This window comes from Serratia sp. GW822-FHT06D09 (assembly GCF_058799515.1).
The window spans coordinates 1-115,011 of sequence record NZ_JBXALO010000001.1 but is presented as its reverse complement, the minus strand read 5'-3'; the positions used below and the strand labels follow the sequence as shown (position 1 = coordinate 115,011).

Sequence of the window (115,011 nt, the reverse complement as noted above, 5' to 3'; positions counted from 1 at the left end):
CCAGATCCTGATACCTACAACGATACCGTGACGATGACGGTAACCTGGTAACAGTGCGGCAAGCCCTTTTTGTTTTTGGGTTGCTGACGCTGAGCCTGGCGGTGAACGCGGATAGCAAAACCGCCACCATCGGCGTCAGTGCCACCTTGTTGAAGGCCTGTGAAGCAGGCAGCAACTCGGGCGGCAATGTCAGCTTTGGTTCGCTGGACTTTGGTACGGTCTATTTCCTCACTACCAACGTCAGTATTGCCGGGCAACAAAACGCGGGCGCCATTCGTGTCAAATGCAACAACGGCACCAGTTACAACGTGCTGCTGGGCGGCGGGCAAAGCGGTAACACCGCGGCCCGTTACCTGAAAAGTGCCGCTGGCCAACAGGTGAACTACAACCTGTATACCACCAGCGCCCACAGCACCATTTGGGATAATCTGACCGGAGTATCGCAAACCGCCAACGGTCAGGATAACTGGTTACCGGTGTATGGCATGATCCCGGCGCAATCCACTCCTCCGATCGGCAGCTACACCGACACCGTGCAGGTCACCATCAATTGGTAAGGGTAATGCGTATTTTAAGCGGTGGTTTACTGCTCTGGATGATAACGCCGCCGGTACTGGGCGACACGGGCGTCAACGATCAGCAAAAAACCCAGGCGCTTACCGTCAACGCGACGGTAGTGAAAGGCTGTATTTTGGGCAGCGGCAGCAGCGATGTCACCACCTTCGGCAACCTCAACTTTGGACAGATCTCCTCGTTAGCCAGCAATATCAGCATAGTTTCCAGTTCGGGGGCCGGTTCCGTGCTGTTTCGCTGCAACCCAGGTCTGAGCGTCACGTTGGCGCTTGGCATCGGCAACAATGTCACCGGTTCTATCTCCGCCGGACGCAAATTGAAAAATACCCTGACCCCCGAGACCCTGATTTATCAGCTTTACCAGGACAGTAATTATTCCACCATTTGGGGCGATGGCAGTAACGGCGGCACCACAGAGGTCGTCGCCGCGACCGGTAGCACCCAGGAAATAAAAGTTTATGCCCGTTTGTTCTCGACCAGTACCCTGCCCACCAGTGGCACATACAGCGATACGGTCTTACTGACGGTCACTTATTAGTATTTTGAATAAGGATTTAGCCATGCGCATACCCTTCCGACTGCCACTGACGGCAGCGCTGCTGATTGTCGGCCAACAACAGGCTCTGGCCGCCGCGTCAATCCTGATTTGGCCCATCGATCCAGTGATTGAAGATCAACAACCCGCGACGGCGCTATGGTTGGAAAATCGGGACAGCAAGCCGGTCTATATGCAAGTGCGGGTGCTCGGCTGGAAACAGACCGCCGGCAAAGACGACTACAGCAACCAAAGCGAAGTGATCGCCAGCCCGCCGGTTGCCTCAATTGCACCAGGAAAACGCCAACTGATCCGGCTGGTTAAACAAACCCCGCCGCCCGCCGGGCAGGAGCGAGCCTACCGTATTCTGATTGATGAAGTCCCGGTAAAAGATTCAGGCAGTCAATCCGCGCCAGAAGGGGCGCAGATGGGGCTGAAATTCCAGATGCGCTATTCAGTCCCGTTGTTTGTCAGCGGTAAAGGGGTCTGGACCAAGCAAGACTCAGAAAAACCGCGCGATTACGCCACCGCCAACCAGCCGCAGCTCAGCTACCGTCTGTTGCAACAGAGTAGCCAACGTTGGCTGGAGGTGCGCAACCAGGGCATCGTGCATGCGCGTATCTCCAAAGTGACGATGCAGGGAAAAACGCTTAATGCCGGTCTGATGGGGTATGTGTTGCCCGGTTCGCAGATGCGCTTTGCCCTGCCGGCATCGGGCAGTTTCAGCAGCGGTCAGTTGCAAGCCACGGTCAACGATAACAAACAGCCGATAACCTTAACCGCTTATTGAGCTTGATGTGCCGTTAACCAGGATACCGTCCCCCAGGCGTAACGGGTTCGGGCTGAAGCCGTTAGCATTCGCCGTACTGTGCGCAGTGGCCACGCCGTGGCTACCGTACGCTTGCGCCGACGATTTGCCGCCGCCGCCCAGCGCCATCAGCATGCCGGATACCACCCTGTATCTGGAGCCGGTGGTTAATGGTCGTCAGACCGGGAAAGTGGTGCCAGTGACCTATCGCGGCGGCCACTATTACCTCACACCACAGCAGTTGCTCGACGCCGGCCTGCCGGTAGCGGATAAACAGGCGAAAGAAATCGCCGTCGACCAATTAGAGAAAGTGGACGTCACCTACAGCGGTGAAACCCAACAGTTGATGATCAACGTCCCCAACGACTGGCTACCCAATCAAAAATTCAACGCTCAGAACCCACTGGATCGCCTGCCGGCGCAGAGCAGCCTCGGCCTGCTGTTCAATTACGATTTGTACGCCAGCCAAAGCAGCGCCAACGGCCAGCCGGGCTCTCTTTCTGCCTGGACAGAACAACGGCTGTTCGATGGCTTTGGCGTGGTGTCGAACACCGGTATTTTCCGCGGCAGCTTTAACACCTCCGCCAACAGTGAGCAGGACAACCGTTATATCCGCTACGACAGTCAGTGGCGCTACAATGATGATGACCGCCTGCTTAGCTATACCGCTGGCGATCTCACCACCGGCGCCCTGACCTGGAGCAGTTCGGTGCGTATCGGCGGCGTCCAGCTGGCGCGTAATTTTGCTTCCCGGCCAGACCTGATCACCTATCCGCTACCGCAGTTCTCGGGCCAGGCGGCTCTGCCCAGCAGCGTCGATCTGTATATCAACAGCTATAAAAACAGCAGCACCAGCGTTAACCCCGGTCCTTTCACCCTGGATACCGTGCCCTACATTAACGGCGCGGGCCAAGCCACCGTGGTCACCACCGATGCACTAGGCCGACAAGTCAGTACCGTGGTGCCGTTTTATGTCGCCAGTAACCTGTTGCAGACCGGCATGAGCGATTTCAGCCTGTCCGCCGGTGCCCTGCGACGCAATTATGGCATGAGCTCTGCCGATTATGGCCAGTGGGTGACCAGCGGCAGCGGACGTTACGGCGTCACTGACTGGTTGACTCTGGAAGGCCGCGCCGAAGGCGCAGCGGAATTGGCGGTGGGTGGCGCAGGTGCGAATATTCGCCTTGGTCAATGGGGCGTTTTCAATGCCTCGTACAGCTACAGCCAGGCCAGCGATAATGCCTTTAACGATTATCAACCTTCGCAACAACCCAACTACTACGATCCCCTGACCGGTCAACCTATCCCGCAGCCCGATCCGCAGCCGGTCTATCAATACAGCTCCAATCATGGCGATCAAAGCAGCATCGGCTACACCTACAGCAACCGCTATTACAGTCTGAATGCTCAGCGCATCCTGCGCAGCGCCGGCTTCGGTGATATTTCGGTGTATAAAAGTGACTATCGTCTGAGCCGCCGTACCGATCAACTGACCGGCAGTATCGGTCTGAACCGATTCGGTAGCATTGGCGCCGGCTATTTCGATGTCCGTGACGCCATTGGCCAACGCACTCGTCTGGCCAACTTCTCCTACAGCATCTCGCTGTGGCGCAATACCAGTCTGTATGCGTCAGTGAACCGTGAAATCGGCAGCAGCGGCTATAGCGCCCAACTGCAACTGTCCATTCCCTTCGACAGTTGGGGTACCGCCAGCGTCAGCGCCTCTCGTGACAACAACAATCGCTGGAACCAACGCGTCAGCTACAGCCGTGCCGCGCCGACCGACGGTGGTTTGGGCTGGAACCTGGCCTATGCGGACGGACAGAGCAGCGACAGCTATAGCCAGGCCGATATCACCTGGCGTACCCGCCTGCTCGAAGCCCGCGGCGGGATGTACGGCAACAGCAATGATTATACCCGCTGGGGCGAAGTGAGCGGCTCGCTGGTGGCAATGAAAGGCGATCTGTATGCCACTAACACCATCAATGACGCCTTCGCCCTGATCTCTACCGAGGGCTACCCGGACATCCCGGTCCGCTATGAAAATCAGTTAATCGGGGTGACCAACGCCAAAGGCTATTTGCTGGTGCCAACCGTCACTTCCTACTACCACGCCAAATTCCAAATCGATCCGCTCAACCTGCCTGCAGACGTGGCGGTTCCCACCGTAGAGAAAACCGTGGCAATCCGCGATCACAGCGGTTTTCTGGTCGATTTTCCCATCCAGCACATTTCCGCCGCCGACGTCAAACTGGTCGACGCCCAGGGCAAACCACTGGCTAATGGCAGTGAAGTGGCCGTTATCGGCAGCAAACAGCAAAGCTACGTCGGTTGGGATGGCATGGTGTATGTGGATCCGGTGCAATTGCAAAACCGGCTGAGCGTTATCCCGGCAGACGGCAGTGCCCCTTGCCAGGCGCAATTCAACCTGACCAAAACCCAGGGTATCCAAAGTATCGGGCCGATCGTGTGCCAGTAACTCATTATGGAGACAAATATGATCCGTGGAACCAAGGCGTTATTGCTGGCGCTGCTCTTGCTCACAGCCCGCCAGGCGCTCGCCGACTGTACCACCACCAACGGTGCCGTGACGCTGCCCGGCAGCAGCTCTTTTGCCGTTTATAACGGTTCACTCAGCGCTCAGGGTACCGCCGGGCTCAACTGCAGCGGCCTTGGCCTGTCGCTGCTGACGCAAAACACCGTGACGGTTAAAATCAACTCGACCACCCACAATATGGCGCTGGCTAATACCGACGGTTCCGGCGATCAGATTCCTTATTTGATTTACCCCGATGCGAATTACCAATATCCCTACAGCGTCGGACAAACCATCGATTACAGTTCACTGAACCTGTTGACGCTGATCCTGATCTCGCCCAACGTCAATTTCCCGCTGTATATCAAAACTACCGCCGGGGCTAACGTGCGCGCAGGTACCTATACCGATACCGTCAACCTGGTGTGGAATTACCATATCTGCGGCCTGGGTCTGATTGGGCTTTGCATTTGGTGGGACGGCACCAATAAGCCCAGCACCGTGGACATCAGCCTGACGATCACCAAAGATTGTTTGCTCGGTACCGCGCAAAACGTCAATTTCGGCAGCATGGCATTAGTGGGTCAGTTTAATCCGGTGAACCAAAGCATCACCCTCACCTGTACTAAAACCGAGGGGTACAATACCTACTTTACCGATGGTAATAACCCCGTCACCGGATGGCGCCGAATGAAAAGTGGCACCAGCAACTATCTGCAGTATCAAATTTACCTGCCCAACACCACCACGGTGTGGAACAGCGCTAACAAGCAAGCAGGCTCTGGCACAGGGCTGGCACAAAGCATTCCCTACCTGGCGCAAATCAACCAGGCGCAAACCGAAGTGCCGGTGGGCACCTACCAGGACAACCTGAGTTTTGTCGTGGAGTATTAAGCCCCTGCGCTAGCCGCTGAATGCTCATGTTGCCAGTTTGTATTTTTTATGTGGCATTTTTTGCTCATTTAGCTATGCTGATTAAGATGACCCAACTGGTCACACCTCATACCAGCGCAGCAAGCAAGGAGTTCCAATGGGCAAAACCGTGGTGAAAATAGGCAGTTTCGAGGTTGATGACGCACATTTGTCCTCCTCGCCCGAGCAGGTCAGTACACTGGCGATCCCTTGCAAGTCGGATCCCGATTTGTGCATGCAGTTAGACGGTTGGGATGAGCACACCAGCATCCCGGCAATACTCGATGGCAAGCAATCGCTGCTGTATAAGCAGCATTACGATCGCCAGACCGATGCCTGGGTAATGCGGTTGGATTGAATGATGGAATATCTGAGAACGCGCGCTGTTTCGCTGGGAACAACGCGCGTTTTTTTATGCTATTGCGATACCGCGCCCGGCGAAAAAGCGGGCAAAGCTGCCCAACGGTAAGGTGACCTGTTGGCGCGATTGCGGCCGATCGCCAGACGGATTGTGAAAAGTCACGCTCTGCGCCTCAGCGGCGGTAATCAACACCAGATGGCCGCCCCGCTGTGGCGGTGTCTGTTCGGGCCAGCGGATGCCAGGGTGCACCGAGGCCATAAAATAGCGTCGCTGCGCCAACAGCTGTGGCAGCGCTTGCGCCTCAATACCCACCTGAACCTCCGCCTCCAGGGCGAACTGCTCACGCACAAAGTCGACAAAGGGCGCATAAATCAGCCCCTTGATGCGCTCCCCCTCACGCACGTAAGCCCCATAAGGCAAACTGCGGCGCGCCAGCTCCAACAGCGGCGGCGCATCGCCGTCGCGGTGGCTCAACACCATTTTCAGGCAGGCCATACCGCAAACGTGATTCGCCCATTCGATATATTCAGCCCGGTCGCGCGCGCCGCTGAGCGCCCAGTTAGCGTCATCCGCCAGCGTCACGCGCCCGGCAATCAGGTCGGCCGCCAGCTCAGGCGTCGCCCATTGGCAGACGTAAGGCACGGGGGACGTCAAATCAGAAAGTCTCTGTGACTTTGAAATTCATCAGCACCAGCGTCATGTCCGGTGAGAACAGCTCATATTCTTCAAAGAAGCTCTGCAGCTCTTTACGCCAATAGGCCAACGAACGGTCACCTTCCCCTTCGGCAAAAGCATGGGCCTCATCAACCTGATCGTAGGTTTTCATCTCTACCGACGTCAGTTCCACCGCGCAAACCGGCTGACCTTTACCATCCACCACTACAAATACGTCACCGGCCAGCGGGATGCCTTCGCCGTCCAGATTGGAGCAGGTTGCCGTCTTGGTGCCGTCCAGGATCAGCTTGGCCACGTCGTCGGCCTGCTGCTCGGTCTTGCCGAACGCCCAACGCTCGGTGTTTTCATATTTCTTCGGAATTTCGCTCGCCATTGCCATACCTTTTTAAATAAATCATTGTGCAGACAGAATAGTACAACGTATCCGGCGCTGCCTGCACTGCCGAATTCAGCCCGCAGCCGCCTTATTGGGCTCTTTTAACGGCTGTTTGGGGTAAACCCCTGTGCCTATGCCGGGACAACAGGCATACTGTGAACGCAATTCACTCAATGGCTCTCGGCCAGGCGGTAAAATGAAGAATGACGACAAAGACCCCGATGACACCTTCAGCGACCTGTTAAAAGTTCTGGCGGTCACCGTGATTGTTATCTTTGTTATCGGCGGCTGGTATTTCAGCTGATCACTAAAACAGGAGGTCACATTGGCCACCAAACGCATGCGCAGCAAGCACTGGAAGATGTTTTTAATATTATTGCTGATCTGTCTCGCCCTACTGTTATTGCGCTGGGCGGCAATAGTTTTCGGCTAACGGCAAGGAGCAGGCCCCATGGCAAAACGAAATGGCAACGGCGTACAAATCGCCTTACTGCTGCTGGCGCTGGTTATTTTGGTCTGCGGTATTTTGATGATCACCACCGACCTGGGTCACCAGGTGCTTGAAGAGATCGAAGATATTCTCGAGTAACGCAGTCCGGCCGGATACTGACACGCCTTCTTTCAGTGTTCCCGCTTCGCGGGTTGCTTAGCTTCAGGCTCCAACAACTCGCGTAAATAGGTAATTCTCGCCTCCCCTTGCGGCAGCCATAAACGGTACAGCCAATGTTGCGCTTCAGCCCGCCGGCTCCGGCGATGGTACTCAGCCAGTTTATCGACCAGTCTCATCATTCACCCTCCAGATATTCGACACTGTTAGTATTGGACGAAAAAACCAGAAGAAATACTGATGGCTTGTTTTTTATGCATCCGGTTTTGGCATTGTGCGATCGGTACGGTGGCGCCCCCTGACCTCAACTGCTACATTGACCAAAAATCACCCAGCCGAGGTAACCCATGATGTTCTCGGAGCAGGAGATAAAAACCGTGTGGGATGAAGTGGCACGTTTGATCGGCGACAGCGTGATGCAGTTGCGTCATCGCGGCGAGGTTTTATCGGTCGAAACGCTGGCAAAACACCTGGCGCAGCAGCTGGCCGAAAGCAACGACATTGAACGCCGGATCCTGATAAGCGCGGCGATCAACATGCTGAAAGATGGAAAATGAATCGCCAACCGGATTGGTTGGCGATTCGGCAGAAGCCCGAGGTATGCAAGCCCGGCCTTCTGTGCGCTACTATGTCAGGCTAACATGACGAAATTAATAGGAATTGTCGTGTTTTTCCCAATAAAGCACTATTTTTGTTGCCTGCAACCGTCAAACCAGCACGAAATCGCTCTCCACCAGCGGCTGGCCAATCACTTTCACCAGGAAGTCACTGCTGTCGAACCCACCTCCCAGATTGATTGCCACATCGTTGACGTGATTGAGCTCATCGTAAGTTAACAAGGCTTCACCGGCCTTACCGCTGAACTGACTAACGAACTCGATGCCATTGCTGCTGCCGGTGTTGAACAGCGTCAGATCGATTTTGTCTTCACCGCTGATAAAATCCACGATCCAATCCGGCGCATCAGCACGTGATTCGTTGGCGGCGAAATAAACGAAGGTGTCCTTACCCTCATTACCAAACAGATGATCCGATTCACCGCCGCCGTACAGAATGTCGTCCCCCGCGCCGCCGATTAAAATGTTATTGGTGGCGTTGCCGATGATCACATCGTTGCCGGATCCCCCAAACGCATTTTCGATGGTCACACCGGCGGCAATTGACACGTTCCCTTCCAGGCCGCCCACGTCGGAGAAGGACTTCTCGTTGAGGTTAATACGTTGATTCTGGCTAAAGCCTGAGAAATCAAAGGTGTCCGTACCGCCTGCATCCCAGGCGCTGAACACGATTTTATCCTGCGCGTGGGTGGCGGTGAGAAAATCACGATCGGTATTGGAATTAAAGCCGTAAACCGTGTCGCCGCTGCGGGTAGACATATTGGCGCCATAGAACTGCTGGATCGCCGTAATGTCATTTAACAGCGGAGCCGAAGAGTAAGCGCCTTTGAAATCTTGGCCGGTGCTGCTTTCACCAAAGTAGCTCATCACGCTGTGGGCGCGGCTGTCTTCAAAATAGGTCGCGTCATTGTTGTAAGTGATGCTCACACCCGGGGCAGCGTTGTAATCCCCAGGGTGCTGCAGCCCCAGCGCATGGCCAATTTCATGCGTCAACGTCTGACGGCCATATTCGTTTTCATGGATCAGGTTATTGGCGAACACATTGCTTGTGGCGTTGTACCAGGTTTGCCCAGCCACCGATGGGGAGGTATCGGGGTTATAGGCGAAGGCATAGGAGCCGCGTGAACTGACATCGAACAGGCCAAATTTGATATTGGCACTTTGGGTATCGCTGGTTTCGGTAAACGTGATGTTGGCCACATCCGACCAGGATTGCAGCGAAAGTTTCGCCTGTTCGCGCTGCTGTTCATTGAAACTGCTGAAGCCGCCGATCCCCATGCTAGACATGTTGCCTGGCGCCTGTTCCCAGAAGCTGTAACTCAGGTTAACCGCGGTATCGGTCACACCTTTGTCGTGCCAACTGCGGTCGCCGCGGATCAATGCCAACCCGGCATCTTCAAAACTTTTCGAAGGATGAATGACGTTCAATTCAGGATCGCTGTCAGCCTTATAGGCTCCTTGAAGGGCCAATACGCTTGTAGCTTCTGCCGATGGGTTAACGCGTTGATTGCTTGATGACATTAGAGTATCTCCATATTCGTCATTTCAGTGAGTCGCTACGATCACTGTCGGATGGCCTTAATGGCCGTGTTCCGGTGCTGAATAAATACGGGGATCTCGCTAATGCGCTTGGCGCCCTCCATGAGCACTCTTAATGAGAACGATAATCCCTTAAAGAACAGGATAGACACTTTTTATTAAAATACAGAACTATCTGATTAAAATATTACCTTCAATTCTGACTCCGTTTGATTGCTTATTATTAGCGGCAGGCGAAAATAAAAAAACCGGGGCAATCCACCCCGGCAATCCTTAATTTAGCCCGGATTCAAATTAACCAACCCAATAACAGCGTGGCGCCAATTACGGTAGAGGCACCGCCGATGCGCGTGGCGATTTGCGCGAACGGCATCAGCCCCATCCGGTTAGATGCGGAGAGAATGGCGACATCGCCGGTACCGCCTAAGCCACTGTGGCAGCAGGTAACAATCGCCGCTTCAACCGGGAACATTTTCAGGTAAGGCGCAATCAGGAAACTCACCAGCCCCATCGACAACACCACCGAACCGCATACCACCACATAACCGACCGAGAACACCGCTACGACGCTTTCCAGAGGAACATACAGCATGCCGAGGCCAATCATCAGCGGCCACACCAGCGCGGTGGAGACGAACTTATAAAAACTGTGCGCACCGGTTTCCATTGAGGTTGGGATCACCCGGCAATATTTGCACAACACCGCAAACAGAATCATCAGCACCGGACCGGGAATATGCACGATATGTTCGAACAGGCCACCGACGATAAAGAAGGCACAAATCACCAGCAGGCCACCGCCCATCAGCTGGAAATCGACGTTGCCGCTGGTTTCCTTGATATCGAATACCGCGTTTTCCTCCGCCGAACGGATCAGCATGCCGTCACCGCTCAACGCCTTGCGTTTCATGCCCAGTCGCGCCAGCACTCCGGCCGCGACAATGGCAAAGATATTGCCCAGCACCGCCGCCGGCGCCAGTTGCGCCACATACACGTCGGGTGTCGAACCCAGAATGGCGGAATACGCCAGCGACAGCGGCAAAATGCCCTCGCCGATACCGCCACCGATGATCGGCACGATGATAAAGAAAAAGGTGTGATAGAAGGTAAAACCAAACAGCTTACCCACCAGCAATCCGGTTGCCACCGCCGTTACCGTGCCCACCACCAGCGGGACGAACATACGGATCATGCCCTGGATCAGAATCACCCGGTTCATGCCAAGAATACTGCCGACCACCAGGCTGGCGATCACAAAGTACAGCAGATTGGCGTCTTTCATCAGCAGATGGACGGTACCCATCACGTTCGGCTGGAAAAAATTAAAGTACACCAGCACCGAAGGCACCATCAGGCACAGAATGGCCGGGCCGCCAATATCACGCAGTACCGGAATGCTTTTACCTAAATGCGCCAGCGCAAAGCCCAGCGTCATGATCACCGCCAGGCCGCCGATCATATTCTTTGGCAGGAAGTTGGCGTAGGCCGATACGGCGACAATCGCGCAAATAGTGATAAACAGCGCAACCGGTACGGCACCGATATCCATTTTCCGCAGGTGGTTAATCAATCCTGATGAATCAGGTTGCGGTATTTCTTTCTCACAGGTCATTTCTGCATTTATCTGTTTCATTATTCACCCTGCTGACAAGCGTTCAGTGTGGAGCGGATCGACTAATGGCATATAAAATAATTTATAAGCTTTAAAAGGTACGTTTCGGAATGGGCGTATTTATAATAAATAAAATAGTGGACAGCACTGACAATATGATAAAAAATAAAAATACAAAACCAAATTACCTCTTATTAACTCAATATTGTGAGCCCCCGCCAATGTTGGTTTTAATTAATTATCGTCAGCGTTTTGTAATTAAATTAATCAGGCGCTAATTCACTGCTATGCTATAGATGGAAGTAAAAATCCGTGCGTTTATTAATGAGAACCGGAGCGGTAAATAGCTGAATCCGGTCAGCTTGTACCCGAGCCTTGCTCTGCACGCGGCACCGTGCGGAAAGCAGGCACATAATATATGCCCTATCGCTTTCAAAGGCCGTGGTCAGAAAGGCGAAGGGCATAGAACTAATAAGGAAGTAGGATATGTCTTCAATCGCGATTACCCCACAAACGCTGGCCCGCTACGGTATCCATCAGGCTACCGAGATCGTCCATAATCCCAGCTATGAACAACTGTTTATCGAGGAAACCCGCGCCGACCTGCCGGCGCTGGAGCGCGGTACGTTAACGACGTTGGGCGCGGTCAACGTCGATACCGGCGAATTCACCGGCCGTTCTCCGAAAGACAAATACATCGTGCGTGACGACACCACGCGCGATACCGTTTGGTGGTCCGACAGCGGCACAGGCAAAAACGACAACCAGCCGCTGTCGCCGGAAGTGTGGCAACATCTGAAAACGCTGGTGGGTAACCAACTTTCCGGCAAGCGTCTGTTTGTGGTGGATGCCTTCTGTGGCGCCAACGCAGACACCCGCCTGAAAGTGCGTTTCATCACCGAGGTGGCCTGGCAGGCGCACTTTGTCAAAAACATGTTTATCCGCCCGTCGGATGAAGAGCTGCAGAATTTCGAGCCGGACTTTGTGGTGATGAACGGTGCCAAATGCACCAATCCTGACTGGAAACAGCAGGGGCTGCATTCGGAAAACTTCGTCGCCTTTAACCTGACCGAACGTATACAGCTGATCGGCGGGACCTGGTACGGCGGCGAAATGAAAAAGGGCCTGTTCTCGATCATGAACTACCTGCTGCCGCTGCAGGGTATTGCCTCGATGCACTGCTCAGCCAACGTGGGCGAACAGGGTGACGTGGCGGTCTTCTTCGGCCTGTCCGGCACCGGTAAAACTACCCTCTCCACCGATCCTAAACGCCAGCTGATCGGCGATGACGAGCACGGCTGGGACGACGACGGCGTATTCAACTTCGAAGGCGGCTGTTACGCCAAGACCATCAAGTTGTCTCCTCAGGCTGAGCCAGAGATTTATCAGGCTATCCGCCGGGACGCGCTGTTGGAAAACGTGCAGGTGCTGGCCGACGGCAGCATCGATTTCGATGACGCCGGCAAGACCGAAAATACCCGAGTATCTTACCCGATCAACCACATCGAAAACATCGTCAAACCCGTGTCCAAGGCGGGACATGCCAAGAAAATAATCTTCCTGACGGCGGATGCCTTCGGCGTATTGCCGCCGGTATCACGCCTGACACCGGAACAAACCCAATATCACTTCCTGTCCGGCTTCACTGCCAAGCTGGCCGGCACCGAGCGCGGCATTACCACCCCAACCCCGACCTTCTCCGCTTGTTTCGGCGCGGCGTTCCTGACGCTGCACCCGACGCAGTACGCAGAAGTGCTGGTAAAACGCATGGAAGCGGCCGGTGCACAGGCCTATCTGGTGAATACCGGCTGGAACGGCAGCGGCAAGCGTATTTCCATTAAGGACACCCGCGGCATCATCGACGCCATTTTAAACGGGGAGATCGAGCACGCCGACACCTTCAACCTGCCAATCTTTGGCTTGGCGGTACCGAAGGCATTGCCGGGGGTAGACCCTTCGATCCTCGATCCGCGTAAAACCTACGCCGACGAATCTCTGTGGCAGGAAAAAGCCCAGGATCTGGCCCAGCGCTTTATCGATAACTTTGCCAAATACACCGTCACCCCCGCAGGGGAAAAACTGGTGAGCGCCGGGCCTAAACTTTAAGCCACAGCGCGCTTTATCATCCTTACAGGGGCCAGCAGGCCCCTTTTTTATGCCAATTGCTTATCCAGATTGATCAACGCCTGCGCCAGCACCCTGGCCCCGTCCGCCAACTGTTGCTCGGTAATCGACTCCTCGGGACAATGGCTGCGCCCATTCAGACAGGGAATAAACACCATCCCCACCGGCCCGGTCGACGCCATATAAACCGCATCATGCCCGGCACCGCTCGGCAGCCGGCGTCCGGCCAACCCCAGCGAATGAGCTGCCCCCTCGATCGCCTGCATCACCGTTTCCGCGCAGGCGGTGGGCCGTGCGCGACTGACATGCTGCAATTGCGTCTGTAAATCCAGACTCTGCAAACGTGGCCGACAGTTTTCCAACAGCGCTTCCGGGAAAGTCTCCAACAGCGCCTGACTGTCACTGCGCACCTCCAGCATCAGTTCTACCTGCCCTGGCACCGCATTGGGGACATTTGGCGTCATGGCGATGCGCCCTACGGTCGCCACCACATAATGTGGATTGCCGCTTTGCTGTAACGCCATCGCGTGCGCCTGCTCAATCACATGCGCTGCTCCGACCAAAGCATCGCGACGAATATCCATTGGCGTGGTACCGGAGTGATCCGGCTGCCCAAGCACCGTCACCAACACCCGGCGGATGCCGACGATGTGCGTCACCACACCAATCGGCAGGTGCTGGCGCTCCAGTACTGGCCCCTGTTCAATGTGCAGCTCAACGTAAGCGGCGGTACCGCCCGGCAGGCGCAGCGGCCGGTTCAGTTTTTCCGGCTGAGCGCCAATACGCGTCATCGCCTCCGCCAGCGTTTCGCCTTGCGCGTTCCGGGAAGCCAGCATACCGCCGTCCAATTCACCGCTCATCGCCCGGCTGCCCACGCAGGAAATACCGTAATCACTGGGTTCTTCGGACAGAAAGTCGATAACCTCAAACGGATGCTGCAAAACTATCCCCTGTTGATGCAGACAATGGGCGATTTCAATCCCCGCCAGCACGCCGATAATCCCGTCATAGCGGCCGCCGCCCACCACGGTATCGCAATGCGAACCGGTCACTATCGGCGGCAGATCGTTGCGCACCCCGGCGCGCCGACCGATCAGATTACCGCCTTCGTCTAGCGTTACCGTTAGCCCAGCCCGCTTCATTTGTTCCGCCAGCCAGGCTCGTGCCTCGCTGAACAATGGCGTAAAGGCCCGTCGTGTCCAGGGCACATCCGGCAACGTCATTTGTGCCAGATGATTGACCCGCGCCCACAAACGTTCACTGTTGATTAACGCGATCATTGGCCTGCTCCGTTGGCAACGCGCGGGCGCAGAAACTGTCCCGACCCCGGCGAATTAAGAATACGGCCCTCGGCAAAGACTGCCTGGCCGCGACAATAGGTGGCTTCCACCCGTACGCTGAACTCCATGCCTTCGAAGGCGCTCCATTTCACCGCCGACAAACTGTTCGCGGGATCGAATCGGTAGCGCTCGGGCCGCAATACCACAAAGTCGGCGTCCATACCTGTGTCAAACCCCCCTTTGCGATCGTCGAGCAGAAAATGCCGCGCGGGATTGCGACACAGCAGCTGCGCGACGGTGGTCGGCGCAATGCCGTGCTGCTCGCAGCCGGTCCACAACGCCGGTAACAGCGTCTCCAGCCCGGGGCCACCGGAGGCGTTTTTGAACACGTTGTCGTCCCCTTTACGCTCCAGCCCCCAACTGACGTGATCGGAAGAAACGAAGGTGCAGTCGCCCTGCGCAATATGGCTCCACAACAGTTCGGTTTCCGCTTTAGGACGGATCGGCGGGTAGTGTTTGGTCCTGGCACCAAACTGGCGCGTATGTTGTTCATGGTTGAGCATCAAATACTGTACGCAGGTTTCAATGCTGACCGGGTAGCCAGCCTGCCGATACATCCGATAAAGTTCGAAACCGCGTGAAGTGGAAACATGCACCGCATGGGCGCGAGCCCCGCTTTCCGCCCCCATTTCATAAATTAGCGCCGTTGCCAGATTTTCAATCAGCGGCGTGTGAGCACGCATAAATGCATCCCAGCCAGTGTCGCCGGCCTCGACCATTCGCTGGATATTTTTACGCGTCAGCTCCTGCATCTGGTTGTGTACCGCACAGGCCAGCCCGGTCGGCGCAATAAGCTCAAAAGCATGCATCAAGTCGTCTTCGTCCACCCGAGGAAACCGGCCCGGCGTAGCTTCAAAGGTGGAAAATTTAAAGGCACATACCCCACCTGCGATCAGTCCGGCAGCGGCATCGAACCCATAGGTTGCGTTCAGGGTGCCAAACAGCGCCACGTCGACATGACAGTCACGCTCCACCTCGGCAATTTTTGCTTCCAGCAGAGCGCGGCACGCCACCGGCTGCGGATCGTCATAAGGCATATCGACCATCACGGTGATCCCCCCCGCCGCCGCCGCCCGCGACGCCCAGCCCAATCCTTCCTGATTCGCCTGACTGCCGGAATGCACCTGACCGTCAATCACCCCCGGCAGGATCCACTTGCCGCCAGCGTCGATCACCTGTGGGGCCTCCGGTGCCTGACCGCTGCCGCTGCCGATGATTTTACCGCCTGCGATGGCCAGCCAGCCGTCCGGAGTCACCCGCTCGGCATCCACCAGATTGCCCTTGACCACCAGCTCTGGCCGTTGACTCAGATTCATAGCGCCCCTCCCCTAATTCCATTGCATACAATAAATGCATAAAAATGCATATATCTCAGGTTATCAATCGGTCGATTGTGCCGATAGTCAGGCCAGTGTAGGGTGAGGCTGTCTATTCTGTCTTATGCTTGTTTATCACTCATGCATAACAAAATGTTAACCATAGTGGAGGGGCTGTGCGTTTAAACCTCAAGCAAATCGAAGTGTTCCGCGCCATCATGTTGACCGGCTCGATCAGCGGTGCCGCCAAGCTGCTGCACGTTTCACAACCGGCGGTCTCACGACTGATTGGCTACACCGAACAGCGGTTGGGTCTGACGCTGTTTGAACGCATCAAGGGGCGTCTGTACCCGACCCCGGAGGCTCGTCACCTGTTTGTCGAGGTCAATTCGGTCTATCAGGGCGTTCAGCGGGTTAACGAAGTGGCTGAGGACCTGATCCAAAACCGTATGGGCCACCTGCGTATCGCCTGCAGCCCAAGTCTGGGGCAAGGACTGATCCCCAGCGCCATCGCAAAATTCCACGCGCAATTGCCCGAAGCGCGGGTGATACTGCACACCATGATCCCGGACGTGCTGTTGCAGGCGGTGCTGACGCAACAGGTTGAACTGGGGGTCGCTTTTCTGCACGAAGGCCATCCCAACGTGCATTCGCGCCAGCTGTATGAAAACCGGCTGGTGGTGGCGTTGCCTGCTTCCCACCCATTAACCGCCAAAAATGTGATAGGTATCGAGGATCTGATCGACCAGCCTTTTATTGGCTATGGCGCCGAGATCCCGATCGGCCAACTGGTGCGCAAACTGTTAAGTGATGCCGATATCATTCTGCGCCCTACCGTCGAGGTGCAGCAGATCCACGTCGCCTGCGCACTGGTGCAGGCCGGGGTTGGTATTGCGCTGATCGATGAAATTACCGCCAACGGCCCGGTGTGGACCAAGGTGGTTTTCCGGCCCATCGAACCCACTGCCAAAACCCCCATCAGCATCGTACACGGCATGTACGAGCCCCTTTCACGACTGGCTCAGGCGTTTATTGCCACCCTCGAATCAGTGCAGATCCACTGGTCGCGCTAACGCATTTCATCACCGCTCCCCAGGGTGCTCGCGACTGATTTTTTGCGCCTGAAGCATGGGTTAACATTGTGTTATACGCAGGTGATAAAAAGTAATGCGACATTTTGGTTAACCGCCCCCTAGTATCGAATTCCGGTAGCGCAACTATTCACAGATTATTCATTCAAGCGCAATCTCACCGATACTTTCAGGAGCACAGACCATGGGGCGTGTTTTAACACTTAACGATGTGGAGGCCGCGGTAAAAGGCGGTTCGGTATTTGCCTGCGGCGGTGGCGGTTGGGTTGCCCACGGCCTGGAGCTTGGGCGACTGGCGGTGACCATTGGCCGACCGGAACTGGTCAGCCTTGAGGAATTGAACGATAACGACTGGATTGCTACCGCGGCAGCGATTGGCGCCCCCGGCGGCCTGACCGACTGGCAAATGCTCGGCGTCGACTACGTTAAGGCCGTGCAGTTGGTGCAGCAGGCACTGGGCGCCCCTATCGCCGGATTGATGGTGGGGCAGAACGGCATGTCCAGCACCCTCAACGGCTGGTTGCCTGCCGCGATCCTCGGTTGCAAGGTCGTCGATGCGGTCGGCGATCTGCGTGCCCACCCTACCGGCGACATGGGCTCCATCGGCCTGGCCTCCAGTCCTGAACCGATGATCCAGGCTGCCGTCGGCGGCAATCGGGCCAAAAACGCCTATATCGAACTGGTGGTGAAAGGCGCCACGGCCAAGGTGTCGCCGGTGCTGCGCAAAGCGGCAGACATGTCCGGCGGCTTTATCGCCAGCTGCCGCAACCCGATACCAGCCGGCTACGTGCGCCAACACGCTGCGCTGGGGGGCATCAGCCAGGCGATTGCCCTGGGCGAAAGCATTCTGGCGGCAAACGGCAACGGCATCGTCGAGACCATCTGTCGCCACACCGGCGGCAATATTATCGGCAGCGGCAAGGTTACCGCCAACAGCCTGCGTTATACCGAAGAGGCGTTCGACGTCGGCATCGTGACTGTCGGCCAGGGCAAGGACCTGCGCCGTATCCATATCATGAATGAACATATGGCGGTGGAAGACGCCCACGGTGAGCGTCTCGCCAGTTATCCAGACGTGATCACTACCCTCGACAAGGCCGGCAACCCGGTAAGCGCCGGGCAGTTAAAGCCTGGCATGGAAGTGGTGATTTTCCATATGCATCATTCTCAGTTCCCGCTTTCCTCGTCGGTCACCGATCCGGCGGTTTATCCCCCGGTAGAGAAAACCCTCGGGATTGACTTACGCAGCTACCTGCCAACGGGAGATGCCGCATGAAAAGAGCCTTTAAAGTGACCTCGGGCACCGAGCTGCGCTGCCTGGGCTGGCGGCAAGAAGCGCTGTTGCGTCTATTGGAAAACGTGCTGGCCGTTGGCGAAAATCCCGACGAACTGGTGGTATATGCGGCATTGGGACGTGCGGCGCGCGACTGGCCGTCACACGATGCCATCGTTCATGCGTTAAAAACCATGCGTGAAGACCAAACCCTGCTGGTGCAATCCGGCAAGCCAATCGGCGTGCTGCAGACCCACGCTAATGCCCCCCTGGTGATCATGGCCAACTGCAATATGGTCGGCCAATGGGCGAAGGCGGAGAACTTCTACCGCTGGGAAAAAGAAAACCTGATCTGCTGGGGCGGACTGACCGCCGGCGACTGGCAATATATCGGTTCGCAGGGGGTGATCCAGGGGACTTATGAAATCTTCTCGCGTATCGCCGAACGGCATTTCGCTAACGATCTGCGCGGCCGCTTTATCCTCACCGCCGGGCTGGGCGGCATGGGCGGTGCGCAACCGCTGGCGGGCACCCTGGCCAACGCTGCGATTCTGACCGTCGAGGTCAATCAGGCCAGTATCGACAAACGGCTGAAAAACGGCTTTTTACAGCACCAGGCGAAAGATCTCGATCAGGCTCTGGCGATGATCGCCGCCGCTCAGCAACGCAAAGAGGCCTTGTCAGTTGCGCTGCTGGGCAATGCCGCCGAAGTCTACCCGGCGATTTTGTCCCGCGGCGTAGTTCCGGACATCGTTACCGACCAAACGGCAGCGCACGACCTGGTGTACGGCTACGTCCCCGCCGGTTACAGCCTTGTGCAAGTGGCGGCGCAACGCGAAGCGGATATTAATGCGCTGATGGACGCCAGCCGCCGCTCTATCGTGCAACACGTAGAAGCCATGATCGGCTTTATGGATCGCGGCGCGGTGGTGTTCGATAACGGGAATCTTATCCGCACCCACGCCCACCAGGGCGGCGTTGCACGCGCATTCGAGATCCCCATATTCACCGAGGCCTTCCTGCGGCCGCTGTTTTGTCGCGCCATCGGTCCGTTCCGCTGGATTGCGCTGTCCAACGACAGCAACGATATTCGGGTGATCGACGACTACCTGCTGCAGCGCTTTGCCGATAACCGCATCGTCAGCAACTGGATCACTCTGGCGCGCCAACATGTGCCCTTTGAAGGCCTGCCGGCACGCATAGCCTGGCTCGGTCACGGGGAACGCACCGAGCTGGCGCTGGAAGTGAACCGCATGGTAGCGGCCGGCCGTCTTTCCGGTCCTATCGCCTTCACCCGCGATCATCTCGACGCCGGGGCGATGGCTCACCCGAATATCATGACCGAAAAGATGAAGGACGGCTCCGATGCCATCGCCGACTGGCCGCTGCTCAATGCGTTGGTCAACTGCGCCTCCATGGCGGATTTGGTGGCAATCCACTCCGGCGGCGGCGGTTACAGCGGCTATATGACCAGTTCAGGCGTCACCACCATCGCCGATGGCAGCGCCGCTGCGGAGCAACGCCTGCAATTGTCGATGACCAACGACACCAGTACCGGCGTGATGCGATACGCCGACGCCGGTTATCAGGAGTCGCTCGACGAGATAGCTGAAAAATCCCTGCCCTATATCTCACTGCCTCGCGGAGAACAACGATGAATAAAAGCACGGTTCCGACCATCTCCCCCCTGTTGGCTGCCAACGCCGCCGATACGCCGCGCAAAAGCCGTGGGCGTAAAGCGATTGCTGCCGCTTCCATCGGCAACGCGCTGGAATGGTATGACTTCTCGGTGTACGCCTTTTTCGCCGTGTACATCGCGCAGAACTTCTTCCACCCCAACGATCCCGGCACCCAACTGTTTGAGGCCTTTCTTGCCTTCGGTCTCGGTTTCGTCATTCGCCCACTCGGCGCCCTGGTGATCGGCGCTTATGGTGATAGGGTTGGCCGCAAGGCCGCCCTGACGCTGACCATCATGACCATGGCCGTCGGCACGGCAATCATTGCCTTTGCACCGCCGTACAGCGCTATTGGCATAGGCGCACCTTTATTGATCCTGTGTGGCCGGGTGCTGCAAGGGTTTTCCGCCGGGGGAGAGGTGGGCGGCGCGGCCGCATTTTTAATCGAGCACGCCCCCGCACACCAGAAAGGCCAATACGCCTCCTGGCTGCAGGCCAGCATGGGGATCTCCAATATCCTGGGCGCATTGGTCGCCACCGCGGTCACCCTGACGCTCAGTCACGAACAGGTGGGTGACTGGGGATGGCGTATTCCATTCATCATCGGCTTATCGATCGCCCCGATTGGCCTGTGGATGCGTAAAACCCTGGAAGAAACGCCGCTGTTTGCCGAAGAGCAGGCCCGGCGTCAGCGGGAGCAATGCGCTCCGGAAAAGCCACTGAGACAGCTGTTCCGTACCCATCGTCAGGCCGTGCTGCTGGGCACCGGGCTGTCTATTCTGTGGGCAGTGAGCGTTTACGCGCTGATTATCTATATGCCGATTTACGTTCAACGCGTGCTGCATTTCGAGAGCCATCAGGCGTTTTTGGCGGCACTGATCGGTAACTGCTTTATGGTGGTTTGCTGCGTAGCGGCAGGTGCCTGGTCCGATCGCATCGGTACCCTGAAAATCCTGCAGGCCGGTGCCGCCTTGTTACTGGTTGCCAGCTACCCCTTGTTATTGCTGCTTGACGCTTACCACACCACCGCAATGCTGATCCTGGTACAGACACTGTTTTGCATGCTGGTGTCGCTGTTCGTCGGCGTGGCCCCTGCGGCACTGTCCGATCTGTTTCCCACCCAGGTACGGGCCAGCGGAATGTCGGTGTCCTATAACCTGGCGGTGACGGTGTTCGGCGGCTTTGCGCCGGCGATCCTGACCTGGTTGACCCAGAATACCGGCACCCGCTTTGCGCCGGCCTGGTACGTGATGATCGCCAGCTTACTGGCGCTGATCACCCTGTATTTTATCGCCCGCCGTCCGGCGCAGCAGCCCTGAAACGAATAACGCTACAACAACATAAAAATCAATAATAAGGGTTTACTTATCATGCCAGGAAAATTCGCTTTATCGCTGTTGGCCGCGCTGACGCTCGGTTACAACCCGTTTGGCTTGGCCACCGTCACGCTCGATGGACACTCTATTACCCCGCACCTGATTGCTCAGGTCGCCGACGGTGAAACGGTGAGCGTCACGCCCGTCGCCATGGAGCGCGTGACACGGTCACATCAGGTGCTGATCGAAGCTGCGCAGAGCGGGCTGAAAATCTATGGGCTGACGGTGGGCGTCGGATTAAACAAGGACCGGCCGATGGTCGACGTCCACGGAAAGCTGACGCAGGAGGTGATCGACGCATCGAAAAAATTCAACGTCGGCCTGCTGCATGCCCACTCTGGCGGCATTGGCGAAGCCATGAGCGTCCGCGTCGCGCGGGCCACCATGGTCACCCGGCTCAATGCCCTGTTGAGCGGTGGCGGCGGTGTCCAACCGGCGATTGTCGACGCCTATGTCGCTTTTCTCAACAAAGGCATCACCCCGGTGATCCCGGCGGACGGTTCGGTGGGCGAAGGAGATATCACGGTGATCAGCCACATTGGGCTGGCGATGCTCGGCGAAGGTGAAGTTTATTATCAAGGTAAAAAAGTGGCGGCCAAAGCGGTGCTGCAAAGCAGTCAGACACCGGCCATTGCCCCTTATGCCAAAGACGCGCTGGCGATCCTCAGTTCCAATGCCTATTCCGCAGCTAGCGGTGCTCTGGCTCTGGATTCGCTGTCCCACCTGATGCAGGTTAATACCTTGACCTATGCGCTCAGCCTGCAGGCGCTGAACGGTAACCTTTCTCCGTTTCTCGCCAATACTCTGGCGCTACGTCCTTACCCGGAAGTGGCGGCCATGGGGAAAAACCTGCGCGAGTTGCTGATCGGCTCCAGCCTGTGGCAACACGATGACAGCCGTCCCTTGCAGGATCCGCTGAGTTTTCGCTCCGGCGTCTATCTGCTGGCGGAGCTCCAGCGCAGCTATCAGCAGGCTTACGACCAGTTGCTGGTGCAGTTAAACAGCTCCGACGACAACCCAGGAGTGGCACTCGACGTTACGGCACCGTCGCAGCGGCCGCAGGAGGCGGTAGGCTACGTCAGCAAAGGCAGCCTGCAAGGTGCCGTGCTGCCAAGCGCCAACTTTGAACCGCTGCCCTGGGTACTGGCCTTTGAGCAATTGGGATTGGCGCTGGCGCATAATTCGCTGGCCAGCGCTCAACAGGTGATCAAACTGAATAACCCGGCGTTTACCGGCCTGAGTCGTTTTCTCGGCACCGACCACACCGTGCACGCCTTTGGCGCGATGGAAAAGCCGGTCATGATGCTGGCGATGCGGAGCAAAGAACTCGCCATGCCGGTGTCGCTCGATTATTTCCCGGTCGCCGGCGATATTGAAGACATCGCCACCAATGCACCATCGGTGGTGGCTCGCGTTCAGCAGCAGGTGGACAACGGCTATCAATTGCTGGGGATCTTGTTGGTGCACGACGCTCAGGCAGTGGATTTGCGCCAGCAGCGACACAACGGCTTTACGCTATCCGCCCCTACCGCAGCACTCTATACCGCGGTGCGCAAGCAGGTGCCGTTTATCGAGGTTGACCGCCCGCTGGCGCCAGACTTCGCCGCGGCAGAACAGGTGCTGCGCCAGTACGGTAAAGAGTGACTTGACCACGATCAGCCTCAGGGCGCGGACGACGGCGCCCTGATCAACCCCGGCAACACCAGTGCTAACGCCGCCGCTATGCGAGTGTCGATATCGCTGCCCGGCGGCAACAGGCCAAGCGCCATCTGGCGTAAGGGTTCTGCTATCACCATCGCCAGCAGCAGATCGCTGGTTTGCACGCAATCCAGTTCACGCAGCCAACCACGCCGTTGCTGGCGCTGCAGCCAGTCAGCCACAATCGTCCTGCCTCGTTCAATGCCGTTGCGCTGATAAGCCGCCAGCAAATCTTCACGCCCCGGAAATTCACTCTGCAGCAGGCGAAACATCCCCACCGCCTGCTCGCTCAGCACCTGTCGCGCAATGGCCTGCAAGCCCTGCGACAACAGCGTCGGCAACTCTGTCGCCCGCTGGGCGTCCTGTTCAAACACCGGCGCAAAAGCGTCGGTCCAGCTAGCGATCGCCTGCGTCACCAGCGCATCGCGGTTCTCGGCAAAGCGATACAGGGTTTTCTTCGCCATGCCCGCCCGCTTCGCCACCGCGTCCACGGTGGTAGCGGCATAGCCCTGCGTCAGCAACAACGCCAGAGTGGCCTCCACTGCCGCCGCGCGTAACTCCCCTTCCGGAGCCGAGGGCCTTCCACGCGAACGCGGTTCGGCTTCCACTTTATTTGCCATCACAGTTCCTCGAAATCGTTGACAGAGTCATCATACCGGCATAGTCTTATTTAGGAAACAAATATCGTTTCCAAATAAAAAAGGATGAGCGTGATGACACATCAATCACTGATGCTGCCCTGGGGCGTAAATGATATCAACGAGTTGCTCAAACCTGAACCGCTGCGGCTGGAGATGGGGCTGACGCGCAATAGCGACGGGTGGTTGACCGTGGCAATCCGTACCGATCTGCACGGCTGCAAGGGTCGCATGCTGGATTGGTGGTTTACCTTTTTCGAAACCACCCAGCACATCCGTTGGTGGCATCCGCACGATCATGTCGAACACCGCGGCTGGGACCAGCACTGGAGAAAAGGCCAAAGCTACGTGGGTGCCAGCATCAACGCGGTGGAATGGTTAGCCGAATTGCCACCGGTTCCGGCCCGCCTCAAATTCCACGCGGCAGAAGACTTTTTTGCCCCACAAGCTTTGCAACAGGCGCGGGATGGTCAGGCGTTATCCGCCGCCGTATGCGCACGGATCGGCTTTGGCGAGCAGGTGGCGCTGGACGATAACGGCGATCCGCTCGACGGTGAAATGCTGCATCTGGCACGCGACACCTCCTATGGTTGCGTGCTACGCAGCCGTTTTCTGTTGGGGAAATCCTGTGCCAACGCACATGAAGAACTGCCGGACGAGGTTGGCTTTAATCTGATGCGCCATTGCTACAATGAATTCAGCTATCTGGCGCAATTCCTGCCTTCGCTGTACTACGCCGAAAACGGCCATGAGGCTGCCCCCTTACCCTGGTAATCATTCACCCCGGCGTTTTATTTTTCGCCGGGGCCGTTATAGTAAGCTCAGGCTACAGGCTACAACGATAAACGACAGGTGAAGCGATGGAAAAACGGCGGTATTCAGGTGGCTGTCTTTGCGGGCATATCCGTTTTCAGGCCGTTGGGCAGCCCGGTAATCCCCACAGTTGCTCATGCGAGTTCTGTCAGCGTCACTCCGGCGCGCCGACGTTGTGCTGGGTTGAGTTTCCGCGTGAAGCCGTCAGTTGGATCGGTACCGGCGGCATGCCTGCCCTGTACCGTTCTTCCGACTATTCCAGCCGCGCTTTTTGCCCACGTTGCGGCAGTACTCTGGGCGCTGTCGATGACGAACCGACCGTCGCGTTGGTCACCGGCAGTTTTGATCGCGGTGAGCTAGCGGCGCTGCGCCCCACTGCGCATTCCTTTTCCGATGGCTGCCCCGACTGGTGGAAAATCGACGACATCATCTGAGGCCTTCACACTTCCCGCTTAAAATAATTGATTGTTTTGTCATAAGAATTTAGAACTGAATGACAATAATTCAAACGCACGGGAATGGGGATGGACACACAAACCACGGTTATCGACGCACGCCAGTCGCGTCAGGCCTTGCTGGCCGGATCGGTCGGCAACTTTATCGAATGGTACGAATTCGGCGTTTACGGTTTTCTCGCTACCGTGATCGCCGCCAATTTTTTCACCCTGCAGGGTGAAAGTGAAATTACCAGCCTGATCCTCACCTATGCCGCCTTTGCGCTGGCCTTTTTCTGCCGCCCGATAGGCGCCGTGATTTTCGGCCGCATCGGCGATCGCATTGGCCGTCGACCGACGCTGATCGCAGTCTTGTTGCTGATGACGGTGGCTACCGCCCTGATCGGCGTGATGCCGACCTATGCCTCCATCGGCGTTGCCGCCCCGCTGTTGCTGACCCTGTTGCGCATGTTCCAGGGGCTGTTCGCCGGCGGCGAGTTCGGCGGTGCGGTTTCGCTGATGACCGAGTTCGCACCGAAGGGAAAACGTGGCCTGTTCGGGGCCTGGCAGTCGCTGACCGTGGCCTTCGGGCTGTTGGCCGGGGCCGGACTGGTAGCGCTGTTGGCTGCGCTTTTAACCCCTGAGCAGTTACATGACTGGGGCTGGCGCATCCCCTTTCTGCTGGCGTTGCCAATGGGCGCGGTAGCACTGTGGCTACGCTTAAAACTGCAAGAGACGCCGACCTTTACCCAGGCGCAACAAAACCTCGGCACCAAGGTGCAAGCCCCCGAGCTGAAGTTAAGCGGCGTGGTGAAAACCATCGCGATTGGCATTGGGCGCATGATGGGCTGGTCCGCTGCCGGTTACACCTTTCTGGTGGTGATGCCGTCCTACCTGCAAACCTCGCTGCACGCCACCTTCCAGCAGGCGCTGGTGGCGACGGTACTGGCTAACGTCGGTTTCGCCCTGACCATTCTGCCCGCCGGCATCCTCAGCGATAAGCTGGGGCGCAAAACGGTGATGCTGACGGCGGTAGTGGCGGTGATCCTGTTCGCCTTCCCGCTGCTGCACCTGCTGCAGGACTCTCAAAGTTCGCTGCTGGCCAAAGGCATCGCGGTGATGATCGCCGGTGCTGTCGTCGGTTTGCTGGCCGGCCCCGGTCCGGCAATGTTGGCGGAGATGTTCCCGACGCAGGTGCGTTATACCGGTCTGGGACTGGCCTATTCGCTTTCCAACGCGGTGTTTTCCGGCTCTGCCGGGCTAATCATCACCGGCCTGATCAAACAGACCGGCGACCTCGATATCCCGGCTTACTACGTGGTCGCCACCTCGGTAGTCAGCCTGTTCGCGCTGATGACCCTGCGGCGCGACGACCATCTCCGTTCACTCAACGAACGTTAACCCTGCGGGGCGCACTGCGCCCCTGTTTTATTGACAGGTGACTTGGATCACACCAGCAAAATGTTAACGTTAACTTTTGTGATTAACATCGCAATCCCTGGCTTTGGCGGCTTTATTTGATCCAAAGTTAACGTTAACAATAGAGCCAATTTCATCCATCAGGGCATTCCCCATGAACCGCGAAACAAAAAAATATTATGTGCTTCTCAGCGGCCTGTTGTTTTTCTTCTTCTTCACCTGGTCATCCAGTTTTTCTCTGATCTCCATCTGGCTGAACCAAAAGATCGGCCTGAAAGGCACGGAAACCGGCCTAATCTTCTCCGCGATGTCAATCATGGCGCTGTGCGCACAGCCCCTGTACGGTTTTATTCAGGACAAGCTCGGGCTGCGTAAGCATCTGCTGCTGTTTGTCGGCGTGCTGCTGCTGCTGACCGGCCCGTTCTTTATCTACGTCTACGCCCCGCTGCTGCAAACCAACCTGGTGGCCGGTGCGCTGGTGGGCGGCGTGTTCGTCAGCCTGGCGTTCAATGCCGGCATTGGCGCGCTGGAGTCCTATACCGAAAGGGTCAGCCGGATCGTCGGTTTTGAATTTGGCCGGGCCCGCATGTGGGGTTCACTGGGCTGGGCCAGCGCGACCTTCTTCGCCGGCTTCATCTACAACATCAATCCGAATATTAACTTCTGGATCGCCTCGGCCTCGGCGGCGATATTTCTTCTGTTGCTGTGGCAGGTGCGCGAACTGAAGCCCAACGCCATGGCCGGTCTGGAATACGGCAAACCGGAAAATCTGAAGCTGCAGGACGCGCTGGCGCTGCTGCGCCTGCCGGGTTTCTGGGCACTGGTGGTGTTCGTGCTCGGTACCAGCATCTACGGCGTATTTGACCAGCAATTCCCGGTGTATTTTGCTTCGCAGTTCGCAACGCACGAAGAAGGCAACCGCATGTACGGTTTCCTCAATTCGCTGCAGGTGTTTCTGGAGGCTGGCGGCATGTTCCTGGCCCCCCTGCTGGTCAATCGCATCGGCATCAAACAGAGCTTGCTGCTGGCCAGCAGCGTGATGGCACTGCGCATGTTCGGTTCCGGCTTGGCCAGCGGCGCATTGATGATTTCCGCCATGAAACTGCTGCACGCCGTGGAGTTGCCTATCCTGCTGGTGGCAATGTTCAAATACATCACCACCCGCTTTGACAGCCGCCTGTCCTCGACGCTGTATCTGGTGGGCTTCCAGTTTATCAGCCAGATCGTCGCTGGCATCCTGGCGCCGCTCGCCGGTTACGGCTACGACCGTATCGGCTTTGCCGACACCTATTTGCTGATGGGCTGCGCAGTAGCCGGTACCACGCTGATTTCCTGCTTCCTGCTGCGCGGCGAAACCGTCGCCCGCACGCCCCAATTTCAATCAACGATAAAATCAAGTGAGCCAACCCAATGAAAAATGCTTTAGCTCAAGCCGATCACGCGGTCGAAGCGCTGCGCGCGCAACGTCAGGACGATTACTATCCGCAATTTCATCTGGCGGCGGCCGCCGGTTGGATCAACGACCCCAACGGTCTGGTGTACATTAACGGCGTCTACCATGCGTTCTATCAACATCATCCCTATGACCAAAACTGGGGCCCCATGCATTGGGGCCACGCCACCAGCCGGGATCTGGCGCACTGGCAGCATCAGCCGATCGCCCTGGCTCCCGGCGAAAGCTACGACAAAGACGGCTGTTTTTCCGGCTGTGCGGTGGATGACAACGGCGTATTGACGCTGCTCTACACCGGCCACGTCTGGCTGGGCAAAGAAGGCGATGACGACCAGGTACGCGAAGTGCAATGCCTGGCCACCAGCGAAGATGGCGTAAATTTCGTCAAACACGGGCCGGTGTTGCTGCCGCCGGAAGGCATTCAGCACTTTCGCGATCCGAAAGTCTGGCATGCAGCTGATCGCTGGTGGATGGTGGTGGGCGCCAAAGAAAACGGGTTAGGCCAGGCTCGACTTTACCGTTCGAATGACCTGCGCGACTGGCAGTTCGATCGCGTCCTGGCGGGGGCACAATCGCCGCACCAGGGCTATATGTGGGAATGTCCGGATTTCTTCCCGCTCGGTGAAAAGCAGGTTCTGCTGTTCTCGCCGCAGGGACTGACAGCGCAGGGTTATCGCAATCGTAACCGCTTCCAGAGCGGCTATCTGCTCGGCCACTGGCGGCCCGATGAGGATTTCAGCGTTACCCAGTCATTCTGCGAGCTGGATGGCGGGCACGATTTCTACGCACCGCAAACCTTCACCGCCGCCGACGGTCGCCGCCTGCTGTTCGCCTGGATGGACATGTGGGAATCGCCTATGCCGAGCAAACCCCACGGTTGGGCCGGTGCACTCACCCTGCCCCGTGAATTGACGCTGTCATGTGAAGGCAACGTACTGATGAATCCGGCGCGCGAGCTGACAGCGTTGCGCGGCGAGCAACAGTCATTTGACGCCGTGTCTGTACGTAACCAGCGGCAGGTGTTGACTGACGGGGTGCAAGAACTGGCATTGACGCTAAACGTCGCCGCCAGCGATGCAGAGCGCTACGGCATCGTTATAGGCACCGCCGCACGGCTGTACGTCGATAATCAAACGCATCGACTGGTATTGGAACGTTTCAGTGAAGATCCGGGCCTGTGCGGCTGCCGCAGCGTGCCGCTGCCTGAGGCGGACATTTTGTCGCTGCGCGTCTTTATCGACCGCTCATCGCTGGAAGTGTTCGTTAATCAGGGCGAGGCCTGCCTGACCAGCCGTATCTACCCAACCGACGGGCAACGCAGCGTCACCCTGTTCGCCGAAGGCGGACTGGCGCAGTTTGGCGCGGCACAGGCCTGGGAACTGGAAAGCATCTGGGAGTGATCTGAGACCAACTCAGTGTGCAGGGCGCGGCGGTGAATAAACTGCGCCCTGATGGGTTACAGCGACCCACGCAGTAATAACGGGCAGGCCACCTTCACCCTGTCGCTGTGATCCAATTGATTAATCAGATGCAGTGCCGCCTGTCGGCCCAGCTCATAATGCGGTAACTGCACCGTGGTCAGCGGCGGAAGGAACAGCTGGCCAATACCAACCATATTGTCGTAGCCCAGCACCCCGACCTGTTGCGGGATGTCCCAGCCCTGCGCCAGCAACACCTGATACACCAAAAACGCCACCCGATCGTTGCCACACACCACCACATCGCAGTCGCGCCGCCCCGGCGAGAAGTGCCGTTCCAGCAATGCCACGCTGTCGCGGTAATGCTCGTCGCCTTCAGTCAGATCGAGATGATATTGCCGTAATTGATCGACGTCTCCACCCGCTTCACGCCAGGCACGTTCCAGCCCGCGACGGCGCAACCCGGCCGCCAGGGTCGTTTCCGGCAGGTGAATACACAGCGGTGCGCGATAGCCTTTGGCGATCAAAGCACGCATGGCGTCATACTGGCCCTGCTCGTCATCGGGAATGTAACTGGCTACCGGGTGTTCCGGGCTGATGCAGTTGGCCAGCACCAGTTTTTTATCCAGTAACTTGGCCGGTATATCTACCTGGCGTAGCCCCATGGTAGTGAATATCACCCCGTCCGGTCGGTGTGCCAGCAGCAGGTCTATGGTGTGCTCCGCGCTGTCGTCGGCAAACAGGTTGACCACGAAGCTGTTCCAACCGTGTTCACGCGCCGTTTTTTCAATCGACAGGATCATCTCTACCGAGAAGGGGGTTGTCGCGGTATCCAGCGCCAGCACGCCGAGGGTCTGAACCCGACTGCTGTCGCCGCGAATGCGTCGCGCCGCAAGATCGGGCACGTATTCCAGTTGGTCGATCGCCAGTTTGACGCGTTGGTAGGTATCCGGCCGCAGCTTATCGGGCTCGTTGATGGCGCGGGATACCGTCATCAAGGATACCCCGGCAAGTTTTGCAACGTCTTTCAGCGAGGCCATGCGCCCTTCTCAATCTGGGATAAGTGTGGGATAGAAGTAGAGATCATCCCACAACTTAGCGCTGGACTCTAGCCCGGTTTAGCAGGCTGTGATGTCGGCCCACAGAATGACGCTATCTTCCTCCTGAGGGGCCAGCGTCCCGCTAAACTCGCCCGCCGGCCACCAACCGCCCTGGCGTGCTGTCAGGGTAACGCCATCCGCCAGCAACCAGCGTCCCTGCAGCACGTACAGCACACCGGCATGCGGTGCCGGCAGCTCGATTGCCTTCGTCACTCGCTGCACGTCGGCTGCCCAACGGCCGCGACGGGTCATGATATTGAAGTCCTGGCTACTGCCGCCCAACAAGGTCGCGCCCAACGCCACATCGCCGGAGAAGGCGAACGGTTCGCCAACCTGCGATAAATGATGATCAACGTGCCCGGCGCTGAACAAATGCACGCCATCGCCTTCCAACAGCGTTATCGAACGATCTATGCCGTTGAAGGCCGAGAACGGGCCGTCTTGCGCGATGGTGGCGATACTGGCACGCCAGTCGAAATCCTGGGTGCCTACAGGCCAACTGGCGATCTCTCGGGTTTCCCCACCGCCATTGCGCCACGGCGTGACCGGCAGTGAAGCAAAATCAAAACGCATCAGGCTCATCACGCCTCCTGCTGGAAGGTTTTCAATACCTGCAAGAACTCGGCACTGCTGCGTTGCTGCAGTGCATGACGCCCTTGCTCGATCACCTGTCGTCCACCGACGAACACATCGCGGATCTGCTCTTTACCCCCGGCGAACAGCCAGCGGTTGAGGATGGAGGCGTCCGGCGCCGCTGCCAGGTACGGATCGTCGCCGTCCAGCACCAGCCAGTCGGCACGGTAGCCGCTTTGCAGCCGACCGATCGGTGCACCGCAGGCCTGTGCCCCACCCTGCAAGGCCTGTTGGTAAAGGACGTCAGCCACGGCCGGTTGCTCCGACGTGGTCAGCCGGTTACGGCGCTGATCGCGCAGGCGTTGACCGTATTCGAACCAGCGCAGCTCCTCCACCACATTGAGCGATACGTGGCTGTCAGAACCAATGCCCCAACGCCCCTGATGTTGCAGATAGGCGTCGCCGGGGAAGATGCCGTCGCCCAGGTTGGCCTCGGTAGTCAGGCACAGGCCGGCTACCGCTTGGCTGCGTGCCAGCTGCTCTAGCTCGTCACGATCGAGGTGGGTGGCGTGTACCAGACACCAGCGCTGATCCACCGGCAGATGCTCGTACAGCCAGGCGACCGGGCGACGTCCGCTCCAGGCCAGACAGTCGTTGACCTCTTTCTGCTGCTCGGCAATATGAATATGTACCGGCAGCGAACTGTTCGACGCCGCCAGGATCTGCTGCATCTGCCCCAGTTCCACCGCACGCAGCGAGTGGAAGCACAGGCCCTGATTCTGCAACGGTTGCTCTGCCAACTGACGCGCGATCGTCTGCTGTTGCTCCAGATAGCTGTCCGCATTTTGAATAAAACGCTTTTGCCCCGGCTGAGCGGGCTGGCCGCCAAATCCCGCATAGCTATACAGCACCGGCAGCAGGGTCATGCCGATCCCCGCCTGGGCCGCCGCCTGACTGAGTCGGCCGGTCATTTCGCCGCGATCGGCATAAGGGAGACCGTCGGCGCCGTGATGCAGATAGTGGAACTCGGCGACCTGGGTATAGCCCCCTTTCAGCATTTCGATATAGAGTTGACGGGCGATCACCTCCACCTGCTCCGGCGTTAAGCGCTGCACCAGGCGGTACATCAGATCGCGCCAGGTCCAGAAACTGTCCTGCGGATTGCCCGCCACCTCCGCCAGCCCGGCCATCGCACGCTGGAAGGCGTGGGAGTGAAGGTTTGGCATGCCCGGCACCGCATCGCCGTGCAGACGGGTGCAACCTTCGGGATCGGCGTCGGCAGTCACCTGAGTCAGGTAACCTTGCGCATCCACGTCCAACCGGACGTTATGCGCCCAACCTTCAGGAAGCAGAGCGCGTGAGGCAAAATATGCAGGCATGGCAGTATTCCACTGTTAGTGTAACGGCTAATAACGCGCGATAATCGCGCATCCGAAAATATACGGGCCCATCTCGTTGCTGTGGCGGACCGGCCCTTAGTTGTATATACATATACATACGCCGACATCAACAGTAAACTGATGTTATTATTTTTTTATTTGACGAGGTTAACGTCGTGGTTGATCAACAGACCGTGCTGCAACTGGCTGCTGCAATGAGCGATACCCCCGCCCCAATATATCAACGGGTCAAGCAGGCGATCGTGAACCAAATCCGTGCAGGTCATTGGTTGCCGCACCAACGCGTCCCCTCGGAAAGTGAGCTGGTCGCCGAATTGGGCGTCAGCCGGATGACCATTAATCGCGCCTTGCGCGAACTGACCACCGAAGGTTATTTGATCCGCATGCAGGGCGTCGGTACTTTCGTTGCCGAAGCTAAAGCGCACACCGCGCTGTTGGAAGTGCATAACATCGCTGACGAAATCGCCGCCCGAGGTCATCGCCACAGCAGCAAAATCCTGCAGTTGAAAGCGCGACCGGCCAGCGAAGAAGAGGCACTGGCGCTGGGCATTCAACCGGGCCAGCAACTTTTCTATTCGCAGATTGTGCATTACGAAAACGATCTGCCGGTACAGGTGGAAGATCGCTGCGTGAATCCCCTGATCGCCCCCGACTACATGAAACAGGATTTCGACCGCGTTACGCCCTATATCTATCTGACGCAGGCCGCGCCGCTGACCGCAGGCGAACACATCGTCGAAGCGGTAGTGCCGACCCGCCAGGAGCGCGAACTGCTGCAGTTGGAAGACCACGAACCCGGCCTGTTGATCCACCGCCGCACCTGGTCCGGTAAAACCGTGGTCACGTCGGCACGCCTGCTGTACCCGGGCAGCCGTTATCAACTGTTCGGCCGTTTCACCAGCGAAGTCTGATCCCCTGCGGGTGCCGTTTTGGTACCCGCTCTTCCACAACGATCACATCCCGATAACAAATTTTTATCCCGCCCCTTGTGACAACCCGATGAATGCGCTAGGTTGTTTTTAATTGTATATACAACCATGTGGGAGCCACGGCTCCGGCGGAGAAAAGCCATGACCTCTGAGATTCACTGCGACAGCCTGTGGCACGGGGCCGACGTCGTCACCATGCGCGACGGTAAATATCACACCATCACCAACGGCGCGATCGCCGTGCGTGACGGCAAGATTGTCTGGCTGGGTGAACATGCGGCGTTACCGGCAAACTTGATAGCGGATGAAACCGTGAAATTCGACGGCGGTATCATCACGCCGGGCTTTGTCGATTGCCATACCCATCTGGTGTTCGGTGGCAACCGTAGCGGCGAATTCGAGCAGCGCCTCAACGGCGTAAGCTACGCCGATATCGCCGCCCAGGGCGGCGGCATCATTTCCACCGTCAAGGCTACCCGTGACGCCGACGAAGAACTGCTGCTGGAGCAGGCGCTGTTCCGGCTGCGACCGCTGCTGGCGGAAGGCGTGACCTGCGTGGAGATTAAATCTGGTTACGGGCTGACGCCGGAAAGCGAGCTGAAAATGCTGCGCGTGGCGCGCAAGCTGGGCGAACTGTTGCCGGTTGAAGTGAAAACCACCTGCCTGGCGGCGCACGCGCTGCCACCGGAATATGCTCATCGCGCCGACGACTATATCGATCTGGTGTGCAACACCATTATTCCTCAGGCTGCCGCTGCCGGATTGGCCGATGCGGTTGACGCCTTCTGCGAGCATCTGGCGTTCTCACCGGCGCAGGTGGCGCGCGTGTTCGCCGCAGCGGAAAAAGCCGGTCTGCCCGTTAAGCTGCACGCGGAACAACTTTCTGCCCTCGGCGGAAGTGAATTGGCAGCGCAGCACCATGCCCTTTCCGCCGACCATCTTGAATATGCTACCGAACAGGATGCGCGCGCAATGGGCGATGCAGGCACCGTTGCGGTGCTGCTGCCGGGCGCTTATTACCTGCTGCGTGAAACCCAATGCCCACCGGTAGAGCTGTTCCGCAAACACGGCGTCGCCATGGCGATCGCCAGCGATGCGAATCCGGGCACCTCACCGGCGTTGTCCTTGCGTTTGATGATCAACATGGCCTGCACGCTGTTCCGCCTGACGCCGGAAGAGGCGTTGGCGGGCGTCACGGTACATGCGGCCAAGGCGCTGGGCCTGCAGGCAAGCCAGGGGACGCTGGAAGCCGGCAAGCTGGCGGATTTTGTGCACTGGCCGCTGTCCCGTCCGGCTGAACTGGCTTACTGGTTGGGCGGTCAACTGCCCTGTACGGTGATTTTCCGAGGAGAAGTACGTCAATGACCATTCGCGATGCTTTTGATTTCCACCCCGGCAGCCTGCCGCTGCTGATCAGTATTCCCCATGCCGGTACCCGATTGACACCGGCCGTCGAAGCCGGCTTGACCGACGATGCACGGCCACTGCCCGATACCGACTGGCATATCCCACAGCTGTACGATTTCGCTCGAGCCATGGGTGCCAGCATATTGGTCGGCAATTATTCGCGCTTTGTTATCGACTTGAACCGTCCAGCCGACGACAAACCGCTTTATACTACCGCCACCACCGGTCTGTATCCTGACGTATTGTTTGACGGCCGACCGAGCTTCCTGCCGGGTAAAGCCCCCTCTGACCAAGAGCGCACCGGCTATCTGGAACAGATCTGGCAACCTTACCACCAACAGTTGCAAGACGAACTGACGCGCCTGAAAGCCAAGCACGGTTACGCGCTGCTGTTCGACGCCCATTCCATTGCCTCCGTTATCCCACGTCTGTTCGACGGTAAGCTGCCAGACCTCAACCTGGGCACCAACGGGGGCGAAAGCTGCGCCCCGGCGCTGAGCGATCGTCTGGTCGCCTGCTGCGAACAGCAACAGCAGTTCACGCATGTACTTAATGGCCGCTTCAAAGGCGGTTACATCACTCGGGCTTATGGCCGTCCGCAAGAGCAGCAGCATGCCATTCAACTGGAGCTGGCGCAGGTGAACTACATGTCCGAACAGTATCCCTATGCGTTTGAGCCCGAGCGTGCCGCATCTCTGCAACGCCTGCTAAAACAGATGATCGACAGCCTGCTTTCCGGTGGCGGTCAACTGCGTTGATCCTTTTCTCCTCCTGTCGCAGGGCAACGCTAATTGCCCTGCGACAATCAAGCCTTCAAGCAAGCACTTTCCCGTTTTAGTGCCCTGACGTTGCGGCACACAATTTGCCTCCTGGTTGCTTCCGTTTCGATTTGCGTACTGCATCGCAATTTTGACTGAAAATCAGTGAATCTGGTCGGAACAGCGCACAAAACAGCGGCCCGCCGTTTGCGCGGTACGCCACAATCTGGCGAAAAGCCCATCAAGGCACAAATAAATAAAAAATACTCTGGAGGCCCTCTATGTCCGAAATCCCGCTGAACTGGCGTGCCGCGCAGGCCGTCGCCAATAGACTGCTGGCTGATTGGCAGTCCGACAACCAACCCGGTGGCGCTATTACCCTGTTCGATGCCGCACAAGTACGCGCAACTGCCTATGCCGGGCGAGCCGATATGGCGCAAAATACCCCTTTTAACGCAGACACCGTGGTGCGCTACGCTTCCGTCACCAAACATATTTTCGCCACATTGGCGCTCAACGCTACGGATCAGGCCCTGAGCCTGAACGACCGCCTGGGTGACTTGCTGCCTGAGCTGCGAAAGCCGCTGGCAAATGTGACCGTCGGCCAGGCGCTGGATATGACCAGCGGGCTGCCTGACGTACGTGAAACACTGGGGCTGCTGGGCATTTCGGTGCATACCCGCAGCGAAGCGCAACCAGTCATGCAGTTTCTGCAGGGACTAGAGGGTCTGAACTACCCGGCCGGCAGCGAAATCACCTATACCAACACTGGCTACCGGTTGGTTGAAGCGGCCCTACAGGCCAAAGGCTATGACTTCGACCAACTGGTTCAGCAGCACATTGCCCAGCCGCTGCAGGTGCAACTGCGGGCACCGGAAAGCTGGTATGACGTGGTGCCTGGGCTTGCCCCCGGTTACTGGCGTTCCGAACAGGGCTGGCAGTTGGCCTGCGCCGGTCTGCACCTTTCCGCCTCAGGCAGCCTGACCGGTAGTGCCAATGCCCTCACTCGCTGGCTGCAAACGCTGCTGGCCAATCAAGGCCCTGGCCGTGGCGTACTGGCGCAACTGAGTGCCCCGCGCCATCTCAACCAAGGGCAGGTCAGCGCTTACGGGCTGGGGCTGGCGCAAACGCCGCTCGGCGAACACCGTCTGCTGGGCCACGGCGGTTCGCATGCCGGCTACAAAACTTATTTCCTGCTGGCACCCGACCGGCAGGCCGGTGTCGTTGTGGTGGCTAACCGGGAGGACTGCGACAGTTTCGACATGGCACTGCAGGTGATGGCCGCCTTGCTGGGTGAAGCCCTGCCGAAACGCAGCACCGCCATTCCTGATGGCATTTACACCACGGTGGCAGATCCTTACTGGCTGGAAGTGAAAGACGGCAACGTCGCTTATCTGGGCAGTGAAGAGGTGCTGTATCAGGCCGATGACGGCTATGCGGTGTCGCTTTCCGCTCATATGCCGATGCGGCTGAAATGGACCGGTGAAGCGGTAGAAGGTGAAGTGTGCCACGTGCCGCGCAGCTTTCTGCCCGTCACGCCAAACCGCGATTGTCTGAAGCACGTGCAGGGCTTGTGGTACCACCCGCAGTACCGCACCGCCTTCGAGATCTGCGGCGATCGGGTTCACATTGGCGTGGGCCCATCATCGCAAACCGGGAAGATCAGTTCGCTGGGCCAGGGCCGCATGCTGGTCGAAAGCAGCGACGGCCCGTGGTTGAAACGCTTTTGCCTCTATTTCCGCGGCTACAGCGTAGATTTGATTGCCAATCGCAGCCGGGTGCTGACCTTCCAGCGCAGCAGCGTCGACCGCGATTAGCGGACGCCGGGATCATCCCGCCTTGGCGGCCCTGACGGCCAATAAGGCGGTGAACAGCCGCTGCTTGTCGGCCTCACTGAGGTTGTTCTGATCAATAGCCTGAATAAAATGACTGCGCGCACTCTCCGTCAGCGCCCCGGCTTTTAATTCCTGAGCCAGTCGCTGCAAAATTCGGCTGCTGAGCTCGGCAATTTGCGGCCGCACCTGTTCCAACGGCCGTGGCTGCCAGCCGCTTTCCGGCTGCGCCAGCCAGTCCGCGCGGTAACGGTATTGAATCGCCTTGGCGGCGTCCATTTGCGCGATGATAAACGGTCGAACCGAAAGCGGATCCAGCCCTAAGCGCCCCGCCTCTGCCTGCGTGCTTGCCAGTACCTTCGCCTCCTGCGCCAAATCCTCGATCGGCAAATGCTGCTGCGCCTTGTAGCCAGCAACGTCTTTCATATAACCCAGACGCTGATTGACCAGTTCACCCAGTGCCGTCCCTCCGTTGGCCAAAGCGGAAAAACTGACCAGGCAGCAGGCAATCAATAACATCCTGAACATCACAATTTCCTTATGCACCAAAATTACAGGAAAAGAGTTCACCACGATCCCCCGTTGCAGGCAAATAAAAAGCCCCACCGAAGCGGGGCCTTAAAGCAGAGTCAGCGGGAATCAATCAAACACGCCGTTGATCACCGAGGCAACCAGTGCGGTACTCAACGCCACCAGCACCAGATCGTTACCGGCAATGCGCCACTCATAGCCTGGATAATAAGGCAGATCGTGCAGCATGGAGGATGGCACCATTTTTTTGGCGATGCCCGGAGGTAAAGGCTTGCCACGCGCCAGATTTTTGGCGATCCCCGGTGGCAAAGAACGGTAGCCGGTCAGACCGTAGTTCAAGGCCAGAGAACGTGCCCGCTCATGGGAAAAACTGACGGAAACCAGCCCACGGTCGCCATCGTTATCTTTGGCTTTATTGCCATGCTTGCCATTGTTGCCGTTATTACCGTTATTACCGTGATTGCCGCTGTTACCATGGCCATTACCCCCGCCGTTACCGTTGCCGCCTTTATCGGCCAGCGCCGGTGCGGATGACAGCCCCAGAGAAACAATCAGCGCCAATACGGTGAAAGTAGTACGACGTTTGCTCATTTTGTTACTTCCTGCATGGGTTATTACCTTCACTATAGGCGCAATTCTCCGCACAAAGCATGAGGAAAACTCTGAGAGTTAGATGCCATACAGAGATCGGCATCAGGCCAAATGACAGAAGATTATCCCAGCGCAAAACTATTCGAAAAAACCGAATTCCGGCCTAAGATTTTTCTTGCAGCGAAATAAGCCATGCAGTAGTTTGGAATTGTCACAAAAAAGAGTTAGCCCGCTCTTTTTCGTCGCACCTCAAATCATCTTTTTATCACCCAAAGTGATAATACTGAACCCTTCCCGCCTCTCCGTGCGGGATTCTTTTTTGCAGCTGAATCGACATTGCATGCACCACGACAGTGCTTTTTGTTGAGATTTGGTTGCCAATACTTTAAATTCGGCGTCTGAGAAACCTTAACCTCCCACGGTGGCCAGTTGGCAACGGGTGGGCGTTCAGGAGCAAAAGACATGCAAATGACCCTCATGGAATACATCACGCAGCACTTTAATGGCGATCTTCACCGCTACGCGCAATCCGAAGGCGTTAGCCGTGAACAAATCATCAATTGGATCGATAATGAATGCCACGTAATCAAAGGACGATTATTTATGCCGGTGCGACATCTGCCCGGTGAACAAGCGCAGTGATGACGAAAAAAAACCCCGCCAAAGCGGGGTTTTCTGTTTCTGATACCACGGAAAATCAGAAGTTATAACCGGCCACGATGTAGTAACCCCAGCCGGTGGATTTGATTGGGCCCTGTGGGGTGCCAATATCCACGCCGTCCTGCCACTGGCCGCCGTTATGGAAATAACGAGCCACGAACGAGTAGTGCCAGTGATCGTAGTTCAACGCCAGAATATGGCTGGAAGCGATCGAGTTGCTGGTACGCGCCTGACGACCGTTCACGGTGAAGTCGTCTTTGCCCAGATCGGAACCAAAGTCAAAGTTGGTGAAACCGATGTAGCTCAGATTGCCGCCCCACACCTGGGTCAACGGCACAAAGTATTTCACTTTGAAGCGGTAACCGTCCCAGCTGTTTTCGTTGGCAGCCTGGTAGTTTTCCCACTGGTATTTGGCATAGATGTTCATCGACAGGCTCATTGGCAAACCGGTGTCGATGTCGGTACCCAGACCCATATACCAGGTGTTCTGGCGACCGTCGGCGTTGTGGCCCAGGTCATAGATGTAGTTGTTGGCGAAGTACCATTCTTTGAACGGGCCAAAGCTCAGATCGGTGCCGGTCAGTTTGTCGATGGAGAAGCGAGGTTCAATTTCCATAAACATCGGAGAACCTTTGTCCCAGATACCACGGTCAGGGGTGTTGCCCACGCCGAAGAATTTAGGCACGTCGATGTAGCCATAGAAGTCGAACCAATCTTTTTTGGCGAAGGCTTCATATTCCAGGTACAGATCGTTGTTCAACTGAGGTCCGAAACGGGTGTGGTAACTGCCCACCACGTTAACGCTTTGGTGCCACCAATCCGAGACGTATTGGCTGTCTTTGCTATCAGCCATTGAAGATGCACTGTAAGACGCTGCGAGCAGTACACCTGCTGCGAGAGCTATTTTTTTCATTTTATTACCACATGCTTAAAGGGCCATTTCCTGCCCGTTAGAAAAGATGACAATCAGTCTGACGACACCTGGCGTTGCCTCCGCTTACAAACTCTCGGGCGACGCGCGCATTATAGAAATCACTGGGTGTAAGAATCTGTGATCCAGTTATGCATTTCGCGAATAGGTAATCGATTGCGTTCACATTTGTCAAATTATGTTTCATGCAAATTCACGATCGCTGTGATTTTTGTCATGCCCGGTGATTTTTAAAGCATTTTTTGTGCCAATTGTAATCAATAAATAAAGTAACCGTCTCTGTCGCTGAAATGAAAATGCCGGCGCTAAAAGACGCCGGCATTTCTTGGAAATCTACTGCGGTCAATGGACGTGAAAACACCTCACATGGGGGAAGCTCAGCTCACCGAAGGCAGTGCTTTGGCAATATTTTCCTGGCGGAAAACCACCTCCTGCCCCGGAGCTATCTCCCACTCTTTGGGCGGGATATCCACTTTCGGTGCAGCGGCGATGACCGAGCCAAAAATCAGTTTGCCTTCCCGGCGTAAAATACTGACATCAAGCTGGTATTCGTGACGTAAATTGGCGGTGGTCAGGCGCACGGTATCACCGCGCATAAAACGTTCGTCGTCAATCACTGGCTGCTGAATGAATTGAATATCGTCTCTCATTTTTTATGTTCCTTCAGGCAGAATCGCTAGTTAAATTCTAGTTCAACATTGGGCGACAGGCAGATAATTTCCGTTAATTTCCTCGGGTTGCCCGCCAACAGATCAACGAACCTGCCGTGACCATCACCACACCCTGCCAAAAATTGGCGGTCAGTGCAGTATTCAGCACCAGCGCAGCAAACACCGCCGACAGCACCGGCGTAAAGTAAGACGCCGTCGCCAACAGCGTCATATTGCCGCGCAATATACCCACGTTCCACGCCGCATAGCCTGCCCCCATTGCCATGCCCGCGCACAGCAACGTCAGGGTTACCGGCAACGTGAATTGCATACCGCTTTCGCTGCTGAATGCATATTTCAACCACAGTGCCAGGGCGGTCAGCGTAATGAACAACACCACGCCGTTATGACCCTGGGCAATTTTCTTGGTCAGATTGCAATACAGCGCCCAAATCACCGCTCCGCCAAAAGCCAACGAATAACTCAGCGGATTGCTGCGCACGTTTTCCAGCATTTGCGCCGGCGACCAGCCGCCCTCGCCGCTCATGATCCAGCCAATGCCGAACAAGGACAGCAACAGCCCCGGCAGCAGCCACCACTTGGCTTTTTGCCCATTAAACACCAGGGCCATCAGCACGGTGAAACAGGGCCACAGGTAGTTGATCATTCCCACTTCAATCGCTTGCAGACGGGTATTGGCATAGCCCAAAGACAACGACAGGCAGATTTCATAGCTGACAAACAGCAGGCTGCCGAGGAGCAGGTAGGGGCGTGGGAACAGGCGTAAATTCGGCATGCGCAGCGCCAACAGCAAAAATACCGCGCTGACGCTGTAGATCATTGCTGCCCCGCCAATCGGCCCCAGGCCTTCGCTGACGCTGCGTATCAGGCCAACCACGCTGCTCCACAGCAGGATCGCCAACAGACCGAGCAAGGTGGCTTTATATTGGGCGGGCAGAGAAGACATGAAAGCGTTCCAATCAGTTATTTTTTATCAGGATTTTCACTCTACTGCCCGGTGATAAAAAAAGAAAGGCGGGAAAGCCCGCCTCGGTGCACCTATCGTTTCCTGGTGGGGGCGCTGCATGCTGCGCCCTATAGCATAATCAATGAGTTGAATCGGGGCGAAGATGGCCGCCCCCCTACCGATTTACCCCTGGATGGGTTCATCAACAGCCTTGGCCTTATTGCTGCGGCTGCCGTTCAAACTGCGGCGGCGGCTGACGGAAACGCCGGGTGAGATATACCAGGTAGGCAAAACCCAGCCCGGCCCAGATCAGCCCCATGGTCAGCGAGCTTTTTTCCAGGTTCAGCCACAGCACGCCAACCGTTAACGCCCCCACCAACGGCAGGAACAGGTAGTTAAAACGGTCCTTCCAGCTTTTATTGCGCCCCTCGCGAATGTAGAAATGGCTGATCACCGACAGGTTAACGAAGGTGAAGGCCACCAGCGCACCGAAGTTGATCAGCGCGGTCGCGGTGACCAGATCGAAAGACAGCGCCGACAGCGCCACCAGCCCAACCAGCAACACGTTCAATGAGGGGGTGCGCCATTTCGGGTGGATATAGCCGAAATACTTTTCCGGAAACACGTTGTCGCGCCCCATCACGTACAGCAGTCGCGAAACGCTGGCGTGCGAGGCCAGCCCCGATGCCAGGGTATTGATAAAGGTAATACAGAGGAAAATCGACTGGAACAGCTTGCCGCCCACGTACAGCGCGATTTCCGGCAGCGCCGCGTCCGGTTGATGGAAGCGCTGAATAGATGGGAAAAACAGCTGAATAAAGAAGGAAACGCTGATGAAGATTACCCCGCCGTACAGCGCAGTCAGGAAGATGGCCTTCGGGATCACCTTGGCGGCATCGGGCGTTTCCTCACACAGGGTGGTGACCGCGTCGAAGCCGAGAAACGAAAAGCACAAAATAGTGGCGCCGGTGATAATCGGCAGCAAATGCGCATTCTCATTGATGAAGGGTTGCAGACTCCACACCGTCCCCAGTCCTTCACCGTTATGCAGACCGCGCACGACCAGGAAGATAAACACCACGATGATCGCTATCTGGGCCAAAACAAACAGGGTGTTAAAGTTAGCCACCAAATTGACGCTTTTCAGGTTGATGGCGGTAATGATGATCACAAAGCCTACCACCCACACCCACGGCGGCACCTCGGGGAACAGCGCGGTCAAATAAATCTTTGCCAACAGGGTGTTGATCATCGGCAGGAACAGGTAGTCAAGCAGCGAGGACCACCCCACCAAAAAACCGACGTGCGGGTTAATGGCCTTTTGCGCATAGGTATAGGCGGAACCGGCGGTCGGAAACTTGCGAACCAACTTGCCGTAGCTGATGGCGGTAAACAACACGCCGGCCAGCGCCAACAGATAAGCGGCCGGGACGTGGCCATCGGTCAGGCCGGAGACAATGCCGAAGGTGTCAAACACCGTCATGGGCGTCAGGTAAGCCAACCCCATCATCACCACTTGCCACAGCTTCAGGCTTTTACGCAGTTGCGGCTTGGCCGCCTCATTAACCTCGATCGCATTAATCGCCATGGCGTTTCCCCCCTTTGTCCTCTGCTGGTAACCGTTTAACGTCATTCAGAGAGGCCGCGGGGAAACTGCTGCTCAGGCGGCGGAAGGGACGATGCAAAGACAAAAAAACGCGGCCAGCGGAAGGCCCATATTTACTGCGGCACAGGCAAACGCCCGCGCAGGTTGATGGAACAGTTATGGCTGTCATGGTTCTTTCCTCGCCGGCGTCCTGTACGCCAAGTAGAAGAAATGCTTTACCGCTGCGCGCAGCTTCGCAGGCCACAGGATAGCCGGCGGAATGCGCCAGACGCGCGCGGTATCATCGAGGATGAGCGGGTTCAGGCGTTTTTCAGCATCCACTCGATTTCGGTATCGGTGATCAGGCGCTCAAACTGCACCAGCTCATCCGTTTTACAGGCCAGATAAACATGGCTGAACCTTTCACCCAGCAGCGCATTCAACACCGGCTGATGCTCGAATTCATACAGTGCATCGCTCTGGCGGATAGGGAATGGCAGTCCGTCCTGCTCCAGCCCGTTGCCGGTTACCGGCTCTTGCAGCGGCAGCGGTGTTTCCAGCCCGTAGACGATGCCCGCCAGGATGGTCGCCATCACCAGATAAGGGTTGGCATCGGCACCGGCCACGCGGTACTCCACCCGGTGGCTATCGCGGTCGCCGCAAGGGATACGCAGTGCCACTGTGCGGTTGTTATGGCCCCAGGATGCCTGAGTCGGCACGTACATGCCCGGCTGGAAGCGGCGGTAGGCGTTAACGTTTGGCGCCAACAGCGCAATAGAAGAAGGCATCAGGGCGATCATTCCCGCCAGAGCCTGTTTCAACAATGCAGAGTCTTCGCCGTCATCATCGGCCAGAACGTTGTTGCCCTGGCGGTCCAGCATGCTGATATGCACGTGCATACCACTGCCGGCGTGCTCTTCATACGGCTTGGCCATGAAGGTGGCCTGCATGTTGTGTTTTTCTGCCACCATGCGGATCAGGCGTTTCAACGCCAGCGCATGGTCGCAGGCCTGCAGCACGTTGTCGGTATGGTGCAGATTGACTTCAAACTGACCGGGCGAGGCTTCGGCCACCGCACCGTCAGCCGGCAGCCCCTGCAGGCGTGCCAGTTCGTCTATCTCACTTAACACGTCGGCAAAGTTGTTAAGGTTGTCTACCGAATAGACCTGGCTTTGGGTGTTACGCTCCTGCGTACCCGGCGCACACGGCGGCTGCAGATACCCTTCCGAATCACGCTGACGATCGATGAGATAGAACTCCAACTCTACCGCTACTACGGGGGATAGCCCGCGCTGACGCAAACGCTGCCACACTCGGTTCAGCACATTGCGCGGTTCAACGTCAAAGGGAGTACCATCTTCATCCAGCATGGTGAGAAGTACCTGGCCGATATATTGTGGATCCGCCGCCGACGGCGTCAGCGTGCCCAATACCGGTACACAGATGTGGTCCGGCTCACCGAGCTCTTGCCCCAATCCGGCCTCTTCAACCACGTTGCCAAGAATATCCATCGCAAACACCGACGCCGGGAAGTAACAGCCCTTCTCCAGTTTGCTCAGCCCGCCAACCGGTATCCGTTTGCCGCGGAAGCTGCCGTTAAGATCGGTCAACAGAACGTCAACGTGCTGAGTTAATGGATAACGTTCCAGATACTTCTTCACTTCACGTTGGAACGCGCTACTTCGCTTTTCTTCGTGGTGCTGAACAAAGTTTTCCACTTCTACTATGTTGGTCTGCATGATTCACCCGCCATGTATGTTTTTGTCTGTGGTTCTCACACTTATTGCCGTCGATGTTTTTTGACCATCTTGCTCAATATAATGTCCACCAATGAAACATAGATGCAACAAAATTGTTTTGCAAGTGTTACTTTTAGTTTGAATATTGCCCATCTCACTGCTAGATTTATAAAATATTGAACGGAAACGGCAGTGGAGAAGCTTATCGTTCATAATTTCGAACATACCAAGGGGACAGCATGGGCAATATATTTAACAGACCAGTGGTCGGCGTAGTGATGTGCAGGTATAGGTTAAACGGGCACCTCACTCAGACCTTGCAAGAAAAGTACCTAAATGCCGTTATCGCTGCGGGCGGGTTGCCGATAGCCCTGCCACACGCGCTGGCAGAACCGAAACTGCTCGAAGAGTTACTGCCACAACTCGATGGCATTCTGTTGCCAGGCAGCCCCAGTAATGTGCAGCCGCACCTTTATGGTGAAAACGGCGATGAGCCTGACGCCGATCCCGGGCGAGACGAATTGAGCCTGGCGCTGATCCGCCACTCGCTCGACAGGCGCATTCCCCTTTTCGCCATTTGCCGTGGCATGCAGGAAATGGTGGTCGCCACCCAGGGTGCCCTGCACCGCCGGCTGTATGAACTGCCCGAGCTGCTGGAACACCGTGAAGATCACGACCTGCCGCTCGAACAGCAATATGCCCCTGCCCACGAAGTCATCGTTCAGGAAGGGGGCTTACTCTCGCAACTGATACCGGATTGCAACAGATTCTGGGTGAACTCACTGCATGGCCAGGGCGCGAAGACGCTGGGATCCAGCGTACGTATCGAAGCTCACGCCGCCGACGGGTTGGTAGAAGCCATCAGCCTGCGCGATCAGCCCTTTGCGCTGGGCGTGCAATGGCACCCGGAATGGAACAGCGAGGAATATGCCCTGTCACGCCTGCTGTTTGAAGGTTTCATTAGCGCCTGCCGGAACTATCAAAAGGAAAAACGCCCATGAGCGATGTCAGCTTGGCACCGGGCAAACGTCTGTCGCAAATCCGCCAGCAATTGGGATTATCGCAGCGCCGCGCGGCCGAACTGTCTGGGTTAACTCACAGCGCCATCAGCACCATTGAACAGGACAAGGTCAGTCCGGCCATCAGCACCTTACAAAAGCTGCTGACGGTGTACGGGCTGTCGCTGTCGGCATTTTTCGCCGAACCGGAGAAGCCGGCCGAGCCACGGATTGTTATCGACTACCAGGATCTGATCGAGATTGGCAGCCAGGGGGTTTCTATGAAACTGATCCACAACGGCGATCCTAATCGCACCCTGGCGATGATGATCGAAACCTATGAGCCGGGTACCACCACCGGTGAACGCATCAAGCATCAGGGGGAAGAGATTGGCACCCTGCTGGAAGGCGAAGTCGTGCTGCAGGTCAACGGGCAGGCTTATCCCCTGCTGGCCGGCCAGAGCTACGCCATCAACACCGGCATTCCCCACAGTTTCAGCAACACGTCGGCGCGGATTTGCCGGATTATCAGCGCCCATACGCCGACGACATTCTGATCAACGGAGCAAGGTATGGACTTCCACCACTTGCAGTATTGGCAACACCGGGCGCAAGCCCTGAATATTGAGAACCGACTGTTTATCAATGGCCGCTATCAGCAGGCGGCCGAAGGCGAAACCTTTGCCGTGGAGGATCCTGCCGGTCAGCGAGAGCTGACTCAGGTGGCCCGGGGAAGCAGCGTAGATATTGACCTGGCGGTCAGCGCCGCCCGCGAGGTGTTTGAGCGGGGCGACTGGTCGCGCGCGGCTCCGGCGCAACGCAAGGCTACGCTGCTCAAGCTGGCGACATTGATGGAACAACACCGCGAAGAGCTGGCGCTGCTGGAAACGCTGGACACCGGCAAACCGATTCGTCATAGCCTGCGCGATGATGTGCCTGGCGCTATTCGTTGCCTGCGTTGGTATGCCGAAGCGATCGATAAGGTTTATGGCGAAATCGCCCCTACCGGCAGCGATGCGCTGGCGTTAATCGAACGCGAACCCATTGGCGTGGTCGGCGCCATCGTGCCGTGGAATTTCCCGTTATTGCTCGCCTGCTGGAAGCTCGGCCCGGCGCTGGCCACCGGCAACAGCGTGATCCTCAAACCTTCAGAGAAATCGCCACTGAGCGCGATCTATCTGGGGCAACTGGCGCAGCAGGCCGGGCTGCCGGACGGCGTGCTGAATATCGTTCCCGGTTATGGTCACGATGCCGGTAAAGCGCTGGCGCTGCATAACGACGTCGACGCGCTGACCTTCACCGGTTCAACGCAAGTGGCCAAACAACTGATGATCTATGCCGGCCAATCCAATATGAAACGCGTCTGGCTGGAAGCCGGCGGCAAAAGCGCCAATATCATCTTTGCCGACTGCCCGGATCTGGATAAGGCCGCACAAAGCGCCGCCGCCGGGATTTTTTATAACCAGGGGCAAGTGTGCATCGCCGGTACTCGACTGCTGGTGGAAGAGAGCATACAGCAAGAATTTTTACAGGCGTTGCGCCGCCATGCAGCAGCCTTTGCACCAGGCAATCCGCTCGATCCGGCGACGGTGATGGGCACGCTGATTGATCAGGGCCACTGCGAGAAAGTGGCCGACTATATCGAACAGGGTTTGACTCAGGGCGCTGCGCTGTTCCTCGACGGTCGCGATCATCCGCAAGGTGAACACGGCGGTTATCTCGGCCCAACCATTCTCACCCAGGTAGACAACGCCATGAGCGTGGCGCGCGACGAAATCTTCGGCCCGGTATTGGCGGTCACTTCGTTTAGCGGCGAGCAGCAGGCCATGCAGTTGGCTAACGACAGCGACTACGGCCTGGGGGCTGCAATCTGGACCCGCGACCTGTCCCGTGCCCATCGTTTGGCGCGTCAGCTAAAAGCCGGCACGGTGTTCGTCAATAACTACAACGACGGGGACATGACCGTTCCTTTCGGTGGTTACAAACAAAGCGGTAACGGCCGCGACAAGTCACTGCACGCACTGGACAAATTCACCGAGCTGAAAACCACCTGGATTTCATTGGAATAAGGGCAGAGATCATGACTGAACACGTAAAAAGCTATTATGCGGCTTCGGCCAACAGCCACGCGCCCTACCCGCAGCTGAATGAATCCATTGAATGCGACGTCTGTATCGTCGGCGGCGGCTACACCGGTTTGTCATCGGCGCTGTTTCTGGTAGAGGCGGGGTACAACGTGGTGGTGCTGGAGTCTGCCCGCATCGGTTTCGGTGCCAGCGGACGTAACGGCGGGCAATTGGTGAACTCCTACAGCCGCGATATCGACGTCATTGAACAGCGTTATGGCGCCGAAAGCGCCCGCCTGCTCGGCAGCATGATGTTTGAAGGCGCAGAGATCATTCGCAGCCGTATCCAACGGTACGCCATCGAATGTGACTATCGCCCTGGCGGCATCTTCGCCGCGCTGAACAACCGGCAATATCATGCGTTGATCGAACAAAAACAGCACTGGGAGCGCTACGGCAATACCCAGCTTGAATTGCTGGACGCCGAGCGTATCCGCCAGGAGATCGATAGCGAGCGCTACGTCGGCGCGCTGCTGGATCACAGCGGCGGCCATATTCACCCACTGAATCTGGCGCTCGGTGAAGCCGAAGCCATTCGCCTGCAGGGTGGACGGATCTTCGAACAGTCTGCAGTCACCCACATCCGTCATGGCGAACCGGCCATCGTCAGCACCGCCAACGGCCAGGTGACAGCACGTTATGTGATTGTCGCCGGCAACGCTTATCTGGGTGATAAGCTGGAACCGCGGCTGGCGAAACGTAGCATGCCGTGTGGCACCCAGGTAGTGGCTACCGAACCGCTGGCGCCGGAAGTGGCGCGATCGCTGATCCCACAAAATTACTGCGTCGAAGACTGTAACTACCTGCTCGATTATTACCGTATCACCGGCGATAACCGCCTGTTGTACGGCGGCGGCGTAGTGTATGGCGCCCGCGATCCGGACGATATCGACAATCTGATCCGGCCAAAGCTACTGAAAACCTTCCCGCAGCTCAAAGGTGTGCGTCTCGACTACCGCTGGACCGGTAATTTCCTGCTGACGCTGTCGCGCATGCCGCAGTTTGGTCGGCTGGAAAATAACGTGTATTACATGCAGGGCTACAGCGGCCACGGGGTAACCTGTACTCATTTGGCGGGCAAGCTGATTGCCGAGCTGATGCGCGGCGATGCGGAAAGGTTCGATGCGTTTGCCAAGCTGCCGCACCTGCCGTTCTTCGGCGGTCGCAACCTGCAAATTCCTTTCACCGCGATTGGTGCAGCTTACTACCAACTGCGGGATCGGATTGGGGTGTAACGCTATCGGGCCCGGTATACCACCGGGCCCGAAATTACCGCTTAAACAATCTTCGGCTGGCCGTCAGAGGCGGTCGCCCCGCCGTCTACCGGGATGTTGGCACCATTGATAAAACTGGCGTCGTCACTGGCCAGAAATGCCATTACTGCCGCCACCTCTTCCGGCTCCGCCGCTCGGCCTAACGCAATACGCTCGTTAAACTTGTCGCGGATCTCCTGCGGCCAGCCGTTGGTCATATTGGTTTTCACCAGGCTCGGACATACCGAGTTGACCCGCACACCGTCACCGCCATGATCCAGCGCCATGGCACGCGTCAGGTTAACCACCGCCCCTTTCGCCGCGCAGTAGTACGCCGCGCCCCAGTCACCACCTAGCCCGGAAACCGACGCGGTGTTAACGATGCAGCCTTTGGTTTTCAGCAGATACGGCATGGCGAATTTGGAACAGAACACCACGCCATCGATATCCACCCCGGCAATGCGTCGCCAGTCGGCAACGCTGGTTTCCAATACGCTGCCGGCCACGTGCACGCCTGCGTTATTGAGCAGCACGTCGATGCGGCCTAATTTTTCGGCCACCTCATTCATCATTTTTTCAACCGCAACGTGGTCGGAAACGTCAATATGTACCGCCAGTGCCTTGCCTTTTGGCAGCGAAGCGGCGACTTTGTCCACCGCCTCTTTCGCCCAGTCAGCCAATACCACGGTAGCCCCTTCGGCAGAAAAACGACGCGCTGCCGCCTCTCCCATCCCATTGCCTGCACCGGTGATCACTACCACTTTATTGTCAAAACGCATGAGACCTCCTCCATGTGAATGTATTTCTATAAATCATACAAATCCTAATGGTTCGAGGATAAAACTCATGGACGACGAGTGACAGTCAAAATGTGCGGTTTATTAATCACAAAGAGGTATTCAGTGCGAATTCAATGCGCTAGGTCAGGCATTATCGGAATTAAGCCAAGCATTTGATAGGGTTAATAAAATTCATATCAGTGACTATTGCCAACGCGCATTATCACCTATCAATAAGTCCCGTACCGTCGCGTTAGTGCAGTTGGCGAGGTTCATTACTTCGCAATGGGGATCACCAACAGGTCAACGTTAAGGTTATTGATCGCCTGCCGGGCCGAAGATATCCATCTGCTCCAGATATCGTGATGATGGCCAAAGATAATCAGATCAATGCCTTTCTCTTTCGCCGCCCGGTTCAATTCTTCCGTCAGTTCGCCGCGGCTGATAATCACCTCTTCAACCGGGTAAGACGACTGATCCTTGATCGCATTCAGCATGTTTTTGACACGCTCCGAAAAAGTTCTGTCGGTGTAGTTGTATTCACCCACGCCCAGCTCAGCGTAATAGCCGCCACGGTGGATATCGATATAAATCAGGGATAGCCTGGCATTCAGTGCGCTTGCTAACTTGGCGCCTTTGCCGAGCAAAAATTCAGCGTCTTCGCTGAGATCGGTTGCCACAACGATATGATGATAAGCCATGATTACAGCCCTCCGCATTGCGCTGGTGAACAAAGTGGCGCTCCCTGCCAGGGCCTTTCCGCATGTTTGTTATGCTGTTTAAGTTTAGTTCAGCGCTGAAGTAATCGCCTGCCCCTGGCCTTATTGTTCTTTTTATAGAACGATGCATCCTGAGTTAGCCCTCTAGTGGAATTTTCCTCTGGCCCTACACTGTTAACAAGCACTGAGATTAACCCTTGGTTAAACAAAGTTAATTGTTGTCTACGTCCCGATCACAGAGGAAAGAAAGATGAGCTCTCCAGCAAACTTTAATGGCCAGCGTCCTGTTATTGATGCCAATGACGCGGTGATGTTGTTGATTGACCACCAGAGCGGCCTGTTCCAAACCGTCGGCGATATGCCGATGACTGAACTGCGCGCTCGCGCTGGCGCACTGGCCAGTATCGCTACGCTAAGCAAATTGCCGGTCATTACCACGGCTTCCGTTCCACAGGGTCCTAACGGCCCCTTGATCCCAGAAATCCACCAAAATGCACCGCATGCGCAATATGTGGCGCGCAAAGGCGAAATCAACGCCTGGGATAATCCAGATTTTGTTGCGGCCGTAAAAGCGACCGGGCGTAAAACCCTGATTATCGCCGGAACCATCACCAGCGTTTGCATGGCCTTCCCGTCGATCAGCGCCGTGGCAGAAGGTTATAAGGTCTTTGCCGTTATCGACGCCTCCGGCACCTACTCTAAAATGGCGCAGGAGATTACTATGGCGCGAGTGGTGCAGGCCGGAGTGGTACCGATCGATACCGCCGGCGTGGCCTCTGAACTGCAGGGCAGTTGGAACCGCGAGGATGCACAGCAATGGGCTGAGGTTTACACCAAAATCTTCCCGGCATATCAGTTGCTGATTGAAAGCTACGTTAAAGCTCAGGACGTGGTGAAGAATAACGAAGTGCTGGATTCCCAGCGCGGCTAACGGTCACGCCAGGCTGGCCTGCTTCATTCTGGGCCAGCCTGTTTACCGGGGCAACAGGCATAAAAAAACCCGGCTTTCGGCCAGGTCATCAATGTTTGTCGGTTACTTTCCCGACCGTCATGTTATGGCGTAAGCGTCCATCGAACACTCCAACCTTACGCAGCCTAAGCACAACTTTTTCACAACAGAAAAATAGACTGGATCGGACTTATAACTTTACGGTGCCAATCTTCTTTTCTGTTGCCAATAACTTCGGTTATTGAAAATGGTGAAGCTGATTATTTTAGATAAACTCCGGGTAATCCCGGAGTTTATTCAGGCAATTATTTTATTTCTCATCTGCTCCGGCTTAAACCATCATCGCTATCGCAAGAAATAAAGCATTACCTTGAAATTATAAAACGACTACGTTGCCTGCAGACGGGCCTTTCATACCGTTTTCGACAGTGAACTCAACGCGCTGACCTTCATCAAGCGTTTTGAAATCATTGCTTTGGATAGCGGAGAAGTGTACGAACACGTCTTTGCTGCCATCTTCCGGAGAGATAAAACCAAAACCTTTACCTGCATCAAACCATTTTACCAAACCAGTCATTTTATTAGACATAGATATTTCCTTTATATTTTTGAGACGCCATAAGGCGATAGAGGTCTGTTTTTATTGGAAACTTATTGGGCACTAGAGAAGGAAATTCGCGGGAGAAGAGCTATCTATGGGATATCACTAATACTGAGAACTGCTTTACTAAAACTGCTTTCATAAGGTCTGTACTACAAACCGATGACGCTATTTACACATAGCTAGATTATTTAAGCAAGGAATATTTTGTATTGAATCATTCAGCAAGTTTTTTTATCCGTGTCTATTGGCTGAACACCGCGATATAAGATCGGCTTTTGTGCCCTTTGTTTTGCCTTTTTGCTGCTATAAATCAACGAGTTAACAAGCGCACTCCGTCAAGAAATGGTTATCGCACTGATATGATTTGATAGGAGAAATCACCGCTCAATAAACTCTCGACACCGTAGTACAACAATTGCTAGGATCATTATTGTACTTTACTGATAGCAGTTATCTGCATGATTGCCACAGGATGGTTATGATTCACAAAAAATCAATTACGTTGGCATTTTTTGCCCTCAGCCTGACAGGATGTCAACCCACTCCTCCCAGCTATGTGCCAAAAGCTAACGCGTTACTGGAAAAGCAAATTACCAAAATTGCAGGTGAAAGGGTGATGTGTCAATTTACCTACAAAAGCGGTTTTTGGTTTTCTGCGTGCACGTCTCGTGCTCCGCACGCATCACCTTTATTCGCACTGTTTGAACCTGAGGGCGTAATGCAGGCAAGCGATAACCTGGCGATTTTTGTCACGCCGGTCAACAACGATGCCCGCTATTATACCCTACAGTCAGAATTCACTATCCCGGCAACAACACGAAAAATCCCAGTCAATGCTGACGAAGTGATTAACTCACTTATGCCCCTCACCCGCTAACTATTCATTACTTTTAGCCAACAACCGCAATGCCTAAGCGCTCCATTAGCTGGAACACCTGGTAACTGTCCAACTTCACGCCCTGCAGATCGGTTCCGCGCAGATCCAACTCACCCAGTTCAGAGTTGGTCAGATCACAATGGGTAAAGTTGGCAGCACGCCAGTCGAAGGAGGAAAACTCGCCGCCGGACAGATCTGAGCCGCTAAAGGTCGCGCCGAGAATTTGCGCGCTGTTCCAGCGATTTTCCCACAGCTCACACTTTTCCAGCACCACTTTGGAAAAGTTGGCGTAACTCAGGTTGCTTTTGGTGATGTAGGCACTGCAAAACCAGGTGCGCGAGGTAATCATGTTCATAAAGCTGGCACCGCGGAAGTCTGCGCCCTGAGCCCGGCACTCACGAATTTCGATGCCTAAAGCGTTGGCATGTCTAAAATCTGCCATCGACAGATCGCAATTCTTGAAGCTGGCGTCCTTGAGCACGGCGCGGCTGAAGTTACCGCCCTGCTGGCTCTCGCGGTCGTAAAACTGGCAGTCGATAAATTCGGTGCCGGTCAGGTCGGCGCCCGAGAAATCGCAGTTAATAAAGCTGCCATTTTCGACTTTCTCACCGGTAAACCGGTTACGAGCAATCTTTTCACCCTTCAGAGCCAGCGCCATTCCATTCACCTGTTTATTTGTACAGTCAATGGCGCAGTATAATCCTATTTACATGACAGATTAAACCGCTTTAACGTGGTTTATCTGCCTCTGAGCACAAAAAAATAACCCGTGGGATAGGTGAGTTTTAAGCCTGTTTGACCTGGATCCGGTTCATATTCAAGCTGGCGTTCTGCGCCTGCACCACTCCTTGTTCAATCAGGGCATACAATCGGAAATTCAAAAAGGTATCCCCCACCGGATAAGGTGAATTTACCATCGCATCACCGACCACCCGTGAGCCCTGGGTATAGTCATTCGGGCATGCATCTAACAAAGGACGGTCATGGAAATCGAGCGCCTGCCCCTGCACGCGGTTTTCCGCAAAAATCCGTACCAGTGAGTTTTCCGCCAACAGGCGATGCCAATCGGCAATCAGCCTGGCTTTCTCTTTCGGAGACAGCTCGCGCCGCAAGATCCACAGTGGTTCCAGCATTTCTGCCGGGCACCAGTTGGTGGCAACCCGCCCGGTGTGTTCGGTTACGTTAACCACAAAAACGCGACGTTCCCCCAGCAACGGCAACAGTGCGCGCAGCATCAGTTGCTCGTCGGGATTAGTACCAGCCCACAACGTCACCTGCCCGGTTACAGCAGCGAGTTGCGTTTTTAACGTGGTCATCGCCAGCGGCAGCGCTTCAGAGGTATCCCACTCGGGAGCATGAACAGATTGGTGCAGATCGCGCAACCAGCGGCATCGGGTTTGCAGGGCCTGATCATCATCCAGCCCATACAGCGGCCCAAACGATAGGCTATCGGCAAAATCCAGTACGTTTTCTCCCGGGTAGGCTAACCGCACGCAGCCACCCGACAGTGCGATATGCACATCCTTCATCAATGCTTCTCCTTCGCTATTGCTTAAGTCAATCCTGAGCTGAATTTTGCCCCCTTTCCCCCTGCATCACCAGGCAAATAATCTGATTTTTTGCGTTTAAGCGACATAAAAAAACCGCCCTTGGGCGGTTGATGATAAGCATAAAGATTTACTTCAGCGCTTCCTGAATGGCATCGGCCAACGGGCCAACGTGCTTTTCAGCGGCCTTAAGCTGGAAGTCTACGCCGTTGCCGTCGTTAGTGTCAGACAGCGTCGCCTTGATCAACTCCAGTGCCGCTTGCACTGCCACCAGCCTTTTATGCTGTTCGTCCGTGATAGGTTTGGAACTCATGGTGGCCGGGTAATATTGCTCTAACATCGTTCTCTCCTTGTGATTACGCTAATAAGTAACTTAACAGAATTTAAAGTTTTATCTAATGAAGCGAACCACAGAATCCCCCATTGCCGCTGAGGATAAGTTGCCGGTACATCGATATGGCAGAAAAATACATTAGTCGAGATGATTAGCGGAACGCCACCCAACTGGCACCGGCATCGGCGGAGCGCACGCAGTTTTCCACCCAGCGTACCCCCATCGCGCCGGCATGCACGTTGGGGTACCAAAAACCAGCTAGAAACGCCTCGTCTCGCCGGTCGGTGGCGTCCATCGCCAACGCAAAGCGCCGGTAAAGATTCGACCAGGCTTCGAACAGCCCTTCGGAATGACCGCCGCCGATGCGATCCTCCGCCAATGCCATAGGATCGAGGTAGGACATACCACGCTCCAGAATACGTACCGGCTCGCCCTGCACTTCAAAGCGCAGTTGGTTAGGCTGTTCGTCCCACCATTCCAGGCTGGCCTTTTCCCCCACAATACGCACCTTTTGGCCATGCATAGAACCGCTGTTAACTGCCGAACACCACATTGAACCGACAGCGCCATTATCGTACTCCATCAGTACATAGGCATTGTCTTCCAGCGGCGCACGAGTTTTGACAAAGCTCTGACGGCTGCACATCAACCGTTTGATCTTCAACTGCGGCACCATGGTTTCCGCCAGGAATAACGGGTGGGTGGCTAAATCACCCAATACATAGCTGGGGCCGACAAAACGCGGGTCCACCCGCCAACGCGTGCTGGGATTGTCCAGTTCCACCGGCGCGGCATGGAACCCGTGAGAGAACTGCATGTTGATGATACGGATCTCACCCAGTTGGCCATCGGCAATCATCTGACGCGCCTGAAGGATCAGTTGATGCCCGGCATAGCCGTAGGTAACACCGATAATTTTATGCTGCCTTTGGCTCAGTTCCACCAGTGCTTGCGCTTCCTGCGTGGTGAAACACAGGGGTTTTTCGCACACCACGTGCAGGCCGGCTTCCAGCGCCGCCTGGCAAATAGCGAAATGGGTATTGTTTGGCGTAGCGATGGAAACCGCCTCTATGCCGTCCGCCCTGGCGGCTTCTTCACGGAATAACGTGGCGTAATCCGGATAACAGCGCTCCGCTGCCACGCCCAGGCTTTGCCCAAAGCTGCGCCCGCGCGATGCGTCAATATCAAACGCGCCGGCCAGTAGGGTGAAAGTGCCGTCGCGCAATGCCGCAGAACGATGGATATAACCGATCTGACTGGTACCCCCGCCGCCGACCATGCCCCACCGCAGAGATCTTTCCAGAGGTTTAATACCGTTAATCATCTCGTTGCTCCTGATTAAAAACCGACGCTGCGTAAATAAGTAAGGCTATCCGTTACGTCGCGCAGGCTGCCTTGCGCCTGACGCGGATCCCGTTCCTGCTCAATGGTGATCCACCCCTGATAGCCGCGCGCAGCCAATAAGTCGCGCACGGCAGGGTAATCAATCGCTCCCTTCCCCAGCGGGCACATAACCCCTTGCGCGCAGGCGGTAAAGAAATCCAAACCACGCTCCAACACATTGCGGAACACCTGCGGGTTAACGTCTTTGAAATGCAGATAATCAATCCGGGAGAAGTAGCGCTCGAGCCAGGTGAGCGGATCCATGCCGGAGTAGTACAGATGTCCGGTATCCAGACACAACCCCGCAGTGTGGTGCGAGATCTGCGCGGCCAGCAGTTCGATTTCATCAGCGAACTCAATACAACCTCCGGCGTGCGGGTGTACCACCGGTCGTACCCCATATTCCTGCCAGGCAATCTCGCTAACGGCAATAATATGGCCGATCATGCGGTTCCAATCGGCTGTATCCAGCCGCGGTGCCAGCATTGATTGCCCGGCAAACCTGGCCCGCTGCGGATTGCCGAAGTCGATAATCACCAGATACGGCGGTGAAAAATGGCCTTCGCAAATGGGTTGCGCCTGGGGCGCCTGCGAGAGGTTGCGGCATATGTTGTGGGTCAGTGCCAGTATGTGCTCGAAGTTATGCTCGCTGACCAAATCATCAAAAATGGTGCCCCCCACCAGCGACAACGAATGCCGTTGCAACTCTGCGGTCAGAGTTGCGGCATCGGTGGGCAGATAGCTCCAGGGTCCCAATTCAATGCTGTGATAACCTGCTGCGCTCGCTTCCTGCAGCACTTTGCTATAAGGCGGTAGGTCAGGATTTTTAGGATCATCCACTCCCCAGCTGCAGGGAGCGTTGGCAATAGGCAAAGTCATTTTTCAGTCCGTCTCTTGGTGTTGTGTAGCGCCAGTATCAAACGAAAATTTCGAAACGGACAATGATGGAATTTTCATTTTTTGATGGCGATCGCGTTATTTTTGATAGATAAAATGATGTTTTTCTATCAAATATAGGCAGGCCGTGACTTCACGGGAGTGCAATATTTTTAGCGAGGGAATTGGCTCCCATGCCGGGAGCCGATAATCAGATATTTTCTTTGGTGATCAGATCAAAACGGTTGATGCAGTGGGTAAAACCGGAAGCGTCGCCGCTGGCGGCAGAAATAAAGGTGTTGACGATCGAGGCGGCGAATTCCTGGATCCTGTGCCTCAACATCAGGTCCAAAGTGCCGTCAATCAACGCCATCTCGCCCCCCTCAACCGGGCCATGGCAAATCAGCATGACCTCATGCTGCCTGCCGCTCTCGCGCAATGCGGCAATGATTCCCTCCACGCCGCCGCAGGGGGCATACAGAGCGACCAGGTTCGGATGCTGCTCCAGCAGAGTATGAGTCACTTGCCTGGCACTTTCGGCCTGTTCATGACTGCGGACCGGCTCAAGCACCCGCTGCGTACTTAAATGCTCACGCAGATAAGAACGGAAGCTGCTTTCACAGGTTTCCTGACACTGAAAGCGGTTGTCACCGATGATCACCCCCACTTCGCCCTGCCGCCGGCACAGGCGCTCCACTGCCCAGGCGGCCGTACGGCCGGCCTGCTGATTATCCAACCCGATATAACCGGCGCGGCAGTGTACCGACAGATCGGACAGCAGCGTGAACACCTTCACGCCCTGGCGAGTGGCTTCTTCAACCGCATAGCGGATCATCGGATTATCCAGCGCCAACACCCCGATAACATCCACGCTCTGGCTTAACTGCGTAATGGCGGCGGCGGTGTCGCTGACCGCGCTAATATCATGAAAAATAAATTGCGGCGGACTCTCGCGATCGTGATAAGGCATAGCCTGCTCCAGCAAGCTTTCCGCCAGCTGCGAGTAGAATGAATGCTCCTTTTTTAGCAGGATAAAACCCATTTTGAGGCGCACGGCAGGCTGTCTGGCGGCTTCAAACAGCCGGTGGGATTTCTCCAGCGCAAACCCCAGCTTTTGTGCCGCGGCTATGACTTTACGCTCCGTTTCCGGCCGCACCGGCGCGCGTTGGTTGATCACTCGATCGACCGTCGCGACACCGACGTGCGCCTCTCTGGCGATAGCTGCCAGCGTCGTTTTTTTGCCCGCCATAATCATTCCCATCACTGTTTTGATAGAAACTATCATGGCAGGCAGGTTGAAAGAAAGCCGATGCGGAGTTTGTGTGATCGGGCGCGTTAATCACCCAGCGCGGAGGGAAGCCTCAACGGTAAACGGAGAATTTCTTCGTCAGCGGCTTAAGTTGTTCGCTATCCCCGTACAGCGCCACCCCAACGAATTCCAGCTTGTCATACTCGGTATTGGCGGTATCGGCAATTTGCTGTTCAGCGGAATGGGACAGCATGGTGGTGGTAAAGAAGTTGGCTAACACCCCTTCCTCCTTGCATTTGAGCATCAGATTGCTGAGCTGGCTGCTGTTTTTCGCCTGCAGGATCACGATCGGATAATGACTCATATTGGCGCTTACGCCTTCAATAGCGCTGGGATAATGGTCGAATTCACGCTGTTCGATCAGATCGGTAATGCCGGCGGTTAAATGGCAGGAAGCGTTAAATAAGGTGGCCGGTTCGTGGTTGCGGTTCAGGATGATATAGAACTTTTTCTCGTTGTCGCTGTACATCTTTTTCTCCTTGAATAGGGGCTCCAGTGTTATTCAGACGCGCAATCGCCTTCAATGATATTGATCATTGGCAAGCTACTTCCCAAGCGGCCAAGTCGTAGCCAGGCAGATTGCAGACATTGTTGCGAATGAATATCATATGCATCTTAGCAACAGGAGGTTGCCATGAAAATATATTGGTCGCGACGCCAAATCCCAGAGCTGCAGACACTACCCCGCAGGATACGCAATCGTAATTACCGCGATGCCTATTTTAGAACTTTTCGCCATTGGGAGGGCTGGGCTGGTTTGATGATCTACATCGCGTTGATTTGGCTATTTCTTCACGTATCCCATTTTATTTACCCACATGTCGAGGGCGAAATGGGGCGTTTGCTGCAGATCCTGGTCACAGTCACGATCCCCGTCTTTATATGGAGCCAGATATCAATCCATCTGATGCGGAAATACTATCGACATCTTCTTATACGCAGTACCTAAGCCAAGGCCATTCCCCGGCTTAAAGACGTGCCCCGATAAACAGCGGCTCTGCGATGGTGTACCAACGTTTCCAGTGCGATTGCGCAATTAAGCTCGAAATATGCGGTTGCGCCAAAAAACAGAGCAATAATTGAACTGCCACTAGTCGCACCCAGGCGCATAGTCTGGTCTTTGTCGTCGCTGGAGACCGCCATGTCCGCCATCAAACCTGAAACGCTGAACGCAACCCTCGATACCCCGACCACTCACTGGCCGGCTATCGCCAATGTGGTGCTCGCCGGTATTGCCGTTGCCCTGCACGTGGGTAAAGCGACTATTGCCTTACCGGAGCTGCAACGCGAATTCGGCCGTTCGCTGGAGTCGCTCAGCTGGATCATTTCGGCCTTTCCCTTTATCGGCGTGTTCGGTGGCATCGCCGCCGGCCTGTTGGTGCGCCGTTGGGGCGACCGGCGTTTGTTGGGGCTGGGATTGGTGATCGTCAGCATAGCCAGCTTCGTTGGCGCGGCTCAACACAACTTCATCGGTTTGATCGTCACCCGCGCGATTGAAGGGATAGGCTTCGTTATCGTCGTGGTCTCAGCGCCAACCGTGCTCACACGCGTGGTTTCAGCGCAAAAACGTAATCTGGTCTTCAGTATTTGGAGCACCTTTATGCCGGCGGGCATGGCCATTTCGCTGTTTTTCGGCCCGCATTTTAGCAACTGGCAACAAAGCTGGATCGCTGGCGGTATCCTCACCCTGCTGGCCGCGCTGCTGCTGCCACTCACCACTCCGCGAGCCGGTGTCACCACGTCTTCCGCTGTTGCCTTGAAACTGCGTCAGGCGTTGGTCAGCATCCTGCGCGCACGGCAGCCCCTGCTGCTGGCCTTGATATTTACTACCTATAACCTGCAGTTCTTCGCCGTGATGGCCTTTCTGCCGATTTTCCTGATGCAGCGTATAGGGCTGACGCTGGCTGTCGCCGGTGGGATCAGCGCGGCGGTGATAGCCGTCAATATCCTCGGCAATCTTGCCGCTGGGGTACTGCTTTCGCGCGGCCTGCGGGCTCGAAATCTGCTGGCCGTTGTCAGCCTGCTGATGGGGCTTGCCGGTACCGGCGTTTTCCTGTCCGTTACACCAAACGCTTTACTGATCCCACTGTGCTTAGTGTTTAGCGCCATTGGCGGCATGATGCCCGCCACCATTCTGGCCGCCACTCCGGCGGCGGCGCCAGAACCGGGTTTGATCCCGTTGAGCCTGGGGCTGGTGATGCAAGGCATTTATCTCGGTCAGGTGATCGGCCCCATCGTACTGAGTGCGCTTGTCGCCTATGCCGGTTGGTCCGCTCCCGCGGGTATGGTGCTGGCCGCCGCGCTGTTGGGCAGTATCCTGGCACTGGCGCTCGCATCGAAAACCAGAGCCTAGGCAATGCATGCCCTGCCACCACCTCATCAGCTTAATGTCCTCATAACATGAGGCACTATTAGTAAATTCTATTAACTGTTCACCGATAAAATCCGCTACCTGTTAACCGTTTGTGATGATAGGGTTTATTCTTCAAGAAGTGTCAATGCCGGTGAATACCGAGATCCACCGGCAAAATCTATCATCTGAGGGACGGGTATGATGTCTAAAGGTATTTCAAAGGGATTCTTTCTTCTGATCCTTTTTATCGTTACCGCTGCTTTTATGGACGTCTTGGGTCCCTACTACTCATCTGTGCTGTGGGCTATCATCCTGGCGGTGATTTTCCACCCTGTGAAACAAAAACTTAAACAGTATCTGGGAGACCGAAACGGCCTGGTTTCATTGATAACGCTCGCGGTGATCTGTTTGATCGTCTTTACGCCATTGGCGATCATCGCTTCTTCATTGGCGATTGAACTGAACGTCGTTTACACCAAGCTGCAGACCAATAACACGCAGTTCCCGGTTATTGTTGCCGACACCCTGAAATTGCTCCCCGGATGGGCACGGCATTTTCTGGCGGAGCATAATCTGGACAGCGCCGCGGAAATACAGAAACAGCTTTCCGAAGTGGCACTCAAGGGCGGCCAATACCTGGCCGGCAGCGTCTTTTTGATTGGTAAAGGCACCTTCAACTTCGCCGTGGGTTTTGGCGTCATGCTGTATCTGCTGTTCTTCCTGCTCAAAGACGGCCCATACCTGGTCAATCTGACGCTCGAAGCCCTGCCGTTATCCCAGCACGTTAAACACCATTTGTTTGTGAAATTCGCTGCCGTGTCGCGCGCGACGGTAAAAGGCACGGTGGTCGTGGCCGTGGTGCAAGGTGCGCTTGGCGGTCTGGCATTTTACTTCACCGGGATCGACGGCAGCCTGCTGTGGGGCGCGTTGATGGCATTCCTGTCCATCATCCCTGCGGTGGGTTCCGCCATTATCTGGGTACCGGCAGCCATCTATTTCTTCGCCACCGGCATGCTGTGGAAAGGCCTGTTCCTGGTCGGTTTCTTCGTGGTGATCATCGGATTGGTCGACAATATTCTTCGCCCGCTGTTGGTCGGCAAAGACACCAAAATGCCGGACTACCTGATCCTGATTTCAACCCTGGGCGGCATGGAGATTTACGGTATCAACGGCTTCGTTATCGGCCCATTGATCGCCGCCCTGTTCATCGCCTGCTGGAATATTCTTTCCGGCCGCGACAGTGCAGAAACCACCGATGAGATCGACGAAGATTTTATCGAGGAAGGCAAGAATCACCCAGACGCCACCAAGGCGGAGTGAAAAAGTATTCTCTGTTAAAGGGCATTAGAAACTGCAACGCAAAACGGGAACCATGGGGTTCCCGTTTTTTTATCTCTTCATATCCCTTCCCTGGGCGATCGCTCCGTTTACCTTAGCATTAATTAATAAGTCATAAACGATGCAACTTTCTATTCTGTCATTTACAGAATCCGTTAGGCCGTTGCCTGCGATTAAATACTCATACCCAGCAATCAATGCATTAACCCTTCATTTTGAGTGGGTAATTCATTTATACTCTATTTCCTGAAAAATAAAAATTCACAACATTATGATAAAAAAATTAACAAATTTAGCTTCTGGATGGAAGCCAGGCACGGCAGCCGACTACAAGAAATGTTTTGATTTATATGGCGGGAATTTTATCACTCACCCCGAAGTATTGGCCTTCCTGCATAGCAGGCTCGATTGCCGCCCGCACTACTCTATCAAGAGAAATAGCAATGGTACTTTACTGGGTGCATTTTGCTCTTGGCGAAACAGCAACTTTGCCTGTGATGGCAAGACGGCGAAAGCGATAAAGCTCGGGCATTATCAGTTCAACAAAGATGAAATAACGCTCCCATTTCATCCTAAGCTCAGAATTGCATTGCCCTTTAAAACGAAAATACTCTCCTCTTTAAATAGAAGAAATGTTCTAAACTCAAGCTTCAAGCTAAACAGTCATCGCGCTGTTTGCCTGGCAAAAGGTTGTGGTAAAGACGGATTCTCTTCATCGACGAAAAACAGCAGAAAAAGAGAACTAAACAAATTTATCAAGGCCGGTGGTGAAATTTTCGACCAAAGTCATTTTCCCCCACAGGAGCTCATCACAATATACTTCGATCTGTTTGAAAAACGCTGGGGGCACCGGCCGAGCCATTTTCTAGAAACCGTAGATATGTTTACCTCCTTGCGGCAATTTCTCTTTGGCCATATTTTATTTCTAGCCGGAGAGCCGTGCGCATTTCAGCTCATAACCAAAGCAGAAAGCCCTAAATGGATTAATTTTGATTATGTTAATGGCGGATATGACCAGCGTCATGACTCATTCTGCCCAGGGACCATCGTCACCTGGCTAAATGTCAAATCCGCTTATGAGCTGTGCGAGGCCGTGGGAAAAACCATGCGTTACTCGTTTGGCAAACCGACCGCGGGTTATAAAGACCGTTGGTGTTATCAGGATCCGCTTGGCCGGGTGTTATCCCTTTAAATTACCATCCATAAAAAACGGGAACCATTAGGCTCCCGTTATCATTTAACGCTAAAACACCATTACATGTGTTTAACGATAGCGTCGCCAAACTCTGAACATTTCAGCAGCTTAGCGCCTTCCATCAGGCGTTCGAAGTCATAGGTCACGGTCTTGGCAGCGATTGCGCCTTCCATGCCCTTAACAATCAGGTCAGCCGCTTCGAACCAGCCCATGTGACGCAGCATCATTTCTGCAGACAGGATGATGGAACCTGGGTTCACTTTGTCCTGGCCGGCATACTTAGGTGCAGTACCGTGGGTGGCTTCGAACAGCGCGCAATCGGAACCGATGTTGGCACCAGGTGCGATACCGATACCGCCAACCTGCGCGGCCAGGGCGTCGGAGATGTAGTCACCGTTCAGGTTCATACAGGCGATCACGTCGTATTCAGCCGGACGCAACAGGATTTGCTGCAGGAAGGCGTCGGCGATCACGTCTTTAACCACGATCTCTTTACCAGTGTTCGGGTTCTTGATTTTCAGCCATGGACCGCCGTCGATCAGTTCGCCACCAAACTCTTCGCGCGCCAGTTCGTAGCCCCAATCCTTGAAGGCACCTTCGGTGAACTTCATGATGTTGCCTTTGTGAACCAGGGTCACAGAGTCGCGGTCGTTGGTGATAGCGTATTCGATCGCCGCACGTACCAGACGTTTAGTCCCTTCTTCAGAACATGGCTTCACGCCGATACCACATTGCTCTGGGAAGCGGATTTTTTTCACGCCCATTTCGTCGCGCAGGAACTTGATCACTTTGTCTGCTTCTGCAGAACCGGCTTTCCACTCGATACCTGCGTAGATGTCTTCGGCGTTTTCGCGGAAGATCACCATGTCGGTCAGCTCTGGCTGTTTAACCGGGCTTGGAGTGCCCTGGTAGTAACGCACCGGACGCAGACACACGTACAGGTCCAGTTGCTGGCGCAGGGCCACGTTCAGGGAGCGAATACCGCCACCGACTGGGGTAGTCAGCGGGCCTTTGATGGCAACGCGGTAGTCACGGATCAGATCCAGGGTTTCTTCCGGCAGCCACACGTCTTTCCCGTAAACGTGAGTGGATTTTTCGCCGGTGTAGATTTCCATCCAGGAGATTTTACGTTCGCCGTGGTAGGCCTTTTTCACTGCTGCATCAACCACGTGAATCATAGCAGGGGTAACGTCAACGCCAATGCCGTCGCCTTCGATAAACGGAATGATCGGGTTATTCGGAACAACCAGTTTACCCTGGGCATCGACCGTAATCTTTTTACCTTCTGCCGGAACAACTACTTTGCTTTCCATCAACCTCTCCTTCAAGCGCAATTTTTGTTAATGCTTTGTAAGATGCGTGTAGATACTACTGGAATTTTCAGTCCGCGCCAATCCGAAACGGATTCGGTTATAATGCGCCTATCATCCGTAATCTCAACTGTTATGAAAAAATTCTCTGTTAAAAATCACAAAGTTAAACGATTCAGCAAGCCTGCTCCCGCCAAACCCGCAGTCGCACAGGGGCCGCGTCGCGTGGTGTTATTCAATAAGCCGTTCGATGTGCTGCCGCAATTTACCGATGAAGCCGGCCGCACCACCCTGAAAGAATTCATTCCATTTCCCGATGTTTACGCCGCCGGACGTTTGGATCGTGACAGCGAAGGTTTATTGGTGCTAACCAATGACGGCAAGCTGCAGGCGCAACTCACCCAGCCGGGCAAACGTACCGGAAAAGTCTATTACGTGCAGGTCGAAGGCGCCCCGCAGGAAAGCGATCTGGCCCCCTTGCGCAACGGCGTCACGCTCAAAGACGGCCCGACGTTGCCGGCAGGCGTTGAGCTGGTCGCAGAACCGCAATGGCTGTGGCCGCGCAATCCGCCCATTCGCGAACGCAAATCAATCCCCACCGCCTGGCTGAAAGTCACCCTTTATGAAGGCCGAAATCGCCAGGTGCGTCGCATGACTGCACACATCGGCTTTCCTACCCTGCGGCTGATTCGCTACAGTATGGGTAATCTTTCATTGGGCGAATTGCAGCCCGGTGAATGGAAAACCCTGGACTCACTGTAACCAGCCCAAGGAGCAGCAACGATGAAAACATTAACCACGCTACTGTTCACCGCCCTGCTTTCGGTTCCTGTCGTTCAGGCCGCCAGTTTTGATTGCGCCAAAGCCGTCAGCGCCGACGAAAAGGCCATCTGCGCCAGCCGTACGCTGAGTGACAAAGACGTGGAAATGGCGACCAAGTACCAGTTTTTACATGGCCTGTTCGCCATGGGAGTGCGCGGTGAGATGCAAGACCAGCAACAGCGCTGGCTGGCGCAGCGGAAATTGTGCGGCAGCGACGTCAGTTGTCTCTCAGGCAGCTATCAGGCCCGTATTACCGAACTGGATGACATCTATCAGCATATCAATAAGCCGCTGTAAGGGACCTTTATGTTTAAACCGCACGTTACCGTTGCCTGCGTGGTTCACGCCGCCGGCAAGTTTTTGATCGTCGAAGAGACGATTAATAACAAGGCGCTCTGGAATCAGCCGGCCGGGCACCTTGAAGCCGACGAAACGCTGGTGCAGGCCGCCGAGCGCGAGCTGTGGGAAGAAACCGGCATCCGCGCCACGCCACAGTCATTCCTCAAGCTGCACCAGTGGATCGCACCGGACAATACGCCGTTTCTGCGCTTCTGCTTTGTCATCGAGCTCGAACAGCAGTTGCCGACCGAACCGCACGACAGCGATATCGACCGCTGTCTGTGGCTGAGCGCCGACGAGATTTTGCAGGCCCCTAACCTGCGATCCGCACTGGTCGCGGAAAGCCTTCGTTGTTACCAACAGCCGGAACGTTACCCGCTATCGCTGGTCAGCAGCTATAACTGGCCGTTCTGAGATGAATAAGTGCCGTGCGCCGGCGCAGGCAACGTGGTAAAATCCTGCGCTTGTTTTTTATCAGCACGGTTCGTGTTCAAGTTCGTGAGATCCCCATGTCAGACAACAGCCAGAAAAAAGTAATCGTCGGTATGTCCGGCGGCGTCGACTCTTCCGTTACTGCCTATCTGTTACAGCAACAGGGCTATCAGGTCGCTGGGCTGTTTATGAAGAACTGGGAAGAAGACGATGATGAAGAGTACTGCTCCGCAGCGACCGATTTGGCCGATGCACAGGCGGTATGCGACAAACTCGGCATCGAACTGCACACGGTGAACTTCGCGGCAGAGTACTGGGACAACGTCTTTGAACTGTTCCTGGAAGAGTACAAGGCCGGCCGCACGCCGAACCCGGACATCCTGTGCAATAAAGAAATCAAATTCAAAGCCTTCCTGGAATTCGCCGCCGAAGATCTGGGGGCCGATTTTATCGCCACAGGCCACTACGTGCGCCGCCAGGACGTTGACGGCAAAAGCCGCCTGCTGCGCGGTGTCGACGGCAATAAAGACCAAAGCTATTTCCTCTACACCCTGAGCCACGAGCAGGTTGCGCAAAGCCTGTTCCCGGTCGGTGAGCTGGAAAAACCGGAGGTGCGCCGCATCGCCGAACAGCTGGATCTGGTCACCGCCAAGAAAAAAGACTCCACTGGCATCTGCTTTATCGGCGAACGCAAGTTCCGCGACTTCCTTGGCCGCTACCTGCCTGCACAGCCGGGCCCGATTGTCAGCGTTGACGGCCAGACCGTCGGTGAACATCAGGGCCTGATGTACCACACCCTGGGCCAGCGTAAAGGGCTCGGCATCGGTGGTATGAAGGACAGCAGTGAAGATCCGTGGTACGTGGTGGACAAAGACGTCGCCAACAACGTGCTGGTGGTTGCCCAGGGGCATGAGCATCCGCGCCTGATGTCCGTCGGTCTGGTAGCGCAGCAGCTGCATTGGGTCGATCGCCTGCCGCTGAGCGGCCCCTTCCGCTGTACGGTAAAAACCCGTTATCGCCAGCAGGACATTCCGTGCACCGTTACCCCGCTTGACGAAGAGCGTATTGAAGTGCGTTTCGACGAGCCGGTCGCTGCCGTGACCCCAGGCCAGTCTGCCGTGTTCTATCAGGATGAAATCTGCCTCGGTGGCGGCATTATCGAACAGCGTTTACAGGAGTAATCGTGGCGAAGAATTATTATGACATTACGCTGGCCATGGCTGGAATCAGCCAGGCGGCGCTTATGGTTCAGCAGTTGGCGCACGAAGGCCAATGCGACCGTGAAGCTTTCCATACTTCGCTGAACAGCCTGCTGCAGATGGACCCCTCTTCCACGCTGGCGGTGTTCGGCGGGGAAGAGCGCAATTTGAAAGTCGGCCTCGAGACGCTGATGAGCGTGCTCAACGCCAACAATAAAGGGTTGGGTGCCGAACTGACCCGCTACACCATCAGCCTGATGGTGCTGGAGCGCAAGCTCAACGCCAACAAACAGGCGATGAACCAGCTTGGCGAACGTCTCGGCCAGCTTGAGCGCCAACTGGCGCATTTTGATCTGGAATCAGACACCATTATCAGCGCGCTGGCCGGCATTTATGTCGACGTGGTCAGCCCGCTCGGGCCGCGCATCCAGGTGACCGGCTCGCCGGCCATTCTGCAGAATCCGCAGGTGCAGGCCAAGGTTCGTGCCACGCTGCTGGCCGGCATCCGTGCCGCCGTACTGTGGCAACAGGTTGGCGGCAGCCGCCTGCAGTTAATGTTTTCCCGTAATCGTCTGTTTAAACAGGCGCAAAATATCGTTGCTCATTGTTAATCGATCCCAGGAGTTGCTACCGATGGAATTATCCTCACTGACCGCCGTCTCACCCGTTGATGGACGCTACGGTGATAAAGTCAGCGCACTGCGCGCCATTTTCAGCGAATACGGTCTGCTGAAATTCCGCGTGCAGGTTGAAGTACGTTGGCTGCAAAAACTGGCCACCTGTGCAGAAATCAAAGAAGTTCCGGCTTTTGACGCCGACGCAAACGCTTTCCTCGACAAGATCGTCGCGGAATTCAGCGAAGAAGACGCGCAGCGCATCAAGACCATCGAACGCACCACCAACCACGACGTCAAAGCGGTTGAGTATTTCCTGAAAGAAAAAGTGGACGCGATCCCTGCGCTGCAGGCGGTGTCCGAGTTTATCCACTTTGCCTGTACCTCAGAAGACATCAACAACCTGTCACATGCGCTGATGCTGCAAACTGCGCGTCAGGACGTGGTGCTGCCGTACTGGCGCAAAATCATCGATTCAATCAAGGGCCTGGCGCTGGAATACCGCGATATTCCGCTGCTGTCCCGTACCCACGGTCAGCCGGCAACCCCGTCAACCGTCGGTAAAGAATTCGCCAACGTGGCCTACCGTATGGAACGTCAGTTCCGTCAGCTGGAGCGCGTGGAGATCATGGGTAAAATCAACGGTGCGGTCGGCAACTATAACGCCCACATCGTGGCTTACCCGGAAGTGGACTGGCATGCGTTCAGCGAAGACTTCGTGACTTCACTGGGCATTACCTGGAACCCGTACACCACCCAAATCGAACCGCACGACTACATTGCCGAGCTGTTCGACTGCGTGGCCCGTTTCAACACCATTCTTATCGACTTCGACCGTGATATCTGGGGTTATATCGCCCTGAATCACTTTAAGCAGAAGACCATCGCCGGTGAGATCGGCTCTTCCACCATGCCGCACAAGGTCAACCCGATCGACTTCGAGAACTCCGAAGGCAACCTGGGCCTGTCTAACGCGGTGCTGGGCCACCTGGCCAGCAAACTGCCGGTATCTCGCTGGCAGCGCGACCTGACCGACTCCACCGTGCTGCGTAACCTGGGCGTGGGTCTGGGCTATGCGTTGATCGCCTATCAGGCGACCATGAAAGGCATCAGCAAGCTCGAAGTCAATCAGACACATCTGCTGGACGAGCTGGATCACAACTGGGAAGTCTTGGCCGAGCCGATCCAGACCGTGATGCGTCGTTACGGCATCGAAAAGCCGTATGAAAAGCTGAAAGAGCTGACCCGCGGCAAACGCGTGGATGCCGCCGGTATGCAGGCATTTATCGATGGCCTGGCACTGCCGGAAGAAGAAAAAACCCGCCTGAAAGCCATGACCCCGGCTAACTACATTGGCCGCGCGGCGACCATGGTCGATGAGCTGAAGTAAGCGTTTTGTTCCGATAGCAAAGAGGCGGCCTTTTGGCCGCCTCTTTTATTTCTGTGGCATAAAATCCTGCAGGCGTTTTATCTGCTGCCCTTGCGCATTGAAATTATCGGGACTCAACCACTGCTCGAATCCCGCCTTGATTGCCGGCCAACGGTCAGCGGTTATGGCAAACCAGTCGGTATCCCGAGTGCGGCCCTTGGTGACCACCGCATAGCGGAAAGTGCCCTCATGCAGAAAACCAAATCTCGCCGCCGCCTGTTTGGAGGGCGCGTTGTGACTGTCGCACTTCCATTCGCAACGGCGATAGCCCAAATCCTCAAACAGGTGCCGCAGCATCAGATAAATCGCCTCGGTGGCACTGGAGCGCTGTTTCATCGCCGGTGACCAGCTGACATGTCCAATCTCAGCCACGCCATTACCTTCATCGATGCGCATATAAGCTACCGTCCCGACCGGTGCCTGGCTGGCACCGTCGAACACCGTCAGATTCACCAGCGTAGCGTTCGCCTGCAAGTTGGTCAGGTGTTGCAACATCGCCGCAGAGCTTTCTGGTCGTTCTATCGATAAATAAGTCCAGTCCCGGTCATCAACCGCCTGCTGGAAAGCGCTGAACAACGCCGCATAATCCCGCTGCGGATCGAGTTGCTTCAGACAGCAAAAACGTCCGTTAAGCGTCTCGCCACCAGGGCGCTTCGCCGCCCGCCAATCGGATAATGGCTCGCCCACCGGCTGCCCAAACTGATTGATCACCATACACTTCCTCGCAGCCTGTCGTTAACGGGTATAGACGATAAACGAACTTCTCTTGCCAATCTTGTCGTACAGCGACCGCGCCGGGGCGTTATATTCCTGCGTCATCCAATAAACTCTGTCGCTGCCCTTCTCATCCGCCAACTGATAGGCCTGTTCGAAGAGTTTTTCGGACACTTTCTTGCCGCGGCCCGCCGGTGAAACGTAAAGATCTTCAATATAACAATAGCCAGCCGAGCTCCAGGTTGAAGGATGGAAAATAAGATGCATGAACCCCAGCAGGTTGCCGTTTCTATCTTCCGCCACCAGGCCGTAGACCTGTTGATCTTCGCATAAACGCTCGAAGGTATGATCGGTAACCTGCGCCGAGACGTCCGCACGGTAAAAATGGAGGTACCCCTGCCACAGTTCCAACCACTGCGGCTTATCGGCGTTTTGTATTTTACGTACTGCTGCTTCATGAGTTATTGGGAGCATGGTGCCTCTCTGGTATTAAGTAAGTGAACCCGCAGCCTTTAAGCCACCCTGAGGGTGATGGCGATCAAAGCGTCATCGGGGCTTTTCTGAGAAAAAATAACGTAATACCAGTAGGATACCTGCGCCATTGCGAACTGAATACAGACCAATTAATAACAGTGAACAGACCAATTTTGATGTGCAACCGCAGTCAGATCTCAGCCGGCAGCTCGCTGAAAATAGCAGCTAACTTTTTGATGAATCTTACAATCTCGTCTGGGGAATAAGCGGCAAAACCCAATACCAGCGCCCCTTCCGTGGGTTGCCCGGTATAAAAATCTATCAGGCCATAGACCTTTATCCCCTGCGCGGCGGCGGCCTGAATCAGGCGCCGTTCAGTTGCCGCGTCCGCCAACGGACAAACCAGTTGCAACCCGCCCTGCGGCAAACGTGGCTGAGTCCAGGTGCCAAGATGCTGATGAACCGCTGCATGCAAAATCTCCAGCCGCGCCTGATAGGTTTTGCGCATGTTCCTTAAATGTTCGGTATGGAAATCTTCATGGATAAATTTGAATAACGTCATTTGCGGCAATGCGGAAGTATAACCATCCTGGAATTGCTTGGCGGCGACCATGGGTTTAATCAGCTGCGGCGGAACGATAATAAAACCGATGCGTAACCCCGGGAATAACGTCTTGCTAAAGGTGCCGATATACAAGGTTCGCTGGTACTGATCCAGCCCCTGCAGCGATGCCCTGGTCAGGCCGTCGTAATTGAACTCGGAATCGTAATCGTCTTCAATAATCCAGGCTTTTTCACGTTGCGCCCAGGCCAACAGCTTTAACCTCCGGTCGATGCTGAGCGAATGCCCCAACGGATAATGATGTGAGGGCGTGATGTAAACGCCCCGCCCGCCCCCGTCTGCCCGTATCAATGCATCAATATCCAAACCGGATTGATCTACCCCAATCGGTTGGGCGAGTATCCCTGCCGACTGAACCAATTTTTTGGCCCCCTGGTAGCCCGGCTCTTCCACGAACACCCGGTCGCCAGGATTAAACAACACCTGCGTACACAGCGATAGCGCCTGCTGTGAACTGGTCACCACGATCACCTGCTCCGCGCTGGCCTTAACGCCCCTTTCGCGCCGCAAATAGTCAATGATCTCCTCCCGCAGTTCCACCAGCCCCTGAGGATCGGCATACCCCAGCAGGCGCTCGGCACCTTGTCGCACCGCCTGCCTTTCCAGCTGCAACCAGCTATCGATGGGAAACAGCCGCAAATCGGGTACGGAAGGGGTCAGCGAGTCGCTTCGACTGGTGTGCGGAGTGTGGGCTGCCAGCAGCAAGGAGCGGCCATGCACACTCAGTTCCGACTCCGCCAGTTGAGCGCTTTCGGCAGAGTTGTCAGTCAGCAGCTCGCGGCCAATCAGGGTATTTTGCTGGTAGCTGACAAAACTGCCGCGCCCCACCGCGCGGGCAATATAGCCTTCGGCCTCCAGTTGGGCATAAGTCAGCTCAACCGTATCGCGCGAAACCATCAGCCGGGCAGCCAGTACGCGGCTGGGCGGCAGTTTTGCCAGATAGTCCAACTCCCCCGCCGTCACCAGTTGCTTGATGGTCAGATGCAGCGCGGCTTTGCGCGTCATGCCTTGGCGTAGATGCCGACTAAAGGTGGCCAGGATGATATCCGGCCGGCTGTCACTACTGCTGTGCTTCATGCTGCTCCGGGTCGAAGGCCTGCCGAAGACAAACCTGCGGTATGTATGTTGATAGGTTGATCTAAATCAACTTAATTGTGAACAAAATGTTTTGAAACAGATCATCGATTGTTTGATTCAGTGCGCCAGTCCTACACTGAAACAACCATACCAGTAGCCTGCTACTTATATGGTTGTTTACTATTCGTTTACCCATCCCCGCCTGTTTACCGCTGCTGGAGAGCCGCGGCGTAGGCCGCTATTGCCTGCGCAGGCATTAATTGTGAAGCATGTTCAAGGTGGAATTATGTCACAACAGCACGACGCTACGCCGCCCAGGCGTAACTTTCTAAAAAAGACACTGGCGTTAATCCCGCTCGCCGCCGCAGGCAGCAGCATTATGGCACTGGAAGCCAAGGCGGCACCCGCCCCCGGCGTATCGAGCCACTATGTCCCGGTCTATTTCAACGGTGACGAATGGCGTTTTCTGCTGGCCGCCTGCGACCGGCTGATCCCGACGGACGCTAACGGCCCCGGCGCGGTGGATCAGGGCGTACCGGTATTTATCGACCGACAAATGGAAACGCCTTACGGCCACGGCGGACTGTGGTACATGCATCCGCCCTTCGTTCCCTCTCCGCCGGAACTGGGCTATCAGTCCAAGCTGACGCCGCGCGAGACTTACCGTATCGGTATCCGTGAAGTGAATGCGCACTGCCGTCGGCAGTTTCAAAAGGTGTTTGCCGAACTGGGCCACGCCGAGCAGGAACAGCTGCTGACGGCGCTGGAACATGGCCAATTGGACTCGGAAGCCCTGCCCGGCAAGGCGTTTTTCGACCAGTTGCTGACCAATACCAAAGAAGGCTATCTGGCCGATCCGCTGCATGGCGGTAACCAGACGTTAGCGTCCTGGAAACTGATTGGTTTCCCCGGCGCGCGCGCGGATTACACCGATTGGGTCAATCGCCCCAATCAGCCTTATCCCCTCGGCCCGGTCAGTATTTCAAGCAAAAGGAATGCCTAAATGAGCACAATTAAAAAACCACCGGTAGACGTGGTTATCGTCGGGTTTGGCTGGACCGGCGCCATAATGGGGATGGAATTGACCGAAAGCGGCCTGAGCGTGCTGGCGCTGGAACGCGGTGAGCAGCGAGAAACCTACCCGGACTTTGCCTATCCGCGCATTGCCGACGAACTGACCTACGGCATTCGCCTGAAACTGGCACAGGAAATGGCGCATGAGACGGTCACGGTGCGCCACACCCCGGCAGATTTTGCCGTGCCCTACCGCCAGCTCGGGTCTTTTCTGCCCGGTAACGGCGTCGGCGGTGCAGGCGTGCACTGGAACGGCATGCACTGGCGTGCCTTGCCATCCGACTTAAAGCTGCACACCACCCTCAATGAAAAGTACGGGGCCAAATGGATCCCGGAGGGCATGACGCTACAGGATTATCCGCTGAGTTATCAGGAACTGGAGCCTTACTTCGACAAGTTCGAAAAAGTGTGCGGCACTTCCGGTCGAGCCGGCAATCTGCAGGGAAATATCATCAAGGGAGGCAATCCGTTTGAAGGGCCACGAGCCAGCGAATACCCGACGCCGGCGCTGAAACAGCTCTATTCCGGCTCGCTGTTCGGCAAGGCCGCGGAATCACTGGGCTATCACCCGTTCGCCATCCCCGCCGCCAACTGCTCCGAGCCCTATACCAATCCCTACGGCGTGCAGCTGGGTCCCTGTAATTTTTGCGGCTACTGCGAGCGCTTCGGCTGCTTTATGTACTCCAAGGCTTCGCCGCAAACCACCATTTTGCCGGTACTGACCCAGCGCAAAAACTTTGAGCTGCGCACCCAGTCGCAGGTAATCAAAGTGAATCTGGACAGCACCGGCAAGAAAGCCACCGGCGTCACCTACATCAACGCCCAGGGGCAAGAGGTGGAACAACCGGCCGATCTGGTGATCCTCAGTGCTTTCCAACTGCATAACGTTCGCCTGCTGCTGTTGTCCGGCATTGGCAAACCTTACGATCCGGTGACCGGTGAAGGCGTGGTCGGCAAGAACTACGCCTATCAGATGAACAGCGGTATATCGCTGTTTTATGACCAGAATACCCACTTCAATCCGTTTATCGGCGCAGGCGCGGCCGGCACAGTGATCGACGATCTGAACGGCGAGAACTTCGATCATGCCGATTTGGGTTTTATCGGCGGTGCCTACATCTCGGCCACCCGCACCGGTGGCCGACCTATCCAGCAAATGATGCTGCCACCGGGTACGCCTGCCTGGGGCGGCGGCTGGAAACAGGGCATCAAGGATAACTACCCGCACTCAATGAGCATCGGCTCCGAAGGCTCGGTGATGCCGTACCGCGACTGCTATCTGGATCTCGACCCAACCTATAAGGACGGCTACGGCCTGCCGCTGTTACGCATGACGTTTGACTGGAAAGACAATGAAATCAAAATGACACAGCACATCACCAGCAAAATGGTGAATATCGCCAATGCCATGAACCCCAAACAGATAGCGGTTTCGGTGAAAAAAACCGGCGATCATTACGATGTGCGCCCCTACCAGTCGACTCACACCACCGGCGGTGCCATTACCGGTGACAACCCTGCCACCAGCGTGGTGAATAAATACCTGCAGTGTTGGGATGTACCTAATGTATTCGTCACCGGCGCCTGCGCCTTTCCGCAGAATCTGGCCTACAACCCCACCGGCATCGTCGGGGCGCTGGCCTATTATTCGGCCGAGGCGATCCGCACGCAGTATTTAAAAAGCCCCGGTCCGCTGGTTCAGGCCTGAAAGCATAAGGAGCTTCATATGAAAGGATTTACTCCCTCGCTGCTGGCGCTGTTGATGCTGGGCACCGCGACGGTACAGGCGGCCGATGACCCGCAATTGGCCGCCCGGCTCCTGCACGGCGAATATCTGGCGCGTGCCGGTGACTGCGCCGCCTGCCACACTGCCCCTGGGGGTGCCCCCTTTGCCGGCGGCCTCAAAATGACCACGCCAGTGGGGGCCATCTACTCCACTAACATCACCCCGGACAAACAGACTGGTATCGGCGAATACAGCCTGCAGGAGTTCAGCGACGCATTGCGCAAAGGTGTCGCCCGCGACGGCACCCGACTCTACCCGGCGATGCCCTATCCCTCTTTTGCCAAAATCAGCGATGAGGATGTGCGCGATCTGTACCTGTATTTCACCCATCAGGTTCACCCCGTGGCGCAACAGAATAAAGACAGCGATATTCCCTGGCCGCTGAATATGCGTTGGCCGCTGGCAATGTGGGATCTGGTGTTCCGAGAGGACGGAACTTACCAGCCGGATGCCACCCAAAGCGCCGAATGGAATCGTGGAGCCTATCTGGTGCAGGGGCTGGGCCACTGCGGAAGTTGTCATACGCCACGCGGTATTGGCTTCCAGGAGAAAGCGCTCAACCAAAGCGACAGCGCCTATCTGAGCGGCGGTACGCTGGAAGGCTGGCATGCCGCCAACCTGCGGGCGGATGCGGTAAGCGGTTTGGGCGGTTGGAACGCGGAAGATATCACCCGCTTTCTGAAAACCGGCCACAACAACCGATTTGCCGCTTTTGGCTCGATGGTTGACGTGGTTCAGGACAGCACGCAATACCTGAGTGATGAGGACTTACGCGCTATCGCCGGCTATCTGCAATCATTACAGGCAGATAATCAGGAGAAGCCATTGCTGCAAGACGGCAGCACGGCTGCTCTGCTGGCAAAAGGGGATGTCAGTCGCCCGGGCGCTCAAGCCTATCTGGATAATTGCGCCGCCTGCCACCACAGTGACGGTAAGGGCTACCGTGATACCTTCCCGCAGTTGGCACACAATCCGGCGCTGTTAAGCGATGATCCTTCCTCACTGATCAGCATTGTTATCAATGGTTCCCGTACCCCCATAACCGTTGGTGCCCCTACCGGGTTGACCATGCCGGACTTTGGCTGGCGGTTGAACGACCAGCAAATTGCCGAACTCGCGACTTTCGTACGCAGCAGTTGGGGCCATCATGCGCCACCAGTGACCGTCGCCGAGGTGCAGGAGATCCGTAAAAACAGCGTCAGCAAACCGACCCATCCTTAACATTTGCGGGCCCGGCATCCGGGTCCGGTTCTCTCATCGCAGCCTCTTCCGTTTAAGTTTGGTTTAACTTTCCCTCGCCATTGTTTATCCAACGTTTATTTGACCTTGTCGATAATGACAGCGAACTAAATATCGATAGCGCTTATTTCCTGCCAAGGTTCTGCGTCCCTTGCGGTAAGAGCCGGTTATACCTACCATAACGTCAAGATCACGATCGGATGGCTTAGGTTGTCGCACGCTATCCCTCACACGCTGCTGAGCGTGTTACCTTTACTGCGTGGGTGACAGGATGTTCACCCGCCGATCCACAGGAGTTCGCCATGCGAGTACTGGTTGTTGAAGATAACGGTTTATTACGCCACCACCTCTCCGTCCAGATGCGTGAAATGGGCCATCAGGTTGATGCGGCAGAGGATGCCAAAGAAGCCGATTATTTCCTGCAAGAGCATGCGCCTGACATCGCCATTGTCGATCTCGGCCTGCCGGGTGAAGACGGCCTGAGCCTGATCCGCCGCTGGCGCGCCCACCAGATGAAGCTGCCAATCCTGGTGCTGACCGCGCGTGAAAGCTGGCAGGACAAAGTGGCAGTGCTGGAAGCCGGTGCCGACGACTATGTAACCAAGCCGTTCCATCTGGAAGAAGTGATTGCCCGTATGCAGGCGCTGATGCGCCGTAACAGCGGTTTGGCCTCTCAGGTGATCGTATTGCCCCCGTTCCAAATCGACCTTTCGCGTCGCGAACTGAGCGTCAACGAACAGCAGATCAAACTGACTGCGTTCGAATACACCATCATCGAAACCTTAATCCGCAACGCCGGCAAGGTGGTCAGCAAAGACTCGCTGATGCTGCAGCTGTACCCGGATGCCGAACTGCGCGAGAGCCATACCATCGACGTACTGATGGGCCGTTTACGCAAAAAATTGCAGGCCGAATACCCTCAGGAAGTGATCACCACGGTTCGTGGTCAGGGCTATCGTTTTGATGCGAAATGATCGCCATGTTCAACAAGGGTAAAAAACCTTTCTCACTGCGCGCCCGCTTTTTGATGGCCACCGCTGGGGTGATCCTGGCGCTCTCGCTGTCCTATGGTCTGGTGGCGGTAGTCGGTTATATTGTCAGCTTCGACAAAACTGCCTTCCGCCTACTGCGCGGTGAAAGTAATCTGTTTTTCAGCCTGGCCCAGTGGAAAGATAACAAACTCACCATTGCCATTCCGCCCGATATCGATCTCAACTTCCCAACCCTGGTGTTTATTTACGACGATAAAGGCAATCTGCTGTGGAGCCAGCGCCAGGTACCCGAGCTGGAAAAACGCATCAATAAAGAGTGGCTGGAAGAGTCCGGCTTCTACGAAATCGATACCGATACCCGTATCAGTAGTGAAGTGTTAGGCAACAACCCCAAGGCGCAGGATCAGCTTAAAGACTATGACGACAACGACCAGAACGCCCTGACCCACTCAGTGGCGGTCAACACCTACGCGGCCACCGCGCGGCTGCCGGCTTTGAGTATCGTGGTGGTCGATACCATTCCGCAGGAATTACAGCGCTCCGACGTGGTATGGGAATGGTTCAGCTACGTGTTGCTGGCCAACCTGCTGTTGGTGGTCCCCTTGCTGTGGCTGGCGGCCTACTGGAGCTTGCGTCCCATCAAGGCGCTGGTGAATCAGGTTGGTGAGTTGGAAAACGGCGAGCGAGAACAACTCGACGAAAATCCCCCCAGCGAGCTGCGTGGGCTGGTACGTAACCTGAATATTCTGGTGCGCAACGAGCGCCAGCGTTACACCAAATACCGCACCACGCTTTCCGATCTGACCCACAGCCTGAAGACGCCGTTGGCGGTGTTGCAAACGACGCTGCGTTCATTACGTACCGGTAAGCAGACCACCATCGAGGAAGTTGAGCCGATCATGTTGGACCAGATCAGCCGTATTTCTCAGCAAATCGGTTACTACCTGCACCGGGCCAGCATCAATTCGGGGCAAACGGTTCTGACGCGCGAGATCCACTCGGTCCCGGCGCTGCTCGACAGCCTGAACGTGGCACTGAACAAGGTGTATCAGCGCAAAGGTGTGGTGATCACGCTGGATATTTCGCCGGAAGTGACCTTTATGGGGGAGAAAAACGACTTTATGGAAGTGATGGGCAACGTGTTGGAAAATGCCTGTAAATACTGCCTGGAGTTCGTTGAAATCACCTCCCTGCACTCCGACAAATACCTTACTATCGTCATTGATGACGACGGCCCCGGTATCCCGGAAAGCAAGCGTGAACTGATCTTCCAGCGCGGCCAGCGGGTAGATACGCTGCGCCCTGGACAAGGATTGGGATTGTCGGTGGCGGCGGAGATTATCGAACAGTACGACGGTTCCATTACCATCAGCGACAGCCCGCTTGGCGGCGCTCGCATGCAGGTCACTTTCGCCCGTCAGCACGATTCCCATCATCACGAGTAAATTCTGTCGCTCTGGCCCCGATCCACGGGGCCAAACTTCCGTTATAATCGCACTCAGGCTCACTCCTCTATCCTGGAATAGAACATGGATTATCAATTAGATCTGGACTGGAACGACTTTTTGCAGCGTTATTGGCAAAAGCGTCCGGTTATTCTGAAGCGCGGCTTCAAAAACTTTATCGATCCGATCTCCCCGGATGAGCTGGCCGGACTGGCGATGGAGAACGAAGTGGACAGCCGTCTGGTCAGCCACCAGGACGGTCGCTGGCAGGTTGCGCACGGCCCTTTCGAGAGCTTTGATCACCTGAGCGAAAACAACTGGTCGCTGCTGGTGCAGGCTGTGGATCACTGGCATGAACCTTCCAGTGCGCTGATGCTCCCGTTCCGTAAGCTGCCTGACTGGCGAATGGACGATCTGATGATCTCGTTCTCGGTCCCGGGTGGCGGCGTTGGCCCGCACCTCGATCAGTATGACGTCTTTATCATTCAGGGTACCGGCCGCCGTCGCTGGCGCGTGGGTGAAAAAGTGCCGATGAAACAGCACTGCCCGCACCCGGACCTGCTGCAGGTTGAGCCTTTCGACGCCATCATCGATGAAGAAATGGAACCGGGCGATATTCTGTATATCCCACCGGGCTTCCCGCATGAAGGCTACGCGCTGGAAAATGCGCTGAATTACTCGGTAGGTTTCCGCGCCCCGAACGGCCGCGAGTTGGTCAGTGGCTTTGCCGACTACGTGCTGGCCCGCGAACTGGGCAGTAAGCGCTACAGCGATCCGGATATTCAGTTGCGTGAGCATCCGGCAGAAGTGCTGCCGCAGGAAGTCGATGCGCTGCGCCAGATGATGGTGGATTTGGTTCAGCAACCTGAACACTTCCAGCAGTGGTTCGGCGAGTTTATCTCCCAGACCCGTCATGAGCTGGATGCTGCGCCGCCGGAGCCGCCTTATCAGGCCGGTGAAATCTACGAACTGCTGCAACAGGGCGAGCCTTTGCAGCGCCTGGGTGGCCTGCGCGTACTGCGCATTGGCGACCAGTGCTTTGCTAACGGTGAACTGATGGATACCGAGCATCAGCAGGCTGCCGATGCGATGTGCCAGAATTTCAGCGTGGATGCCGCCAAGCTGGGCGACGCGATCGAAGATCCTTCGTTCCTGGCACTGCTGACCTCGTTGGTCAACAGCGGTTACTGGTACTTCAAAGACTGAGGCATGGCCTTTAGCGACCAGAGCCACCCGCGTTTCGGCGGGTGGCTTTTTTATGCCCGCAACGCCCTGGTCTGATAACCGTCCAATTCGGCGTCCGACATGCCAGCCTGGATTGCCGCAGCACAGATCTGCCGCCAGGTGTTGTCGTCTATCGGGATCCCCTGCCGCAACCGCGCTTCACGGTTGGCATCTTCCCACTCACCCGGCACTTCAATCGGTTGGCCGTCACTTGGCGGTGAAGCCTTCACCCAATCGATAAAGGCCTCGGCCTCGGTTTGCATCTCTGGCGCGTCGAAGGCTTCCGGATTGAGGATGATGGTGGTCATGCAGTTGAAAATAGCATCGCTGTTGGATTTCACCGTCGCCGCATGAGTAGTGCGGCCACCGGACAGCGCACCGCCGAGGATTTCGCATAACGTGGCTAACGCATAACCCTTATGGGCACCGAAAGGCAGCAACGAGCCAAACGGCTGTTCGTGCATCACCTTGGGTTCCGTCGTTGGCTGGCCGTGTTCGTCAATCAGGTAACCCGGCGCGACGCTCAAACCTTTGTTGTAGGCCACGCGGGTTTTACCAAACGCGATGCCGCTGGTGGCAAAATCCAGCAGTAACGGTTTTTTATCTTTACGGGGAAAAATAACGCAGAAGGGGTTGGTGCCGAAACGACGGTCACTGCCGCCGAACGGTGCCACCATAGGATCGCCCACCACATTGACGAAATGGATAGAGATAAAACCGGCTCGCGCACACTGCTCGGCCCAGTGGCCAATGCGGCCAATGTGATGTGAGTTGTGCAACGCCACCGCAGCCAGCCCCAGCTGCCGGGCGCGCTCTATGCCTTTTTCCATCGCCTCACAGGCGACGACCTGACCAAAACCCTGTCCGCCGTCCACCGTCAGCACCGCTCCGGCATCGCGCACCACTTTGGCATGAACGTTAAGCTGCAAATGCCCCTGTGCCAATGACGACATATAGCTGGGGATCATGCCTACGCCGTGGGAATCGTGCCCGGCCAGATTCGCCTGAACCAGGTGATCCGCCACCCGCGCGGCCTCCTGCTCGGTACTGCCGGCGTGGCGCCAAATAGCCTGCACAAACTGCTCAAGACACTGGCGATCGATACGGTGCTCGGTACTGCTCATGATACGGCTCCTTGTGCTGGAAATATATCCTACACTAGGAGCAAATCATTGTTACGGCAAGCAATTATACTCAATCTCATCGAGGTTATTTGGCGCGTTCGGCGGTCAGCGCAGCGATGCGCATAATAACCGAAACCGCCTGTTCCATCCCTTCCAGCGACACAAACTCATGCTTGCAGTGGTAGTTATATCCGCCGGTGAACAGATTTGGGCAAGGCAAGCCGCGAAACGACAGCTGAGCACCGTCGGTACCGCCGCGAATCGGTTTCATGATCGGTTCGATATCACAATCACGCATTGCCTGCTGTGCCAATGCAATCACATGCGGATGCTCTGCCACCTGTTCCCGCATGTTGTAATAGCTGTCTTCAATCGTGACTTCAATATAACAATCGCGCGGCAGACCTTTGCCCACCTGTTGAGCGACCTCTATCATCCGGCGTTTACGTGCCTCAAAGCCCTCACGCTCAAAATCACGCAGGATGTACTGCATCTCGGCGCGTTCAACGCTCCCCTTAAAGCTGCTGAGGTGGTAGAACCCCTGATAGCCGCTGGTGGTTTCCGGGGTTTCATCCGCCGGTAACGCCTGCTGAATACGCGTCGCCAACGACAAGGCATTCACCATCACCCCTTTGGCGCTGCCCGGGTGGACATTGTTACCGACAATTTTCACCGTCACCGATGCTGCGTTGAAGTTTTCGCACTCCAACTCACCCACGCCGCCACCGTCCACGGTATAGGCCCATTCGGCATCGAACTGCGCCACGTCAAACAACCGCGCCCCTTTCCCCACCTCTTCATCCGGTGTAAAGGCTACGCGGATATCGCCGTGTGGAATGTTGCGCTGCTGCAGTCGCACCATGGCGGTCAGGATTTCGGCGATGCCCGCCTTGTCATCGGCACCGAGCAGCGTTTTACCGTCGGTGGTGATCAGCGTCTGCCCCAACATCTGGTGCAGGATCGGGAACATCACTGGCGACAGCACTTCATCACCAATGCCCAAGGCAATATCGCCGCCGCGGTAATTTTCGACGATCTGCGGGTTGACGTGCTTACCGGTAAAATCCGGTGAAGTATCCAGGTGGGAAATAAAGCCTATCGCCGGCACGGGCCAGGTAACGTTCCCCGGCAAGGTGCCCATCACGCAGCCATGCTCACTGAGCGACACCCGTTCAAACCCCAGTTCAATCATTTCCTGCTGCAACGCACGCGCCAGCTTCAATTGCCCGTCGGTGCTCGGCACATGTTTGACGTTCGCTTTAGATTGCGTGTCGAATGAGACGTAGTTAAAAAAGCGATCAAGTAGTTTATCCATGGTATCCGCCCTCAGAATTTCGCGTTTCATTATGCGGAACCGATCGAGATCAAATATTGAGACAGGTCATTTTTAACCAGATTTAACGGAAATCATTAATTCTTGTGGTGTTTGATATTTCGCCTCCTCCCTTGGTGTACCGTCCATCTTACCTTTCACTACCCCCCTTATGTGATCCTCTTCACGCCTGGTACCGGTTGTCAGTCATTGACCACCGGTACCTTTTTCCGGCGGCTGATTGCATCGCTAAATCATTCCACCTATAACTGGTTTAAGGCAGGGGTTGCCGCATTCAAAATCATTTTTATTTCGCCATACCAGGGAGTATTACCAGCAACGTCGTTATCCACTAAAATATAAAAAAGGAACTGCCATGAAAGATATTATTGATAATATCTTAAGCAAGCTGCAGGTTTTCTCCAAAGCCATGATGGGGCCAATATTCTTTCTGCCGGTAATTGGTCTGATTCTGGCATTAAGCTCTATTCTCACCAATGCCACGCTGGTGAATGAAAACTCCGGCGTATTTCATATCGGCAAAATGATCGGTGATACCTTTTGGCCGCTGTTTGGTAATCTCGGGCTGATTTTTTGCATCGGTATTACCTACGGTCTGGCGAAGGATAAAAAAAGCGAAGCGGCGCTGGTTGCCGTGATGTGCTTTATTATGTTCCTGGGCGCCAACTCATCCTATCTGCAATTAAGCGGTCACATAGCGCAGAAAATCAATGGGGAATATTACGGCACCGGGCAAACCGAACTGCTGGGCTTTACCGTGGTGGATATGGGCATTTTCCTCGGCCTGATCCTCGGTGTCACTATCGCCTGGGTGCACAACAGATTGTGTAACGTGGATCTGAACGGCGTACTTTCCGTCTATGGCGGTTCCAAGCTGGTGCTAATCGCCATGACGCCGGTGATCATGCTGTATGCCGTCGGTTTCAGCTACCTTTGGCCGGCCATTTCACACGGGCTGATTTCCCTGACCGGCTTTATGAAAAGCTCAGGTTCGCTCGGGGTCTTCGTCTATGGCTTTTTCGAAAAATTCCTGATCCCCACCGGTCTGCATCATTTTATCTGGTCGCCGTTTCAGTTGACCAGCATCGGCGGTTCAATTGTACAAGACGGCCATACGGTGTCGGGCTCGCAGGCCATTTTCCTCGCTTATATGCGCGACCCGAGCATCTCCCCGCTGATGAACGAGGCACTGCGCTTTTCGCAACAGGGCATGGTGACCATTTTCGGCCTGTCAGGCGCTGCGTTGGCGTTCTATCACACCGCCAAACCGGAGAAAAAAGTGCTGGCCAAGGCGATATTGATCCCGGCCATCACCACTTCCATTCTGGTAGGCATAACCGAACCGATAGAGTTCACCTTCCTGTTTATCTCACCGTTACTGTGGGTGATACACGCAGTGCTGACCGCGCTTTCGCAAGTTGCGTGTAACCTGTTCGACGTTCGACCCTGGGGTGCCAGCGGCCTGATCGAATTCCTGGTTTACAACCTGCCGTTACCGGTCGCCCTCACCCGCTGGCCGCTGTACGTGGTGATTGGTCTGGTGCAGTTCGCGGTGTATTACCTGGTGTTCAAAACCCTGGTGCTGAAGCTTAATTTAAAAACGCCGGGCCGTGAGGATGACGACGGGGTCAAGCTCTATTCCAAACAGGAGTATCAGAACAGCAAAAATACACCCAATGAGTTAAGCGGGATTATTATTCGCGCCCTGGGTGGCAAAGAAAACATTATTTCCGTCGACAACTGCTTCACCCGATTGCGCGTCGAACTAAAAGACATGCAATTAATTGATGAGGCCGCATTAAAAAGTACCGGAGCAAAAGGCGTGGTGAAAAGCCGGCGTGAAGTCCAGGTGATTTATGGTGTCACCGTCGGAAAAGTGAAGAGTCAGGTCGAAAAATATTTAGCAGCATTATAACTTTATTTATTGGGAGAAAATTCATGAAATTAACCGTTCTGGGCGGCGGTGGCGTACGCTCACCGTTCCTGGCCAAGTCCATTGCCTATAACGCCCACCGCATCGGCGTCACCGAAGTGGTGTTTATGGATACCGATCGGGAGAAATTGGCGGTCTACGGCGCCATCGCACAGGGTGTCTTCGAGCGTATCCGCAGCGACATCAGGTTCAGCCTGAGCAGCGACGCCCATCAGGCGCTGAGCGGAGCCGATTATATCATCACCACCCTGCGTATCGGCGGTGAAGAAGGCCGCATTCATGACGAACGTATCGCACTCAATCATCAGGTTCTGGGGCAAGAAACCACCGGTGCCGGCGGCTTTGCCATGGCGATGCGTTCTATTCCGGCCATAGTGGAATATTGTCGGCTCATAGAGCAGGTATCATCACCGGACGCGGTACTGTTCAACTTTACCAACCCTTCCGGCATGGTGACCGAAGCCATCATCAAATCCGGCTTCAAACGCAAGGTGTACGGCATATGCGACGCCCCCAGCGAGTTTATCCGTGAGCTGGCGGAACTGCTGGGCTGTCGTGAGTCCGAGCTTAGCGTCGACTGCTTTGGGCTAAATCACCTGTCATGGTTCCGCAATGTGCGGGTCAACGGTCTGGAGGTGAGCGAGCAACTGCTGGCCGATCCACGCCTGTACCGTGATACCTGCATGAAATATTTCTCGCCAGAGCTGGTCGCGCTGTCCGATAACCTGATGCTCAATGAGTATCTGTATTACTACTATTACCGGGAACAGGCGATCGCCGCCATCGTCGATGCCGGAGAAACCCGTGGCGAACAGATTGCGCTGATAAACCAGCAAATGCTGGCCGACCTTGCCAGGCTGGATATCGCCACGCAGCTGGATCAGGCTTTCAGCGTCTATTTCGCTCACTATCTGACGCGGGAAAACTCCTACATGCAGCGCGAATCCAGCCAGAGTAAAGTCAAAGAGCGTGAGATGCTGACGCTGCAGCAGTTTATCGAACAGCCTGACAGTGGCGGTTATGCCGGGGTGGCAATAGACATTTTGGAGGCGGTAAACAACGGCCAGCAAAAACGCGTGGTGGTGTCGATGCAGAACAACGGGACGCTCGACTTCCTGCACCCGGAAGACGTGATTGAAATCAGCTGCGAACTCAGCAACGCGGGCATTCATCCGGTAAAAATGAATGATATTCCCGACACCCAGAAAAACCTGATCTCCCAGGTCAAAGAGTACGAACGCCTGGCGGTTGCCGCCATTCTGGAAGGGGACCGTCAGAAGGCCATCAAGGCGCTGATGGTGCATCCGCTGGTCAACTCTTACTCGCTGGCAAAAACGCTGGTTGAAGAGTACCTGCAGGCTCACCACCAGTATGCCAAGCATTGGCATTAAGCAGGGCTGAAACGGCGCAGACCTCAACGGCTGCGCCGTTCAAACCAGGCTTTGATCAGGTTCTCAAACCCCAGCAGGCAGTGGCCGAAAAACGGGTTGGGATAGTAAATATCGTGGTCGTACTTTTGCCGATCCTCATAAATAAAGGTCATATCGGCCTGCTGCGCCAGCGGGCTGTTTCCGTCGCCACAAAACGCCGCCAGCCGGATATTATTGCGTTTCACCGCGTCGCTCCAACTCAGCGCAGAGCTGCTGTTGCCCGATTTTGAAATCACAATCACCATATCAAACCGGAAACGCATCTCTCGATCGAGGATCTCGAAATCCGGCCACAGCGACAGGTAGCTGTCGATGCCCAGCGTCATAAATTTGTTGTACATGTACTGCGCCACCAGCTGCGAGAAACCGCTGCCGTGGATCAGGATTTTGCCGCTGTCGAGCAGATCGAGGAATTGGGTCTGCTGTTTTAAGCTGGCCGGTGCCGTCGGCTGCGGCTGCTCCTGAAAAGCCGGTGCCATCACCAGGTTGAACTTGATGAAATACACCAGTTCCAGATAGCCGCGAAAGCCCAGCTTTTTCGCCAACCGCACCAGGGTCGAGGGTGAACTGTGGCAACGAACGGAAACCGCACGGATACCCTCGTCAATGCAGGCGTCCGGGTTGTCGAAGATAGCGTTGAGGATGGTGAGATCCGTTTTGCTCAGATCCGCCTGGCTGAATACCTGCTTGAAATTCACCGTCGCCCCTGCTCATTTAACCAAAGAAAGGCCGGCGTCAAACGGCCGGCCAGTTACCCGAGTCAGACAGCGCATTGACCTGGGCTTAAGGCCTATCAGCCCTTTCAACTTTCCCTACCAGGAATTTGTGCACAAAACGTGGTACCACCGCGCTGGCCTGGCCGTAGTGTTTTTCATCAAACTGACTTTCCACCTGGCTGGGCTCCAGGTTGAGCTCCATGGTATGCGCCCCACCCAGCCGCGCTTCATGCACAAAGCCCGCCGCCGGATAAACGTGGCCCGAGGTGCCAATAGCGACGAAAAAGTCGGCCTTGGCCAGTGCCTGATAAATTTCATCCATGCCCAGCGGCATTTCGCCGAACCACACCACGTGTGGGCGCAACGGGGCCGGGAATTGGCAACAATGGCAGCGGTCGTCCACGCTAAGGTCTTCGGGCCAGTCAAAGACCTGCCCGGAGCTGGTGCAGCGTACTTTCAACAGCTCACCGTGCATATGCAACACCCGCGAGCTGCCTGCGCGCTCATGCAGGTTATCGATATTTTGCGTTACCAGCAGGAAGTTATCCCCCAACCAGGCTTCCAGATCCGCCAGGGCACGATGCGCAGCGTTAGGTGCAATGTCCGGCGATTGCAGCTGACGACGGCGTTCATTGTAAAACGCCTGTACCAGCTGTGGATCGCGCTGATAACCTTCCGGCGTAGCAACATCCTCCACGCTATGCTCTTCCCACAACCCGTCTGCCGCCCGGAAGGTACGAATACCCGACTCAGCCGAGATCCCGGCGCCGGTCAACACCACGACAAACGGCTTTTTCAGCTCGGCCGCCGCCATGGTATCGCGATGAAAAATCCGCGAACGAAAGCGCTGATGCAGCACATGCTTACTCTTGCGAAACTGACACAGCCGATGACGAGTGTGCATTAACTCTCTCCTTACTTTTCCCTGTTAACCAAATTGAGGAACGCCGCCCCGCGTACGCCACCGGCGTCCCCGTAACGGGCTTTTTCAATTCGTGGCAGCTTGGCCACGCGCAACACATGCGCCGGCAAACGCTGCGGTAACGCCTGGTAAATAGCGTCAAAATTCGACAAGCCACCGCCAATCACCACCAGATGCGGATCGATGATAGTCAGCAGATTGCCCAGGCATATCGCCAGGACGTCCATAAAACGTTCGACATGAGCCACCGCCTGCGGCTCACCTGCCTGATAATGCGCAATGATCTGCTGCGCAGGCAAGTGCTGCTGGTAAAAGTGGCCGTACATCCACTCAAAACCGCGGCCAGAAATGTAATTTTCGATGCAACCCTGATGACCGCACCCGCAAGGAACGCGAGGTATATCACGTCCCAACACCTCCAGCGCATCCACCGGCAGACGGAAATGACCAAATTCACCGGCGATATAGTTACGCCCGGAGAGCACCTTACCGTCGACGATTAGCCCGCCGCCTACCCCGGTACCGAGAATAATACCCAGCACCGTCGGATAGCGACGAAACTCCTCGTCCCAGGCCTCCGACAGCGCAAAGCAGTTGGCGTCGTTATCGATGCGTACGTCACGGCCAATCAACTCGGCCAGGTCATGCGGCAAGCGCTGGCCCATCGCCGCCGGGACGTTGGCGGTGAAAACCGTACCGTCATCGTCGTTGGGCAGGCCGGGAATACCGATACCTACCATGCCTTTCTGGCCACAAAACGAATCCGCTTCAAACGTCAGATCGCGCAGCGTCGTCAGCAGTTGTCGATAATCCTCACGCGGCGTCGGCACCCTTTTTTGCCAGATACGCTGCAGATCTGCATCGAACACGCCCAGCTCAATCTTGGTGCCGCCCATATCGAAACCGTAGTACATAACCCACCCTCAGGCTAAAAAAAGGGGCGGCATCTCTGCCTCCCCTGATTTTCATTATTGTCCGCTCAACACTCGCGCCGGATCGATACGGCTGGCGCGCCTGGCCGGATACCAGCTGGCCAACAGGCTGAGCACCAGCGCGGTCACCAGTACAATCACCACGTCCAGCCAGTGCAGCTCAGAAGGCAGGAAGTCGATGAAGTAGATATCTCCCGACAGGAACGAATGCCCCATCAGCTTTTCCAAGCCTTTGATGATATTGGTCAGCTGCAGTGAGGCGATAACCCCAACCACCACGCCGCTGAGGCTACCCACCAGCCCGGCCAGCAGGCCGTACCAGATAAATATGGCGCGGATAAAACCGTCTTTGGCCCCCAAGGTGCGCAGTACGGCGATATCACCACTCTTGTCCTTCACCGCCATCACCAGCGTGGAGACAATGTTAAAACAGGCCACGCCGATCACCAGCACCATCGCCAAATACATAATCGCGCGGATCATCTGGATATCGCGGTACATATAGCCGTAGGTGCCGATCCAACTCTTGATATACACGTAGGAATTGGTGACTTCACCAGCGTCGCGCACCAGCTTGTTGGCGGCAAACACGTCGTTAACCTTGATGGCAATACCTGTGACGCTGTCACCCATGTCCAGATACTGTTGGGCATCGGCCAGTGGCACCATAGCCAAACTGTGATCGAGCTGACCGCTGAGCTGCAAAATCCCGGTGACGTGTAAACGAATGCGCTTCGGTTGCAACAGCTTCATCTGCGGGTCGCTGTTGGGGATCATCACCGTCACATAGCTGCCCTGCTTGACGCCCAAAGCGTCGGCGACGCCCTTGCCGAGGATCACCTGTTGCTCACCGCTTTTGAAATTGGCCCAGGCGTCGCCCTGCACATATTTCGGCAGCGCGCTAAGCTGGTTTTCCTGCTGAGGATCCACCCCTTTCACCCCGACCGCCCGCAGCTGTGCGCCGTTTTCCATCAGGCCGGTAAAGTTGATATAGGGAGCGGCGGCCAAAATGCCGGGTACTTTCTCCACCCGCTGCAAAATTGACGACCAGTCTTTGAACGGCTGCTTAACCGGCTCTATTTCACCGTGCGGCACCACCGCCAAAATGCGATTTTTCAGCTCGCGCTCAAAACCGTTCATGGCGCTCAGGCCGACGATCAGCACCGCCACGCCCAGCGCGATACCTATGGTGGAAATCACCGAGATCAGCGACACCATGCCGCCGCGCTTGCGCCCACGGCTGAAGCGCAGGGCCGTCAGAAACGAAAGTGACGCTCCCGCCATTACTCAGCCCCCAACAGCGTCAACTGGGCCTGCAGATGGCCATCGGCCATTTCCAGTTGGCGGCTGAGGCGCTTGGCCAACTGCAAGTCATGAGTGACCACCAGAAACGCCGTGCCCTGGCGCACGTTCAATTCGCCGAGCAGATCGAAAATGCTGTCGGCAGTGCGTTTATCGAGGTTACCGGTAGGTTCGTCCGCCAATACCAGCGACGGGTTATTGACCAGCGCACGGGCAATCGCCACGCGCTGACGCTCGCCACCGGACAGCTCTGAAGGCCGGTGCTTACTGCGTTTTGCCAACCCGACCGCCGTCAACATTTCCAGCGCCTTTTCCTGCGCCTGCGCCGGTTTCATCCCGCCGATCAGCAAAGGCATCGCGGCGTTTTCCAGCGCGGTAAAGTCAGGCAACAGATGATGGAACTGGTAGATAAAGCCCAACTGGCGGTTACGCAGCTCCGCCTTGGCGGCCGATGACAGGGTATTCAGAGACTGCCCTTTGTAAATCACCTCGCCGGAGGTTGGTGAGTCCAGCCCACCCAGCAGATGCAGCAAGGTACTTTTACCGGAACCCGAGCTGCCGACAATCGCCATCATCTCGCCCGGCTGCATGGCAAAGCTGACATTGCGCAGTACGTCGGTATGCAGGTTGCCTTCCTGATAGGTCTTGCACAGGTTGTCGCACTGCAACAAAAGATGGTTACTCATAACGTAAAGCCTCAGCGGGTTGTACGGCGGCAGCGCGCCATGAAGGGTAAAGCGTGGACAACAGAGACACCGCCATCGCCGCTACGGCGATAATCGTCACCTGTAGCGGATCCACCGCCACCGGCAGCGATGCGCCGTCAATCAAAGCGCCGAGGATCGGCATCAGGTTATTCAGGTTGCTGGCCAGCAACACGCCCAACAGCGTACCGAGCAGCGAGCCGATAATGCCGGCGCTGGCGCCTTGCACCATAAATACCGACATGATCTGTCGACGCGTCAGGCCCTGGGTCTGCAGAATGGCAACTTCGCCCTGCTTCTCCATCACCAGCAGGCCGAGTGAAGTGATGATGTTAAAGGCCGCGACGGCCACGATCAGGCTAAGCAACAGCCCCATCATGTTTTTCTCCATACGCACTGCCTGGAACAGCTCGCCCTTGCGCTCGCGCCAGTCTTTCCACTCGGTGCCCTGCGGCAATTTCTGTTGGCTGAGAGTATCGACCGTCAGCGGCTGCTGCAGGAACAGGCGCCATCCGGTGATATTGCCCGCCGGGTAGCGTAGCAGACGTGAGGCATCCTGCTGATTGACCAGCATCTGGGTGCCGTCCACTTCGCTGTTGGCATGGAAGGTGCCGACCACGGTAAACAGGCGTTGAATAGGGATGCGGCCCATCGGCGTGAACTGGCTGGCGCTGGGCACCATCACCCGCAGCGGATCGCCGCGTTTAACGCCAAGTTGCCCGGCCAACTGCTCGCCGATAATGATGTTGTACTGGCCCGGCTGCAACAGCTGCTGCTTGACGTTGACCAGGAACGGCGTCAAAGGATCGGCTTCGTCCGGATTGACCCCCAACATCACGCCGACCGCCACGCTGCGAGCGCTTTGCAGCACTACGTCACCGGTGGTCAGTGGCGCTACGCGGCTAACGCCCTGCAGGCTTTGTACCGCCGATGCCGGGATCTGCTGAGGGTTGATCGAGCCCTGTGGGCTGGTGATCAACGCCTGCGGCATCAGACCGAGTATGTTGTTTTCCAGATCCTTTTCAAAACCGTTCATCACCGACAATACGGTGACCAACGCCATCACCCCCAGCGTAATGCCGATGGTGGAAAGCCAGGAAACAAACCGTCCGAAGCGGTCTGATGCCCGCCCGCGCATGTAGCGCAGGCCAATGAATAACGCGACAGGTTGATACATGAAATCCGTTTTGTTGCCGTAGCTTAAGCAAAGTGATCAAGGATAATAAAGGCTATACCCCGTTTAGGGAACCACCCTGACGCCTTTTATTCCGTCGATCGCGCCAGCGGCAGCACGTCACCCGGCATCGCGCTTTAACAGGTTGTAAACCGAGACCCGGGAAATCCCCAGCGCCTCCGCCGCCATGGTGGCAGCCCCGCGCAGTTGCAGATAGCCCTGCTGCTTTAGTTGCTGGATCACCTGAACACGCTGCTCAGACGTGAGCGCGCGCGGTGCAGTGGCATGCGAAGCGGCAAAGTTGTTGATCACTGAAGCAATGTCGGACAGTGAGCGAGCCCCTTCATCCGCCGCCTGCGGCGTGCTCTGTACCACCGCGGTCAGTTGTTGCAGGATGGCGTTGACGCTGTTGAAGATTGAAACGTCCAGGTTAAGGCAGATCGCCGCCACGTAGACCCCCTGGCTGTTGCGCAGACCAATGGAGGTGCTCTTGGCCGGACGCCCATCCGGGAACGCATTGGCATAGTTTTGCACCACGTCCGGAAAATCCGGCGAGGCGATACGCTCAAGCCCCATTTCGCTGGCGGCATCGCCGATACTGCGGTTCGACAGGTTATTGGCGATGCTGACGATGGCATGATTCGGTTGCGTCAGATCGTGCAATACCACTTCACAGCTGGGCGCAAACATCGCGCCCAGTGCCTGAACAATTTTTTCCGCTTCGCGCAACAGCAGCGCATTTTCCTGCCTGAGATCGCTCATAAACTTAACCATTTGACAATAACTTTACAAAGAGTAAATTAAAATAATCGGGTAATCAATCAACCTTTCACCAGACGAGGTCGCCATGAGTTCAATGCCCCACTGCATCACCGCCGCCGATATCTCTACCGCCGCCGAAATTCTGGCAGGACATGCCCTGCGCACACCGGTCATGACCTCGCAGCAGGCCGACAACATCGCCGGGGCGCAGCTGTTCTTCAAGTGCGAAAACTTCCAGCGTGTAGGCGCCTTCAAGTTTCGTGGCGCGTACAATTCTATTGCTCAATTGAGCCCGGCGCAGCGCCAGGCTGGCGTGATTGCCTTCTCTTCCGGCAACCATGCGCAGGCAATGGCATTGGCGGCACGGGAACTGGGGGTCAAGGTGACCATCGTGATGCCGCACGACGCACCGGCAACCAAGCTGGCAGCAACGCGCGGCTACGGCGCCAACGTCGTGATTTATCAGCGTCACAGTGAAGACCGTGCTGCCATAACTCAACGGCTGGCAGCAGAACAGGGGCTGACGATAGTGCCGCCTTATGATTACCCGCAGGTCATCGCCGGCCAAGGCACCGCTACCAAAGAGTTGATTGAGGAAGTCGGGCCGCTGGACGTTTTGTTGGTGTGCACCGGCGGCGGTGGTTTGCTGGCGGGCAGCGCGGTGGCGGCACACCACTGGTCGCCCGGGTGCCGCGTTTTCGGCGTTGAACCACAGGCCGGTAACGACGTTCAGCTGGCGTTCCGTAGCGGCCAGCCGGTACAGATCCCGGTGCCAAAAACCATCGCCGACGGTGCGCAAACGCAGCAGGTGGGCACGTTGACGTTCCCGATCATTCAACAGTATGTAGAAGATATTTTAACGGTCAGCGACCAGCAGCTGTGCCGACAGATGCGTTTCTTTATGGAGCGGATGAAAATGGTGGTCGAGCCCACAGGCTGCCTGGCCGCGGCGGCGGCGATGAATTCACTGCTCGACCTGCGGGGCAAAAAGGTCGGGGTGATCGTCAGCGGCGGCAACGTCGACGTTGATAAAATCGCCGACTATCTTGCCATGGGCGCGCAGGAATAACGCCGCATTACGGGCACCACAACCTTCAATCTCTGGTCTATGGCTAAGTCATCGGGGCGAATTTATTCGCCCGCTAACGTTACTGGAGCGACTAATCTGCCTGCAGTACATTTGAAAGTCGCCGCTTGAAAGGCGACGGGTTTCGCGCTTTTACCTATGTCAGTTTATGGCTCAGTGGGCTAGTATTACCGGGTAAAGGCGCGTTGTAATCTGTGCCGGGCGAAATTTAACACATTGATTAAAGATACCTTAATGAGCACCTCCGATAACCCTAACCGTTCTTCATCGTCATCCTCCCGTTATTCCCTGCCTGAACGCGCGGGCGATTTGCGCCAGTTGGGGCAACTGACCGGCTCGGCCTGCGCCGTGGAGTGCGCCGAGATCGTCGAACGTCATAACGGGCCGGTGATGCTGATCGCCCCGGACATGCAAAATGCCCTGCGGCTGCGCGATGAAATTCAGCAGTTTACCGACCAGATGGTAACCACCCTGTCCGACTGGGAAACCCTGCCTTACGACAGCTTCTCGCCGCATCAGGAAATCATCTCTGCCCGTCTGTCGAGCCTGTACCATCTGCCGACCATGGCCCGTGGCGTAATTATTCTGCCGGTCAATACCTTAATGCAGCGCGTTTGCCCGCACGAGTTTCTGCACGGCCACGCGCTGGTGATGAAAAAAGGCCAGCGCCTGTCACGCGACAAACTGCGCGCCCAACTGGAACAGGCCGGCTACCGCAGCGTCGATCAGGTGATGGAGCACGGTGAGTTCGCCACCCGCGGCGCGCTGCTCGACCTGTTCCCCATGGGCAGCGAAGAACCTTACCGCATCGATTTCTTCGACGATGAGATCGACAGCCTGCGCACCTTTGATGTCGACAACCAGCGTACGCTGAACGAAGTCGAGGCCATCAATCTGCTGCCGGCCCATGAATTCCCTACCGACAAAAACGCCATCGAACTGTTCCGCAGCCAGTGGCGCGAGCAGTTTGAGGTGCGCCGCGACGCCGAACATATTTATCAGCAGGTCAGCAAAGGCACCTGGCCGGCCGGTATCGAATACTGGCAACCGCTGTTCTTCAGCCAACCGCTGCCGTCACTGTTCAGCTACCTGCCGGAGAACACGCTGATCGTCAATACCGGCAATCTGGAAAACGCGGCCGATCGTTTCTGGCTGGACGTTAACCAACGCTACGAGAGCCGCCGGGTCGATCCTATGCGCCCACTGCTGGCGCCGCCAAGCCTGTGGCTGCGGGTTGACGAGCTGTTTAGCGAATTGAAAGCCTGGCCGCGTATGGCGCTGAAAACCGAAGAGCTGCCCGCCAAAGCCGGCAACACCAATCTGGATTATCGCACCCTGCCTGATCTGGCGGTGCAAGCCCAACAGAAAGCGCCGCTGGACAACCTGCGTCGTTTTACTGAAAGCTTCGACGGCAGCATCATTTTCTCGGTGGAAAGCGAAGGCCGCCGTGAAACGCTGCAGGATTTGCTCGGCCGCATCAAGCTCAGCACCGCCTTGATCCAGCATCTCGATCAGGCCGAGCCGGCTGGTCGCTACATGATGGTCGGCGCCTCCGAACGCGGCTTCCTCGACGGCATGCGCAACCGGGCGCTGATCTGCGAAAGCGATCTGCTCGGCGAGCGCGTTAGCCGCCGTCGCCAGGACAACCGTCGCACCATTAATACCGATGTGCTGATCCGCAACCTGGCGGAGCTGCACCCTGGCCAGCCTGTGGTGCACCTGGAGCACGGCGTCGGGCGTTACGTTGGCCTGACCACGCTGGAAGCCGGCGGCATCAAGGCCGAATACCTGATCCTGGCCTACGCCGGCGAAGACAAACTCTACGTGCCGGTCTCTTCATTGCATCTGATCAGCCGCTACGCCGGCGGTGCGGACGAAAACGCCCCGCTGCACAAGTTGGGTGGAGACGCCTGGACGCGCGCACGGCAAAAAGCCGCCGAACGGGTGCGGGACGTTGCGGCGGAACTGCTGGATATTTACGCACAGCGCGCGGCCAAAACCGGCTTCGCCTTTAAACATAACCGTGAGCAGTATCAGCTGTTCTGCCAAAGTTTCCCGTTTGAAACCACCCCAGATCAGGAGCAGGCAATCAACGCCGTGCTGAGCGACATGTGCCAACCCCTGGCCATGGATCGTCTGGTCTGTGGCGACGTCGGCTTCGGCAAAACCGAAGTGGCGATGCGTGCCGCCTTCCTGGCGGTAGAAAACGGCAAGCAGGTGGCGGTGTTGGTGCCAACCACCCTGCTGGCGCAGCAGCATTTTGACAACTTCCGCGACCGCTTCGCCACCTGGCCGATCCGCATCGAGATGATGTCGCGTTTCCGTAGCGCCAAAGAGCAGCAACAGGTGATGGACGATGCCGTCGACGGTAAGGTAGACATCATCATCGGTACCCACAAACTGCTGCAGAGCGATCTGCGCTGGAAAGATTTGGGGCTGCTGATCGTCGATGAAGAACACCGCTTCGGCGTTCGCCACAAAGAGCGCATCAAGGCGATGCGTGCCGATGTGGATATTCTGACGCTCACCGCGACGCCAATCCCGCGTACGTTGAATATGGCGATGAGCGGCATGCGTGACCTGTCGATTATCGCTACCCCACCGGCGCGTCGTTTGGCGGTGAAAACCTTCGTGCGCGAATACGACAGCCTGGTGGTGCGCGAGGCTATCCTGCGTGAAGTGCTGCGCGGCGGTCAGGTTTATTATCTGTATAACGACGTGGAAAATATCGAGAAGGCGGCGGAAAAACTGGCTGAGCTGGTGCCAGAAGCGCGTATAGCAATTGGCCACGGCCAGATGCGCGAACGCGATTTGGAACGGGTGATGAACGATTTCCACCACCAGCGCTTTAACGTACTGGTCTGTACCACCATTATCGAAACCGGTATCGATATTCCCAGCGCCAATACCATTATCATCGAACGCGCCGATCGTTTCGGGCTGGCGCAACTGCATCAGTTGCGCGGTCGCGTCGGACGTTCTCACCATCAGGCCTATGCTTATTTGCTGACGCCAAATCCGAAAGCCATGAGCACCGACGCGCATAAGCGGCTGGAGGCCATCGCGTCACTGGAAGATCTGGGCGCCGGTTTTGCCCTGGCTACCCACGATCTGGAGATCCGCGGCGCGGGCGAATTGCTGGGTGAAGATCAGAGCGGCCAGATGACCACCGTCGGCTTTTCGCTGTACATGGAACTGTTGGAAAGCGCGGTGGATGCACTCAAACACGGGCGCGAACCTTCGCTGGAAGATCTTACCAGCAACCAGACCGAGGTGGAGCTGCGCATGCCGGCCCTGCTGCCAGATGACTATATCCCAGACGTCAACACGCGCCTGTCGTTCTACAAACGCATCGCCAGCGCGAAAAACGACGCCGAGCTGGAAGAGTTGAAAGTGGAGCTGATCGACCGTTTCGGCCTGCTGCCTGATGCGGCGCGCAACCTGCTGCAAAGTGCGGCGCTGCGTCAACATGCACAGAAGCTGGGGATCAAGCGCATCGAAGGTAATGAGCGCGGTGGTTTTATCGAGTTTGGTGAGAAGAATCGGGTCGATCCGGGCTATTTAATTGGCCTGTTGCAAAGCAACCCGCAGATCTATCGCCTGGATGGGCCGACCAAGCTGAAGTTTATGCTGGACCTGACCGACCGCCAGAAACGCCTTAAGTTTACCGAGGAACTGCTGACCGCATTCCGCGAACATACTCTGGCGGCCTGACCTATCCCCCTCCTGAACCTTCAGGAGGGGTTATTCCTGCCGAAAACCGGCACCCAGCGGGGCAAGCTGCATCAGCCTGCTGCAGACCACCCGATTTTTCCCCTGCCGCTTGGCGTCATACAGCGCCTCATCCGTGACCTCTATTGCCTTGTCCAACGCCATGCCGGGCAGGTATAACGACGCACCGATAGAAACCGTGATACGTGCCTCGACGTCTTCATCCAGCAAAAATAACGTCGTTTCCACGCTGCGTCGTATGCGCTCCGCCACACCGCCAATCACCGTCGGATCATAACTGGCGGTGATCACGATAAATTCCTCACCGCCATAACGACCGACGAAATCCTCACTGCGCACGCTGCTTTGCAACAGTTGTCCGACGCGAGCCAGCAGCAGGTCGCCGGCCAAATGGCCGTAGGTGTCGTTGATTCGTTTGAAATTATCCAGATCGAGGATCATCAACCCGCAGGGGCTGCGCTCCGCCTGCTGCTGGATGAGTCGATAGTCTACACTAGCGCGATTATTGATATGGGTGAGGCTGTCGGTGGTGGCTTTATCACGCATAGAGAAATAAGCGTGGATATGGCGCTCTTTGAAATTCAGCCCGTGGAAGCATATTGCCAGACACAGGGCCGAGACCGCCTGATACAACAACACATCTCCCCATAGCGCGCGTATATCTGCCAATAACCAGACCACTCCGATACGGTACAGCGCAATGATGCCAATGGTGAGATAAAACACCCGATTCGACTTTCTCAACCACACACGCGACAACAGCAATGGAATGATGATCGAGCCGATAAACAGATTATCGACGGTCAAGCCTCCCGTAAATGCCAGCGACATCAGGTAGCAGACCAGTCCACTGACCGCCCCGCCATAAAAGGTCACCAGTATCATCGGGATCATGGCAAAGCTGAAATGCAGGTTACCGCTCAACTCCAGCCGGTCCTGATTGAGAAACAGCACCGCCAGCCCGGCAAGCAGGCCAAAGACTATACGCCTCCATCCTTCGGACTGATAAGAAAAAGGCGCATTTTTACTGAGGGCAAAATAGCTGACGGACAGCGTGGCATAGGTAATGCAGGCGTCACTATACAGGGTGGGTATTGACGCGACGTAAGTCATAAATATTCGATAGGCTCCACGGAATCGACAGGGGGATTTAGCGACGAATTTTGAGCATTCCCTGTCTCATCCATTTCGGCATCGTACATATTATTACTCAGGTTAATAATAGATTAGCAGTTCTATGTTATTTCCAAGGTATCTATCCCATAAATTCTGTTCAGGATAATCTGTTGGCAACCAATAAAGGGGGCGACCATGAATATCGATGATGACTTGCATGTGCTTAGCGAACAAGAAACCGCGTTGACCTTCAGCCATTTTGACCATAACACCGCCTGGGAGCTGGGCTCTGCATTGAAATCAGCGGCCGAACAGCGCCGCCTGTCGATCGCCATTGAGATCCAGCTCGCGGGGCAAACGCTGTTTTATTACGCCATGCCCGGCACTACCCCCGATATCGCCGATTGGGTACGGCGCAAACGCAATGTGGTGAAGCACTTCCACAAGAGCTCTTACGCGATTGGCCTGCGCCTGCAGCAACGACAATCGACCCTGGAAGAACGCTATGGCCTGAGCGTCAGCGATTACTCGGCACACGGTGGCGCCTTCCCGATCAATCTTGGTGGCGTGGGCTGCATCGGCACCATCAGCATTTCCGGCTCACCCCAGTTGGAAGATCACAATCTGTTGGTCGGCACCCTGGCACATTTTCTCGGATTATCCCTACCGGCGGTTCACTAAGCGGTATAACCTGGCCTATTCTTTCTGCGCAGGCCGCCTGACCCGCGGCCTGTCTGTAACTTGTCATTTATCCCGTCCCTGAAAGAGTATAAGTCTGATTTTCCGAAGTGCATTGATGTATATCTAGGAATCGCCGTCACAACAGGCGTATGGTGTCTATCAGCTATTCGAGACGGACCGCATCCGGCCCGCCATTCCGTTCTCTTTTATAGACTTGGTTTACACCTCAGATGAAAACGCATGAAATTAACGGCATCAGGCCGTTCAGCGCGCTGATTGATGCCTGTTGGCGAGATCCTTATTCCCTGCAACGCCTGCTAAAAGATGCCATCGCCGGCGTCACCGTCGGTATTATCGCCATCCCGTTGGCAATGGCACTGGCAATTGCCAGCGGCGTTCCCCCCCAATATGGACTCTATACGTCGGCGGTTGCCGGGATTGTCATCGCCATCAGCGGTGGTTCCCGCTACAGCGTTTCCGGGCCTACCGCCGCGTTTGTGGTGATCCTCTATCCGGTGTCGCAGCAGTTCGGCCTTTCAGGCCTGCTGATCGCCACCCTGCTTTCCGGACTGTTTTTGGTCATCATGGGACTGGCGCGTTTCGGCCGCCTGATTGAGTACATTCCCCTGTCGGTGACGCTGGGCTTTACCTCCGGTATCGCCATCACCATTGCTACCATGCAGGTGAAGGATTTCTTTGGCCTGCAAATGGCGGTGGTGCCGGAACACTATGTGGGTAAGGTTTACGCCCTGCTGCAGGCGCTGCCGACGCTGGACGTCGGCGACACCCTGATCGGCGCAGTGACCCTATTGATCCTTATCTTCTGGCCCAAGCTCGGCCTGCGGGTACCGGGCCATTTGCCCGCACTGCTGGCGGGTACCGCGGTTATGGGTATTCTGGCACTGTTTGACCACCCGGTTGCGACCATCGGCTCGCGCTTCAGCTATCTGCTGGCCGACGGCACCCACGGCCAGGGCATACCGCCCATTCTGCCGCAGCTGATGCTACCGTGGGATTTACCGGCCGGTGACGGCAAGCCGATGGCGCTGAGCTGGCAAACACTCTCCGCCCTGCTGCCGGCCGCCTTCTCCATGGCGATGCTCGGGGCCATAGAATCCCTGCTGTGCGCGGTGGTGCTGGACGGGATGACCGGCAAGAAGCACAACTCCAATACCGAACTTATCGGCCAGGGCGCGGGCAATATCATTGCGCCTTTCTTCGGCGGCATTACCGCCACCGCGGCCATTGCGCGCTCTGCCGCCAACGTACGCGCCGGTGCCACCTCCCCGGTCTCCGCCATCATCCATGCGTTGTTGGTACTGCTGGCGTTACTGGTGCTGGCGCCGTGGTTGTCCTGGCTGCCGCTGGCTGCAATGGCGTCGCTGTTGCTGATGGTGGCCTGGAATATGAGCGAGGCGCACAAGGTGGTTTATCTGCTGCGGCGAGCGCCGAAAGACGACATTCTGGTGATGCTGCTGTGCATGTCGCTGACGGTGCTGTTCGATATGGTGATCGCCATTACCGTAGGCATTGTACTGGCCTCGCTGCTGTTTATGCGCCGCATTGCGCGCATGACGCGCCTGAGCGAACTGAATGCCGACAACGGCCGATTGGTGCTGCGGGTGAATGGACCGCTGTTCTTCGCCGCCGCCGAGCGTATTTTTAACGAGCTACTGGTGCGCAGCGAAAGTTATGACGTGATCGTCTTGCAGTGGGATGCGGTGCCGGTATTGGATGCCGGGGGACTGGATGCCTTGCAACGCTTTATCGAAGCCCTGCCGGCCGGCAAACAGTTGGCAATCACCGACATGCCTTTCCAGCCGTTGAAAACGCTGGCAAGGGCACGGATACAGCCGATTGAGGGGAAACTGCATTTCTACGCGACGCTGCCTGAAGCGCTTGCAGCGCTCGATGCCTGAAAAACAAAAAGCCCGACGAATCGGGCTTTAAACCATAGCGGGCGCAGTATACTGCGCCCCTACAAATAACAGCTGTGAAAATGTTTAGTTGCTGGTGTCCAGCTCTGGGAAGCTCTTCACCAGGTCGTCGATGGCTTTCATCTGCACCAGGAACGGCTCCAGCTTGTCCAGCGGCAGCGCGGACGGGCCGTCGCATTTGGCGCTGTTTGGCTCTGGGTGTGCTTCGATGAACAGACCTGCCAGGCCAACCGCCATACCGGCACGCGCCAGTTCGGCAACCTGCGCCCGACGGCCGCCAGAAGCTGCGCCGAAGGGATCGCGAGTCTGCAGAGCATGGGTCACGTCAAAGATCACCGGATGGCCACCCGTCACGTTTTTCATAACGTTGATGCCAAGCATGTCGACCACCAGGTTATCGTAACCAAAGTTACTGCCGCGATCGCACAGGATCACCTGATCGTTACCGCCTTCCTTGAATTTGTCGACGATATTGCCCATTTGGCCCGGGCTGACAAACTGTGGCTTCTTGACGTTGATCACCGCACCGGTTTTCGCCATCGCTTCCACCAGGTCAGTCTGACGCGCCAGGAATGCCGGCAGTTGGATCACGTCAACCACTTCGGACACCGGCTGAGCCTGTGACGCTTCGTGAACGTCGGTGATGATTTTCACGCCGAAGGTTTTTTTGATTTCTTCGAAGATCTTCATCCCCTCTTCCAGACCCGGCCCCCGGTAGGAGTGGATAGAAGAACGGTTGGCTTTGTCAAAGGAGGCTTTGAAAACGTAAGGGATGCCCAGTTTTTGCGTCACGGTGACGTAGTGTTCACAGATGCGCATCGCCAGATCGCGCGATTCCAGCACGTTCATACCGCCAAACAGCACAAACGGCAGGTCGTTCGCTACGTCAATGTCACCAATGCTAACCACTTTCTGTTTCATGCTTTCGCCTTTATTGAAGTTACCCGTCGTGCCGCAAGCCTTGGCCTGTCGCGTACAGGGCATAGTAAATGAATTAATGCAGCGTAACCTGTTTCGGTTCAATCGAGTGGATCTGTACCTTGATCACTTCGCTGACTGGGTCTTCAGGACACTGTTCGACAAAATAGTTAAGATCGGAAATCGCGATATGGTTGCATTCCAACTGGGCGTAAATCAGCCCGCGGTCACGGATTTCGTAAGGGTCTTCCGGATCGAAGCACAACACCGTTTCGCTGGCGCGCAGCGCCATTTCCATCTGTTTTTCTTCCATCAGGGCGGCTTTGAGCGTATCCAACATCTTACGCACCACCATGACGTTTTCTGACTCATCGAGATCGTCGTCTTCCAGTTCGGCGCCCAGACCCAGGTTGCCCTTGATCCACACTTCCAACTGGTGTTCGTTCAGCGTCTCGCCGTTCAATGGATTGATCAACCACATCTCTTCATCCAGCCAGTCTGCTCGCAGGATCAGTTGAGTGGGGAAAATAACCGGCAGCAGCGGTAAATCCAGATGAGCGGCGATATGAAGGAAAATGGTGCCGAGCGAAACCGGCGTGCCCTGACGACCTTCCAGCACCTTGTCGAGCCAAATAGCGTCGGACAGGCGATACACGCCGCTGGCGCCGCCAAAACCCCAGGTTTTGAAGAACAATTCAATGAGTGCGTCCAGTTGCTGTTCCTGGCTGAGATCCTGCGGCACGGCCGCACGCGCTTCGTCGACCAGCTGTTGCAGCTTGCGTTCGACCTCAGCGGCGGGGAAATCACGCCGCACGGACTGCGATACCAGGATCACGCCCTCGCTCAGCAGCGAGGTGTTAAATTCAAAATCAGCAATACTACTCATAAGTATCCCATCAGAAAGGGTATTTTCGTCGTGGCAAGTTTAATTATCAGGTACAAACAGCCCAATGCCAGCACAAACGCCAGTGTGCGCAGGTTCTGGTTTTTGGTCTTCTTGCCCAATGCGACGTAGCCAAGCAGGATATAGATAATAACGCCAAACAGCTTCTCGGTCAGCCACGAGTCCATACCCAACAGCGGATATAACTTGAACATCACCACCAGCGCGATGCCGCTGACGAACAACACCGTATCATTTATATGCGGGGTTATCTTCACCCAACGTTTGTTCATCATAGCCGAATTGCGCCATTTCCAGAAGAAACGCAATACAAACAAGACAATACTGATGGTGACCGTCAACAAATGCAGATGTTTTAACGCCGAGTAGACTGCCATATCGCTTCCTTATTTAATCGCTGTGTGCTTCGTTATTGTTGATTTTCAGTGATTGCTGCGGCCATTGGCCAAAGGTGACGCGATCGTTACCGCCATAATCGCGTCGGGTATCGATCGAAATAAAACCGGCGGCCTGCAGCAGTGCGCGTACGCTTTCTCCCTGCTGCCAGCCATGTTCAAGCAGCAGCCAGCCCTGTGATTGCAGGTGGTGTGGCGCCTGCTGCACGATAGCGGACAAATCCGCCAGCCCCTGCTGTGGCGCCACCAGAGCGCTACTGGGCTCAAAACGTACGTCGCCCTGTGCCAAATGCGGGTCGGCGGCGTCGATATAAGGAGGGTTGCTGGCGATCAGAGCAAAAGTTTCGCCAGCCAGTGGGGCAAACCAACTGCCCTGAAGGAACTGCGCGTTGCCGATCGACAGCTTCTGTGCATTGTGCCGGGCCAACGCCACCGCTTCCGGCTGTAAATCCACGCCGGTCACTTTGCAGTCTGGGCGTTCGCTGGCTAACGCCAGGGCGATGGCGCCGGTACCGGTACCGAGATCGAGAATGGCGCAAGGGGATGAGGGCAAAAGCTCCAGCGCCAACTCCACCAGGCATTCAGTGTCCGGACGCGGGATCAGGGTGGCGGGCGATACCGACAGCGGCAACGACCAAAATTCGCGCTCGCCAATCAGATAAGCTACCGGCTCACCGCGTTCACGGCGCGCCAACAATCTCTCCAACTGATCTTGCTCTTGCGGCGTCAGCACGGTTTCGCCAAACGCCATCAGGAAAGTTCTGGCCCGGCCGGTCACGAAACCCAGCAGGATTTCCGCATCGCGTCGGGCGCTTTCACTCTGCGTCAGGCGGGCAACCGCCGCCTTCAGCCAGGATTGATAGTCCATTACTCCTGCTCGGCGGACAGCGCAGCGAGCTGGTCGGCCTGGTATTCCTGCACAATCGGCTGGATCAGCATGTCGAGCTTGCCTTCCATCACCTCGTCCAGACGGTACAGCGTCAGGTTGATACGGTGGTCAGTGACACGCCCCTGCGGGAAGTTATAGGTGCGGTTGCGGTCTGAACGATCGCCACTGCCCAGCAGGTTACGACGGGTTGAAGCTTCCGCCTGCTGGCGCTTGGCCATTTCTGCTGCACGGATACGCGCCCCCAACACCGCCATCGCTTTGGCTTTGTTCTTGTGCTGTGAGCGTTCGTCCTGACACTCCACCACAATGCCGGTCGGCAAGTGGGTAATACGGATCGCCGAGTCGGTGGTGTTAACGTGCTGACCACCTGCGCCTGAGGAACGGAAGGTGTCGATTTTCAGATCGCCCGCGTTGATCTCCGGCAGTTCAGCCTCCGGTATTTCCGGCATCACTGCCACGGTGCACGCGGAGGTATGAATACGCCCCTGCGACTCGGTTTCCGGCACGCGCTGTACGCGATGACCGCCGGATTCAAATTTGAGCTGGCCGTAAACACCGTCGCCAGAAACCTTGGCAATCACTTCTTTATAACCGCCATGCTCGCCTTCGTTGGCGCTCATGATCTCGACGCGCCAGCGGCGCATTTCGGCATAGCGGCTGTACATGCGGAACAGGTCGCCGGCGAAAATCGCCGCTTCGTCGCCGCCGGTTCCGGCGCGCACTTCCAGGAAACAACCGCGCTCGTCATCCGGATCTTTCGGCAACAGCAGCAGTTGCAGCTGCTGTTCCAGCTCTTCCGTCGCGGCCTTGGCCTGTTTCAACTCTTCCTGCGCCATTTCACGCATTTCCGGATCGTCCAGCATCATTTCCGCCGTAGCCAGATCGTCCTGCACCTGACGCCATTCCAGGAAACAGCGGCTGACATCGGTCAACTGTGCATATTCGCGCGACAGCGCACGGAACCGATCCTGCTCGGCAATAACGCCGGCATCGCCGAGCAGCGCCTGCACTTCTTCATGGCGCTCTTGTAACGCTTCCAGTTTGGCAACAATAGAAGGCTTCATGCGTGGTATTAAACCCTGTTAAAAGAGAAAACTAATGCTGATCCAGCCCGAGGCTGTCGCGTAATAATTGCAACCGCTCCACGTCGCCATCGCCGGCGGCCTGCTGGAGGGATTTGGTAGGGGCATGAATAAGACGATTGGTCAGCCGATGGGCCAGCTCGTGGATAACCTGCTCCACGTCGGCGCCCTGCGCAATCGCGGCCAGGGCTTTGGCTTCCATTTCCGCACGGATCTGATCGGCCTGCGAGCGGTAGTCGCGGATGGTTTCCACTGCGCCCTGTGAGCGCAGCCAGGCCATAAAGTTGGTGCTTTCCTGCTGAACGATCGATTCCGCCTGCACCGCCGCGGCTTTGCGCTGCGCCAGGTTGCTTTGAATGATGGCGTGCAGATCGTCCACGCTGTACAGATAGGCGTTGGCCAGCTTGCCCACTTCCGGTTCGATATCACGCGGTACGGCGATATCCACCAGCAGCATCGGCTGGTTGCGACGCGCTTTCAGCGCGCGCTCCACCATCCCTTTACCGATGATCGGCAGCGGGCTGGCGGTAGAACTGATGATGATATCGGCGTCCGCCAGGCGTTCGTCGATTTCCGGTAATGTGATCACTTCCGCGCCAACTTCGTCCGCCAGCAGTTGCGCACGTTCGCGGGTACGGTTGGCAATAATCATATGCCGTACCTTGTGCTCGCGCAGATGGCGCGCCACCAGTTCAATGGTTTCACCGGCGCCCACTAGCAGCACGTTCAATTCGGCAAGTGATTCGAAGATTTGGCGCGCCAACGTACAGGCTGCAAAGGCCACAGAGACCGCGCTGGCACCGATTTCTGTTTCGGTACGTACGCGTTTGGCGACAGAGAAGGATTTTTGGAACAGCCGTTCAAGCTCGCCGGAAAGCGACTGGCCGCGTTGCGATTCGGCAAAGGCTTTTTTCACCTGGCCGAGGATCTGCGGTTCACCCAACACCAGCGAATCCAGCCCGCTGGCTACGCGCATGAGATGGCTGACGGCGTCGTTGCCGTGGTGCCAGTACAGGCTTTTGCTCACTTCTTCCGGGCGCAGATGGTGGTATTCACACAGCCAGGCAACCAGCTGTTCGTGAATATGTTCCTGTTGCTCCACGCTAAGATAAAGTTCGGTGCGGTTACAGGTAGACAACACGACACCGCCCTGCACCAACGGTTGTTGGAGCAAGCTGGTTAGCGCCTGTTCGATAGACTCTGGGGAGAAGGTCACCCTTTCACGCAGAGAAACCGGAGCGGTTTTGTGATTTATACCTAACGCCAGCAGGGTCATTGCTTCGAGTAATACTTCTTTTGGTACGGGTTCTCGTTGAACGGCATTCTACTTGATGCGCGGGCTCAATAAAAGTAACAACCGCATCTTCCGTTCAATCGCTGAAATAGTCAGCATCAATCGATAAATCGCTAATAAATACAGCGGGATGACTATTAATTCGACGACATAACATACTGAATTTTAGTGCAGTATGCGATATTCCGCACAGTATTCAGCAATAACGACAACCCCTAAGCCGCCAGGCGGCGATCAAATATCCGGCGTTTACCAACCTAAAGTGCCGCAACGAAAGGTGGGATCCAAAAGAAAAGAGACCTGTTGGCAAAAAACATGCTTTGCCTGAAGATAAAAAAATGCCGCACCCGCGAAGCATAACAGCGAAATAACAATGCGTACTGACAGCTTCATGACCTTGTATTCTCCTCCGGCGATAAACTATTGCAGCATACCGCTAGCAACCTCAACTAAACGCCAACGGCCTCCGCCCGACCAGAGAGATATTCTTGTGCCCACAGCGGCAGGGTTGGGCGATTGTGTTAATCTTATCTGCAAACGCAGCGCATCCCCCCGAGGCTAACCGCGGTGACAAAGCCGGGCAGATTCAAAGCGATGCACCAAAAAATTGACGCGCCGGCGCTACCCCGCTAGCGTAAACGCTGATACCAAGGTCTCGCTGTGCGTGCCCGTAAGGACAAAAGGACAAGAGAAAGTTATGCCAATCCGCAAAGTTAGTTTGCTACGCCTGATCCCGCTGGCCAGCCTGGTGCTGGCTGCCTGTACCACCACCAAACCCAGCGGCCCGGCCACCAGCCCGACATCACCGCAATGGCGCGCCCATGAGCAAGCGGTGCAACAGCTTGAGCAGTATCAGACCCGGGGCTCTTTCGCCTACCTGTCCGATCAGAAAAAAGTCTACGCGCGCTTCTTCTGGCAGCAGTATTCGTCTGATCGTTACCGCCTGCTGCTGACCAACCCACTTGGCAGCACCGAGCTTGATCTCAACGTGCAGAAAAATGTGGTGCAGTTGACCGACAATCAGGGCAAGCGCTATGTCAGCGACAATGCCGAAGAGATGATCCGCAAACTGACCGGTATGGCAATCCCGCTGGATAACCTGCGCCAATGGATGCTCGGCCTGCCGGGTGAAGCCAACGACTTCAAGCTGGATGACCAGTATCGCCTGAACTCGCTGACCTACCAGCAAGGCGGCCAGACCTGGACCGTTGACTACCAGGACTACAACAACAGCCTGCAACCGCAGTTGCCAAGCCGACTTGAGCTGAAACAGGGTGACCAGCGCATCAAACTGAAAATGGATAATTGGACGCTCAAATGATCCGTCAGTGGCCATCGCCAGCTAAACTAAATTTGTTTTTATACATTACCGGCCAACGTGAAGACGGCTATCACCTGTTGCAGACGCTGTTTCAGTTTCTGGATTACGGCGACACGCTGACCATCGATGTGCGACAGGATGACCGTATTCACCTGCTGACCCCGGTGGCGCGCGTGCCGGATGAAGAAAACCTGATTGTCCGCGCCGCACGTCTGCTGCAACAGTATTGCGATCGCCATGGACTGAATACCGCGCCACGGGGTGCCGACATCAGCATCGAAAAGCGGCTGCCGATGGGCGGCGGGCTGGGTGGTGGCTCCTCCAACGCCGCTACGGTGCTGGTTGCGCTGAATGAACTGTGGCGCTGCGGTTTGAGCGACGACCAGCTTGCAGAACTGGGGCTGGCGCTCGGTGCCGACGTCCCTGTCTTCGTGCGTGGCCATGCAGCGTTCGCCGAAGGCATCGGTGAGCGTTTGCAGCCGGCCAACCCGCAGGAAAAATGGTATCTGGTGGCGCATCCGGGGGTCAGCATCCCTACCCCGGCAATTTTTGGCGATGCGGAATTAAAAAGAGACACCCCGGTTCGTCCGTTAAGTGTGCTGTTACAGGCAACTTACGCAAATGATTGCGAACCTATAGCAAGAAAACGTTTTCGCGAGGTTGAACAGCTTGTTTCTTGGCTGTTAGAATACGCGCCGTCACGCCTGACTGGCACAGGTGCTTGTGTGTTTGCTGAATTCGACACAGAAACCGCCGCCCGTCAGGTGTTAAATCAAGCCCCGGAGTGGATACGTGGTTTTGTAGCGCGTGGCGTTAACGTCTCTCCACTACATCGCATCCGTTCCGGGCAGATGAAACCGTAGTTCTCGTTTCGCTGCGCAGGGTCATTCACACCTGGCCCTGTAATCCCTGCGCCGCTTCGGTTTCACGTTGTTTTTTTACACACCCGTATGATATTGCGCCGGCGTCGCTAACTGCCCCTTAGCGAAGGCCGAATGACAATATCTTCTCTGGACGCATGCCTGAGGTTCTTCTCGTGCCTGATATGAAGCTTTTTGCTGGTAACGCCACCCCGGAACTAGCACAACGTATTGCCAACCGTTTGTACACCAGCCTTGGTGACGCCGCAGTAGGTCGTTTTAGCGACGGCGAAGTGAGCGTGCAAATCAACGAAAATGTACGCGGCGGTGATATTTTCATCATCCAGTCCACCTGTGCCCCTACCAACGACAACCTGATGGAACTGGTCGTTATGGTAGATGCCCTGCGTCGCGCCTCCGCAGGTCGTATTACTGCTGTTATCCCTTACTTCGGTTATGCCCGCCAGGATCGCCGCGTGCGTTCTGCTCGTGTGCCAATCACGGCCAAAGTTGTAGCCGATTTCCTCTCCAGTGTAGGGGTTGACCGCGTTTTGACGGTGGATCTGCACGCTGAACAGATCCAAGGCTTCTTCGATGTTCCGGTAGATAACGTGTTCGGTAGCCCGATCCTGCTGGAAGACATGCTGCAACAGAATCTGGAGAACCCAATCGTGGTTTCCCCAGACATCGGCGGCGTAGTGCGCGCCCGCGCAATCGCCAAACTGCTGAATGACACCGATATGGCTATCATCGATAAACGCCGCCCGCGCGCGAACGTTTCTCAGGTGATGCACATCATTGGTGACGTAGCAGGCCGTGACTGTGTACTGGTTGACGATATGATCGATACCGGCGGTACCTTATGTAAAGCGGCTGAAGCGTTGAAAGAACGCGGTGCCAAGCGCGTATTTGCCTACGCGACGCACCCGATCTTCTCCGGTAACGCCGTGGAAAACATCCGCAACTCGGTAATTGATGAAGTGATTGTCTGCGACACCATTCCGCTGTCTCCAGAAATCAAGGCCCTGAAAAACGTACGCACTCTGACGCTGTCTGGCATGCTGGCTGAAGCCATCCGCCGTATCAGCAACGAAGAGTCAATTTCTGCGATGTTCGAGCATTAATCAGTTCTCTTTTCGGTGCGGCGCCCTGCCGTACCGAAGGGATTGATGGCCCGAAAGCAGAAAAAGAAAAACCCGTTGGTGCATAGCAGCAACGGGTTTTCTACGGGTAGTCAAACATGACCTTAAGCCTTAATGCGCGGCAGATTTCCTTTGCCGTAACGCCTGTTCCCTTCTCTCTTTCTAATCAATGTGACGAACGATGATGATCGTTGCGGCAACGTTTATCAAAGTGTTTTACCCACCAGTAACGATCCGCTACCTGCTCACGACCGCCAATACGCGCACCTACCAGCCACAACAACGCACCCACGAAGATACTCATGATTGCGCCATGGGCGAAAAACTGCGGCAGGTTGAACTGCGAAACTTCAGCAACAATGGAGTATCCGACACCGCCGATCATCACGACCAGGCCCAGCCCCATAAAAAAGTTGCCCATTCTGTCCGCGTTTCTACGTTTCATATGCCACCTCCATAGTGCCATGTGCCAACCGGGATAACTCTCTAACTGGTTAACCCACTTTGATAAGTTAAGTATAGACCCTGGTTGGACAAGGTGATTGCGGAGAGGATCACAAATGGTAAAGAAAACATGACAAAACTTTACCGGAATGAGTCTATTAGCGATCAAATTGAATGATTCCGCTAATGAATTATTCTCTTTTCTGACTATAGTTTCGTCAATGCGCGACCGGGCATATCAGGATTTTGTCATTCGTGGCGTCGACAGGTAGACTATTGCCCTTTCCATTATATCGATCATAGCGAATCTCCCAGTGAGCAGTATTAAATTGATAGTCGGCCTGGCGAATCCGGGCGCTGAATACGCGCAGACGCGGCACAACGCCGGCGCCTGGTACGTCGATTTACTGGCCCAGCGCCATAACCAGCAGCTTAAAGAAGAGAGCAAGTTCTTCGGCTACACCGCACGGCTGAACCTGGCCGGCAACGACGTGCGGCTGTTGGTGCCTACCACCTTTATGAATCTCAGCGGCAAAGCGGTATTGGCAATGGCCAATTTCTACCGCATCGAGCCGGACGAAATCCTGGTGGCGCATGACGAGCTGGATATTCCCCCCGGCGTTGCCAAGATCAAACTGGGCGGCGGCAACGGTGGCCACAACGGGCTGAAGGATATTCAGAACAAATTTGGCAATAACCCGAATTTCTATCGCTTGCGCATCGGCATCGGCCACCCGGGCGATAAAAACAAAGTGGTAGGTTTCGTGCTCGGTAAGCCGCCGGCCAGCGAACAAAAAATGATTGATGAAGCGATCGATGAAGCCGCACGCTGTACGGAAGTGTTGCTGACTGACGGGTTGGAAAAAACCGTTCGTCGCCTGCACAGCTTCAAGGCACAGGCCTGATCATCGTTGCAGCGGGCATCGCGCCCGCTGCAATCTGCCTTAGGTGCGCAGTTTAAAGGTTTCTTCGCCGACGTTAGCATCATCGGTTTGGTAGCCCTCTTCCGCCACGTAATATTGCGGATCGTCCAGTTCATGGCTGCAAAACGGGCCGGCCTGTTTCAACAGGCGTACACAGTCACCGCTCAGATGACGTAGCCGAATGGTTTTCCCCGCCGCCAGATAGCGTGCCGTCAGCTTATCAATCGCCTCCACGCCGCTGGAATCCATCACCCGGGTACCGGCAAAATCCAGCACCACATTTTGCGGATCGTTTTTCGGTTCGAACAGTTCGGCAAAGGCCGTGGTGGAGCCGAAGAACAGCGGCCCGTCCAGCTGATATACCGCCACCTCACCTTCCACCCGATGCTGACGCACGCGAATACGTGCCTGCTGCCAGGCAAATACCAGCGCCGAGATGATCACCCCGCTGATCACCGCCATCGCCAGATCGGTAAAGATGGTAATCAGGGTCACCAGCAGCATCACCAACGCATCCGCCTTCGGCATCCGGCGCAGACGGCGCAGCGAGCTCCACTCAAAGGTGTTGTAACACACCACCAGCATCACCCCGGCCAGCGCCGCCACCGGCAACAGCCCGATATAGCCCGACAGGCTGACCACAAACAGAATCAGCAGTATCGCGCCAACCACGCCGGAAATACGCCCACGCCCGCCTGAAGTGAAGTTGATGATCGACTGGCCAATCATTGCGCAACCGGCGAAACAACCAAACAGGCCACAAACCGCGTTGCCGGCCCCCTGAGCGATGCTCTCGCGGTTGCCGTTGCCTTTCTTGCCGCCCATTTCATCCAGCACCGTCATGGTAAGCAGCGATTCGATCAACCCTACCAGCGCAATCACCAATGCGTACGGCAGCACCACTTTCAGCATGTCCAGGGTAAAAGGCGCCATCGGCAGGCTAAAGTGCGGTAATGCACCGGAAATGTCCGCCAGATCGCCGACCCGCAGCGTTTGCAGGTTAAACCCGATTGCCAGTGCAGAAACCACGATGAGCGCCGCCAGTGACGCGGGGATGACGCGCGTTAACCGTGGGAAGAACACCACCACCAGGATCGCCAGAGCCACCAACCCATACATCAGCAGCCCCTGCCCGGCAATCATATGCAGTTGCGCCAGCATAATAACAATCGCCAGCCCGTTCACGAAGCCGTGAACCGCGGGCAGCGGCACCAGCCGGATAAACTTACCCAGGCGGAAAATGCCGATCAGGATTTGGATAACCCCGGCAAAAATCGTCGCCCACAGTACGTACCCCATGCCGTACTGCGCCGCCAGGCTCATCAGCACCACCACGATTGAACCGGCTGCACCCGACACCATGCCCGGCTTGCCGCCAAACAGCGCGGTGACCAGCCCGATAATAAAGGCGGTGTGCAACCCGACGATCGGAGAAAGCCCGGCGACCAGCGAAAAGCCGACCGCTTCCGGGATCATTGAAACCGCCACCACAAAGCCCGCCAGCACCTCGTTCTTGACGGCCGACAGCCTGAAATTGTTCAGGTTAAACATGGATTATTCACTTCTGACAGATAAAACACATTCCCGCAGCACGGGAACCAAGGCCGCAGGGCGCGGCAAACCTCAGGAGGGAAAGAGCTTAGGGTGGACTGGGCAAGAAGGACATCCGGCACGTTTCCTGTAGGTTAATCAGAAGTGTCAGTATGTGTAAATGTGATCCAAATCTCAATCAAAAACCGGCACTGCCTCGGCATTTACCCATCACACACAGCCAGATCGAGAAAAACGGCCATTACGTGTATAATGGCGCCATTATTTCGTCCTTTATGCAGTGGGTTAAACCTAACCGGCTGATAGTTAAGATATTTAAGGTGATAACAACATGGGATTCAAATGCGGTATCGTCGGCCTGCCTAACGTAGGCAAATCCACCCTGTTCAACGCGTTGACCAAAGCGGGTATCGAAGCAGCCAACTTCCCGTTCTGCACCATTGAACCTAACACCGGTGTGGTGCCGATGCCCGATCCGCGTCTGGACCAGCTGGCCGAGATCGTCAAGCCACAGCGTATCCTGCCGACCACCATGGAATTCGTCGACATCGCCGGCTTGGTCAAGGGCGCGTCCAAAGGTGAAGGTCTGGGTAACCAGTTCCTGACCAACATCCGCGAAACCGAAGCGATTGGCCACGTGGTTCGCTGCTTCGAAAACGACAACATCATCCACGTTAACAACAAAGTTGACCCGGCTGACGACATCGACGTCATCAACACCGAACTGGCCTTGTCGGATCTCGACACCTGCGAACGCGCGATCCACCGCGTGCAGAAGAAAGCCAAAGGCGGCGACAAAGACGCGAAAGCGGAACTGGCAGCTCTGGAAAAATGCCTGCCACAGCTGGAAAACGCCGGCATGCTGCGTGCGCTGGATCTGTCCGAAGAAGACAAGGCGGCAATCCGCTACCTGAGCTTCCTGACGCTGAAACCAACCATGTACATCGCCAACGTCAACGAAGACGGTTTCGAAAACAACCCGTACCTGGACAAAGTGCGTGAAATCGCTGCGGGCGAAGGCTCGGTTGTGGTTGCCGTGTGCGCCGCAGTAGAATCCGACATCGCCGAGCTGGAAGACGAAGACCGCGAAGAATTCATGGCGGAACTGGGCCTGGAAGAGCCGGGTCTGAACCGCGTGATCCGCGCCGGTTACGAGTTGCTGAACCTGCAGACCTACTTCACCGCCGGTGTGAAAGAAGTCCGCGCCTGGACCATCCCGGTTGGCGCTACCGCCCCGCAGGCAGCCGGCAAGATCCACACCGACTTCGAAAAAGGCTTTATCCGCGCCCAGACCATCGCTTTTGAAGACTTCATCACCTACAAGGGTGAGCAAGGTGCCAAAGAAGCCGGCAAGATGCGTTCAGAAGGTAAAGACTACATCGTTAAAGACGGCGACGTGATGAACTTCTTGTTTAACGTCTAAATAAAATGTGTTGTCTTATGAGGTTTCGCTGAATCTCATAAGAATCACAAAAAGCTATAAAATCCACGCAATTGCGTGGATTTTTCGTTTCACAATGTCTCAATTCATCTCGTAACAACGCTGTCAAAAATGAGTACATGGATGAGTACAACATTCTTCCATCTTCATTTTAAGTGAGTACAATAACGGTATAATAAATAAACAAGGCCCCGTTATGCTCACCGATACGCAATGCCGCACTGCTAAGCCGAAAGAAAAACTCTATCGACTCAATGACTTCAATGGTCTCTACCTCGAAGTGAAACCCAACGGCAAAAAGGCATGGCGCTATCGGTTTAAACTCAACGGCAAATCCAGCATGTTCGCGTTGGGTGAGTACCCAACGGTCAAACTTGCCGAAGCTCGCGAAAAATGCGAGCAAGCGCGAAAGCAGGTCGCGGATGGAGTTAGCCCAACACAAGCTCGTCAGTTAGATAAGATTCGCAAGGTCAACGATGCATCCAACACCTTTGAGCTAATCGCCAAAGAGTGGTTGCAGATGAAAGACTGTGACCCGCTCCCCGTATGTGATCCATTCATAATCAGGAATAACCGGCCTCTGACCCGCTCCCCGTATGTGATCCATTCATAATCAGGAATAACCGGCCTCATTCTGGCTGCATATTCTGGCAACCG

Annotated in this window: 108 protein-coding genes and 1 pseudogene (1 of these 109 only partly in view); 59 read left to right on the top strand and 50 right to left on the bottom strand. The window is 56.0% G+C overall.

Translation table 11 applies throughout. The features are described 5' to 3' along the window. The 4 genes in view from AC1RKG_RS00545 to AC1RKG_RS00530 are tightly spaced (at most 22 nt apart) and all read left to right on the top strand, a layout consistent with a single transcriptional unit that may run on beyond the window. Window positions 1–51 carry the end of a Csu type fimbrial protein gene (locus AC1RKG_RS00545; protein WP_122079008.1) on the top strand. It extends 489 nt beyond the left edge of the window, so 51 of the gene's 540 nt are visible here — the last part of the coding sequence; its start codon lies off the left edge, out of view; the stop codon is at window positions 49–51. 2 nt (window positions 52–53) lie between these two features. Then, window positions 54–557 (top strand): Csu type fimbrial protein, encoded by a 504-nt coding sequence (locus AC1RKG_RS00540; protein WP_414618308.1) that lies wholly within the window; start codon window positions 54–56, stop codon window positions 555–557. 5 nt (window positions 558–562) lie between these two features. Next, window positions 563–1,111, top strand: coding sequence for a Csu type fimbrial protein (locus tag AC1RKG_RS00535; RefSeq protein WP_020826543.1), 549 nt, complete (start codon window positions 563–565; stop codon window positions 1,109–1,111). A 22-nt stretch (window positions 1,112–1,133) separates the two neighbouring features. Beyond that, the gene (locus AC1RKG_RS00530) at window positions 1,134–1,898 is read left to right on the top strand and encodes a fimbrial biogenesis chaperone (RefSeq protein ID WP_020826542.1); all 765 of its coding nucleotides are present in this window, start codon (window positions 1,134–1,136) and stop codon (window positions 1,896–1,898) included. On the opposite strand, the gene AC1RKG_RS00525 is transcribed toward AC1RKG_RS00530, so the two are convergent. Continuing rightward, a complete protein-coding gene (locus AC1RKG_RS00525) occupies window positions 1,884–2,051 on the bottom strand; it encodes a hypothetical protein (protein ID WP_020826541.1) in 168 nt (55 codons plus the stop codon). The genes AC1RKG_RS00530 and AC1RKG_RS00525 overlap by 15 nt on opposite strands. Between AC1RKG_RS00525 and AC1RKG_RS00520 the strand changes: the two genes are divergently transcribed. The 3 genes from AC1RKG_RS00520 to AC1RKG_RS00510 all read left to right on the top strand — a co-directional run bounded on the left by AC1RKG_RS00520 (window position 2,050) and on the right by AC1RKG_RS00510 (window position 5,722). Next, entirely contained in the window at window positions 2,050–4,395 is a 2,346-nt protein-coding gene (locus AC1RKG_RS00520; RefSeq protein WP_048762658.1) for a fimbria/pilus outer membrane usher protein, read from the top strand. The two genes, AC1RKG_RS00525 and AC1RKG_RS00520, sit on opposite strands and share 2 nt — an antisense overlap. 18 nt (window positions 4,396–4,413) lie before the next feature. After that, window positions 4,414–5,346 carry a Csu type fimbrial protein gene (locus AC1RKG_RS00515; protein ID WP_259217068.1) on the top strand — a complete coding sequence of 311 codons (933 nt, stop codon included), beginning with the start codon at window positions 4,414–4,416 and terminating at the stop codon, window positions 5,344–5,346. A 136-nt stretch (window positions 5,347–5,482) separates the two neighbouring features. Next, the gene (locus AC1RKG_RS00510; RefSeq protein ID WP_044550237.1) at window positions 5,483–5,722 is read left to right on the top strand and encodes a DUF1480 family protein; all 240 of its coding nucleotides are present in this window, start codon (window positions 5,483–5,485) and stop codon (window positions 5,720–5,722) included. Between the two features lie 54 nt (window positions 5,723–5,776). Here the strand turns inward: AC1RKG_RS00510 and AC1RKG_RS00505 are convergent, their stop codons facing one another. Together AC1RKG_RS00505 and AC1RKG_RS00500 are read right to left on the bottom strand one after the other, a co-directional pair. Then, window positions 5,777–6,379 carry a C39 family peptidase gene (locus AC1RKG_RS00505; RefSeq protein WP_201895340.1) on the bottom strand — a complete coding sequence of 201 codons (603 nt, stop codon included), beginning with the start codon at window positions 6,377–6,379 and terminating at the stop codon, window positions 5,777–5,779. Window position 6,380: 1 nt separating this feature from the next. Then, window positions 6,381–6,773: an ASCH domain-containing protein gene (locus tag AC1RKG_RS00500; protein ID WP_020826536.1), complete on the bottom strand. Its 393-nt coding sequence runs from the start codon at window positions 6,771–6,773 to the stop codon at window positions 6,381–6,383. Between the two features lie 343 nt (window positions 6,774–7,116). Between AC1RKG_RS00500 and yniD the strand changes: the two genes are divergently transcribed. The 3 genes from yniD to AC1RKG_RS00485 all read left to right on the top strand — a co-directional run bounded on the left by yniD (window position 7,117) and on the right by AC1RKG_RS00485 (window position 7,940). Continuing rightward, the gene (yniD, locus tag AC1RKG_RS00495; protein WP_369982358.1) at window positions 7,117–7,209 is read left to right on the top strand and encodes a small membrane protein YniD; all 93 of its coding nucleotides are present in this window, start codon (window positions 7,117–7,119) and stop codon (window positions 7,207–7,209) included. Between the two features lie 18 nt (window positions 7,210–7,227). After that, entirely contained in the window at window positions 7,228–7,365 is a 138-nt protein-coding gene (locus tag AC1RKG_RS00490; protein WP_153263172.1) for a hypothetical protein, read from the top strand. Window positions 7,366–7,730: 365 nt separating this feature from the next. Next, window positions 7,731–7,940 carry a hypothetical protein gene (locus AC1RKG_RS00485; RefSeq protein WP_041414492.1) on the top strand — a complete coding sequence of 70 codons (210 nt, stop codon included), beginning with the start codon at window positions 7,731–7,733 and terminating at the stop codon, window positions 7,938–7,940. A 150-nt stretch (window positions 7,941–8,090) separates the two neighbouring features. Here AC1RKG_RS00485 and AC1RKG_RS00480 read toward each other — a convergent pair whose 3' ends face one another. Next, window positions 8,091–9,521, bottom strand: coding sequence for a serralysin family metalloprotease (locus tag AC1RKG_RS00480; RefSeq protein WP_493181672.1), 1,431 nt, complete (start codon window positions 9,519–9,521; stop codon window positions 8,091–8,093). 307 nt (window positions 9,522–9,828) lie between these two features. Next, window positions 9,829–11,172: a 2-hydroxycarboxylate transporter family protein gene (locus AC1RKG_RS00475; RefSeq protein ID WP_020826531.1), complete on the bottom strand. Its 1,344-nt coding sequence runs from the start codon at window positions 11,170–11,172 to the stop codon at window positions 9,829–9,831. A 465-nt stretch (window positions 11,173–11,637) separates the two neighbouring features. Here AC1RKG_RS00475 and pckA point away from each other — a divergent pair, with 465 nt between their 5' ends. Beyond that, window positions 11,638–13,257, top strand: coding sequence for a phosphoenolpyruvate carboxykinase (ATP) (gene pckA / locus AC1RKG_RS00470; RefSeq protein WP_122078997.1), 1,620 nt, complete (start codon window positions 11,638–11,640; stop codon window positions 13,255–13,257). Between the two features lie 47 nt (window positions 13,258–13,304). Here the strand turns inward: pckA and ertE are convergent, their stop codons facing one another. Then, entirely contained in the window at window positions 13,305–14,555 is a 1,251-nt protein-coding gene (ertE, locus tag AC1RKG_RS00465) for an N-carbamyl-l-glutamate amidohydrolase ErtE (RefSeq protein ID WP_259217054.1), read from the bottom strand. Continuing rightward, window positions 14,552–15,931, bottom strand: coding sequence for a hydantoin-5-propionate amidohydrolase (ertD, locus tag AC1RKG_RS00460; protein ID WP_493181669.1), 1,380 nt, complete (start codon window positions 15,929–15,931; stop codon window positions 14,552–14,554). Before ertD ends, ertE begins: the two co-directional genes overlap by 4 nt. Before the next feature lie 176 nt (window positions 15,932–16,107). Here ertD and AC1RKG_RS00455 point away from each other — a divergent pair, with 176 nt between their 5' ends. From AC1RKG_RS00455 to AC1RKG_RS00435, 5 genes are all read left to right on the top strand, one after another. Continuing rightward, window positions 16,108–17,004 (top strand): LysR family transcriptional regulator, encoded by an 897-nt coding sequence (locus tag AC1RKG_RS00455; RefSeq protein WP_044550217.1) that lies wholly within the window; start codon window positions 16,108–16,110, stop codon window positions 17,002–17,004. Between the two features lie 202 nt (window positions 17,005–17,206). Then, the gene (gene ertC, locus AC1RKG_RS00450) at window positions 17,207–18,298 is read left to right on the top strand and encodes a thiohydantoin desulfurase (RefSeq protein ID WP_116690662.1); all 1,092 of its coding nucleotides are present in this window, start codon (window positions 17,207–17,209) and stop codon (window positions 18,296–18,298) included. Beyond that, entirely contained in the window at window positions 18,295–19,953 is a 1,659-nt protein-coding gene (ertB, locus tag AC1RKG_RS00445; RefSeq protein WP_493181667.1) for a thiourocanate hydratase, read from the top strand. The genes ertC and ertB overlap by 4 nt, the downstream gene beginning before the upstream one ends. After that, window positions 19,950–21,290, top strand: coding sequence for an MFS transporter (locus AC1RKG_RS00440; RefSeq protein ID WP_493181665.1), 1,341 nt, complete (start codon window positions 19,950–19,952; stop codon window positions 21,288–21,290). Before ertB ends, AC1RKG_RS00440 begins: the two co-directional genes overlap by 4 nt. Window positions 21,291–21,341: 51 nt before the next feature. Next, window positions 21,342–22,991 carry an HAL/PAL/TAL family ammonia-lyase gene (locus AC1RKG_RS00435; protein WP_122078985.1) on the top strand — a complete coding sequence of 550 codons (1,650 nt, stop codon included), beginning with the start codon at window positions 21,342–21,344 and terminating at the stop codon, window positions 22,989–22,991. A gap of 17 nt (window positions 22,992–23,008) precedes the next feature. On the opposite strand, the gene AC1RKG_RS00430 is transcribed toward AC1RKG_RS00435, so the two are convergent. Further along, window positions 23,009–23,665 (bottom strand): TetR/AcrR family transcriptional regulator, encoded by a 657-nt coding sequence (locus AC1RKG_RS00430; RefSeq protein WP_197820720.1) that lies wholly within the window; start codon window positions 23,663–23,665, stop codon window positions 23,009–23,011. A gap of 93 nt (window positions 23,666–23,758) precedes the next feature. Between AC1RKG_RS00430 and AC1RKG_RS00425 the strand changes: the two genes are divergently transcribed. The 5 genes from AC1RKG_RS00425 (at window position 23,759) to AC1RKG_RS00405 (ending at window position 29,202) form a co-directional block, all read left to right on the top strand. Next, entirely contained in the window at window positions 23,759–24,457 is a 699-nt protein-coding gene (locus tag AC1RKG_RS00425) for a DAPG hydrolase family protein (protein WP_122078980.1), read from the top strand. A gap of 86 nt (window positions 24,458–24,543) precedes the next feature. After that, a complete protein-coding gene (locus AC1RKG_RS00420; RefSeq protein ID WP_262016616.1) occupies window positions 24,544–24,930 on the top strand; it encodes a GFA family protein in 387 nt (128 codons plus the stop codon). A gap of 90 nt (window positions 24,931–25,020) precedes the next feature. Continuing rightward, the gene (locus tag AC1RKG_RS00415; protein WP_493181663.1) at window positions 25,021–26,331 is read left to right on the top strand and encodes an MFS transporter; all 1,311 of its coding nucleotides are present in this window, start codon (window positions 25,021–25,023) and stop codon (window positions 26,329–26,331) included. A gap of 172 nt (window positions 26,332–26,503) precedes the next feature. Then, window positions 26,504–27,763, top strand: coding sequence for an MFS transporter (locus AC1RKG_RS00410; protein WP_020826518.1), 1,260 nt, complete (start codon window positions 26,504–26,506; stop codon window positions 27,761–27,763). Next, the gene (locus tag AC1RKG_RS00405; RefSeq protein ID WP_493181662.1) at window positions 27,760–29,202 is read left to right on the top strand and encodes a glycoside hydrolase family 32 protein; all 1,443 of its coding nucleotides are present in this window, start codon (window positions 27,760–27,762) and stop codon (window positions 29,200–29,202) included. The genes AC1RKG_RS00410 and AC1RKG_RS00405 overlap by 4 nt, the downstream gene beginning before the upstream one ends. Window positions 29,203–29,258: 56 nt before the next feature. On the opposite strand, the gene AC1RKG_RS00400 is transcribed toward AC1RKG_RS00405, so the two are convergent. The 3 genes from AC1RKG_RS00400 to AC1RKG_RS00390 all read right to left on the bottom strand — a co-directional run bounded on the left by AC1RKG_RS00400 (window position 29,259) and on the right by AC1RKG_RS00390 (window position 32,272). Then, window positions 29,259–30,260, bottom strand: coding sequence for a LacI family DNA-binding transcriptional regulator (locus AC1RKG_RS00400; RefSeq protein ID WP_261156960.1), 1,002 nt, complete (start codon window positions 30,258–30,260; stop codon window positions 29,259–29,261). A gap of 78 nt (window positions 30,261–30,338) precedes the next feature. Further along, on the bottom strand, window positions 30,339–30,902 hold the full coding sequence (locus tag AC1RKG_RS00395; RefSeq protein WP_493181661.1) for a HutD/Ves family protein: 564 nt from the start codon (window positions 30,900–30,902) through the stop codon (window positions 30,339–30,341). Next, entirely contained in the window at window positions 30,902–32,272 is a 1,371-nt protein-coding gene (locus tag AC1RKG_RS00390; RefSeq protein ID WP_493181660.1) for a formimidoylglutamate deiminase, read from the bottom strand. The genes AC1RKG_RS00395 and AC1RKG_RS00390 overlap by 1 nt, the downstream gene beginning before the upstream one ends. Window positions 32,273–32,448: 176 nt before the next feature. Between AC1RKG_RS00390 and hutC the strand changes: the two genes are divergently transcribed. From hutC to AC1RKG_RS00370, 4 genes are all read left to right on the top strand, one after another. After that, complete coding sequence (gene hutC, locus AC1RKG_RS00385; RefSeq protein ID WP_020826513.1) at window positions 32,449–33,204, top strand: histidine utilization transcriptional repressor HutC; 756 nt, start codon at window positions 32,449–32,451, stop codon at window positions 33,202–33,204. Window positions 33,205–33,363: 159 nt separating this feature from the next. Beyond that, entirely contained in the window at window positions 33,364–34,587 is a 1,224-nt protein-coding gene (gene hutI / locus AC1RKG_RS00380; RefSeq protein ID WP_122078965.1) for an imidazolonepropionase, read from the top strand. Next, entirely contained in the window at window positions 34,584–35,387 is an 804-nt protein-coding gene (gene hutG / locus AC1RKG_RS00375) for an N-formylglutamate deformylase (protein WP_115059045.1), read from the top strand. The genes hutI and hutG overlap by 4 nt, the downstream gene beginning before the upstream one ends. A gap of 281 nt (window positions 35,388–35,668) precedes the next feature. Continuing rightward, entirely contained in the window at window positions 35,669–37,204 is a 1,536-nt protein-coding gene (locus AC1RKG_RS00370) for a serine hydrolase domain-containing protein (RefSeq protein WP_493181657.1), read from the top strand. 12 nt (window positions 37,205–37,216) lie between these two features. Here AC1RKG_RS00370 and AC1RKG_RS00365 read toward each other — a convergent pair whose 3' ends face one another. Together AC1RKG_RS00365 and AC1RKG_RS00360 are read right to left on the bottom strand one after the other, a co-directional pair. After that, on the bottom strand, window positions 37,217–37,747 hold the full coding sequence (locus tag AC1RKG_RS00365) for a chorismate mutase (protein WP_046373789.1): 531 nt from the start codon (window positions 37,745–37,747) through the stop codon (window positions 37,217–37,219). A gap of 111 nt (window positions 37,748–37,858) precedes the next feature. Then, the gene (locus tag AC1RKG_RS00360; RefSeq protein ID WP_128864308.1) at window positions 37,859–38,341 is read right to left on the bottom strand and encodes an anti-virulence regulator CigR family protein; all 483 of its coding nucleotides are present in this window, start codon (window positions 38,339–38,341) and stop codon (window positions 37,859–37,861) included. Window positions 38,342–38,803: 462 nt separating this feature from the next. Here AC1RKG_RS00360 and AC1RKG_RS00355 point away from each other — a divergent pair, with 462 nt between their 5' ends. Continuing rightward, window positions 38,804–38,983, top strand: coding sequence for a hypothetical protein (locus tag AC1RKG_RS00355; protein ID WP_020826507.1), 180 nt, complete (start codon window positions 38,804–38,806; stop codon window positions 38,981–38,983). 55 nt (window positions 38,984–39,038) lie between these two features. Here the strand turns inward: AC1RKG_RS00355 and AC1RKG_RS00350 are convergent, their stop codons facing one another. The 5 genes from AC1RKG_RS00350 to AC1RKG_RS00330 form a co-directional block, all read right to left on the bottom strand. Then, complete coding sequence (locus AC1RKG_RS00350; RefSeq protein ID WP_041414482.1) at window positions 39,039–39,914, bottom strand: nucleoside-specific channel-forming protein Tsx; 876 nt, start codon at window positions 39,912–39,914, stop codon at window positions 39,039–39,041. A gap of 395 nt (window positions 39,915–40,309) precedes the next feature. Continuing rightward, the gene (locus AC1RKG_RS00345) at window positions 40,310–40,582 is read right to left on the bottom strand and encodes a hypothetical protein (protein ID WP_020826505.1); all 273 of its coding nucleotides are present in this window, start codon (window positions 40,580–40,582) and stop codon (window positions 40,310–40,312) included. Between the two features lie 73 nt (window positions 40,583–40,655). Further along, the gene (yddG, locus tag AC1RKG_RS00340) at window positions 40,656–41,549 is read right to left on the bottom strand and encodes an aromatic amino acid DMT transporter YddG (protein ID WP_130015604.1); all 894 of its coding nucleotides are present in this window, start codon (window positions 41,547–41,549) and stop codon (window positions 40,656–40,658) included. A gap of 217 nt (window positions 41,550–41,766) precedes the next feature. Continuing rightward, on the bottom strand, window positions 41,767–43,137 hold the full coding sequence (locus tag AC1RKG_RS00335; protein ID WP_020826503.1) for an APC family permease: 1,371 nt from the start codon (window positions 43,135–43,137) through the stop codon (window positions 41,767–41,769). A 317-nt stretch (window positions 43,138–43,454) separates the two neighbouring features. Next, window positions 43,455–44,873, bottom strand: a complete 1,419-nt coding sequence (locus tag AC1RKG_RS00330; RefSeq protein ID WP_020826502.1) for a glutamine synthetase family protein — start codon at window positions 44,871–44,873, stop codon at window positions 43,455–43,457. Between the two features lie 239 nt (window positions 44,874–45,112). Between AC1RKG_RS00330 and puuD the strand changes: the two genes are divergently transcribed. From puuD to AC1RKG_RS00310, 4 genes are read left to right on the top strand one after another with little or no spacing between them, the layout of a single operon-like run. Continuing rightward, complete coding sequence (gene puuD, locus AC1RKG_RS00325; protein ID WP_129982983.1) at window positions 45,113–45,874, top strand: gamma-glutamyl-gamma-aminobutyrate hydrolase; 762 nt, start codon at window positions 45,113–45,115, stop codon at window positions 45,872–45,874. Next, window positions 45,871–46,428, top strand: a complete 558-nt coding sequence (puuR, locus tag AC1RKG_RS00320; RefSeq protein ID WP_020826500.1) for an HTH-type transcriptional regulator PuuR — start codon at window positions 45,871–45,873, stop codon at window positions 46,426–46,428. Before puuD ends, puuR begins: the two co-directional genes overlap by 4 nt. Before the next feature lie 15 nt (window positions 46,429–46,443). Beyond that, the gene (puuC, locus tag AC1RKG_RS00315; protein WP_142815384.1) at window positions 46,444–47,940 is read left to right on the top strand and encodes an aldehyde dehydrogenase PuuC; all 1,497 of its coding nucleotides are present in this window, start codon (window positions 46,444–46,446) and stop codon (window positions 47,938–47,940) included. A gap of 11 nt (window positions 47,941–47,951) precedes the next feature. Next, the gene (locus tag AC1RKG_RS00310) at window positions 47,952–49,232 is read left to right on the top strand and encodes an NAD(P)/FAD-dependent oxidoreductase (RefSeq protein WP_409325336.1); all 1,281 of its coding nucleotides are present in this window, start codon (window positions 47,952–47,954) and stop codon (window positions 49,230–49,232) included. Window positions 49,233–49,273: 41 nt separating this feature from the next. On the opposite strand, the gene budC is transcribed toward AC1RKG_RS00310, so the two are convergent. Then, window positions 49,274–50,029, bottom strand: coding sequence for a meso-2,3-butanediol dehydrogenase (gene budC / locus AC1RKG_RS00305; RefSeq protein WP_020826497.1), 756 nt, complete (start codon window positions 50,027–50,029; stop codon window positions 49,274–49,276). Between the two features lie 275 nt (window positions 50,030–50,304). Next, a complete protein-coding gene (locus AC1RKG_RS00300; protein ID WP_020826496.1) occupies window positions 50,305–50,730 on the bottom strand; it encodes a universal stress protein in 426 nt (141 codons plus the stop codon). Between the two features lie 268 nt (window positions 50,731–50,998). On the opposite strand from AC1RKG_RS00300, the gene AC1RKG_RS00295 reads away from it, so the two are divergent. Further along, window positions 50,999–51,679, top strand: a complete 681-nt coding sequence (locus tag AC1RKG_RS00295; protein ID WP_020826495.1) for a hydrolase — start codon at window positions 50,999–51,001, stop codon at window positions 51,677–51,679. Between the two features lie 394 nt (window positions 51,680–52,073). On the opposite strand, the gene cspE is transcribed toward AC1RKG_RS00295, so the two are convergent. Further along, window positions 52,074–52,286 (bottom strand): transcription antiterminator/RNA stability regulator CspE, encoded by a 213-nt coding sequence (gene cspE, locus AC1RKG_RS00290; RefSeq protein ID WP_020826494.1) that lies wholly within the window; start codon window positions 52,284–52,286, stop codon window positions 52,074–52,076. A 493-nt stretch (window positions 52,287–52,779) separates the two neighbouring features. On the opposite strand from cspE, the gene AC1RKG_RS00285 reads away from it, so the two are divergent. Further along, window positions 52,780–53,178: a hypothetical protein gene (locus AC1RKG_RS00285; protein ID WP_187962756.1), complete on the top strand. Its 399-nt coding sequence runs from the start codon at window positions 52,780–52,782 to the stop codon at window positions 53,176–53,178. Window positions 53,179–53,191: 13 nt separating this feature from the next. Here the strand turns inward: AC1RKG_RS00285 and AC1RKG_RS00280 are convergent, their stop codons facing one another. From AC1RKG_RS00280 to AC1RKG_RS00250, 7 genes are all read right to left on the bottom strand, one after another. Further along, complete coding sequence (locus AC1RKG_RS00280) at window positions 53,192–53,836, bottom strand: Qnr family pentapeptide repeat protein (protein ID WP_409325890.1); 645 nt, start codon at window positions 53,834–53,836, stop codon at window positions 53,192–53,194. Window positions 53,837–53,963: 127 nt separating this feature from the next. After that, window positions 53,964–54,707, bottom strand: coding sequence for a DUF3658 domain-containing protein (locus AC1RKG_RS00275; protein WP_493181654.1), 744 nt, complete (start codon window positions 54,705–54,707; stop codon window positions 53,964–53,966). A 148-nt stretch (window positions 54,708–54,855) separates the two neighbouring features. Next, window positions 54,856–55,065 (bottom strand): hypothetical protein, encoded by a 210-nt coding sequence (locus AC1RKG_RS00270; RefSeq protein ID WP_020826491.1) that lies wholly within the window; start codon window positions 55,063–55,065, stop codon window positions 54,856–54,858. Window positions 55,066–55,210: 145 nt separating this feature from the next. After that, the gene (locus tag AC1RKG_RS00265; protein ID WP_493181652.1) at window positions 55,211–56,383 is read right to left on the bottom strand and encodes a Gfo/Idh/MocA family protein; all 1,173 of its coding nucleotides are present in this window, start codon (window positions 56,381–56,383) and stop codon (window positions 55,211–55,213) included. Between the two features lie 14 nt (window positions 56,384–56,397). Next, entirely contained in the window at window positions 56,398–57,321 is a 924-nt protein-coding gene (locus AC1RKG_RS00260; RefSeq protein ID WP_493181650.1) for a TIM barrel protein, read from the bottom strand. Between the two features lie 208 nt (window positions 57,322–57,529). After that, window positions 57,530–58,567, bottom strand: a complete 1,038-nt coding sequence (locus AC1RKG_RS00255; RefSeq protein ID WP_128864298.1) for a LacI family DNA-binding transcriptional regulator — start codon at window positions 58,565–58,567, stop codon at window positions 57,530–57,532. Between the two features lie 112 nt (window positions 58,568–58,679). Beyond that, on the bottom strand, window positions 58,680–59,096 hold the full coding sequence (locus tag AC1RKG_RS00250) for a DUF2000 domain-containing protein (protein WP_020826487.1): 417 nt from the start codon (window positions 59,094–59,096) through the stop codon (window positions 58,680–58,682). Window positions 59,097–59,768: 672 nt separating this feature from the next. Here AC1RKG_RS00250 and AC1RKG_RS00245 point away from each other — a divergent pair. From AC1RKG_RS00245 to AC1RKG_RS00235, 3 genes are all read left to right on the top strand, one after another. Beyond that, window positions 59,769–60,980 (top strand): MFS transporter, encoded by a 1,212-nt coding sequence (locus AC1RKG_RS00245; RefSeq protein WP_493181647.1) that lies wholly within the window; start codon window positions 59,769–59,771, stop codon window positions 60,978–60,980. A gap of 198 nt (window positions 60,981–61,178) precedes the next feature. Further along, window positions 61,179–62,300, top strand: a complete 1,122-nt coding sequence (locus tag AC1RKG_RS00240) for an AI-2E family transporter (RefSeq protein ID WP_020826483.1) — start codon at window positions 61,179–61,181, stop codon at window positions 62,298–62,300. Window positions 62,301–62,589: 289 nt separating this feature from the next. Next, window positions 62,590–63,510, top strand: coding sequence for a GNAT family protein (locus AC1RKG_RS00235; protein WP_122078833.1), 921 nt, complete (start codon window positions 62,590–62,592; stop codon window positions 63,508–63,510). A gap of 62 nt (window positions 63,511–63,572) precedes the next feature. Here AC1RKG_RS00235 and icd read toward each other — a convergent pair whose 3' ends face one another. Further along, the gene (gene icd, locus AC1RKG_RS00230; protein ID WP_012006449.1) at window positions 63,573–64,826 is read right to left on the bottom strand and encodes an NADP-dependent isocitrate dehydrogenase; all 1,254 of its coding nucleotides are present in this window, start codon (window positions 64,824–64,826) and stop codon (window positions 63,573–63,575) included. Window positions 64,827–64,958: 132 nt separating this feature from the next. On the opposite strand from icd, the gene rluE reads away from it, so the two are divergent. The 6 genes from rluE (at window position 64,959) to purB (ending at window position 69,619) form a co-directional block, all read left to right on the top strand. After that, a complete protein-coding gene (gene rluE / locus AC1RKG_RS00225; protein ID WP_122078727.1) occupies window positions 64,959–65,585 on the top strand; it encodes a 23S rRNA pseudouridine(2457) synthase RluE in 627 nt (208 codons plus the stop codon). A 21-nt stretch (window positions 65,586–65,606) separates the two neighbouring features. Next, a complete protein-coding gene (locus tag AC1RKG_RS00220) occupies window positions 65,607–65,942 on the top strand; it encodes a lysozyme inhibitor LprI family protein (RefSeq protein ID WP_493181645.1) in 336 nt (111 codons plus the stop codon). 9 nt (window positions 65,943–65,951) lie between these two features. After that, the gene (locus AC1RKG_RS00215; RefSeq protein ID WP_048760698.1) at window positions 65,952–66,398 is read left to right on the top strand and encodes an NUDIX hydrolase; all 447 of its coding nucleotides are present in this window, start codon (window positions 65,952–65,954) and stop codon (window positions 66,396–66,398) included. A 95-nt stretch (window positions 66,399–66,493) separates the two neighbouring features. After that, complete coding sequence (gene mnmA, locus AC1RKG_RS00210; RefSeq protein ID WP_041415331.1) at window positions 66,494–67,597, top strand: tRNA 2-thiouridine(34) synthase MnmA; 1,104 nt, start codon at window positions 66,494–66,496, stop codon at window positions 67,595–67,597. A 2-nt stretch (window positions 67,598–67,599) separates the two neighbouring features. Then, window positions 67,600–68,226, top strand: a complete 627-nt coding sequence (gene hflD / locus AC1RKG_RS00205) for a high frequency lysogenization protein HflD (RefSeq protein WP_020826477.1) — start codon at window positions 67,600–67,602, stop codon at window positions 68,224–68,226. 22 nt (window positions 68,227–68,248) lie between these two features. Beyond that, the gene (gene purB / locus AC1RKG_RS00200; protein ID WP_176983955.1) at window positions 68,249–69,619 is read left to right on the top strand and encodes an adenylosuccinate lyase; all 1,371 of its coding nucleotides are present in this window, start codon (window positions 68,249–68,251) and stop codon (window positions 69,617–69,619) included. A gap of 45 nt (window positions 69,620–69,664) precedes the next feature. On the opposite strand, the gene AC1RKG_RS00195 is transcribed toward purB, so the two are convergent. From AC1RKG_RS00195 to pdxR, 3 genes are all read right to left on the bottom strand, one after another. Then, window positions 69,665–70,372, bottom strand: a complete 708-nt coding sequence (locus AC1RKG_RS00195; protein WP_493181643.1) for a GNAT family N-acetyltransferase — start codon at window positions 70,370–70,372, stop codon at window positions 69,665–69,667. Between the two features lie 21 nt (window positions 70,373–70,393). Continuing rightward, window positions 70,394–70,846, bottom strand: coding sequence for a GNAT family N-acetyltransferase (locus AC1RKG_RS00190; RefSeq protein WP_020826474.1), 453 nt, complete (start codon window positions 70,844–70,846; stop codon window positions 70,394–70,396). A gap of 190 nt (window positions 70,847–71,036) precedes the next feature. Further along, window positions 71,037–72,545, bottom strand: a complete 1,509-nt coding sequence (gene pdxR, locus AC1RKG_RS00185) for a MocR-like pyridoxine biosynthesis transcription factor PdxR (RefSeq protein ID WP_493181641.1) — start codon at window positions 72,543–72,545, stop codon at window positions 71,037–71,039. 286 nt (window positions 72,546–72,831) lie between these two features. On the opposite strand from pdxR, the gene AC1RKG_RS00180 reads away from it, so the two are divergent. The 6 genes from AC1RKG_RS00180 (at window position 72,832) to AC1RKG_RS00155 (ending at window position 80,287) form a co-directional block, all read left to right on the top strand. After that, entirely contained in the window at window positions 72,832–73,548 is a 717-nt protein-coding gene (locus AC1RKG_RS00180) for a gluconate 2-dehydrogenase subunit 3 family protein (protein WP_046373814.1), read from the top strand. Then, a complete protein-coding gene (locus tag AC1RKG_RS00175) occupies window positions 73,549–75,327 on the top strand; it encodes a GMC family oxidoreductase (RefSeq protein WP_493181639.1) in 1,779 nt (592 codons plus the stop codon). An 18-nt stretch (window positions 75,328–75,345) separates the two neighbouring features. Beyond that, window positions 75,346–76,626 carry a c-type cytochrome gene (locus tag AC1RKG_RS00170; RefSeq protein ID WP_493181638.1) on the top strand — a complete coding sequence of 427 codons (1,281 nt, stop codon included), beginning with the start codon at window positions 75,346–75,348 and terminating at the stop codon, window positions 76,624–76,626. A gap of 320 nt (window positions 76,627–76,946) precedes the next feature. Beyond that, window positions 76,947–77,618: a two-component system response regulator PhoP gene (gene phoP, locus AC1RKG_RS00165; RefSeq protein WP_020826469.1), complete on the top strand. Its 672-nt coding sequence runs from the start codon at window positions 76,947–76,949 to the stop codon at window positions 77,616–77,618. 5 nt (window positions 77,619–77,623) lie between these two features. After that, window positions 77,624–79,081, top strand: a complete 1,458-nt coding sequence (gene phoQ, locus AC1RKG_RS00160) for a two-component system sensor histidine kinase PhoQ (protein ID WP_041415330.1) — start codon at window positions 77,624–77,626, stop codon at window positions 79,079–79,081. A gap of 84 nt (window positions 79,082–79,165) precedes the next feature. Then, entirely contained in the window at window positions 79,166–80,287 is a 1,122-nt protein-coding gene (locus AC1RKG_RS00155; protein WP_046373817.1) for a ribosomal protein uL16 3-hydroxylase, read from the top strand. A 50-nt stretch (window positions 80,288–80,337) separates the two neighbouring features. On the opposite strand, the gene AC1RKG_RS00150 is transcribed toward AC1RKG_RS00155, so the two are convergent. After that, window positions 80,338–81,429: a malate/lactate/ureidoglycolate dehydrogenase gene (locus tag AC1RKG_RS00150; RefSeq protein ID WP_187962743.1), complete on the bottom strand. Its 1,092-nt coding sequence runs from the start codon at window positions 81,427–81,429 to the stop codon at window positions 80,338–80,340. Window positions 81,430–81,514: 85 nt separating this feature from the next. Continuing rightward, entirely contained in the window at window positions 81,515–82,744 is a 1,230-nt protein-coding gene (pepT, locus tag AC1RKG_RS00145; protein WP_493181635.1) for a peptidase T, read from the bottom strand. Window positions 82,745–83,117: 373 nt separating this feature from the next. Here pepT and AC1RKG_RS00140 point away from each other — a divergent pair, with 373 nt between their 5' ends. Both AC1RKG_RS00140 and AC1RKG_RS00135 read left to right on the top strand, forming a co-directional pair. Continuing rightward, window positions 83,118–84,677: a PTS transporter subunit EIIC gene (locus AC1RKG_RS00140; RefSeq protein ID WP_493181634.1), complete on the top strand. Its 1,560-nt coding sequence runs from the start codon at window positions 83,118–83,120 to the stop codon at window positions 84,675–84,677. 23 nt (window positions 84,678–84,700) lie between these two features. Continuing rightward, on the top strand, window positions 84,701–86,086 hold the full coding sequence (locus AC1RKG_RS00135; RefSeq protein WP_493181632.1) for a family 4 glycosyl hydrolase: 1,386 nt from the start codon (window positions 84,701–84,703) through the stop codon (window positions 86,084–86,086). Window positions 86,087–86,109: 23 nt separating this feature from the next. On the opposite strand, the gene AC1RKG_RS00130 is transcribed toward AC1RKG_RS00135, so the two are convergent. From AC1RKG_RS00130 to AC1RKG_RS00100, 7 genes are all read right to left on the bottom strand, one after another. After that, window positions 86,110–86,823, bottom strand: coding sequence for a MurR/RpiR family transcriptional regulator (locus AC1RKG_RS00130; protein WP_116690697.1), 714 nt, complete (start codon window positions 86,821–86,823; stop codon window positions 86,110–86,112). 85 nt (window positions 86,824–86,908) lie between these two features. Next, complete coding sequence (gene cobB, locus AC1RKG_RS00125; protein ID WP_046373822.1) at window positions 86,909–87,745, bottom strand: Sir2 family NAD+-dependent deacetylase; 837 nt, start codon at window positions 87,743–87,745, stop codon at window positions 86,909–86,911. Between the two features lie 11 nt (window positions 87,746–87,756). Continuing rightward, window positions 87,757–88,677, bottom strand: coding sequence for an N-acetylglucosamine kinase (gene nagK / locus AC1RKG_RS00120; protein WP_493181630.1), 921 nt, complete (start codon window positions 88,675–88,677; stop codon window positions 87,757–87,759). A gap of 54 nt (window positions 88,678–88,731) precedes the next feature. Continuing rightward, window positions 88,732–89,979, bottom strand: coding sequence for a lipoprotein-releasing ABC transporter permease subunit LolE (gene lolE / locus AC1RKG_RS00115; RefSeq protein ID WP_044549982.1), 1,248 nt, complete (start codon window positions 89,977–89,979; stop codon window positions 88,732–88,734). Next, complete coding sequence (gene lolD, locus AC1RKG_RS00110; RefSeq protein WP_020826458.1) at window positions 89,979–90,683, bottom strand: lipoprotein-releasing ABC transporter ATP-binding protein LolD; 705 nt, start codon at window positions 90,681–90,683, stop codon at window positions 89,979–89,981. The genes lolE and lolD overlap by 1 nt, the downstream gene beginning before the upstream one ends. After that, the gene (gene lolC / locus AC1RKG_RS00105) at window positions 90,676–91,878 is read right to left on the bottom strand and encodes a lipoprotein-releasing ABC transporter permease subunit LolC (RefSeq protein ID WP_044549980.1); all 1,203 of its coding nucleotides are present in this window, start codon (window positions 91,876–91,878) and stop codon (window positions 90,676–90,678) included. The genes lolD and lolC overlap by 8 nt, the downstream gene beginning before the upstream one ends. A 117-nt stretch (window positions 91,879–91,995) precedes the next feature. Continuing rightward, complete coding sequence (locus tag AC1RKG_RS00100) at window positions 91,996–92,637, bottom strand: helix-turn-helix transcriptional regulator (protein ID WP_048760668.1); 642 nt, start codon at window positions 92,635–92,637, stop codon at window positions 91,996–91,998. 85 nt (window positions 92,638–92,722) lie between these two features. Between AC1RKG_RS00100 and AC1RKG_RS00095 the strand changes: the two genes are divergently transcribed. Both AC1RKG_RS00095 and mfd read left to right on the top strand, forming a co-directional pair. Further along, window positions 92,723–93,706, top strand: a complete 984-nt coding sequence (locus AC1RKG_RS00095) for a threo-3-hydroxy-L-aspartate ammonia-lyase (RefSeq protein WP_493181628.1) — start codon at window positions 92,723–92,725, stop codon at window positions 93,704–93,706. Between the two features lie 252 nt (window positions 93,707–93,958). Further along, entirely contained in the window at window positions 93,959–97,438 is a 3,480-nt protein-coding gene (gene mfd, locus AC1RKG_RS00090; RefSeq protein ID WP_046373825.1) for a transcription-repair coupling factor, read from the top strand. Window positions 97,439–97,468: 30 nt separating this feature from the next. Here the strand turns inward: mfd and AC1RKG_RS00085 are convergent, their stop codons facing one another. Next, a complete protein-coding gene (locus AC1RKG_RS00085) occupies window positions 97,469–98,569 on the bottom strand; it encodes a GGDEF domain-containing protein (RefSeq protein WP_122078684.1) in 1,101 nt (366 codons plus the stop codon). 198 nt (window positions 98,570–98,767) lie between these two features. Between AC1RKG_RS00085 and AC1RKG_RS00080 the strand changes: the two genes are divergently transcribed. Continuing rightward, window positions 98,768–99,253 (top strand): heme-degrading domain-containing protein, encoded by a 486-nt coding sequence (locus tag AC1RKG_RS00080; RefSeq protein ID WP_116690702.1) that lies wholly within the window; start codon window positions 98,768–98,770, stop codon window positions 99,251–99,253. 230 nt (window positions 99,254–99,483) lie between these two features. Continuing rightward, window positions 99,484–101,172 carry a C4-dicarboxylic acid transporter DauA gene (gene dauA / locus AC1RKG_RS00075; protein ID WP_493181626.1) on the top strand — a complete coding sequence of 563 codons (1,689 nt, stop codon included), beginning with the start codon at window positions 99,484–99,486 and terminating at the stop codon, window positions 101,170–101,172. A gap of 84 nt (window positions 101,173–101,256) precedes the next feature. Here the strand turns inward: dauA and kdsA are convergent, their stop codons facing one another. From kdsA to hemA, 6 genes are all read right to left on the bottom strand, one after another. Next, on the bottom strand, window positions 101,257–102,111 hold the full coding sequence (gene kdsA, locus AC1RKG_RS00070; protein WP_020826450.1) for a 3-deoxy-8-phosphooctulonate synthase: 855 nt from the start codon (window positions 102,109–102,111) through the stop codon (window positions 101,257–101,259). Between the two features lie 73 nt (window positions 102,112–102,184). Continuing rightward, window positions 102,185–102,994 carry an invasion regulator SirB1 gene (gene sirB1 / locus AC1RKG_RS00065; protein WP_020826449.1) on the bottom strand — a complete coding sequence of 270 codons (810 nt, stop codon included), beginning with the start codon at window positions 102,992–102,994 and terminating at the stop codon, window positions 102,185–102,187. Then, window positions 102,991–103,389: a SirB2 family protein gene (locus AC1RKG_RS00060; protein WP_046373829.1), complete on the bottom strand. Its 399-nt coding sequence runs from the start codon at window positions 103,387–103,389 to the stop codon at window positions 102,991–102,993. Before AC1RKG_RS00060 ends, sirB1 begins: the two co-directional genes overlap by 4 nt. A gap of 13 nt (window positions 103,390–103,402) precedes the next feature. Continuing rightward, window positions 103,403–104,275 carry a peptide chain release factor N(5)-glutamine methyltransferase gene (gene prmC, locus AC1RKG_RS00055; protein ID WP_493181624.1) on the bottom strand — a complete coding sequence of 291 codons (873 nt, stop codon included), beginning with the start codon at window positions 104,273–104,275 and terminating at the stop codon, window positions 103,403–103,405. Beyond that, window positions 104,275–105,360 (bottom strand): peptide chain release factor 1, encoded by a 1,086-nt coding sequence (gene prfA, locus AC1RKG_RS00050; RefSeq protein ID WP_020826446.1) that lies wholly within the window; start codon window positions 105,358–105,360, stop codon window positions 104,275–104,277. The genes prmC and prfA overlap by 1 nt, the downstream gene beginning before the upstream one ends. Before the next feature lie 31 nt (window positions 105,361–105,391). Further along, entirely contained in the window at window positions 105,392–106,654 is a 1,263-nt protein-coding gene (gene hemA, locus AC1RKG_RS00045) for a glutamyl-tRNA reductase (protein WP_037420462.1), read from the bottom strand. A 715-nt stretch (window positions 106,655–107,369) separates the two neighbouring features. Between hemA and lolB the strand changes: the two genes are divergently transcribed. The 3 genes from lolB to prs all read left to right on the top strand — a co-directional run bounded on the left by lolB (window position 107,370) and on the right by prs (window position 109,977). Beyond that, entirely contained in the window at window positions 107,370–107,993 is a 624-nt protein-coding gene (gene lolB, locus AC1RKG_RS00040; protein WP_020826445.1) for a lipoprotein insertase outer membrane protein LolB, read from the top strand. Continuing rightward, window positions 107,990–108,856: a 4-(cytidine 5'-diphospho)-2-C-methyl-D-erythritol kinase gene (gene ispE / locus AC1RKG_RS00035; protein ID WP_413510142.1), complete on the top strand. Its 867-nt coding sequence runs from the start codon at window positions 107,990–107,992 to the stop codon at window positions 108,854–108,856. The genes lolB and ispE overlap by 4 nt, the downstream gene beginning before the upstream one ends. 173 nt (window positions 108,857–109,029) lie before the next feature. Next, window positions 109,030–109,977, top strand: coding sequence for a ribose-phosphate diphosphokinase (gene prs, locus AC1RKG_RS00030; protein ID WP_041414469.1), 948 nt, complete (start codon window positions 109,030–109,032; stop codon window positions 109,975–109,977). Between the two features lie 184 nt (window positions 109,978–110,161). Here the strand turns inward: prs and ychH are convergent, their stop codons facing one another. Beyond that, complete coding sequence (gene ychH, locus AC1RKG_RS00025) at window positions 110,162–110,440, bottom strand: stress-induced protein YchH (RefSeq protein WP_041414467.1); 279 nt, start codon at window positions 110,438–110,440, stop codon at window positions 110,162–110,164. Window positions 110,441–110,753: 313 nt separating this feature from the next. On the opposite strand from ychH, the gene pth reads away from it, so the two are divergent. Continuing rightward, a complete protein-coding gene (gene pth, locus AC1RKG_RS00020; RefSeq protein WP_020826441.1) occupies window positions 110,754–111,344 on the top strand; it encodes an aminoacyl-tRNA hydrolase in 591 nt (196 codons plus the stop codon). A gap of 39 nt (window positions 111,345–111,383) precedes the next feature. On the opposite strand, the gene AC1RKG_RS00015 is transcribed toward pth, so the two are convergent. Further along, complete coding sequence (locus AC1RKG_RS00015; protein WP_493181622.1) at window positions 111,384–112,913, bottom strand: SulP family inorganic anion transporter; 1,530 nt, start codon at window positions 112,911–112,913, stop codon at window positions 111,384–111,386. A 331-nt stretch (window positions 112,914–113,244) separates the two neighbouring features. Here AC1RKG_RS00015 and ychF point away from each other — a divergent pair, with 331 nt between their 5' ends. Together ychF and AC1RKG_RS00005 are read left to right on the top strand one after the other, a co-directional pair. Then, window positions 113,245–114,336 (top strand): redox-regulated ATPase YchF, encoded by a 1,092-nt coding sequence (gene ychF / locus AC1RKG_RS00010; RefSeq protein ID WP_020826439.1) that lies wholly within the window; start codon window positions 113,245–113,247, stop codon window positions 114,334–114,336. A 214-nt stretch (window positions 114,337–114,550) separates the two neighbouring features. Beyond that, window positions 114,551–114,883, top strand: a pseudogene (locus AC1RKG_RS00005) (Arm DNA-binding domain-containing protein); the annotation flags it as partial. Window positions 114,884–115,011 lie beyond the last annotated feature (128 nt).

Bases quoted from the DNA above. Each gene is read 5' to 3' on its own strand.
- AC1RKG_RS00155 (WP_046373817.1), top strand. From the start codon at position 79,166: ATGGATTATCAATTAGATCTGGACTGGAACGACTTTTTGCAGCGTTAT.
- icd (WP_012006449.1), bottom strand. From the start codon at position 64,826: ATGGAAAGCAAAGTAGTTGTTCCGGCAGAAGGTAAAAAGATTACGGTC.
- AC1RKG_RS00180 (WP_046373814.1), top strand. From the start codon at position 72,832: ATGTCACAACAGCACGACGCTACGCCGCCCAGGCGTAACTTTCTAAAA.
- AC1RKG_RS00475 (WP_020826531.1), bottom strand. From the start codon at position 11,172: ATGAAACAGATAAATGCAGAAATGACCTGTGAGAAAGAAATACCGCAA.
- mfd (WP_046373825.1), top strand. From the start codon at position 93,959: ATGAGCACCTCCGATAACCCTAACCGTTCTTCATCGTCATCCTCCCGT.
- AC1RKG_RS00245 (WP_493181647.1), top strand. From the start codon at position 59,769: ATGTCCGCCATCAAACCTGAAACGCTGAACGCAACCCTCGATACCCCG.
- AC1RKG_RS00370 (WP_493181657.1), top strand. From the start codon at position 35,669: ATGTCCGAAATCCCGCTGAACTGGCGTGCCGCGCAGGCCGTCGCCAAT.
- AC1RKG_RS00525 (WP_020826541.1), bottom strand. From the start codon at position 2,051: ATGCTGATGGCGCTGGGCGGCGGCGGCAAATCGTCGGCGCAAGCGTAC.
- ertD (WP_493181669.1), bottom strand. From the start codon at position 15,931: ATGAATCTGAGTCAACGGCCAGAGCTGGTGGTCAAGGGCAATCTGGTG.
- ertB (WP_493181667.1), top strand. From the start codon at position 18,295: ATGAAAAGAGCCTTTAAAGTGACCTCGGGCACCGAGCTGCGCTGCCTG.
- AC1RKG_RS00095 (WP_493181628.1), top strand. From the start codon at position 92,723: ATGAGTTCAATGCCCCACTGCATCACCGCCGCCGATATCTCTACCGCC.
- ychH (WP_041414467.1), bottom strand. From the start codon at position 110,440: ATGAAACGTAGAAACGCGGACAGAATGGGCAACTTTTTTATGGGGCTG.
- AC1RKG_RS00060 (WP_046373829.1), bottom strand. From the start codon at position 103,389: ATGGCAGTCTACTCGGCGTTAAAACATCTGCATTTGTTGACGGTCACC.
- AC1RKG_RS00260 (WP_493181650.1), bottom strand. From the start codon at position 57,321: ATGACTTTGCCTATTGCCAACGCTCCCTGCAGCTGGGGAGTGGATGAT.
- AC1RKG_RS00535 (WP_020826543.1), top strand. From the start codon at position 563: ATGCGTATTTTAAGCGGTGGTTTACTGCTCTGGATGATAACGCCGCCG.
- AC1RKG_RS00490 (WP_153263172.1), top strand. From the start codon at position 7,228: ATGGCAAAACGAAATGGCAACGGCGTACAAATCGCCTTACTGCTGCTG.
- AC1RKG_RS00400 (WP_261156960.1), bottom strand. From the start codon at position 30,260: ATGGCCTCGCTGAAAGACGTTGCAAAACTTGCCGGGGTATCCTTGATG.
- cobB (WP_046373822.1), bottom strand. From the start codon at position 87,745: ATGCACACTCGTCATCGGCTGTGTCAGTTTCGCAAGAGTAAGCATGTG.
- AC1RKG_RS00195 (WP_493181643.1), bottom strand. From the start codon at position 70,372: ATGGTGATCAATCAGTTTGGGCAGCCGGTGGGCGAGCCATTATCCGAT.
- AC1RKG_RS00100 (WP_048760668.1), bottom strand. From the start codon at position 92,637: ATGAGCGATCTCAGGCAGGAAAATGCGCTGCTGTTGCGCGAAGCGGAA.
- hutI (WP_122078965.1), top strand. From the start codon at position 33,364: ATGACCTCTGAGATTCACTGCGACAGCCTGTGGCACGGGGCCGACGTC.
- pdxR (WP_493181641.1), bottom strand. From the start codon at position 72,545: ATGAAGCACAGCAGTAGTGACAGCCGGCCGGATATCATCCTGGCCACC.
- AC1RKG_RS00170 (WP_493181638.1), top strand. From the start codon at position 75,346: ATGAAAGGATTTACTCCCTCGCTGCTGGCGCTGTTGATGCTGGGCACC.
- AC1RKG_RS00265 (WP_493181652.1), bottom strand. From the start codon at position 56,383: ATGATTAACGGTATTAAACCTCTGGAAAGATCTCTGCGGTGGGGCATG.
- AC1RKG_RS00360 (WP_128864308.1), bottom strand. From the start codon at position 38,341: ATGAGCAAACGTCGTACTACTTTCACCGTATTGGCGCTGATTGTTTCT.
- phoP (WP_020826469.1), top strand. From the start codon at position 76,947: ATGCGAGTACTGGTTGTTGAAGATAACGGTTTATTACGCCACCACCTC.
- rluE (WP_122078727.1), top strand. From the start codon at position 64,959: ATGAAAAAATTCTCTGTTAAAAATCACAAAGTTAAACGATTCAGCAAG.
- AC1RKG_RS00275 (WP_493181654.1), bottom strand. From the start codon at position 54,707: ATGAAGGATGTGCATATCGCACTGTCGGGTGGCTGCGTGCGGTTAGCC.
- AC1RKG_RS00530 (WP_020826542.1), top strand. From the start codon at position 1,134: ATGCGCATACCCTTCCGACTGCCACTGACGGCAGCGCTGCTGATTGTC.
- phoQ (WP_041415330.1), top strand. From the start codon at position 77,624: ATGTTCAACAAGGGTAAAAAACCTTTCTCACTGCGCGCCCGCTTTTTG.
- AC1RKG_RS00410 (WP_020826518.1), top strand. From the start codon at position 26,504: ATGAACCGCGAAACAAAAAAATATTATGTGCTTCTCAGCGGCCTGTTG.
- AC1RKG_RS00190 (WP_020826474.1), bottom strand. From the start codon at position 70,846: ATGCTCCCAATAACTCATGAAGCAGCAGTACGTAAAATACAAAACGCC.
- lolB (WP_020826445.1), top strand. From the start codon at position 107,370: ATGCCAATCCGCAAAGTTAGTTTGCTACGCCTGATCCCGCTGGCCAGC.
- lolC (WP_044549980.1), bottom strand. From the start codon at position 91,878: ATGTATCAACCTGTCGCGTTATTCATTGGCCTGCGCTACATGCGCGGG.
- AC1RKG_RS00345 (WP_020826505.1), bottom strand. From the start codon at position 40,582: ATGAGAGACGATATTCAATTCATTCAGCAGCCAGTGATTGACGACGAA.
- AC1RKG_RS00175 (WP_493181639.1), top strand. From the start codon at position 73,549: ATGAGCACAATTAAAAAACCACCGGTAGACGTGGTTATCGTCGGGTTT.
- mnmA (WP_041415331.1), top strand. From the start codon at position 66,494: ATGTCAGACAACAGCCAGAAAAAAGTAATCGTCGGTATGTCCGGCGGC.
- AC1RKG_RS00295 (WP_020826495.1), top strand. From the start codon at position 50,999: ATGAGCTCTCCAGCAAACTTTAATGGCCAGCGTCCTGTTATTGATGCC.
- AC1RKG_RS00405 (WP_493181662.1), top strand. From the start codon at position 27,760: ATGAAAAATGCTTTAGCTCAAGCCGATCACGCGGTCGAAGCGCTGCGC.
- AC1RKG_RS00480 (WP_493181672.1), bottom strand. From the start codon at position 9,521: ATGTCATCAAGCAATCAACGCGTTAACCCATCGGCAGAAGCTACAAGC.
- AC1RKG_RS00280 (WP_409325890.1), bottom strand. From the start codon at position 53,836: ATGGCGCTGGCTCTGAAGGGTGAAAAGATTGCTCGTAACCGGTTTACC.
- puuR (WP_020826500.1), top strand. From the start codon at position 45,871: ATGAGCGATGTCAGCTTGGCACCGGGCAAACGTCTGTCGCAAATCCGC.
- prmC (WP_493181624.1), bottom strand. From the start codon at position 104,275: ATGGACTATCAATCCTGGCTGAAGGCGGCGGTTGCCCGCCTGACGCAG.
- hutG (WP_115059045.1), top strand. From the start codon at position 34,584: ATGACCATTCGCGATGCTTTTGATTTCCACCCCGGCAGCCTGCCGCTG.
- ychF (WP_020826439.1), top strand. From the start codon at position 113,245: ATGGGATTCAAATGCGGTATCGTCGGCCTGCCTAACGTAGGCAAATCC.
- AC1RKG_RS00080 (WP_116690702.1), top strand. From the start codon at position 98,768: ATGAATATCGATGATGACTTGCATGTGCTTAGCGAACAAGAAACCGCG.
- AC1RKG_RS00485 (WP_041414492.1), top strand. From the start codon at position 7,731: ATGATGTTCTCGGAGCAGGAGATAAAAACCGTGTGGGATGAAGTGGCA.
- dauA (WP_493181626.1), top strand. From the start codon at position 99,484: ATGAAAACGCATGAAATTAACGGCATCAGGCCGTTCAGCGCGCTGATT.
- AC1RKG_RS00415 (WP_493181663.1), top strand. From the start codon at position 25,021: ATGGACACACAAACCACGGTTATCGACGCACGCCAGTCGCGTCAGGCC.
- pckA (WP_122078997.1), top strand. From the start codon at position 11,638: ATGTCTTCAATCGCGATTACCCCACAAACGCTGGCCCGCTACGGTATC.
- AC1RKG_RS00150 (WP_187962743.1), bottom strand. From the start codon at position 81,429: ATGAGCAGTACCGAGCACCGTATCGATCGCCAGTGTCTTGAGCAGTTT.
- AC1RKG_RS00335 (WP_020826503.1), bottom strand. From the start codon at position 43,137: ATGGCGATTAATGCGATCGAGGTTAATGAGGCGGCCAAGCCGCAACTG.
- AC1RKG_RS00420 (WP_262016616.1), top strand. From the start codon at position 24,544: ATGGAAAAACGGCGGTATTCAGGTGGCTGTCTTTGCGGGCATATCCGT.
- AC1RKG_RS00330 (WP_020826502.1), bottom strand. From the start codon at position 44,873: ATGCAGACCAACATAGTAGAAGTGGAAAACTTTGTTCAGCACCACGAA.
- puuD (WP_129982983.1), top strand. From the start codon at position 45,113: ATGGGCAATATATTTAACAGACCAGTGGTCGGCGTAGTGATGTGCAGG.
- pepT (WP_493181635.1), bottom strand. From the start codon at position 82,744: ATGGATAAACTACTTGATCGCTTTTTTAACTACGTCTCATTCGACACG.
- sirB1 (WP_020826449.1), bottom strand. From the start codon at position 102,994: ATGAGTAGTATTGCTGATTTTGAATTTAACACCTCGCTGCTGAGCGAG.
- ertC (WP_116690662.1), top strand. From the start codon at position 17,207: ATGGGGCGTGTTTTAACACTTAACGATGTGGAGGCCGCGGTAAAAGGC.
- AC1RKG_RS00085 (WP_122078684.1), bottom strand. From the start codon at position 98,569: ATGACTTACGTCGCGTCAATACCCACCCTGTATAGTGACGCCTGCATT.
- AC1RKG_RS00135 (WP_493181632.1), top strand. From the start codon at position 84,701: ATGAAATTAACCGTTCTGGGCGGCGGTGGCGTACGCTCACCGTTCCTG.
- AC1RKG_RS00310 (WP_409325336.1), top strand. From the start codon at position 47,952: ATGACTGAACACGTAAAAAGCTATTATGCGGCTTCGGCCAACAGCCAC.
- purB (WP_176983955.1), top strand. From the start codon at position 68,249: ATGGAATTATCCTCACTGACCGCCGTCTCACCCGTTGATGGACGCTAC.
- AC1RKG_RS00500 (WP_020826536.1), bottom strand. From the start codon at position 6,773: ATGGCGAGCGAAATTCCGAAGAAATATGAAAACACCGAGCGTTGGGCG.
- AC1RKG_RS00215 (WP_048760698.1), top strand. From the start codon at position 65,952: ATGTTTAAACCGCACGTTACCGTTGCCTGCGTGGTTCACGCCGCCGGC.
- AC1RKG_RS00250 (WP_020826487.1), bottom strand. From the start codon at position 59,096: ATGTACAGCGACAACGAGAAAAAGTTCTATATCATCCTGAACCGCAAC.
- AC1RKG_RS00435 (WP_122078985.1), top strand. From the start codon at position 21,342: ATGCCAGGAAAATTCGCTTTATCGCTGTTGGCCGCGCTGACGCTCGGT.
- prfA (WP_020826446.1), bottom strand. From the start codon at position 105,360: ATGAAGCCTTCTATTGTTGCCAAACTGGAAGCGTTACAAGAGCGCCAT.
- budC (WP_020826497.1), bottom strand. From the start codon at position 50,029: ATGCGTTTTGACAATAAAGTGGTAGTGATCACCGGTGCAGGCAATGGG.
- AC1RKG_RS00355 (WP_020826507.1), top strand. From the start codon at position 38,804: ATGCAAATGACCCTCATGGAATACATCACGCAGCACTTTAATGGCGAT.
- ertE (WP_259217054.1), bottom strand. From the start codon at position 14,555: ATGATCGCGTTAATCAACAGTGAACGTTTGTGGGCGCGGGTCAATCAT.
- AC1RKG_RS00425 (WP_122078980.1), top strand. From the start codon at position 23,759: ATGACACATCAATCACTGATGCTGCCCTGGGGCGTAAATGATATCAAC.
- cspE (WP_020826494.1), bottom strand. From the start codon at position 52,286: ATGTCTAATAAAATGACTGGTTTGGTAAAATGGTTTGATGCAGGTAAA.
- nagK (WP_493181630.1), bottom strand. From the start codon at position 88,677: ATGTACTACGGTTTCGATATGGGCGGCACCAAGATTGAGCTGGGCGTG.
- AC1RKG_RS00300 (WP_020826496.1), bottom strand. From the start codon at position 50,730: ATGGCTTATCATCATATCGTTGTGGCAACCGATCTCAGCGAAGACGCT.
- AC1RKG_RS00395 (WP_493181661.1), bottom strand. From the start codon at position 30,902: ATGAGCCTGATGCGTTTTGATTTTGCTTCACTGCCGGTCACGCCGTGG.
- AC1RKG_RS00440 (WP_493181665.1), top strand. From the start codon at position 19,950: ATGAATAAAAGCACGGTTCCGACCATCTCCCCCCTGTTGGCTGCCAAC.
- yniD (WP_369982358.1), top strand. From the start codon at position 7,117: ATGCGCAGCAAGCACTGGAAGATGTTTTTAATATTATTGCTGATCTGT.
- lolD (WP_020826458.1), bottom strand. From the start codon at position 90,683: ATGAGTAACCATCTTTTGTTGCAGTGCGACAACCTGTGCAAGACCTAT.
- AC1RKG_RS00220 (WP_493181645.1), top strand. From the start codon at position 65,607: ATGAAAACATTAACCACGCTACTGTTCACCGCCCTGCTTTCGGTTCCT.
- AC1RKG_RS00365 (WP_046373789.1), bottom strand. From the start codon at position 37,747: ATGTTCAGGATGTTATTGATTGCCTGCTGCCTGGTCAGTTTTTCCGCT.
- AC1RKG_RS00255 (WP_128864298.1), bottom strand. From the start codon at position 58,567: ATGGCGGGCAAAAAAACGACGCTGGCAGCTATCGCCAGAGAGGCGCAC.
- AC1RKG_RS00140 (WP_493181634.1), top strand. From the start codon at position 83,118: ATGAAAGATATTATTGATAATATCTTAAGCAAGCTGCAGGTTTTCTCC.
- kdsA (WP_020826450.1), bottom strand. From the start codon at position 102,111: ATGAAACAGAAAGTGGTTAGCATTGGTGACATTGACGTAGCGAACGAC.
- AC1RKG_RS00390 (WP_493181660.1), bottom strand. From the start codon at position 32,272: ATGCCTGCATATTTTGCCTCACGCGCTCTGCTTCCTGAAGGTTGGGCG.
- yddG (WP_130015604.1), bottom strand. From the start codon at position 41,549: ATGTCTTCTCTGCCCGCCCAATATAAAGCCACCTTGCTCGGTCTGTTG.
- AC1RKG_RS00240 (WP_020826483.1), top strand. From the start codon at position 61,179: ATGATGTCTAAAGGTATTTCAAAGGGATTCTTTCTTCTGATCCTTTTT.
- AC1RKG_RS00430 (WP_197820720.1), bottom strand. From the start codon at position 23,665: ATGGCAAATAAAGTGGAAGCCGAACCGCGTTCGCGTGGAAGGCCCTCG.
- AC1RKG_RS00510 (WP_044550237.1), top strand. From the start codon at position 5,483: ATGGGCAAAACCGTGGTGAAAATAGGCAGTTTCGAGGTTGATGACGCA.
- AC1RKG_RS00270 (WP_020826491.1), bottom strand. From the start codon at position 55,065: ATGTTAGAGCAATATTACCCGGCCACCATGAGTTCCAAACCTATCACG.
- AC1RKG_RS00235 (WP_122078833.1), top strand. From the start codon at position 62,590: ATGATAAAAAAATTAACAAATTTAGCTTCTGGATGGAAGCCAGGCACG.
- puuC (WP_142815384.1), top strand. From the start codon at position 46,444: ATGGACTTCCACCACTTGCAGTATTGGCAACACCGGGCGCAAGCCCTG.
- AC1RKG_RS00015 (WP_493181622.1), bottom strand. From the start codon at position 112,913: ATGTTTAACCTGAACAATTTCAGGCTGTCGGCCGTCAAGAACGAGGTG.
- AC1RKG_RS00350 (WP_041414482.1), bottom strand. From the start codon at position 39,914: ATGAAAAAAATAGCTCTCGCAGCAGGTGTACTGCTCGCAGCGTCTTAC.
- lolE (WP_044549982.1), bottom strand. From the start codon at position 89,979: ATGGCGGGAGCGTCACTTTCGTTTCTGACGGCCCTGCGCTTCAGCCGT.
- AC1RKG_RS00285 (WP_187962756.1), top strand. From the start codon at position 52,780: ATGATTCACAAAAAATCAATTACGTTGGCATTTTTTGCCCTCAGCCTG.
- hemA (WP_037420462.1), bottom strand. From the start codon at position 106,654: ATGACCCTGCTGGCGTTAGGTATAAATCACAAAACCGCTCCGGTTTCT.
- ispE (WP_413510142.1), top strand. From the start codon at position 107,990: ATGATCCGTCAGTGGCCATCGCCAGCTAAACTAAATTTGTTTTTATAC.
- AC1RKG_RS00515 (WP_259217068.1), top strand. From the start codon at position 4,414: ATGATCCGTGGAACCAAGGCGTTATTGCTGGCGCTGCTCTTGCTCACA.
- AC1RKG_RS00520 (WP_048762658.1), top strand. From the start codon at position 2,050: ATGCCGGATACCACCCTGTATCTGGAGCCGGTGGTTAATGGTCGTCAG.